This window comes from Hymenobacter ginkgonis (genome assembly GCF_009755225.1).
In the GTDB taxonomy this organism is placed as follows: Bacteria; Bacteroidota; Bacteroidia; order Cytophagales; family Hymenobacteraceae; genus Hymenobacter; species Hymenobacter ginkgonis.
This window is the reverse complement of the sequence record NZ_WQKZ01000001.1, coordinates 1-115,343: the sequence shown is the minus strand read 5'-3', so window position 1 is coordinate 115,343 and position 115,343 is coordinate 1. Positions and strand designations below refer to the sequence as shown.

The 115,343-nt window shown below is 59.9% G+C and carries 94 protein-coding genes, 2 tRNA genes and 2 pseudogenes (1 of these 98 running past the window's edge); 52 read left to right on the top strand and 46 right to left on the bottom strand.

Annotated features, from left to right (window positions below; genetic code table 11):
• Nucleotides 1–1,011 carry the 5' portion of a CheR family methyltransferase gene (locus tag GO988_RS00485; protein ID WP_157561579.1) on the bottom strand. The gene continues 2,052 nt to the left of window position 1, outside the view, so 1,011 of the gene's 3,063 nt are visible here — the first part of the coding sequence; the start codon lies at nucleotides 1,009–1,011; its stop codon lies off the left edge, out of view.
• Nucleotides 1,012–1,253: 242 nt separating this feature from the next.
• On the opposite strand from GO988_RS00485, the gene GO988_RS00480 reads away from it, so the two are divergent.
• The 15 genes from GO988_RS00480 (at nucleotide 1,254) to GO988_RS24525 (ending at nucleotide 15,809) form a co-directional block, all read left to right on the top strand.
• Complete coding sequence (locus GO988_RS00480; protein ID WP_157561578.1) at nucleotides 1,254–2,273, top strand: chemotaxis protein CheB; 1,020 nt, start codon at nucleotides 1,254–1,256, stop codon at nucleotides 2,271–2,273.
• A gap of 171 nt (nucleotides 2,274–2,444) precedes the next feature.
• Nucleotides 2,445–2,801, top strand: a complete 357-nt coding sequence (locus GO988_RS00475; RefSeq protein ID WP_157561577.1) for a hypothetical protein — start codon at nucleotides 2,445–2,447, stop codon at nucleotides 2,799–2,801.
• A 274-nt stretch (nucleotides 2,802–3,075) separates the two neighbouring features.
• Nucleotides 3,076–4,614, top strand: coding sequence for a SulP family inorganic anion transporter (locus GO988_RS00470; RefSeq protein WP_157561576.1), 1,539 nt, complete (start codon nucleotides 3,076–3,078; stop codon nucleotides 4,612–4,614).
• 43 nt (nucleotides 4,615–4,657) lie between these two features.
• Nucleotides 4,658–5,047, top strand: coding sequence for a hypothetical protein (locus GO988_RS00465; protein ID WP_157561575.1), 390 nt, complete (start codon nucleotides 4,658–4,660; stop codon nucleotides 5,045–5,047).
• 410 nt (nucleotides 5,048–5,457) lie between these two features.
• A complete protein-coding gene (locus GO988_RS00460; RefSeq protein ID WP_157561574.1) occupies nucleotides 5,458–5,730 on the top strand; it encodes a hypothetical protein in 273 nt (90 codons plus the stop codon).
• Between the two features lie 287 nt (nucleotides 5,731–6,017).
• A complete protein-coding gene (locus tag GO988_RS00455) occupies nucleotides 6,018–6,467 on the top strand; it encodes a DUF2141 domain-containing protein (RefSeq protein ID WP_157561573.1) in 450 nt (149 codons plus the stop codon).
• Nucleotides 6,468–6,655: 188 nt separating this feature from the next.
• A complete protein-coding gene (locus tag GO988_RS24735; protein WP_198172447.1) occupies nucleotides 6,656–6,751 on the top strand; it encodes a DUF3861 family protein in 96 nt (31 codons plus the stop codon).
• Nucleotides 6,752–6,886: 135 nt separating this feature from the next.
• The gene (locus GO988_RS00445) at nucleotides 6,887–8,362 is read left to right on the top strand and encodes a subtype B tannase (protein ID WP_198172446.1); all 1,476 of its coding nucleotides are present in this window, start codon (nucleotides 6,887–6,889) and stop codon (nucleotides 8,360–8,362) included.
• 449 nt (nucleotides 8,363–8,811) lie between these two features.
• Complete coding sequence (locus tag GO988_RS00440) at nucleotides 8,812–9,219, top strand: cupin domain-containing protein (RefSeq protein ID WP_157561571.1); 408 nt, start codon at nucleotides 8,812–8,814, stop codon at nucleotides 9,217–9,219.
• 24 nt (nucleotides 9,220–9,243) lie between these two features.
• On the top strand, nucleotides 9,244–10,221 hold the full coding sequence (locus GO988_RS00435) for an aldo/keto reductase (protein WP_157561570.1): 978 nt from the start codon (nucleotides 9,244–9,246) through the stop codon (nucleotides 10,219–10,221).
• Nucleotides 10,222–10,293: 72 nt separating this feature from the next.
• The gene (locus GO988_RS00430; RefSeq protein WP_157561569.1) at nucleotides 10,294–10,869 is read left to right on the top strand and encodes an NAD(P)H-binding protein; all 576 of its coding nucleotides are present in this window, start codon (nucleotides 10,294–10,296) and stop codon (nucleotides 10,867–10,869) included.
• 159 nt (nucleotides 10,870–11,028) lie between these two features.
• Nucleotides 11,029–12,282: a dipeptidase gene (locus tag GO988_RS00425; RefSeq protein ID WP_157561568.1), complete on the top strand. Its 1,254-nt coding sequence runs from the start codon at nucleotides 11,029–11,031 to the stop codon at nucleotides 12,280–12,282.
• 87 nt (nucleotides 12,283–12,369) lie between these two features.
• Nucleotides 12,370–13,989: a Na+/H+ antiporter gene (locus GO988_RS00420; protein ID WP_157561567.1), complete on the top strand. Its 1,620-nt coding sequence runs from the start codon at nucleotides 12,370–12,372 to the stop codon at nucleotides 13,987–13,989.
• Nucleotides 13,990–14,106: 117 nt separating this feature from the next.
• On the top strand, nucleotides 14,107–14,826 hold the full coding sequence (locus tag GO988_RS00415; RefSeq protein ID WP_157561566.1) for an NADPH-dependent F420 reductase: 720 nt from the start codon (nucleotides 14,107–14,109) through the stop codon (nucleotides 14,824–14,826).
• A gap of 395 nt (nucleotides 14,827–15,221) precedes the next feature.
• Nucleotides 15,222–15,809, top strand: a complete 588-nt coding sequence (locus tag GO988_RS24525) for a helix-turn-helix domain-containing protein (RefSeq protein WP_317164754.1) — start codon at nucleotides 15,222–15,224, stop codon at nucleotides 15,807–15,809.
• 437 nt (nucleotides 15,810–16,246) lie between these two features.
• On the opposite strand, the gene GO988_RS00405 is transcribed toward GO988_RS24525, so the two are convergent.
• The gene (locus tag GO988_RS00405; RefSeq protein WP_157561565.1) at nucleotides 16,247–16,489 is read right to left on the bottom strand and encodes a hypothetical protein; all 243 of its coding nucleotides are present in this window, start codon (nucleotides 16,487–16,489) and stop codon (nucleotides 16,247–16,249) included.
• 530 nt (nucleotides 16,490–17,019) lie between these two features.
• Nucleotides 17,020–17,190, bottom strand: coding sequence for a hypothetical protein (locus GO988_RS00400; protein WP_157561564.1), 171 nt, complete (start codon nucleotides 17,188–17,190; stop codon nucleotides 17,020–17,022).
• A gap of 43 nt (nucleotides 17,191–17,233) precedes the next feature.
• On the opposite strand from GO988_RS00400, the gene GO988_RS00395 reads away from it, so the two are divergent.
• The 6 genes from GO988_RS00395 (at nucleotide 17,234) to GO988_RS00370 (ending at nucleotide 23,807) form a co-directional block, all read left to right on the top strand.
• Nucleotides 17,234–17,602, top strand: coding sequence for a response regulator (locus GO988_RS00395; protein ID WP_232341324.1), 369 nt, complete (start codon nucleotides 17,234–17,236; stop codon nucleotides 17,600–17,602).
• Nucleotides 17,603–17,745: 143 nt separating this feature from the next.
• Complete coding sequence (locus GO988_RS00390; RefSeq protein ID WP_157561562.1) at nucleotides 17,746–18,480, top strand: GAF domain-containing protein; 735 nt, start codon at nucleotides 17,746–17,748, stop codon at nucleotides 18,478–18,480.
• A 414-nt stretch (nucleotides 18,481–18,894) separates the two neighbouring features.
• Nucleotides 18,895–20,688, top strand: coding sequence for a PAS domain-containing sensor histidine kinase (locus tag GO988_RS00385; RefSeq protein ID WP_157561561.1), 1,794 nt, complete (start codon nucleotides 18,895–18,897; stop codon nucleotides 20,686–20,688).
• 5 nt (nucleotides 20,689–20,693) lie between these two features.
• Entirely contained in the window at nucleotides 20,694–21,086 is a 393-nt protein-coding gene (locus tag GO988_RS00380; RefSeq protein ID WP_157561560.1) for a response regulator, read from the top strand.
• Nucleotides 21,087–21,283: 197 nt separating this feature from the next.
• On the top strand, nucleotides 21,284–22,285 hold the full coding sequence (locus GO988_RS00375; RefSeq protein ID WP_157561559.1) for a formylglycine-generating enzyme family protein: 1,002 nt from the start codon (nucleotides 21,284–21,286) through the stop codon (nucleotides 22,283–22,285).
• 40 nt (nucleotides 22,286–22,325) lie between these two features.
• Nucleotides 22,326–23,807 carry an arylsulfatase gene (locus tag GO988_RS00370; protein WP_317164753.1) on the top strand — a complete coding sequence of 494 codons (1,482 nt, stop codon included), beginning with the start codon at nucleotides 22,326–22,328 and terminating at the stop codon, nucleotides 23,805–23,807.
• 110 nt (nucleotides 23,808–23,917) lie between these two features.
• Here the strand turns inward: GO988_RS00370 and GO988_RS00365 are convergent, their stop codons facing one another.
• From GO988_RS00365 to GO988_RS00330, 8 genes are all read right to left on the bottom strand, one after another.
• Nucleotides 23,918–24,664, bottom strand: a complete 747-nt coding sequence (locus tag GO988_RS00365; protein WP_157561558.1) for a superoxide dismutase — start codon at nucleotides 24,662–24,664, stop codon at nucleotides 23,918–23,920.
• 246 nt (nucleotides 24,665–24,910) lie between these two features.
• A complete protein-coding gene (locus GO988_RS00360) occupies nucleotides 24,911–26,104 on the bottom strand; it encodes an efflux RND transporter periplasmic adaptor subunit (protein WP_198172445.1) in 1,194 nt (397 codons plus the stop codon).
• Between the two features lie 52 nt (nucleotides 26,105–26,156).
• Nucleotides 26,157–30,542: a CusA/CzcA family heavy metal efflux RND transporter gene (locus tag GO988_RS00355; protein WP_157561556.1), complete on the bottom strand. Its 4,386-nt coding sequence runs from the start codon at nucleotides 30,540–30,542 to the stop codon at nucleotides 26,157–26,159.
• A 283-nt stretch (nucleotides 30,543–30,825) separates the two neighbouring features.
• The gene (locus GO988_RS00350; protein WP_157561555.1) at nucleotides 30,826–31,260 is read right to left on the bottom strand and encodes a hypothetical protein; all 435 of its coding nucleotides are present in this window, start codon (nucleotides 31,258–31,260) and stop codon (nucleotides 30,826–30,828) included.
• An 89-nt stretch (nucleotides 31,261–31,349) separates the two neighbouring features.
• Nucleotides 31,350–31,928, bottom strand: a complete 579-nt coding sequence (locus tag GO988_RS00345) for a YdeI/OmpD-associated family protein (protein WP_157561554.1) — start codon at nucleotides 31,926–31,928, stop codon at nucleotides 31,350–31,352.
• A 328-nt stretch (nucleotides 31,929–32,256) separates the two neighbouring features.
• Nucleotides 32,257–32,943 carry an alpha/beta hydrolase gene (locus tag GO988_RS00340; RefSeq protein WP_157561553.1) on the bottom strand — a complete coding sequence of 229 codons (687 nt, stop codon included), beginning with the start codon at nucleotides 32,941–32,943 and terminating at the stop codon, nucleotides 32,257–32,259.
• Between the two features lie 58 nt (nucleotides 32,944–33,001).
• Entirely contained in the window at nucleotides 33,002–33,964 is a 963-nt protein-coding gene (locus tag GO988_RS00335; protein WP_198172444.1) for a VOC family protein, read from the bottom strand.
• A gap of 146 nt (nucleotides 33,965–34,110) precedes the next feature.
• Nucleotides 34,111–34,695, bottom strand: coding sequence for a Crp/Fnr family transcriptional regulator (locus GO988_RS00330; RefSeq protein WP_157561551.1), 585 nt, complete (start codon nucleotides 34,693–34,695; stop codon nucleotides 34,111–34,113).
• Between the two features lie 783 nt (nucleotides 34,696–35,478).
• On the opposite strand from GO988_RS00330, the gene GO988_RS00325 reads away from it, so the two are divergent.
• Together GO988_RS00325 and GO988_RS00320 are read left to right on the top strand one after the other, a co-directional pair.
• Nucleotides 35,479–36,036 carry an AraC family transcriptional regulator gene (locus tag GO988_RS00325; RefSeq protein ID WP_198172443.1) on the top strand — a complete coding sequence of 186 codons (558 nt, stop codon included), beginning with the start codon at nucleotides 35,479–35,481 and terminating at the stop codon, nucleotides 36,034–36,036.
• Nucleotides 36,037–36,247: 211 nt separating this feature from the next.
• Complete coding sequence (locus GO988_RS00320; protein WP_157561549.1) at nucleotides 36,248–36,850, top strand: hypothetical protein; 603 nt, start codon at nucleotides 36,248–36,250, stop codon at nucleotides 36,848–36,850.
• Between the two features lie 1,339 nt (nucleotides 36,851–38,189).
• Here the strand turns inward: GO988_RS00320 and GO988_RS24520 are convergent.
• The 6 genes from GO988_RS24520 to GO988_RS23990 all read right to left on the bottom strand — a co-directional run bounded on the left by GO988_RS24520 (nucleotide 38,190) and on the right by GO988_RS23990 (nucleotide 43,254).
• Nucleotides 38,190–38,576 carry a T9SS type A sorting domain-containing protein gene (locus tag GO988_RS24520; RefSeq protein ID WP_157561548.1) on the bottom strand — a complete coding sequence of 129 codons (387 nt, stop codon included), beginning with the start codon at nucleotides 38,574–38,576 and terminating at the stop codon, nucleotides 38,190–38,192.
• Nucleotides 38,577–39,620, bottom strand: a complete 1,044-nt coding sequence (locus GO988_RS00310) for a hypothetical protein (protein WP_157561547.1) — start codon at nucleotides 39,618–39,620, stop codon at nucleotides 38,577–38,579. It abuts the gene before it with no gap.
• A 57-nt stretch (nucleotides 39,621–39,677) separates the two neighbouring features.
• A complete protein-coding gene (locus GO988_RS00305; protein WP_198172442.1) occupies nucleotides 39,678–40,619 on the bottom strand; it encodes a tail fiber domain-containing protein in 942 nt (313 codons plus the stop codon).
• Nucleotides 40,607–40,957 carry a hypothetical protein gene (locus tag GO988_RS00300; protein ID WP_157561545.1) on the bottom strand — a complete coding sequence of 117 codons (351 nt, stop codon included), beginning with the start codon at nucleotides 40,955–40,957 and terminating at the stop codon, nucleotides 40,607–40,609. Before GO988_RS00300 ends, GO988_RS00305 begins: the two co-directional genes overlap by 13 nt.
• 133 nt (nucleotides 40,958–41,090) lie before the next feature.
• A complete protein-coding gene (locus tag GO988_RS00295; protein ID WP_198172441.1) occupies nucleotides 41,091–41,849 on the bottom strand; it encodes a glycine rich domain-containing protein in 759 nt (252 codons plus the stop codon).
• Nucleotides 41,850–42,300: 451 nt separating this feature from the next.
• A complete protein-coding gene (locus GO988_RS23990; protein WP_232341323.1) occupies nucleotides 42,301–43,254 on the bottom strand; it encodes a helix-turn-helix transcriptional regulator in 954 nt (317 codons plus the stop codon).
• A 1,807-nt stretch (nucleotides 43,255–45,061) separates the two neighbouring features.
• On the opposite strand from GO988_RS23990, the gene GO988_RS00285 reads away from it, so the two are divergent.
• Nucleotides 45,062–45,238, top strand: a complete 177-nt coding sequence (locus tag GO988_RS00285) for a hypothetical protein (RefSeq protein WP_157561543.1) — start codon at nucleotides 45,062–45,064, stop codon at nucleotides 45,236–45,238.
• Nucleotides 45,239–45,525: 287 nt separating this feature from the next.
• On the opposite strand, the gene GO988_RS00280 is transcribed toward GO988_RS00285, so the two are convergent.
• The 5 genes from GO988_RS00280 to mltG form a co-directional block, all read right to left on the bottom strand.
• A tRNA-Ser gene (locus tag GO988_RS00280) sits at nucleotides 45,526–45,610 on the bottom strand.
• A 74-nt stretch (nucleotides 45,611–45,684) separates the two neighbouring features.
• Nucleotides 45,685–45,771, bottom strand: a tRNA-Ser gene (locus GO988_RS00275).
• Nucleotides 45,772–45,877: 106 nt separating this feature from the next.
• A complete protein-coding gene (locus GO988_RS00270; RefSeq protein WP_157561542.1) occupies nucleotides 45,878–46,846 on the bottom strand; it encodes a YihY/virulence factor BrkB family protein in 969 nt (322 codons plus the stop codon).
• A gap of 170 nt (nucleotides 46,847–47,016) precedes the next feature.
• Nucleotides 47,017–47,505, bottom strand: coding sequence for an acyl-CoA thioesterase (locus GO988_RS00265; RefSeq protein ID WP_157561541.1), 489 nt, complete (start codon nucleotides 47,503–47,505; stop codon nucleotides 47,017–47,019).
• A gap of 70 nt (nucleotides 47,506–47,575) precedes the next feature.
• Entirely contained in the window at nucleotides 47,576–48,679 is a 1,104-nt protein-coding gene (gene mltG / locus GO988_RS00260) for an endolytic transglycosylase MltG (protein WP_157561540.1), read from the bottom strand.
• Between the two features lie 230 nt (nucleotides 48,680–48,909).
• On the opposite strand from mltG, the gene GO988_RS00255 reads away from it, so the two are divergent.
• Complete coding sequence (locus tag GO988_RS00255; RefSeq protein ID WP_157561539.1) at nucleotides 48,910–49,542, top strand: L-threonylcarbamoyladenylate synthase; 633 nt, start codon at nucleotides 48,910–48,912, stop codon at nucleotides 49,540–49,542.
• 122 nt (nucleotides 49,543–49,664) lie between these two features.
• Here the strand turns inward: GO988_RS00255 and GO988_RS00250 are convergent, their stop codons facing one another.
• Together GO988_RS00250 and GO988_RS00245 are read right to left on the bottom strand one after the other, a co-directional pair.
• Nucleotides 49,665–50,576, bottom strand: a complete 912-nt coding sequence (locus tag GO988_RS00250; RefSeq protein WP_157561538.1) for a lysophospholipid acyltransferase family protein — start codon at nucleotides 50,574–50,576, stop codon at nucleotides 49,665–49,667.
• Entirely contained in the window at nucleotides 50,573–51,442 is an 870-nt protein-coding gene (locus tag GO988_RS00245; protein ID WP_157561537.1) for a hypothetical protein, read from the bottom strand. The genes GO988_RS00250 and GO988_RS00245 overlap by 4 nt, the downstream gene beginning before the upstream one ends.
• A gap of 100 nt (nucleotides 51,443–51,542) precedes the next feature.
• Between GO988_RS00245 and GO988_RS00240 the strand changes: the two genes are divergently transcribed.
• From GO988_RS00240 to GO988_RS00230, 3 genes are all read left to right on the top strand, one after another.
• Nucleotides 51,543–52,175, top strand: coding sequence for a WbqC family protein (locus tag GO988_RS00240; RefSeq protein WP_157561536.1), 633 nt, complete (start codon nucleotides 51,543–51,545; stop codon nucleotides 52,173–52,175).
• A gap of 221 nt (nucleotides 52,176–52,396) precedes the next feature.
• Complete coding sequence (locus tag GO988_RS00235) at nucleotides 52,397–55,018, top strand: ATP-dependent Clp protease ATP-binding subunit (RefSeq protein ID WP_157561535.1); 2,622 nt, start codon at nucleotides 52,397–52,399, stop codon at nucleotides 55,016–55,018.
• A gap of 138 nt (nucleotides 55,019–55,156) precedes the next feature.
• Entirely contained in the window at nucleotides 55,157–55,552 is a 396-nt protein-coding gene (locus tag GO988_RS00230; RefSeq protein ID WP_157561534.1) for a hypothetical protein, read from the top strand.
• Here the strand turns inward: GO988_RS00230 and GO988_RS00225 are convergent.
• Both GO988_RS00225 and GO988_RS00220 read right to left on the bottom strand, forming a co-directional pair.
• Entirely contained in the window at nucleotides 55,549–58,062 is a 2,514-nt protein-coding gene (locus GO988_RS00225; protein WP_198172440.1) for a TonB-dependent receptor domain-containing protein, read from the bottom strand. The genes GO988_RS00230 and GO988_RS00225 overlap by 4 nt on opposite strands.
• Before the next feature lie 301 nt (nucleotides 58,063–58,363).
• Complete coding sequence (locus tag GO988_RS00220; protein ID WP_157561532.1) at nucleotides 58,364–59,650, bottom strand: helix-turn-helix domain-containing protein; 1,287 nt, start codon at nucleotides 59,648–59,650, stop codon at nucleotides 58,364–58,366.
• Nucleotides 59,651–59,737: 87 nt separating this feature from the next.
• Here GO988_RS00220 and GO988_RS00215 point away from each other — a divergent pair, with 87 nt between their 5' ends.
• Complete coding sequence (locus GO988_RS00215; RefSeq protein ID WP_157561531.1) at nucleotides 59,738–60,541, top strand: 3'-5' exonuclease; 804 nt, start codon at nucleotides 59,738–59,740, stop codon at nucleotides 60,539–60,541.
• Nucleotides 60,542–60,937: 396 nt separating this feature from the next.
• A complete protein-coding gene (locus GO988_RS00210; protein ID WP_157561530.1) occupies nucleotides 60,938–63,262 on the top strand; it encodes a M20/M25/M40 family metallo-hydrolase in 2,325 nt (774 codons plus the stop codon).
• A gap of 33 nt (nucleotides 63,263–63,295) precedes the next feature.
• Here GO988_RS00210 and GO988_RS00205 read toward each other — a convergent pair whose 3' ends face one another.
• Entirely contained in the window at nucleotides 63,296–63,874 is a 579-nt protein-coding gene (locus tag GO988_RS00205) for a DUF4468 domain-containing protein (RefSeq protein WP_198172439.1), read from the bottom strand.
• A 109-nt stretch (nucleotides 63,875–63,983) separates the two neighbouring features.
• Here GO988_RS00205 and GO988_RS00200 point away from each other — a divergent pair, with 109 nt between their 5' ends.
• Nucleotides 63,984–65,549, top strand: a complete 1,566-nt coding sequence (locus tag GO988_RS00200) for a serine hydrolase (protein ID WP_157561528.1) — start codon at nucleotides 63,984–63,986, stop codon at nucleotides 65,547–65,549.
• 163 nt (nucleotides 65,550–65,712) lie between these two features.
• On the opposite strand, the gene GO988_RS00195 is transcribed toward GO988_RS00200, so the two are convergent.
• From GO988_RS00195 to GO988_RS00185, 3 genes are all read right to left on the bottom strand, one after another.
• A complete protein-coding gene (locus GO988_RS00195) occupies nucleotides 65,713–66,762 on the bottom strand; it encodes an NAD(P)-dependent alcohol dehydrogenase (protein ID WP_157561527.1) in 1,050 nt (349 codons plus the stop codon).
• A gap of 91 nt (nucleotides 66,763–66,853) precedes the next feature.
• Nucleotides 66,854–67,564 (bottom strand): DUF1990 family protein, encoded by a 711-nt coding sequence (locus GO988_RS00190; protein WP_232341322.1) that lies wholly within the window; start codon nucleotides 67,562–67,564, stop codon nucleotides 66,854–66,856.
• A complete protein-coding gene (locus GO988_RS00185; protein ID WP_317164752.1) occupies nucleotides 67,530–68,114 on the bottom strand; it encodes a DUF1990 family protein in 585 nt (194 codons plus the stop codon). Before GO988_RS00185 ends, GO988_RS00190 begins: the two co-directional genes overlap by 35 nt.
• Before the next feature lie 156 nt (nucleotides 68,115–68,270).
• Between GO988_RS00185 and nfi the strand changes: the two genes are divergently transcribed.
• Complete coding sequence (gene nfi / locus GO988_RS00180) at nucleotides 68,271–68,960, top strand: deoxyribonuclease V (protein ID WP_157561526.1); 690 nt, start codon at nucleotides 68,271–68,273, stop codon at nucleotides 68,958–68,960.
• Nucleotides 68,961–69,093: 133 nt separating this feature from the next.
• Entirely contained in the window at nucleotides 69,094–71,535 is a 2,442-nt protein-coding gene (locus tag GO988_RS00175) for a M43 family zinc metalloprotease (protein ID WP_198172437.1), read from the top strand.
• A gap of 38 nt (nucleotides 71,536–71,573) precedes the next feature.
• On the opposite strand, the gene GO988_RS23690 is transcribed toward GO988_RS00175, so the two are convergent.
• From GO988_RS23690 to mnmH, 4 genes are all read right to left on the bottom strand, one after another.
• Nucleotides 71,574–72,467, bottom strand: a complete 894-nt coding sequence (locus GO988_RS23690) for a glutamate--tRNA ligase family protein (protein WP_198172436.1) — start codon at nucleotides 72,465–72,467, stop codon at nucleotides 71,574–71,576.
• Nucleotides 72,468–72,531: 64 nt separating this feature from the next.
• Nucleotides 72,532–73,590, bottom strand: coding sequence for a selenide, water dikinase SelD (selD, locus tag GO988_RS00165; protein ID WP_157561524.1), 1,059 nt, complete (start codon nucleotides 73,588–73,590; stop codon nucleotides 72,532–72,534).
• Nucleotides 73,591–73,657: 67 nt separating this feature from the next.
• Nucleotides 73,658–74,047 carry a VOC family protein gene (locus GO988_RS00160; protein ID WP_157561523.1) on the bottom strand — a complete coding sequence of 130 codons (390 nt, stop codon included), beginning with the start codon at nucleotides 74,045–74,047 and terminating at the stop codon, nucleotides 73,658–73,660.
• Entirely contained in the window at nucleotides 74,044–75,090 is a 1,047-nt protein-coding gene (mnmH, locus tag GO988_RS00155) for a tRNA 2-selenouridine(34) synthase MnmH (protein ID WP_157561522.1), read from the bottom strand. The genes GO988_RS00160 and mnmH overlap by 4 nt, the downstream gene beginning before the upstream one ends.
• 190 nt (nucleotides 75,091–75,280) lie before the next feature.
• On the opposite strand from mnmH, the gene GO988_RS00150 reads away from it, so the two are divergent.
• A complete protein-coding gene (locus GO988_RS00150; RefSeq protein WP_157561521.1) occupies nucleotides 75,281–76,750 on the top strand; it encodes a complex I subunit 4 family protein in 1,470 nt (489 codons plus the stop codon).
• Between the two features lie 162 nt (nucleotides 76,751–76,912).
• Nucleotides 76,913–78,337, top strand: coding sequence for an NADH-quinone oxidoreductase subunit N (locus tag GO988_RS00145; protein ID WP_157561520.1), 1,425 nt, complete (start codon nucleotides 76,913–76,915; stop codon nucleotides 78,335–78,337).
• A gap of 71 nt (nucleotides 78,338–78,408) precedes the next feature.
• On the opposite strand, the gene GO988_RS00140 is transcribed toward GO988_RS00145, so the two are convergent.
• Nucleotides 78,409–79,791, bottom strand: coding sequence for an NAD(P)/FAD-dependent oxidoreductase (locus GO988_RS00140; RefSeq protein WP_157561519.1), 1,383 nt, complete (start codon nucleotides 79,789–79,791; stop codon nucleotides 78,409–78,411).
• 86 nt (nucleotides 79,792–79,877) lie between these two features.
• Entirely contained in the window at nucleotides 79,878–80,519 is a 642-nt protein-coding gene (locus tag GO988_RS00135) for a carboxypeptidase-like regulatory domain-containing protein (RefSeq protein WP_198172435.1), read from the bottom strand.
• 144 nt (nucleotides 80,520–80,663) lie between these two features.
• Here GO988_RS00135 and GO988_RS00130 point away from each other — a divergent pair, with 144 nt between their 5' ends.
• The 4 genes from GO988_RS00130 (at nucleotide 80,664) to pruA (ending at nucleotide 83,849) form a co-directional block, all read left to right on the top strand.
• Nucleotides 80,664–81,062 (top strand): ArsR/SmtB family transcription factor, encoded by a 399-nt coding sequence (locus GO988_RS00130; protein WP_157561517.1) that lies wholly within the window; start codon nucleotides 80,664–80,666, stop codon nucleotides 81,060–81,062.
• Nucleotides 81,063–81,075: 13 nt separating this feature from the next.
• A complete protein-coding gene (locus tag GO988_RS00125; RefSeq protein ID WP_157561516.1) occupies nucleotides 81,076–81,393 on the top strand; it encodes a (2Fe-2S) ferredoxin domain-containing protein in 318 nt (105 codons plus the stop codon).
• Nucleotides 81,394–81,417: 24 nt separating this feature from the next.
• Entirely contained in the window at nucleotides 81,418–82,116 is a 699-nt protein-coding gene (locus GO988_RS00120; protein WP_157561515.1) for a YjjG family noncanonical pyrimidine nucleotidase, read from the top strand.
• A 65-nt stretch (nucleotides 82,117–82,181) separates the two neighbouring features.
• Complete coding sequence (pruA, locus tag GO988_RS00115) at nucleotides 82,182–83,849, top strand: L-glutamate gamma-semialdehyde dehydrogenase (protein ID WP_157561514.1); 1,668 nt, start codon at nucleotides 82,182–82,184, stop codon at nucleotides 83,847–83,849.
• Between the two features lie 155 nt (nucleotides 83,850–84,004).
• Here the strand turns inward: pruA and GO988_RS00110 are convergent, their stop codons facing one another.
• Nucleotides 84,005–84,643: a sigma-70 family RNA polymerase sigma factor gene (locus GO988_RS00110; RefSeq protein WP_157561513.1), complete on the bottom strand. Its 639-nt coding sequence runs from the start codon at nucleotides 84,641–84,643 to the stop codon at nucleotides 84,005–84,007.
• A gap of 454 nt (nucleotides 84,644–85,097) precedes the next feature.
• Nucleotides 85,098–85,706: a TetR/AcrR family transcriptional regulator gene (locus tag GO988_RS00105; protein ID WP_157561512.1), complete on the bottom strand. Its 609-nt coding sequence runs from the start codon at nucleotides 85,704–85,706 to the stop codon at nucleotides 85,098–85,100.
• A gap of 232 nt (nucleotides 85,707–85,938) precedes the next feature.
• On the opposite strand from GO988_RS00105, the gene GO988_RS00100 reads away from it, so the two are divergent.
• The gene (locus GO988_RS00100; protein WP_157561511.1) at nucleotides 85,939–86,949 is read left to right on the top strand and encodes a zinc-dependent alcohol dehydrogenase family protein; all 1,011 of its coding nucleotides are present in this window, start codon (nucleotides 85,939–85,941) and stop codon (nucleotides 86,947–86,949) included.
• 131 nt (nucleotides 86,950–87,080) lie between these two features.
• Here GO988_RS00100 and GO988_RS00095 read toward each other — a convergent pair whose 3' ends face one another.
• Nucleotides 87,081–88,427 (bottom strand): glycoside hydrolase family 88/105 protein, encoded by a 1,347-nt coding sequence (locus GO988_RS00095; RefSeq protein ID WP_317164751.1) that lies wholly within the window; start codon nucleotides 88,425–88,427, stop codon nucleotides 87,081–87,083.
• 318 nt (nucleotides 88,428–88,745) lie between these two features.
• Between GO988_RS00095 and GO988_RS00090 the strand changes: the two genes are divergently transcribed.
• The gene (locus GO988_RS00090) at nucleotides 88,746–89,729 is read left to right on the top strand and encodes a Gfo/Idh/MocA family protein (protein WP_157561509.1); all 984 of its coding nucleotides are present in this window, start codon (nucleotides 88,746–88,748) and stop codon (nucleotides 89,727–89,729) included.
• A gap of 10 nt (nucleotides 89,730–89,739) precedes the next feature.
• Here the strand turns inward: GO988_RS00090 and GO988_RS00085 are convergent, their stop codons facing one another.
• Complete coding sequence (locus GO988_RS00085) at nucleotides 89,740–90,846, bottom strand: Gfo/Idh/MocA family protein (RefSeq protein ID WP_157561508.1); 1,107 nt, start codon at nucleotides 90,844–90,846, stop codon at nucleotides 89,740–89,742.
• 315 nt (nucleotides 90,847–91,161) lie between these two features.
• On the opposite strand from GO988_RS00085, the gene pta reads away from it, so the two are divergent.
• Both pta and GO988_RS00075 read left to right on the top strand, forming a co-directional pair.
• Nucleotides 91,162–93,252 carry a phosphate acetyltransferase gene (pta, locus tag GO988_RS00080; protein ID WP_157561507.1) on the top strand — a complete coding sequence of 697 codons (2,091 nt, stop codon included), beginning with the start codon at nucleotides 91,162–91,164 and terminating at the stop codon, nucleotides 93,250–93,252.
• A 110-nt stretch (nucleotides 93,253–93,362) separates the two neighbouring features.
• Complete coding sequence (locus tag GO988_RS00075; protein WP_157561506.1) at nucleotides 93,363–94,574, top strand: acetate/propionate family kinase; 1,212 nt, start codon at nucleotides 93,363–93,365, stop codon at nucleotides 94,572–94,574.
• 124 nt (nucleotides 94,575–94,698) lie between these two features.
• On the opposite strand, the gene GO988_RS00070 is transcribed toward GO988_RS00075, so the two are convergent.
• On the bottom strand, nucleotides 94,699–96,858 hold the full coding sequence (locus GO988_RS00070) for a glycoside hydrolase family 97 protein (RefSeq protein WP_157561505.1): 2,160 nt from the start codon (nucleotides 96,856–96,858) through the stop codon (nucleotides 94,699–94,701).
• Nucleotides 96,859–97,158: 300 nt separating this feature from the next.
• Nucleotides 97,159–98,766 carry a S53 family peptidase gene (locus GO988_RS00065; protein WP_157561504.1) on the bottom strand — a complete coding sequence of 536 codons (1,608 nt, stop codon included), beginning with the start codon at nucleotides 98,764–98,766 and terminating at the stop codon, nucleotides 97,159–97,161.
• 627 nt (nucleotides 98,767–99,393) lie between these two features.
• On the opposite strand from GO988_RS00065, the gene GO988_RS00060 reads away from it, so the two are divergent.
• The 4 genes from GO988_RS00060 (at nucleotide 99,394) to GO988_RS00045 (ending at nucleotide 104,231) form a co-directional block, all read left to right on the top strand.
• Complete coding sequence (locus GO988_RS00060) at nucleotides 99,394–100,998, top strand: hypothetical protein (protein WP_157561503.1); 1,605 nt, start codon at nucleotides 99,394–99,396, stop codon at nucleotides 100,996–100,998.
• An 83-nt stretch (nucleotides 100,999–101,081) separates the two neighbouring features.
• Nucleotides 101,082–102,431, top strand: coding sequence for a hypothetical protein (locus GO988_RS00055; RefSeq protein ID WP_157561502.1), 1,350 nt, complete (start codon nucleotides 101,082–101,084; stop codon nucleotides 102,429–102,431).
• A 109-nt stretch (nucleotides 102,432–102,540) separates the two neighbouring features.
• Nucleotides 102,541–103,104, top strand: a complete 564-nt coding sequence (locus tag GO988_RS00050; RefSeq protein WP_157561501.1) for a papain-like cysteine protease family protein — start codon at nucleotides 102,541–102,543, stop codon at nucleotides 103,102–103,104.
• Nucleotides 103,105–103,124: 20 nt separating this feature from the next.
• Complete coding sequence (locus GO988_RS00045; RefSeq protein ID WP_157561500.1) at nucleotides 103,125–104,231, top strand: peptidoglycan-binding domain-containing protein; 1,107 nt, start codon at nucleotides 103,125–103,127, stop codon at nucleotides 104,229–104,231.
• A gap of 125 nt (nucleotides 104,232–104,356) precedes the next feature.
• Here GO988_RS00045 and GO988_RS00040 read toward each other — a convergent pair whose 3' ends face one another.
• The 3 genes from GO988_RS00040 to GO988_RS00030 all read right to left on the bottom strand — a co-directional run bounded on the left by GO988_RS00040 (nucleotide 104,357) and on the right by GO988_RS00030 (nucleotide 108,011).
• The gene (locus GO988_RS00040) at nucleotides 104,357–105,871 is read right to left on the bottom strand and encodes a lipase maturation factor family protein (RefSeq protein ID WP_157561499.1); all 1,515 of its coding nucleotides are present in this window, start codon (nucleotides 105,869–105,871) and stop codon (nucleotides 104,357–104,359) included.
• Nucleotides 105,872–105,965: 94 nt separating this feature from the next.
• Entirely contained in the window at nucleotides 105,966–107,522 is a 1,557-nt protein-coding gene (locus GO988_RS00035; RefSeq protein WP_232341321.1) for an HTTM domain-containing protein, read from the bottom strand.
• 78 nt (nucleotides 107,523–107,600) lie between these two features.
• Nucleotides 107,601–108,011 (bottom strand): hypothetical protein, encoded by a 411-nt coding sequence (locus tag GO988_RS00030; RefSeq protein WP_157561498.1) that lies wholly within the window; start codon nucleotides 108,009–108,011, stop codon nucleotides 107,601–107,603.
• A 36-nt stretch (nucleotides 108,012–108,047) separates the two neighbouring features.
• Between GO988_RS00030 and GO988_RS00025 the strand changes: the two genes are divergently transcribed.
• From GO988_RS00025 to GO988_RS24720, 4 genes and pseudogenes are all read left to right on the top strand, one after another.
• Nucleotides 108,048–108,353, top strand: a complete 306-nt coding sequence (locus GO988_RS00025; protein WP_157561497.1) for a hypothetical protein — start codon at nucleotides 108,048–108,050, stop codon at nucleotides 108,351–108,353.
• 513 nt (nucleotides 108,354–108,866) lie between these two features.
• Nucleotides 108,867–109,406: pseudogene (locus tag GO988_RS24730) on the top strand (tetratricopeptide repeat protein); the annotation flags it as partial.
• A gap of 547 nt (nucleotides 109,407–109,953) precedes the next feature.
• Nucleotides 109,954–110,046: pseudogene (locus tag GO988_RS24725) on the top strand (hypothetical protein); the annotation flags it as partial.
• 24 nt (nucleotides 110,047–110,070) lie between these two features.
• Nucleotides 110,071–110,541 carry a sensor histidine kinase gene (locus tag GO988_RS24720; protein ID WP_394351219.1) on the top strand — a complete coding sequence of 157 codons (471 nt, stop codon included), beginning with the start codon at nucleotides 110,071–110,073 and terminating at the stop codon, nucleotides 110,539–110,541.
• 141 nt (nucleotides 110,542–110,682) lie between these two features.
• On the opposite strand, the gene GO988_RS00010 is transcribed toward GO988_RS24720, so the two are convergent.
• The gene (locus tag GO988_RS00010) at nucleotides 110,683–111,675 is read right to left on the bottom strand and encodes a nucleoside hydrolase (protein WP_157561494.1); all 993 of its coding nucleotides are present in this window, start codon (nucleotides 111,673–111,675) and stop codon (nucleotides 110,683–110,685) included.
• A gap of 453 nt (nucleotides 111,676–112,128) precedes the next feature.
• Here GO988_RS00010 and GO988_RS00005 point away from each other — a divergent pair, with 453 nt between their 5' ends.
• The gene (locus GO988_RS00005; protein ID WP_157561493.1) at nucleotides 112,129–114,945 is read left to right on the top strand and encodes a S9 family peptidase; all 2,817 of its coding nucleotides are present in this window, start codon (nucleotides 112,129–112,131) and stop codon (nucleotides 114,943–114,945) included.
• Nucleotides 114,946–115,343: the final 398 nt, after the last annotated feature.

Here is a 115,343-nt window from a genome sequence, read left to right as displayed (position 1 = left end):
GCGCAGGTGCACCTGCAACTGCTCGAAGGCCTCCGCATCGCGGAAAAACTTGGTGACGCCGATTAGCAGTTCCCGAAACAGCTGGTCTACCTCCGGCGGGTTTTCTTGCAGGTAGCGCACATAGGAGGTAAACTCTTGAATCTGGTGGGCATTCATGCGCCGCTCAATGCGCCGAAACACCGTATTGCGCTTGTAGTAGCTAAAGTCGTGGCCCGTTTGCTGCCGAATGAGCAGGAATATCTTTTGCAGGGCGTGGCCGGGCTTGTCAGCCGACTCTTCGGCCTCGCTGCGGGCGGCGCGTATCACCAGGGGGCGCTCGGCGTAGTCGAGCAGCTGGGCCGGCATTTGGGCGGGGGGTAGCACAAAATCGACAAACTCGGTGGCCAGCGCGGCGCGCGGCATCGAGTCGTAGGCGGCCGTGCTGGGCTCTTGCACCATCACCATGCCGAAGCTTTCCATGACGAGTTTTAGCCCCAGGCTGCCATCGGAGCCCAGGCCCGAAAAGATGATGCACACGGCGCGGTCGCCGGCATCTTTGGCTAGGCTCTGCAAAAAGAAATCGATGGGCAGGCGGCGGGCCGGCTCTTCCGTCGGGTTCAGCAAAAACAACGCTCCGTGCAGCAAGCTCAGGTCGCGGCCGGGCGGAATCACGTACACGTAGTTGGGGCGTACGCGCACACCATCCGTCACTTCTACCACGGGCATGGCCGTGAAGCGTTGCAGCACATCCGCTACTTGGCCGTCGTGGGTAGGGGCCAAGTGCATCACCACCACGTAGGCCAGCCCCGAGCGGGGGGGTAGGTGAGCAAAAAATTGCCTAAAAGCTTCTATCGAGCCCGCCGAGCCGCCCATCGCCACTATCGGAAACTTGTCGGCCCGCAGGGCTCGGCCGCCGGCCCGCCCCCCCCCCACCGCCGGCGTAGGCGTTACTGATTCTGAGGCAATGGGCTCCGTGCCGGCCGGCGCCAGCGTGGGTAGGGCTGCCGGGTCAGCAGCTGGGGGAGTTTTCATACGTAACCTGGTCCAATGCTAGTAGCAACTCATTAACAGCAAGCATGCTGCGCACGATGGTAGCGAATTCGCGAAATAACACCCCATCATTTTCAGCAACTTGCTGCCGCAAAGGTCCAACATTTTAGTTGATTTAAGGAGCTGATTTAGGTGCGCCCTTTTGCGGGCTGCTGCGTAGGTAGTAGGAAAGCGCGAAGCAAATAACTTTGCTTCGCCGGCCTCACCTTCTCATAGCTTCTTCCGTGCTCCGTCCTGCCCATCTGCTTGTTATTGGTACTTCGGCCGGTGGCATGCCCGCACTTACGCAACTGGTGGCCCAGTTGCCCGCTACCTTCCCCGCTGCCGTGCTGGTGGTGCAGCACCTCTCGCCCGACTCGACTGGCGCGGCGCTGGTGGCGCGGCTGGCCGACCACACTGGCCTGCGCTGCTACCTGGCCGCCAGTGACATCCCGCTGGAGGCCGGCTGCTTGTACTTGGCCCCGCCCGACCGCCACTTGCTGGTGAAAGATGGCCACCTGCTCGTGACGAAAGGCCCGCACGAAAACCACTACCGCCCGGCCGCCGACACGCTCTTTCGCTCGGCAGCCGTGGCCTACGATTCCAACGTGGTGGGCATCGTGCTCACGGGGATGCTGCACGACGGCACCGCCGGCCTCGAATTTGTGAAGCGCTGCGGCGGCATCACGATGGTGCAAGACCCCCAGGATGCCGAGTATCCGAGTATGCCCGAGAGCGCCCTGCGCGCCGTCGAAATCGACTATGTGCTACCCGTGGCCCAAATGGGGCCGCTGCTAACGGCGCTGGTGAGCCCCACCCGCGCCGTGCCCTTTGAGGAACAACATATTCCGGCTGATTTGAAACTAGAAGCGGCAATTGCCGAGCGCGTAGTGGGAACCGTCGAAGAAGTTAGCCAGCTTGGGCACTTGGTGCCCCTCACCTGCCCCGACTGCGGCGGCAACCTGTGGCAAATAGACCACGGCAAATTGCAGCGTTTTCGCTGCCACACGGGCCACGCCTTCACGGCCGATGCCCTGGCCGAAAGCTCGCGCAAATCGCTCGAGGAAACCCTGTGGGTAGCCCTGCGCATGATGGAAGAGCGCAAAAACCTGCTCGCCAACATGGCCACCCACCAATCGCCCAAGTGGAACGCTCAGCAGGAAGAGCGCCTAGCCACCCTCAAGGGCCACGTTAACCGCATGCGCGAGTTTTTGCTGAAAGGCAGCGCCAGCACTGCCGGCACCGAGGAGCCGGCCAGCCAATAGCCGCGGCCGGGCTTGCCCGAGCCTACCCCCTCCTAAAGGCTGAAGAAAGACGGAACAAGGTGCGGCCGCCAAATAAGGCAGTTTCCCCTCTAAAAATCAGTATTTAAGCATAGATGGCACGTGGCTTTTTAGAGGCAACTTTGTTATGTCTCTCTATCCATTTCCCACGCTATGTTTACTCATTACCACGTACTTTCCAACGGCTGCCTGCTTACGCTATGCCCCGCTGGCGATGCCAGCGGCCAGCCCCTGCCCGAGGCGCTGGCGCGCGTACTGCGCAGCAAATTCACCAATGTGTGGGTTGATTGCCGCCACGTAGCCGCCCTGCCTACCGGGGCCATGCGGCTGCTGCGGCGCTACGCCGCCCAGCTATGGCATAGCGGCAGCTACCTGCTGCTGTGCCACCTCCCCCCCGGCACCCGCACCAGCCCCGACGATGGCGCTACGACGGCCCAGCCCCTGGCGGCTTCCCTGCTCGACGCCACCCTTTATGGCCTCGACTGCCCGCCACAGCCCACGGTGGCTTAGCCCCTATAATAGCTGCCGCTAACGGCCACTGCCGGGGCCCTACCCCCTTCCCTGCCGAGCGCCCGCGGAGGGGGTAGGGCCCCGGCGCTTTGCCCCTACCCCCCGCGCAGGGGCAGAGCGCCGGGGGCGGGGCCGTACCTTTGCGAGACTTACGCTGGATACTAACGCGCCAATTTTTAAGCTCACCCCACCCTGAGGACTGGCCAGTTTGCCCCGTGCCGCCGCTTCCCACCGGAAGCGTGCGGCTTTTCTTTTGCCCTTACTCCGTCTGGTTATGTTGCAGGTTCTGCCTTATGTGGCACAGTACAAAGTCAACGCTAAAAACGAAATACTGGCCGGCCTCACCACGGCGCTGGCCCTAGTGCCCGAGGTAGTGGCTTTTGCGCTGCTGGCCCACATCAGCCCGCTGGTGGGCATTGGCTCGGCGTTTCTGATTTGCCTGGTCACGAGTGTGTTTGGGGGCCGGCCGGGCATGATATCGGGCGCGGCCGGCTCGGTAGCCGTGGTTATTGTGAGCTTGGTGGTGCAGCAGGGGGTAGAGTACTTGTTCGTGGCCGTGGTGCTGATGGGCCTCATTCAGGTGGCCATTGGGCTGCTGCGGCTGGGCAAGTTCATTCGGCTGGTACCGCAGCCCGTGGTGTATGGCTTCGTCAATGGCTTGGCAATCATCATTTTTATGACCCAGCTCGAGCAGTTTAAGGTGCGCGATGCGGCGGGCGGGCAGCACTGGCTCACGGGCGCGCCGCTGCTGCTGATGGCGGGGCTGGTGGCCCTCACGATGGCTATTGTGTACGTGCTGCCCAAGCTTACGAAGGCGGTGCCGGCCTCGCTGGTCGCCATCGTGGGGGTGTCGGCGCTCGTGATTGGGGGCCGCCTCGAAACCAAGTCGGTCGGCGACATTGCGTCCATTGCGGGCGGGCTGCCCACGCTGCACCTACCGCAGGTGCCGCTGGCCTGGCACACGCTAGTAATCGTGTTTCCCTACGCCCTCATTATGGCGCTGGTGGGCCTCACCGAAAGCCTGCTGACCCTGACGGTGGTGGACGAAATGACCGATACCCGCGGCCACGGCAACCAGGACTGCGTGGCCCAGGGCCTGGCCAACATCACGTCGGGCCTGTGCGGCGGCATGGGTGGCTGCGCCATGATTGGCCAAACGATGGTCAACCTGGAGTCGCGCGGGCGCGGGCGGCTGTCGGGCGTGGTGGCGGCCGCGGCGCTGGCGCTGTTTGTGGTGGCCGGCGCGTCGCTCATCGAGCGCCTACCCCTCGCCGCACTCGTGGGCGTGATGTTTATGGTGGTAATTGGCACATTTGAGTGGGCCAGCCTGCGCATTTTGCGCCGCATGCCGCGCACCGATGTGCTCGTGATGCTGCTCGTAACGCTCGTAACGGCCATTTCGCAAAACCTGGCCTTGGCCGTGCTGCTGGGGGTAGTAGTGTCGGCGCTGGCTTTTGCCTGGGAAAACGCCAAGCGCATTCGGGCCCGCCACTACCTCGACGCGGCTGGCACCAAGCATTACGAAATCTATGGGCCACTCTTTTTTGGCTCGGTGCAGGCTTTCACCGATAAATTCGACGTGCAAAATGACCCTGCCGAGGTTGTCATTAATTTTCGGGAAAGCCGCGTGGCTGATATGTCGGGCATTGATGCGCTGCACAAGCTCACCGAGCGCTACCAGCGCCTGGGCAAAACGCTGCACCTGCGCCACCTCAGCCCCGACTGCCAGCTGCTGCTGCGCACGGCCGGCGCCCTCATCGACGTCAACATCCTGGCCGACCCCGCGTACCGCGTGGTGACGGAGGCCGGCTAGCCCGGCGCTGGGGGGTTTGCGCGCCTATTCGTAGCTTGCCGCCATGAAAGCCAGGTACCTTTTGCTGCCACCGCTGGCGCTGCTCCTACAGTGCGGAACGCCCCCCCAGCAGCGGGCGGAAGCCGCCGCCAGCCGCTACGTGCGCGCCAGTGTGCACGACCCCGGCAGCTACGAAATAGTGCGCACCACCAGCCGCCCCTACACCCGGCAAGACTCGGTTCAGGAAGCCGCTCGCGCCGCTCTGCGGCAGTCGAGCCAGGCGGGCCCTACCCCCCCAGCCACGCCCAAGCCCTCGGCCGGTACCGATACGACCCACGTTGGCTGGCTAGTTGACCTTACTTACCGCATAAAAGAGGGCTATAGCCCCGCCACTACCCAGAAAGGCACCTTCGTGGTTTACCCATCCGGCGAAGTAGTACCGGTTGCGCAGTAGCCACCCGGCCACGGCCAGCTTTAGCGGGCGCCGCGTGGTGGCATAGGGGTAGTCCCCTACGCTTTGTTTTCACTGCTTATTACCAAGCTGCCCGAAGCCCCTACCCCCATCGCCCGGGCCTAGCTTGTCAGCAGGCAAAAGTCTCATCCGCAACGGTGAGGCTTTTTTGTGCTTTTGCCCTTGCTGGCCGGTCCCCCACCGAATTTTATGTGCTGGCTTGGCAGGTGGCGGGCGGTTTCTGAGGGATAGAAAACCGGCTTCGGTAGGCGAAACCGGGCAGTACGCCCACTTTATTTCTGGGCGCCTACCGCTTGTTGCACTTTTGAACCCACAAGCTCCCTGCCAATGCATGGGGCAAGGCTTGGGCGCTTTCTCGGCGCCTCGTTCATCAGCTTGCAACCCTCTTCCTCATGACAAAGCTACTTTTTCCCTTCAGTATGGCTGCTACGCTGCTCGCTGCTACCCCCGCTTTTGCCGCCCCTACCCAGGGCCGCCCCGATAACTACGGCTACGCCAAAGGCCACCGCGTGACGCCTGCGGAGCGCAAACGCTGGGAGGAGGCGCACCGCAAAGACCACCACGACGATAACTACGGCTTTGCTAAAAACCACCAAGTGACACCCGCAGAGCGCAAGCACTGGGAAGAAGCTCATCGCCAAGACCAGCCCGGCGGCCGCCGCTAGCCGGCCGCAACTACCCCTGCCGCCACTTGGCGGGGGTAGCCAAAGTCCGCCCCTGTCTTTACACCGCTGCGCAGGCTGAGGTGGGGGGCGGGGCTTCCCTCCAACCCTGAGAACCGTGCGCCGGGAACTGCGCCGAGCAGCGCACAGCACGCACAGAAGGATATATAGAAAGCATCTGCATAAGCCTTATGGGCGTATAAAGCCACTAAAGCGCCGACAGAAATGGCGGCGGCCGGGCCAGGGCAACTGGCTAGTTGGTTTTCTGTTTTTCGCTTTACGCTGAACCGATGAATGGGGTGCTGTGGATGATTGCTGGCCCGAGCTTAGTAGCTTACGCCGCCCCAACAACGGTACTATCCAATGCTACGGCTCCGGCCCCAGTCACGATAGTTATCACCCATCTGCCTTCTCCAACTTCGGCTATCAAGCTCAATTTTTATAACTCGTCTGGCACGTTTTTGCAAGCGGGCCAGGCGGCACTGCACCAAACGGTGCTGCCCAGCGGGCAGCGCCAGGCGCAAGTGCAAGTGGCCCTGCCGACGGGCGACTGGGCCGTGGCGCTCTCGCAAGACCTCAACAACAACGGCAAAATGGACCGCAACTTCCTGGGTATTCCCAGCGAGCCCTACGCGTTTTCCAACAATGTGCGCCCGCATTTCAGCGCCCCCAAGTTCGACGAATGCAAGTTCCAAGTAACTGGGCAGGCCGAAACCATTACTATTAGCTTTCCTAAGTAGCTTTTCGCAGCTGTGCTGCTAGAAGCCGGGCATTGCTGGTTTACCACACCAGCTGCTTTCGGCGTGTGGGCCGCTGCTGGGCTGGCCTATGCGGACTAGGCTAGCAGTTAGGACCTTGCAGTGCTCGTGTTTGGGCGCGCGAACTGCGTGGGCTTTGCCTCCACCTACCGGGCAGCGCTCGCAAGCCAATGTTCAATAGCCCCGAGGAAGCCGCCCAATTTGCCCTTGGCCTGAAGCTGTTCAGCGCGGTAATGCTCAAGCACCGCGCGCACCCGCTTTTTTGAAGAGTTGGGGCAGGCATTTGGGCCATTTATGAAAAAACTCAAAGCCGCTTAACGCTTCAAATTACGATAGCAATAGACCAGTATGCCTGTGAGACTTGGGTAGACTAGCCTATTCCTTTACCCAACCCTACCCCCATGAAACAGCCTTGCCTCATGCTACTGGCTACTGGCATGCTGATTAGCCTGGCGCATTTTGCGCCGGCCCAGCAGCGCCCTACCCACGACCTCGTCTTCAACCCCAAGCGCTACCAAACGCAGACGCTCACGGTGGCGGGCAAAACCTGTAAGGTGCGGGCGTTTGAGAAGATTGTGTATGTGGCGCATCCCGTCGATACCACCTACCAAGTGCTGAACATCTATATCCCGGAGGAATATTTTGAGGGAAAAACCTTGAACGGCTACACGGCTACTACGGCTCCGATTTTCTTCCCAAACCAGATTGGTGGCTACATGCCTGGCCTGCCTGCTACTGCCTTGCGCCAAGCGCGCCCCGGTGGGCTAGGCGGCCCGGGCGGTGGAGGGCGTCCGGGTGGCCCTGGCCCTGGTGGCCCCGGTCCTAGTGGGCCCGGCGGCAACCAGCCCTCGGCCGTGGTGATAGCCTTATCGAAGGGCTATGTAGTGGCCTCGGCCGGAGCGCGGGGGCGCACCAGCCAAGACAAAGCAGGCACCTACACGGGCAAGGCCCCGGCGGCCATCGTCGACCTGAAGGCAGCCGTGCGCTACCTCAAGTTTAATGACGCTCGCATGCCCGGCAACGCCGCTAAAATCGTGTCGAACGGCACTAGCGCGGGCGGGGCGCTCTCGGCCCTGCTTGGCGCTACCGGCAACCAAGCGGCTTACGCGCCCTACCTGCAAGCCTTGGGGGCAGCGGAGGCTACCGACGACATTTTCGCCGTGTCGGCCTATTGCCCCATCACCAACCTCGACCACGCCGATATGGCTTATGAATGGCAATTTAACGGGGTGAACCGCTACAAGAAAATAGACATCAAGATGCTGGACTACAAGGTGCAGCGCACCGAAACGGCCGACAGCCTCTCGCCGGCACAGCGGGCCGTGTCGGCCAAATTGAAGGCCCAATTTCCGGCCTACGTGAATAGCCTGCGCTTGAAAGGCAAAACCGGCGAGCTGCTTACCCTGGATGCGCAAGGCAACGGCTCTTTCAAAGACTTGGTGAAAGCCTACGTGCTCGCATCGGCACGGCAGGCCCAGCAAGCAGGCACCAACTTGGCGCCCTACCCCTGGCTGAAAATGAGTGGCGACCACCCTACCGACCTCGACTTTGAAGCCTACGTGCGCTATATGGAGCGGCAAAAATCGCCGCCTGCCTTCGATGCTCTCGACTTATCGACGGGAGAAAACCAACTCTTCGGCACAGCTACTGTCGATAAGCAGCACTTCACGCCGTTTTCGGCTGCTAACTCGGCCCCAGCGGCTACTACGGCCGACGAGCAGGTAGTACACCTGATGAACCCTATGTACTACATCGGCCAGGTGGGCACCGGCGCGGCACGGCACTGGCGCATCCGCCACGGTACCAAGGACAAAGACACCGGCCTGGCCATTTCTATCCTCCTGGGTACTACCCTGCAAACAAGGGCTACGACGTGAACCTGGAGTTGCCCTGGGACCGCCCCCATAGCGGAGATTACGACCTCGACCAACTCTTTACCTGGATGGCGAGCGTGTGCAAGTAGGGCCACTGGCCAATTGATTGGCCGCAGTCCGTTTCAAACTCATCCTAAGAATGCACTTGCCACGTAGCCTGAGGCCATGCTACGCTCTTTTAATTGACACCAAAGCTTGTTGAGGAATCAATTTCCCTTTGTTCAAGGCACGCTGCGGAAACAATGAATTTAGCAATTTCCCTACCCCCGCTTGACGGCTTTATGCTGCCGCAGGCTTGCTGTAGCAGCGCACACCCGTTTTTGCAGCTTATACGGGCTGTTTGATTTTTATAAGTAATGGTTTGATTCCTATTCTTTGCCAGCATAGCCTTTTTGGACCTTTGTATTGTAAATGCGGCCCTGCGAAACGCGGCGCTTAACCTCCCTACTTACATGAGCAACCAAGAAAAACTGCCAGCTCCGGCTGGTGCCAAGCCGGCGGAGGCCCGATACTTTACTGGCCAAGCCTGGGTTAAAATGCTGGCCCCCGCCGGCAATGCCACCGCCTGCACCGTGGGCGACGTGCTCTTCGAGCCCGGCTGCCGCAACAACTGGCACGCGCACCCCCACGGCCAGTTGCTGGTCGTGACCACCGGCACGGGCATTTACCAAGAGAAAGGCCAACCCGCCCGCCTGCTTCGGGCCGGCGACACCGTTGTTATTGCCCCCGATGTGGTGCACTGGCACGGCGCAACGGCCAACGATTGGTTTGCGCACCTAGCCATCAACCCGAGCGCCAACCAAGGTGCGCCGGTGTGGCTGGAGCCCGTAACGGAAGCTGACTACCAAGCTGCACAGTAATCACTCATTTATTAATTGATTAGCATGAAAAAGCGTATAATAGGCAACGGTCTGGAGGTTTCGGCTCTCGGGCTGGGCTGCATGGGCATGAGCTTTGGCTACGGTCCGGCCCACGACAAGGCAGACATGATTAAGCTGATTCGGGCGGCCGTGGAGCGCGGCATTACCTTTTTCGACACAGCGGAGGTGTATGGCCCGTTTACCAACGAAGAGCTGGTGGGTGAAGCGCTCCAGCCCTACCGCAACCAGGTAGTGATTGCCACCAAATTCGGCTTCAACCTGGGGGTAGCAGGCGCACTCAACAGCCGGCCCGAGCACATCAAAGAAGCGGTAGAGGCCTCGTTGAAGCGGCTGCGGACCGACTACATCGACCTGTACTACCAGCACCGCGTGGACCCAAACGTGCCCATCGAAGAGGTGGCCGGGGCAGTGAAGGACCTTATCGTCGAGGGCAAAGTGAAGCACTTTGGCCTCTCGGAAGCCGGGGTGCAAACCATCCGCAAGGCCCACGCAGTGCAGCCGGTGACGGCTTTGCAGAGCGAGTATTCGCTGTGGTGGCGCGAGCCGGAGCAGGAAATCATGCCGACGCTCGAAGAGCTAGGCATTGGCTTTGTGCCTTTTAGCCCGTTGGGCAAAGGCTTTCTAACGGGCAAAATTGATGCGCATACGCAGTTCGACAAATCCGATTTCCGCAACTCGGTGCCGCGTTTTGCGGCCGAAGCGCGCCAAGCCAATCAGGCTTTGGTAGACTTGCTGGGCCGCGTAGCACAAGCCCAAAATGCGACACCGGCGCAGGTGGCTTTGGCGTGGCTGCTGGCTCAGAAATCGTGGATTGCGCCCATCCCCGGCACCACCAAGCTGCACCGCCTGGAAGAAAACTTGGCGGCCGCCGACCTCGAACTGTCGGCTGATACGCTGCACGATATCGAGCAGGCCGCCGCCCAGATTGCTGTGCAGGGCGACCGCTACGCCGCGGCGCAGCAAAAGATGATAAACCGCTAGCTGGCTAGGGCCAGTGGCCACCACGCGGCGGCTACGGGCCCTAGTTTTTGGCTGCACCTCTCCCCCAGCCCGATGAAAAACGTACTCGTAGTGGGCGCCAGTGGCACCATTGCTGGGCAAGTGATTGCGTTGCTAGCCGAGCAGCCTGACCTCAACCTCACCCTGTTTTTGCGCAGTGCCCGCCGCCTACATCGACTGCCAGCCAGGGCCCGCGTGGTGGAAGGCGACGCGCTAAACTACGACCACTTGAAAGCCGCCGTGGCCGGGCAGGACGTGGTGTACGTGAACCTAGCCGGTGACCTAAAAAGCATGGCCCAAAACATAGCGCGCGCTATGCACGAGGCCCGCGTGAAAAGAGTCATTTTCGTCAGCTCCATCGGCATTTACGACGCGCCGCTCAAGCCGGTACTAAAGCCCTACCGCGCAGCGGCTGACGTATTCGAAACGTCAGCTTTGGATTACACCATTTTGCGGCCCGCCTGGTTTACCACCGCCAACGAAGTGGATTTTGAAATTACTAAAAAAGGCACCCCCGAGAAGGGCTCCGTGATTTCGCAGAAAAGCCTGGCCACGTTTATTGCGCAGCTTATTGAATCGCCGGAAAAGTATGTGCGCGAAAGCTTAGGAATTAATAAGCCTCTATCATAAAGCAACTTAGAAGGGTAGCAAAACGTCCGGCTTCGTTGCGCTCGGCAGGGCATGCTGCTTTTTCTACTGGCTACATCTGCCTCTTGAGTTCCTACTTTTAAGCAACTGGCGAGGTAATAAACTTCCTCCGGCAACTTGCTTCGTTATGCCTATTTTTTGATGAAGTCTCCCTCCACTTGGTCCCGCCGAGATTTTCTTGTTAGCGCCACCGGGGCTAGCGCTGCGCTGCTGCTGAACCCACTGGCTACTTGGGCTATCGACGAGGTAGACCCGCGCGTAGCTGCCCTCGTGGCCTCCACCATCGGCATTGACACCCACAACCACATCGACGTGCCCCTTACCACGGCCGAGATTCCGGGCCCAGCCATCGACCTAGCCGGCGAGCTGAAAAAATCGGGCTTGTCGGCCATCTGCATGACTTTTGCGGTTGACTACCAAGAGCTACGCGACCCCGGCGATGCCTACGAGCGGTTTCTGAACGGGCTGACTTCCCTGGACCAGCAGGTGCAGCGCAACGGCCTGAAACGCGCCCTGAACCTGGCCGACCTGCAAGCTGCCCACCAAAAACACCAGCCTACCCTCATTCAATCGGTGGAGGGTGGGCACTTTCTGGAAGGAAAGCTGGAACGCCTGCAAGTGGCCTACGACCGGGGCTTGCGCCACCTGGGCCTGCTGCACGACCACGACGCGTCGGTGCCGCTGGGTGACGTGTTTACGAACCCCGCGCACTGGGGCGGCTTGACGGCCTTTGGGGCAGACACCATCCGGGAGTGCAACCGGCTGGGTATTCTCATCGACCTCTCGCACGCCAATGCAGCAACAGTGGCCGCCGCGCTTAAGGTGACGACGAAGCCCGTGCTCGTTTCGCACACCGGCCTCGATACCCAACTGGGGCAAGACCCGAACATGGCCCGCCTGATGAAGCCCCGGCTCATCAGTAAGGAGCAGGCGAAAACCGTTGCCGAGGCGGGGGGTGTCATTGGCGTGTGGACTCACCTGGCCGATTCGCCGCTGGCCTATGCCCAGAACGTACGGGCCCTGGTCGACGTCGTTGGCATCGACCACGTCTGCATTGGTACCGACACCAAATTGACCCCCGCTTACCGGCCCGCGGGTGGCTTCGGCCCAAAACCAGGTGGCCCTACCTCCCAGCCGAGCAGCGCGCCGGGTACTCGCCCCAATGGCTCATCTCCCAGCGACAAAGGCCCCGGTGGACCCGGCGGTGTCGGTGGCCAAGGGGGGGGTAGGGCTGGGGAACGCACGAACGAGGCGTGGCAGAACCAAAAAGTTGGGTTCTACTACGCCGTCGTTGATGCTCTGTTGAAGACCGGCTTTACGGCGGATGACATCGGCAAATTTGGCGGCGGCAACTTCTGCCGCGTGTTTGGTGCGGCCACGGCTGGCCACCGTTAGCTAGCAATTGCCCGAACTCGCAGGCGGTGAAGTACTTTGCACAAGCCCAGTAGTGGGTTTACGTTGTTTCACTTCCGGCGTCGCCCTATGCAAAACCAGCTTTTCGAGTTTCTATTTTTGGTTTTTATGGTGTTGGGGCTCGTGATGCTGGCCAACAAGCTCCGGCTGGCCTACCCCATCCTGCTGGTGCTAGGTGGGCTAGCGCTCAGCTTCACGCGGCTGTTTGCCAACATCGAGATTGACCCGGAAATCGTGTTTCTGGTGTTCTTGCCGCCGCTGCTTTATGAGGCGGCCTGGCAGGTATCGTGGAAGGAATTTTGGAAGTGGCGGCGGGTAATTACCAGCTTCGCGTTTCCGGTGGTCATCATCACGTCGTGCATTGTGGCGGTGGTGTCGCACGCGCTCATTCCGGGTTTCACGCTGGCGCTGGGGTTTTTGCTGGGCGGCATTGTGTCGCCGCCCGATGCCATTTCGGCCACCACCATTATGCGGCAAGTGAAGGTGCCGCGCATGATGGTCAGCATCATTGAGGGCGAAAGCTTGCTGAATGACGCGTCGTCGCTGATTGTGTTTCGGTTTGCGCTGGCGGCGGTGCTCACTGGGCAGTTTGCGTTTGCCCAGGCAGCGGGCAGCTTTCTGCTAGTCATTGTGTTGGGCACCGCCATAGGGGTAGGGCTCGGGCTAGTGTTCTACGCCATTCACCGCTGGCTGCCCACCACGCCCAGTATCGACACCGTGCTGACTTTGCTTACGCCCTACTGCCTCTACTACGCAGCCGAGCATTTCCACTACTCCGGGGTGCTGGCGGTAGTGAGCGGCGGCCTGCTGCTCTCGAGCAAGCGCAACACGATGCTGACCTACCGCAGCCGCATCGAGAGCGTGGATGTGTGGTCTGTGCTCAGCTTTGTGCTGAACGGGCTGGTGTTTCTGCTCATCGGGCTGGAGCTGCCCACCATCACGCGCGAACTCGGTAGCGTAGGCTTGGGCCGGGCCATTGGGTACGGCTTGCTCATCTCCCTCACCCTGGTAGTGGGGCGGCTGCTGTGCGCGTTTGGCGCGGTGCTATTCACGAAGTTTGCGAGCCATTTCATCACGGTGGCCGACGCGAATCCGGGCTGGCGCGGGCCGATGATTTTGGGCTGGGCGGGTATGCGCGGGGTAGTGTCGCTAGCATCGGCGCTGTCTATTCCGCTGCTTATGCCGCAGGGGCAGCCCTTTCCCTACCGCAACCTTATCCTGTTCATCACCTTCGTCGTTATCCTCGTGACGCTGGTTTTCCAGGGCCTGACCTTGCCCTGGCTGATTCGGAAAGTAAACCCAGAGGATAAATACCAAACCTTTTCGGAGGAACAGCAGGAATTGATTCTCCAAAAAAAGCTGGCCCAGCAGGCGCTCCGCTACGTGGAGTCGGTAGCCGCGCAGGGCGAGGCACCGAATGCTTACCTGCAAAATTTGAAAGCCCGCTTACAGCTTGATGCTGCGCTTTTTACCCGTGAGCTGGCAACCCCGGCTGGCCCGCCAGATGCTACTTTGCACCACTTCCACCAGAACTACCTGGCCCTACTCGACCAGCAGCGCACCCTGCTGCACGAGATGAACCACCGCATGGAATTCGACGAGGAGGTAATTCGCAAGTGCTTGACCATCCTAGATTTAGAAGAGTATAAGCTGCGCGAAAAGCAGCCGCAGCTCGTGGGTTCGGAGTAGCTTTTCAACTGGCCAGCCGCCGGCTATTGGCTAGCGAAAAGCAATTCGCCGCCGCAGCTGTTTAGCTACTTGCTGCGGCTCGAAGCCGCGGCGCAAACTCCTTAACTATCTTCTAAGATGAACATTGGAATCATTGGGGCAGGCCACATTGGCAGCGCCCTAGCCGTGCGGCTCACCGGCCTCGGCCACGCGGTACTTATCGCCAACTCGCGCGGGCCCGAAACGCTGAAAGACGTGGCTCAAAAAACCGGCGCCACGCCCGCCACGGCCCAGGAAGCTGCCCGCCACGGCGACCTTATCGTGGTCACCATTCCGCTGAAGAATATCCCCGAGCTGCCCAAAGACTTGTTTGAGGGCGTGCCCGCCGAGGTGCCAGTCGTTGACACAAACAATTATTACCCCCTGCTGCGCGACGGCCGCATACCGGAGCTGGAAACCGGCGACCTGACCGAAAGCGAATGGGTGCAGCAGCACCTGGGCCGGCCTGTGGTGAAGGTATTTAACAACATCTACGCCCAGCACATCGAGCACAAGGGGCAGCCCGCCGGCACGCCCGGCCGCATTTCCTTACCCGTAGCCAGCGACGATGCCGCCGCCAAGCAAAAGGTAATGGCACTGGTGGAAGAACTAGGTTTCGACGCCGTAGACAACGGTAGCCTGCACGAGTCGTGGCGGCAACAGCCTGGTACGCCCGCTTACGGAGCCGATTTGCCCGCCGCTGAGTTGAAGCAGCAGCTCGCCAGCCTGGGCACCGAGCGCACGCCCGCGCAGCACGCGCAGTTTGCGGCCAACCACGCCGCGCAAGAGCGCGAGATGATGAAGCAGCCGCAGTCCTAGCCAAAGGCCATTCGGCGAACGGCCCTGCTTATCCAGCGTTCGGGCAGATAAGCAGGGCCGTTCGGCGAAGGCCACCTGCCTCCTACCTGACTTTCCCTATTTCCCATGAACAACACCCTCGTAACACCGTCTGCCAACATCACGGCCCATGACCTGAAGCTGAAAGGCTTCAAGGTGTATGAAGTGTCTACGCCGGTGAGCCCGGCGCCCACCTACAACCGGCGTGACTTCTACAAGGTGAGTTTAGTAACCAGCAAGTGTACCATTCACTACGCCGACAAAGGGATTGAGTTAGACGGCACCTATTTGTTCTTCTCCAACCCGCACATTCCGTACTCGTTTGAGCTGCAAACGGACCAGCATTCCGGCTACGCCTGCCTTTTACAGAAGAGTTTGTGCGAGCTACCGACCGCTCGGAAAGCCTGCAACAATCGCCGCTATTTAAAATTGGCGGCACGCCCGTGTTTAAGCTCAACGACGAACAAGCGGCCTACATCACCGGCGTTTTTCATAAGATGCTGGCCGAGCAAAACACCGATTACCTATTTCGAAACGACCTAATTCGCACCTACATCCAGCTCATTATCCATGAGGCGCTGCGGATGCAGCCGGCCGCGAATTTTGTGCACCACTCAAACGCCGCTTCGCGCATCACCTCACTGTTTCTGGAGTTGCTGGAGCGGCTGTTTCCGGTAGAAAGCCCCGAGCAGACCCTACCCCTAAAAACCGCCCAGGACTTTGCCAACCGGCTCTCCATCCACGTCAACCACCTGAACCGGGCGGTAAAGGAAGTGACCGGCAAGCCCACTACCGCCCACATTGCCGAGCGGGTTATTAGCGAGGCCAAAGCCCTGCTGCACCACACCGATTGGGACGTGGCGGCCATCGGCTACGGCTTGGGTTTCGAGTACGCCTCGTACTTCAACAACTTCTTCAAGAAGCATACGGGCAGCACGCCGCTGGCCTTTCGCCGGGCCGCGTGAGCACTGTGCGATAGGTATAAGCACTGGTTTTGCAAATGCAGGAACGTGTGGATAACGGGTATTACCTCTTATCAAAAGGCGGGGGTAGGATACCAGCCGGCGAGTTGGCCGGTCTTTTATAAAGGCCGTGTTTACTGGCTTTTGGCGCCCCCCAGTTGGCTCTTGCCAGCTACGAGCCTTGCTACAACTAGGGCGGGTAGCACGTACAGCTTCTCGGTTAGTGGCCTCGTAGCTAGTTAGCTTTTGAGCAACTGGCACCGGGCGGCCGCGCCCTGTTTAGCTTCTTCTAGCGAAGGACAGTAGATGGATTCCAGCACGTATTTGCCGGGCTGGGCCAGGGCAAGCTGCGCGTACTACTGGGTAGCCAGTTGGCCCAAAATGTTGGCCGACGCAACAATGCTCATCTCGCACAGGCCCGCGTTGTACGCCTGCACATTCTAGTCCTGGGCCAGCCACTGCTGCACATCCTTGGGAATGGCGCTCATCTGGCGCGTGTCGGCAATCCAGCCCCATGGTTGCGCCGGCCGGCTGCGAATTTGGTAATAGGCCAGCCCCGCAGTCATCATCGCTTTAAACTGGTCGTGGTTGGCGAATGCGTGGAGCTGCACAATAAGGCAAGGCACAGCGTCATCAGCCACTACGGTCGCGTATGGCTCCTCTAAAATAACTTGTGGGGGCATGGGGCTACTTACGGGGCAAGCCAGCAACCAGTTCCTTACCCCACCCAACCGGCCCAAGCGTTGGTTTGCCTAGCAAAAAACCCTACCCCACCTGGCAAAGGCCAGCGCAGCTAAAGCCACCAGGCAGTTTAGGCCGAGAACCCCGCTCACCTAGGGCTGCCCTGGCTTGCTACTCACCGTTAGCTCGTTGAGCAGTGCGGAAGCCCGGCGGCTACCGTAAGCTGCCCCTTATTTATGCGCATTTGTGAGGTGCTTGGGCAGGCGCCGCAAGTGCCTACCTAGCGCCGGGGGCAGCCTTTGGCCCTGGGGTAGCAGCCCAGCGAGACGCTGTAGCTTTACGTATCTGCTTATTCTATATGCCGGTGCAGGTTGACGCCCTTGGTTTTGTCGCGTCGGCTGCCTATTCCCCGCCAATGGCTCCCGTTCCGCCCGTTCCGCCGCTGCCGGCTGCTGTGGCCTACCCCTTTCCCGAAGGGCTACTGCCCACGCTGCTAACTGTCTCGCTCACGGCCGTTACGCTACTGCGCCCGCTATACGGCCCCGATGGTGTGGACATTGTCGATTTCGCCCTCGACTACCTCAACCCCGCGGCCCAGCGCATGGCCGGTTTGCCCGAGCAGCCCAGCAGCACGGTCCGTGCCCACTTCCCTCCCTCGGTAGCCAACGGCATGCTCGACTTTTACGTCCGCACTTTTCGCCACGGCGCCGCTGATGCCTGCGAGCTCAACTACCAGGCCGACGGCCTTGACAAGTATTTGCGCCTCGCAGCCCATCACGGCCCAGGTGCAAGGCGCGCTCAACGGCCAGGAAGCCCTCGACGTGCTGGCCACCTCCTGCACTACCCCAGATGCGCCTACCTGCCCGGCCCTTATCCTGCTCGACGTCAACATGCCCGTCATGAATGGCTTTGAATTTCTGACGGCCTACCGCCAGCTGCCGCTGGCTCAGCAGCAGGCCATCGTCATTGTGATGCTTACTACTTCGCTGCACGCCCGCGATGTGGAGCGGGCCCAGGAGCTACCCGTGGCTGGCTTCCTCAACAAGCCCCTCACCGCCGATAAAATCGCCAAAATCCTGACCGATTACTTTCCGGCCAACCACGCCAGCGCGTAGCTCTACCCCCGCAAAATCGGGCGGGCTAGCCACGCACCAACCGGCTGCGCTAGCCCCCAGCCAGCCCCACTTTAAGTACCTCATGGAAATGGCACAAACAATTGGTAAACTTGACGGTTACCTCCTCGCTTTTCTCCGTTAGAATGTCCTTTCCCACTTCGCTCATCCCGGCCAACGACCGCGAGCGCCTGCTGGCGCTGGCGCCCTACCGGGTGCTGGGCACGGCTCCGGATGCCGTCTTTGACGAAATAATTCGCCTTACCGCCAAGCTTTTCGACGTTCCCATTGCCCTCGTGTCGCTGGTTGAGGAAGGTAGCGTTTGGTTTAAGGCCAATTTTGGGCTGGCTGGCGTGGAGCGCGTAGCCCGCAACGAGAGTGTGTGCTCGGTGGCCATTTTGCAAGAAGAGACTACCATTTACCAGGATTTGCACGCCGACCCTTGCCAGCTTACGGATGCGCGGGCCGCCGAGGCGCTTCAAATGCGCTTCTATGCGGGCCACCCCCTGCAAGACCATACAGGGCATAATATTGGCGCACTGTGCGTTATTGACCGGCAGCCGCGCCAGTTTTCGGCCACCGAGCAGCATCGCCTGCAACGCTTGGCGCGAGTAGTGATGCAGTTGCTGGAAATTGGAAATTCGCTTGTTCCTGCATCGCCACCCCGAGCATACCGCCGCTACGTGGGTTACGCTGTACGACCACCTGGACACGTCGCTCAACCGCCTCGACACCCTGGCCGAATTAGCCAGCTGGGAAGACTCTCACCGGCTACTCCGGCAGCACTGAACTACCAGCAGTCGCGCGAAGAGGAGAGCATCGTTATCATTCAAGCCCTTGAGCAGCAGGTAGCCCACATCCAAGCCACCTTGCCCCATTAAGTCAATGCGCCCCTAAGCTGGCGTAGAATTACTCTGCATTTAGCCGCATCTGGTATGGCATTCGCTAGCCGATGCACCTAAAGCTGAGGACCAAGAAATGGGGGGTAGGGCTTTGGCCGGCTCTACCAGCAAAGTACCAATACCCCCAATGGCCTGATGAAACCAGTTTTCTAGGGAGATTGGGTAGCATAGCCAGCTGGCTTAAGAAGGGACACGCGCGGGCCCAAAAAAGACGTTCATTCGCCCCCTACCCCCCCGCAGTGCGGCAGGCCTCGCCGCTGCGCTTACCGGCAACTGCCTCGCTAACCCGACCATAACCTGAATAGCAGTCTATCTTTGCGTACTGCCCATTTGCCCGGAACCATCCCAACTTTTGGCTAGTATATTCCGCTGGCCAACAGCAAATCCCTGCAGATGGATATCCGTGATGAGTTCCAGGTAGTGGAGAACCTGATGTTGTCTTCTTCCGATGTGCTGTGTGCCCTGGACGCTAGTGGCCACCTGCGGCGGGTAAGTGCGGCGGGCCAGCGCGTGCTGGGCTATGCGCCAGACGAGCTAAATGGAGTGCCGTTCAGCACTATCCTTCATCCGGCCGACTGTGCCCAGGCCTTGGCCGCGTGCGCGGCGGCGCGGCGGCAAGCTGCACCGGTTTACTTCGAGGGCCGCTACCTGACCAAAGCCGGCCAGGCGGCGGGGTTGGCGTGGTCGGCCTTTCGGTGGCCCGCAATCGAGCTCTTGCTGTGCGTAGGGCGCACCACCGGGGCCCGGCCGGCTACGCTACCGGTAGACGCCTCGGCGAGCAACGCCTTGCTGGAGCGTATTGCCGATGGCTATATCGAAGTTGATAAAAACTGGACCATCACCTATTTCAACGTCCAAGCCGAGCGGGTACTGCAAATTGACCGGCAGCAGTGCGTGGGCCGCAACTACTGGGAGGCCTTTCCCAACGCCGTCAACAGCCGCTTTTATTACTACCTGCACCTAGCGGTTGATTCGGGGCAGCCGGTGCATTTCGAAGTCCTTTCCACGCGCACAAGCCGCTGGCTAGAGGTAAGGGCCCTCCCCGTGGCCGACGGGCTCTCGATTTTTCTTTCCAATATCACAGACCGGGTCACGGCTGCCAAGCACCTAGAGCAGTTGGCGCTGGTGGCCCAGGGCACCGACAACGGCGTGCTCATCACCGATGCCCAGGGCCGCATCGAGTGGGTCAACGACGGCTTTACCAAGCACACGGGCTATACCCTGGCCGATATGCTGGGCCGTTTGCCCGGCACCGTATTGGAGGGCCCCGACACGGACCCGGAGGCCCGTGCGACCATCCTCGCCTACCAACAGCAGCCGGAGCCTTTCTCCGTCACGATTCTCCACTATACCAAGGCGGGCGAGAAGCTCTGGATTCTACTGCACGTTACCCCCATCTACAACCAGGCCGGGGAGCTAACGCAATTCATTTATATTCAGCAGAATATAAATACTCAGAAGGCGATGGAAGCCCAGCAGGCCCGGCTAACGCAGGACTTGTATGAGCATAACCGCGATTTGCAGCAGTTCACCTACATGCTCTCGCACAATTTGCGGGCGCCGCTGGCCAATGCCTTGGGGCTAACCAGGCTGCTGCCCCAGGTAGGCAAGCACAGTGCCGTGTTTGATACCTCGCTGAGCCATTTGCGCCAGAGCCTAGAGCAAGTGGATAGTGTGCTTCACGATTTAAACCTCGTGCTCTCCATCCGCGACCAGCAGCACCAGCAAGTGCCCGAAACGGTGAGGCTGGCCAAGGTGTGCGCGCAGGCCATGCAGCACTGGGCCCCAGCCCTAGCCCAGTGCGAGGGCCACGTAACGCTCGACGTGGCGGCGGACTTGCTAGTGCGCGGCACCCGCGCCTACGTGTACAGCATTTTCGATAACCTGCTCTCCAATGCCCTCAAGTACCGCGTGCCGGAGCGCCCGCTGCAAATCGACATCCGGTGCGTGGAGGGGGCGCACGGCGGGGCCAGCATTTACTTTGCCGGCCTTGGCTCGGGCTTCGACCAAGCCAAGGCCGGCCTCAAAGTATTTCAGCTCTACCAGCGCTTCCACGGCGGGCAGCAAGGCCGGGGCCTGGGCTTGTTTCTGGTCAAAACGCACGTAGAAGCGATGGGGGGCACCATCGAGGTCAACAGCCAGGTGGGGGTAGGTACGCGCTTCCTGATTCACCTTAACCAACACTAGCTAGTATGCTCACCTACCTCATCGACGACGACTTTATTAGTCTGTATCTGGCTGAGCATGTGCTGCGAATAGAAGATTTCACCACAGATATTCTGCTATTTTCAACTGCCGAAACCGCGCTAAGCTCCCTCGTAGAAAACCTAGCTGAGCAGGTGCCCCGGGTTATTTTTCTGGACCTGAACATGCCCACCATGGACGGCTGGGGATTTTTGCAAGCCCTGGAGCCTTACGTAGCAGCGCTCCTGGGCCGGTGCCGTATTTACATCCTTACCTCGTCCTTGCTTCCCTCCGACCGGGCGCGGGCGCAGGAATATCCGCTCGTATCGGGCATGCTCCACAAGCCCTTAGATGCCGCAGAACTTCCCGCGATTAAGGCGCTGCTACAGGAAGCCTTTTGAGCCGACTCGCGCCCGAGAGCCTGCCGCCCGAGTGAGTGCGGCAGGAAGCCACGTGCAACGGCTATTTCGGCCCTGCCTCGCCCAAACCACCCGCCAAGTACGGCTCCTCTGGTGCCCATACCAGCCCAGAAGCTGAGCGCCTGCTTCTGGTTTAGAGTAGTTTTGTTATACTTGCTGGTCTTGCCCGCTAAGTGAACATGGCCTCTCCCCGATTTCTGTTGGTACTCAGTGTGGGTCTGCTGCTGACGGCCAGCGGCTGCACCAATGAGCAGCCGGCGGCGCAGCAAGTAGCCGTTGCCATAAACATGGTGTTAGTACCCGGCGGAACCTACCTGATGGGCTCGAAGGACCCGCGTTTTGCCGATGCCTCCCCTACCCATGCCGTTACGCTCAAGCCCTTTTACCTCGATGAGCACGAAGTAACCAACGCCGCGTTTGCGGCTTTCGTCGGCGCGACGCAGTACGTGACGGTGGCCGAGCGCCCGCCCAACCCCAAGGACTTTCCTGGCGTGCCCACTTCGCAGCTCGTGGCAGGCTCGGCCGTTTTTGCGAAGCCCAGCCGCCCGGTTTCCCTGGCAGAGCCGGCCCAGTGGTGGCAGTACGTGGCCGGGGCCAACTGGCGGCACCCGCTGGGGCCGGGCAGCAGCCTTGCCGGCCACGAGCAAGACCCCGTGGTGCACGTATGCTACGAAGATGCCCAAGCCTATGCCCAGTGGGCCGGCAAGCGGTTGCCCACCGAAGCAGAATGGGAGTTTGCCGCCCGCGCCGGCAAGCGCGCCGCGTCGCCTTACTACTGGGGCAATGAGCTGACTCCCCACGGCAAGTGGCTGGCCAACATCTTTGAGGGTGATTTTCCGGCCGGCAATACCCGCGCAGATGGTTTTGAGGGGGTAGCCCCCGTAAAGTCCTTTCCGCCCAATCCCTGGGGGCTCTACGACCTAGAAGGCAACGTTTGGGAATGGTGCAGCGATTACTACCGGCCCGATTATTACCAGGTAAGCCCCCCGGATAATCCGCAGGGCCCGGCCGATAGCTACGACCCCGAAGAGCCGGGCCTGGTGAAGCGGGTGCAACGCGGGGGCTCTTTTTTATGCAGCGACCAGTATTGCGTTCGCTACCAAGCGGGCAGCCGGGGCAAAGGCGAAGTCAAAAGCGCCGCGAATAATTTAGGCTTCCGCTGCGCCAAAGATGTGAAGTAGGTGGCACCTTCGCGGCGACTACCTTCCTACCCCTGCACTTGTGCCGAAACAACCGACCAACCGACTGGCTATGAAAGCTGCCAAATTGCTCTTGCTGCTGCTTACCGTGGGGGTTTGCCTCGCCCTTGCGCAACCGAAACGGCCCGCCAAGCGCCCGCCCAATATCATTTTTATTGTGGCTGATGACTTGGGCTACGGCGATATTAGCTGCTACGGCCAGCAGCGCTTCCAGACGCCCCACATCGATCGGCTGGCTACCGAGGGCATGAAGTTTACGCAGGCGTATGCTGGCACGGCGGTTTGCTCGCCCTCCCGCTCGTCGTTTTTTACGGGCCAGCACACCGGCCATACCCCCATTCGGGGCAACCTGGCGGTCAAGCCAGAAGGGCAGTACCCGCTGCCCGATTCGAGCGTCATCATTCCGCAGCTACTGAAGCAAGCGGGTTATGCCACCGGCTGTTTCGGCAAATGGGGCTTGGGCGGCATCGGCACCAGTGGCGACCCGGTGAATAAAGGCTTTGATGAATTCTTCGGCTACAATAGCCAAACGCTGGCGCATAACTACTACCCCTATTACCTCTGGCATAACCGGGAAAAGGTTTTACTGCCGGAAAACAGCGGAACCCGCTCGGGAACCTACGCCCCGGAGTTAATTCAGCAGAAGCTGCTGGCGTTTATCGAGCAGCACCAAGCGCAGCCGTTTGCCCTCTTCATGACGACCGTGATTCCGCATGCGGAGCTAGCCGCGCCCCCAGCGTACATGCAGCAAGCGATTGGCAAATACGGCCCCGAAAAGCCCTTCGTTGGGGCCGACACCAGCTCGCCCGCCTTCACCAAGGCTGGCCCTTACCTGTCGCAGCCCTACCCCCGGGCCGCCGTGGTAGCTATGATGCGGGTGCTGGACGACCAGGTAGGGCAAATTATGCAGAAGCTCCGGCAGCTACACCTGGACGAGAATACCCTGGTCATTTTCACGTCTGACAACGGCCCCTCGGCGGAAGGCGGCAAAGACCTGGTGTATTTTAACAGCAGCGGCGGGCTGCGCGGGGCAAAACGCGATTTGTACGAGGGGGGTATTCGGGTGCCTTTCATTGCGCGGTGGCCCGGCCAGGTAAAAGCTGGAGCGGTGACCAAGCAGCCCGCCGCTTTCTGGGACTTATTGCCCACGTTTACGGAGCTAGCCGGCCTCAAAACCCCGGCCACTACGGATGGCCTATCGCTGCTGCCCACGCTAACCGGGCGGGGTAAGCAGCAACAGCACCCGTATTTATACTGGGAGTTTTATGAGCAGAGCGGCAGCGTGGCCGCCCGCCTAGGCCAGTGGAAGGCCGTACGCCTGAACATGGCCGCTACCCCCTATGGGCCCATCGAGCTATATGACCTAGCCGCGGACCCCGGCGAGAAGCACGATGTGGCGAAGCAGCAGCCGGAGCTAGTGGCCCGCTTCGCGCAGCTATTCACGAAGGAGCATGTGCCGTCACCGGCATTCAACTTTCAGCCGAAGAAAGCGACCGACGAATAAGGCAGCTGCCTCTTTATAAGGGGGGTAGGCCAGTACGCTTGGTGGCTACCGGGCAGCGCAAACAGCAGTAAACCACGGCAAATACCCATGGCTTACTGCTGTTTGCGCTGCTAGCCTTTGCGGCCGGCGGAAAAGCGCCGGTCGGCCTCTTTCCAATTCACCACATTCCAAAAGGCGGCTATGTATTCAGGCCGTTTATTCTGGTGTTTGAGGTAGTAAGCGTGCTCCCACACGTCGAGGCCTAGGATGGGTGTGCCGCGCTGAATACCTGGCACGTCCATCAAAGGGCTGTCTTGGTTGGGGGTGCTGGAGATGAAGAGCTTACCCGCCTTGTCGAGGCTCAGCCACGCCCAGCCGGAGCCAAACCGAGTGGTAGCCGCTTTGGTAAATTCTTCCTTGAATTTATCAAACGAGCCAAAGGCCTGCGTGATGGCTGAGGCCAGTTCGCCCGTGGGCGCGCCGCCGCCCTGGGCCGAGAGCAGCAGCCAGAACATGGAGTGGTTGTAGTGGCCGCCCGCGTTGTTGCGGATAGCATCGGGCTGTTGGCTGGCCGTCATCACCAGTTGTTCCAGCGGCAGCTTTTCCTGGGGCTTGCCAACCACGGCCTCGTTGAGCTTGGAAACGTAGGTTTTATGGTGCGCATCGTGATGGATTTCCATCGTGCGAGCATCAATGTGCGGCTCTAGGGCATTGAAGGCATAGGGCAGCGGCGGCAGCGAAAACGGCCCATCGGCCAGGGGTGTGGCGCGGGCATCGCGCAAAAACCGTTCTTCTTGGGCACGGGCCAACACGGCAGGGCTAACCAAGGCGCTGAGGGCTAACGCGGCAGCATTCTTAAGGAAATTACGCTTGTGCATACAACTGAGAAAGCAAAATGAGGTGGTAAGTATAGTAATAACAGCAGCATTTACTAGCCCATGGAGGAATTGGTCGAAACAATCGGTGACCTATTCCTGCCAGCAGTCCAGCTAAAAAAATAGCGACGCCGATAGCCATCAGGAGTCCCAGGGTAGCAGGGCACCCACCACGGGCGGCAGTAGGAAAAGGCTGGTCATGGTGAGCCGCGAAGGAGCCGCTGCTGTTACTTACAAAAGGTCCTGGCGTTAGTCGGCCTGCTGGCCCTTGGTTAGCTCGGCTTCGAGGAAGTAAGCGCCCTGGCGCACGAGCTGCGCGGTGTCGGGCAGCACATCGAGGGGCTCGATAGCACGGTCGCCATTCTGGACGGGGCCAGCCTTGACCTTGTAGCGCCGGAAGCGGTAGCCCGCGCCGCTGCCCGCTGGCTGGCGAGCAAAAATGTAGCTGTAGCCCTCGCCCTGAATCACGGCCTCGTCGGGCAGCGTAGTTTGTTGGTGGCTGGCGGTCTGAATCTGGGCGGCCACGTACTGGCCGGGTAGCAGGGCGTCGTTGTCGGCGTCGAGGTGGGCGTGCACGCTCACCGTGCGGGCATCGTCGCTGAAGGCTTTACCCACCAGAAATACTTGCGCCCCAAACTCTTGTGCTACTGCGCTGGCAGGTACCTTGAAAAGCACGTGCTGCCCCTTGTGCACGCGGGCGATGTCTTTTTCAAACACCTTCAGCTCCAGGTGCAGGTCAGAGCGGTCCACGATTTCGGCCAGCACCACTTGCGGGTCCACGTACTGGCCGGGTTTGATGTTAACCGCCTTCACGAAACCCCCGATGGGCGACACCAGCGTGACGCTCGGCGTGAGGCGGGTGGGGCTGAGGCGGGCCGGGTCTAGGCCCAGCAGCCGTAGCTGCCCGGCCAGCGAATGCACCGTAGCCTGCTCGGTGGCGTAGTCGGCCTGGGCCTGCTCTAGCTTGCGGCGGGCTCCTACGTCCTCAGCATCGAGGGTGCGCTGGCGGGCCAACTCCTGGGTAAGAAACCGCACCCGCGCCTGGCTTTGCAGGTATTCCTGTTGCAGCTTGAGGTAGTCGGGGTGGCGTAGCACGGCAATGGCCTGGCCTTTCCGCACGTGCTGGCCCGGCAGCACTTGCACGGTCTGCACGTAGCCGCCTAGCACCGCCGAGACGGACGCCTGGTTCTGGGGCGGCACGTCGATGACGCCGTTGGCCACCACGTTGGTCGTCATGTTTTGGCGCGTGAATCCGCCCATTTCGATGCCCGCCGCCGTGTACTGAGCCGGCGAAATGCTCACCACATCGGGCGCGCTGGCTGCCAGAGGTACCGGAGTGGCCGCTGCCTGAGGACTAGCAGCTGCTGCCGGCTGGCTAGGAGCAGAGTGACAACCCGCTAACCCGCTAACTAGTAACGCCACACCGACCACTTGAAAGCGCATGCAGCCTAAAAAACCGCTTGTTATATACTTCATAATCAGAGACAAAAAAGGATTACTGCAATTCCGTGCCCGTAAGGGTTTGCAGCTCAATGACCAGCTCGTCGTATTGCACGGCTTGGTCGAGGTAAGCCTGGCGGATGCGCCAGGCGGGCTCGGTGTTTACCACGTAAGTCACGTAGTCCACGTCGCCGGCCCGGAAGCTTTTTTCGGCCGTGTTCAGGATGAGGCGGGCCTGCGGCAGGGCCGTGCGCTCGTAGTAAGCCAGCGAGGCGCGGGCGCGGGCCAGCTGCTGGCGCAGGCCCACCAGGCGGCCTGCCAGCTGGGCTTCTACATAAGTAAGCTGGGTGCTGGCAGCCTGCTCGCCGAGGCGGGCGGCGGCCACGCGGGCCTTCTGCACACCGCCCAGCAGCGGCAGCGACAGCCCCACCTGCCCCACCGAAAAGCCACGCTCTAGGTTGATACTCTGGTTGAAGTAGCCTACCCGCACGTCGGGCAGGCGCCGCAGCTGCTCCACCTTAGTTTGCTGCTGACTGACGGTTATTTGCTGGCGCAACAAACCCAGCGTGGGGTTAGAATCGGGCGACAGGGCGGCCGTGTCGGCTACGGTTAGCGGGGCCACCAGTTGAGCGGTGGTGTCGATGACCACCGGGCCGCCCGCGTTCAGCAGCACACCTAGCTGCTGGTGCTGCACCTGCACGGTGGTGCGCAGGGTAGCGAGTTGGTTGCTCAATTCCTGGGCGCGGGCTTCGGCTGATACCTGTTCGAGGCGGTTGGTTTCGCCGGTGCGGTAGCGCACGCTGGCCGCATGGGCGGCGCGCCGGTAGAGGCTATCCTGCTGGCGCAGTAGCACCAAGCGGCGGTAGTCGGCCAGCAAGCGGTAGTAACTGAGGCGAATAGTCTGGGCCAATTCGCGGCGCTGCACGCGGGCGCGCTGCTCGGCCGTTGTGGTTTGCGCATTCAGCAGCTTGCGCTGGGCCGCGTACAACGTCGGCAGCGAAGTTTGCTGAATCACGTTGAAGCTCTGGTCTTTGAGCGGCCCCGAAATCTGTCCGTACTGGTAGTCGACCAGCGTGCGCGGAATGTCGTAGCCAGTGCGGGTCAGGGCGCGCTGGCGCTCCGTTTCGAGGGCCGAGCCTTGCAACAGCAAGCTCTGGCCTAGGCCAGTTTGCAAGGCCTGCGCCAAGCTGAGGGGGCCGCTAGGCGGGTTTGGCACAGCAGTAGCCGTTTGGGCGCTCGCCGTCGTGGTGCCACCCAGCAGAGCCAGTAGCAGCAAGCCCGCCACCATCGGCGTAGTCTTTGGGCGCGAGGCCTCGGCCGGATCCAACTCCGAGGGGCTCGGCTCGCCATCTTTGGTGAGCAGGGTATAAAGCACCGGCAGCACGAGCAGGGTCAGCAGCGTGGCCGAAATCAGTCCGCCGATAACCACGGTGGCCAGCGGCTTCTGCACCTCGGCCCCGGCTGATGAGCTAAGCGCCATGGGCAGGAAGCCTAGGGAGGCCACCGCCGCCGTGAGCAGCACCGGCCGGAAGCGTTCGGCGGTGGCGCGTAGCACGCGCAGGTGCACGCTAGTCACGCCTTCGCTGGCAAAGTCATTGATGCTGGCAACCAACACGATACCGTTGAGCACCGCCACGCCGAATAGCGCAATAAACCCTACCCCCGCCGAAATGCTAAACGGCATGCTCCGCGCCCACAGCGCCAGAATGCCGCCAATGGCCGCCAGCGGAATACCCGTAAAAATGAGCGTCGCCTGTTTCACCGACCGGAACGAGAGGAAAAGCAGCAGGAAAATGAGCCCTAGGGCCACCGGCACCGCGATTTGCAGGCGCGCCTTGGCCTTTTGCAGGTTTTCAAATTGTCCACCGTAGGCAATGGTATAGCCGGTGGGCAAGGGCAGCTTGGCATTCAACGTTTGTTGAATTTCAGCTACTAGGCTCTCCACATCGCGGTTGCGCACGTTCACGCCGATGTTGATGCGGCGCCGGGCATCGTCGCGGCTCACCTGCATGGGCGCGTTGCGGAAGGCGATGGTGGCGACTTCGGAGAGCGGTATTTTCTGGCCATCGGGCAAGTCCACGTATAGGCTGCTCAAGTCGGTGATGCCGCGCCGGTGGGCCGAGTCGAGGCGCACCACCAGGTCGTAACGACGCTCGCCTTCAAATACTTGCCCGGCCACATCGCCCGCGAAGCTGCTGCGAATGAGCGTATTGAGGTCTTCCACATTGAGGCCGTAGCGGGCCAGCTTGGGGCGGTCGTAGGTGACTCGCATTTGTGGCAGGGCCGCGATTTGCTCCACCTTCAGGTCGCCTACCCCCGCCAGCGGCCGGATGAGCGCCCCAGCCGCCGTGGCCTTGTCGTAGAGCACCTCCAAGTCCTCGCCGTAAATCTTGATGCTGATATCGGACTTCGCCCCCGAAATCAACTCATTAAACCGCATCTGAATGGGCTGCTGAAACTCCAGCGTGATGCCCGGAATGCCCGCCAGCGCGGCCTGCATTTTATTCGCCAGCTCCTCCCGCGAGTGGGCCGAAGTCCATTCTTTCTGGTCCTTGAGCACCACAATCTGGTCGGAATCCTCTAGCGACATCGGGTCGGTGGGGATTTCGGAAGTGCCAATTTTGCCCACCACCTGCGCCACTTCGGGGAAGTTTTTGAGCAGAATCTGCTGCACTTTGGTGGTGGTGGCGATACTCTGGCTCAGCGAACTGCCGGGCTTCAGGGTCACGTTCACGGCAAAGTCGCCCTCGTCGAGCTGGGGCACGAACTCGCCGCCCATCCGCAAAAACAGGAATATGGCCAGCGCTAGCAAGCCTAGGGCCCCGCCCACCACCAGCCCGCGCCGCCGCAGCGCACCCGTAATGAGCGGCTGGTAGCCCCGGTACAAAAGCTTCATAATACGGTCGGCCAGGGTGCCTTCCTCCTTAATATCCTTGCGCAACGCCCAGGCCGACACAGCTGGCACATACGTGAGGCACAGCAGCATAGCGCCCACAATGGCGAAGCTCACCGTCAGCGCCATCGGCCGGAACATCTTGCCCTCGATGCCCGTGAGGGCCAGAATGGGGAAGTACACGATGAGGATAATGAGCTGCCCAAATAGCGCCGAGCGCATCATGCGCGTGGCGGCGGCCGTGGCCACGTCGTCCATACTTTCGTGGGCGGCCTGCTCGCGCTGGTGCACGAGGTGGAAAATCATGGCTTCCACGATAATCACCGCGCCATCCACGATGAGGCCGAAGTCTAAGGCACCTAGGCTCATCAGGTTAGCCGACACGCCAAAGGTGCGCATCAGGCCCAGCGCAAAGAGCATACACAAGGGTATCATGCTGGCCACTACCACGCCGGCGCGCCAGTTGCCGAGCAGCAGCAGTAGCACCAGCACCACGATAATGCCGCCTTCGAGTAAGTTGTGGCTCACGGTGGCAATGGCTTTGTCGATGAGCTTGGTGCGGTCGAGGAAGGGCACCACGGTGAGGCCCTTAGGTAAGGTTTTCTGGATTTCGGCCACCCGCGTCTTCACGCCCTTGATGGTTTCTTCCGAGCTGGCTCCTTTGAGCATGAGCACGATGCCCCCTGCGGTTTCGCCCTGGCCGTTGCGCGTCATGGCGCCGTAGCGCATGGCGCGGCCCATGCCCACGGTGGCCACGTCGCGCACCAGCAGGGGGGTAGCGCCCACGCGCTTGACCACGATGTTGCCGATATCGGCCAGCGAGTTTACCCGGCCCTCACCCCTGATAAAGTAGGCATTGGGGCCGCGCTCTAGGTAGCTGCCGCCGGTGTTGGCGTTGTTGACTTGCAGGGCGTGCAGCAGCTCGGGCAGGGCCACGCCGGCCGCGTTGAGGCGGTCGGGCACCACGCTCACTTCATACTGGCGCACGTCGCCGCCGAAGCTGCTCACATCTACCACGCCGGGCACGCCAGCCAGCTGGCGCTTAATGGTCCAGTCCTGAATGTCGCGCAGCTTGGCCAGCGTAAACTGCTTTTCATAGCCCGGCTCTACGCGCAGGGCGTACTGGTAAATCTCGCCTAGGCCGGTAGTGATGGGAGCCATCTCGGGCCGGCCCGTGCCAGGACTGAGCTGCCCTTCGGCCGAGCGTAATTTCTCGGCCACCAGCTGCCGGGTGAGGTAGGTATCGACGTCGTCGCCGAAGATGACCGTAACCACCGACAAGCCGAAGCGCGAAGTCGAGCGAATTTCCGTCACGCCGGGCACAGTGCGCAGCTGCAATTCGAGCGGGATGGTGAGCAGCTGCTCGACTTCCTGCGCGGCCAGTGCCGGGCTTTGGGTGATGACCTGAACCTGATTATTGGTAATATCGGGGATGGCGTCGAGCGGCAGGTGCACGGCCGAATAGCCGCCCCACGCTACCAGCGCCGCCACCAGCAACACCACAAACAGCTTGTTGTGGATGCTGGCCGCAATAATGTTGGAGAGCATGAAAACTGAATTTGTGCCCCAAGCAGCCAGCGGCCGGCTGCCCCGTGGCGCGCCGTACCCACCGGCTACGCGGCCCGCCGAGCAGGCCCGCGTGCGGGCAAAGGTGACCCCTGAACAACCCAGCCAACCACCCGAAGGCACCAGCTGGCAGCACCCGCAATCAACGCATCCATGCGCGTCAATCGACTGGGCAATGTTCAGAAAATAAATTGATTAGCTCCGCGCCCTACCCGTTCGCGCACGAACTGGCTGGGCAGAAATTCTCCCTAACGGGTGGCTTAGCTTACGCTCGGGGTGGCTGCAAGAGCGCCGGGCCATGCGCATCGGCATAGCGGAGCTGGGCCAGCCGGGGGCGGGCCTTGGTCACCCACTGGAGGCGGCTGGGGGTAAGGGCCAGCCGCACAGTGGGCACCAGGTACACCAGCGGCGGCACGTTGTGCTGCCCTTGCAGGGGTAGGCTATCGTGCTCTTCAGGCTGGCGTTTTATTTTGGCCACGCTGCCTAGGTGCCACGAATCGGTGCCGCTGGCCGCGCCGGCCGCGTAGTGCTGCACCAGAAATTGCCCCAGCGAGAGCCCACCCTGCGCCGGCTGCGCATGGTAGCGGTAGTGCCGAAACAGCGCGGGCAGCTTGCCCAATTCCTCCACATCATTCTGCGGAATCAGGCTGCTGACGAGCATGAACAAGCTCAGGCAAATGGCGGTGATGGACTTTAGCACGCGGTGCAAAGGTAACTACACTGCAATGCTTTGGCGGGCCCGTCTCCACAGGTAGCGCATCGACCTAGGCAAGAAAATACGCGCCGCACTTACATAGAAGCGGATTTCTCTGGCTGGTTTGCTAATGCCAGAATAACCGCCATGCGCTTTTGACGGGTTGCGGGCCGTTTCGCCAAAACCAACCACTGCAATAAGTTGCGTTTAGCGGTCCGGCTTAGGCTTAAGAAGTGGGTTCGGGCCGCGGGGTATTGGTCAAATTCCCGTTCTAGGTCGGTCGGCAAGCGCAATTCTTCTACCTCGTCAAGCAGCGTCCAAGAGCCGTTTTGTTTCGCCGTTTCGATGCTGGCGAGGCCGGCAGGCATCATCTTGCCTTCGGCAAGCAGCCGCTGTATTTTATTCTTATTAACTCTCGACCAGCCACTTTGGGGCTTGCGGCGGCTGAAGAACTGCTGGTATTTTTCTTCATCCAGCGGCTTGGCCTGGCTGTCTATCCAGCCGAAGCACAGCGCTTCGTCCACGGCTTCGCTCCAAGTCAAAGTCGGCGTAGCGGACTTCTTTTTATAATAAACCAACCAGACGCTCTGGTGCTGGTCGTGGTGCGCTTGCAGCCACTCCCGCCATTGCTGCCGGTTTTGGGGACATACCACCAGTGCTTCCGACTTTGCCATTGTGCTTGTTTAGTAATTCAAAAAGCATTGCCCGCTTGAGTTTGGAAAAACTTTTTCAGCGCTACGTCATCTAGAACCAAGCTCAAAGGAACAAAGCAGGTCCTTCGCAAACTCAAGATAGCCCTTAGCAAAAATCTTCATTCAGCGCCGCCCGCATGAGGCAGGTAAGCGTGATGTCGACTAGGTGACAGAGCTTCTCCTAAGTGCAGCTTTTCTACGCGGGGTTTGCTTTACGCGGCTAGGTTGCTTCTAGAACTAGGGGTAGGGCCTGCCCTACCCCTAGTTCTAGAAGCAACCTAGCTGTTCTGAAGTCATTAAAGCAGCCGCATCAAGGTTGTTTGGCCAGCCACTTGCGCGCTGCCGCCAGGCTGCTGGCCGATATTTCGTGCCCACCCTCAAACGCCTCGTAGTGCGGTATGATGCCCAAGGTTTGCAGAAACGTCATGGCCTCGTCGGCATAGAAAGCCGGCAGCTTCTCGTCGTGGCGGCCATGGCTGAGAAAGAACTGCACCTTCTTAATAGCGGCCGCCGGGGCATGGTGCTGGCGCGACTCTGCCAGCATGCGGCCGCTGAATGCCAGCACGCCACGCACTTGCGCCGGTTGGGTCAAAGCCACGTCGTAGGCCATGATAGCTCCCTGGCTGAAACCCAGCAAATACACCTGCCCAGACGGAATGCTGTACCGAGCCGAGGCCTCACCAATGAAGCGAAGCAGCAGGCGCTGCCCATCCTGCTGCTGGGCCTGGTTGAAGACGGGCTTACCCGTCGAAAAATCGACTTGGTAAAAGCCAAAGCCCATTGGCCCCAATACCAGCGGGGCGCGCACCGAAAGCACCAGCGTGTGGGCATCGGCTAGCTGCTTGCCTACCGGCAGCAGGTTCAGCTCGTTGCCGCCTACCCCATGTAGCATCAGTAGCAACCGTTTAGCTCCCGTAGCCTGGGCCGGATTGAGCAGGCGATACGCCAAGGATAAATCGGTGAGCAGCGCGGGCTGCGGGCTGGAAGCGACAGTCATGGAAATAGCTAGGGGAAAAGTGGGAGAAAGACCAGCCGTTACGGGCTGCGGCGACGGCTTATGGCTGGGCCTCGGCGCACAGCAACAGGCGAATGCCCCAAGGGTCGGTGGCTATCGGGCCTTCGGGCGTCAGGCCCACGGGGTAGCCGGCCGCTTGCAGGCGCGCGGCGGCGGCGTCGCGGGTGGCAGCATCGGGTAGCCACAGTTCCCAGCGCAGCATGCGGGCATCGGCGGTGGTGGCGGCGGGCGAGCCGGCGGCCCACACGTTCAGGCCCAAGTGGTGGTGGTAGCCGCCAGCCCCTACAAATAGCGCCCCCGGCAGGCTCCAGGTTTCTATATCAAAGCCCAGCGCTTGGTGGTAAAATGCCGCCGCCTGGGCCAGGCTACCCGTATAAAAGTGCAGGTGGCCAATGGTAGTACCCGCTGGTAGGCCCTGCCAAGGCGTGTTGCCGGCCGCTTGCCGCAACCCGACCTCATCAAGCGGCTCGAGGGCTGACTGAATTTCTCCCTCTGCCGTGACTAACCACTCCGAGCGCGGCCGGTCACGGTACACTTCTATCGTAAAGCCATCGGGGTCAACTACGTACGTAGCCTCACTATAGAGGTGGTCGGAGGCACCCACATGCACCCCAAGGGCCCGCACGTGCCGCAAAAAGCGGCCCAAGTAGGCGCGGGTGGGTAGCAGCACCGCTAGGTGGTAGATACCCAGCCGGCCCCGCCGGGGCACTGGGCGGGCCCCCAGCTGCTCTTGCAGCCGCACCACTACCTGCGAGCTATCGGCCACACCCAGCTCAGCCACGGCGGCTTGGTCCTCGGTGGCTGGCAACTGGCGCAGCAACTGAAACCCCACTACATGCTGGTAAAAGCCTAGCGAGCGGGCTAGGTTGGCAACTGCCAGGTGCACGGTACCCAAGCGCACGTTGGCAGGTAGTTCGGTAGGCGGATGCATTCCGATACGCTCGGCTGGTAGCGCGGTATAGGGGAGCAGCGCTGGTGGGCGCGTATCTTCAGCTGGTAGCATAGCAGGGAGAGTGATTCTTTTGGGAAATGAAAGACTCCACCAAAGGTCCCCTACCGGCAGGGCTCCGCGCCTTATCCTAGGATAAGAAAGCATTTGCCGGCCCCTTGCCTTAGGCCGCCCTACTCCCTAATCCCATCCCCTCCTGCCTACAGCTGCCGGCGCACCCGGCTCAGCGACTCGGGCGTAATGCCCAGGTAGGAAGCAATAAAATGCTGGGGCACGCGCTGGGCAATGCCGGGGTATTTGCGTAAAAAGTGCTGGTACTTTTCGCTCGCTGTCTGGCTTAGCGAGGCGTTAACGCGCTCTTGCAGGGCCACGTAGCGGCTTTGCATCAGGAGGCGAAAATAGCGCTCGAAAATGGGGAATTGCGCGTAAATAGTTTCCAGGTCGGCCTGAGCCAGCAACAGCAAGTGCGTGTCTTCCAGCGCATCAATGCTCAGAGTGCTGGGCTGCTGGGTAAGCAGGCTATAGATATCCGAAACCCACCAGTCTTCCGGCGCAAACTGCAGCGTGTGCTCGTGGCCTTGCCCATTGAGCGAGTAGCTCCGCAGGCATCCTTGAGTTACGAAGGCCAGGTGCGTGCAGGGTTCGCCAGCCAGGAGCAGGTGCTGCCGTTTGCGCAGTATCTGCGGGCGCAGGTAACGCTGAAAGATGGCAAAGTCTGCGTTGGGAAGGGGCACGCGCGCCTGTAAGTGGGCCCGCAGGAAGTGATGCGCCGCAAGAAATTCCATGCGTTGAAGGTACTAGAATCCATGTGCTTGCCCCTCTTAGTCCAATTTAATGCAGTAATAAAAGGTACTCGTGAAGTTCAGCCGTAGTGGTCGGTCTATCGCCGCCAATGTAGTAGCTCTACGCGCTATAGACGCCCGGCTTAAGTTGCTCCTTGTCGGTGCATTCCCAACCGCACGGCAAGTGTCCGCAGATTCAGTGTCGGCACTGATATAACCACCGGTGCCCTCTTCTACTTTTGCAAAATACCTTCCTCACTGTCACGGAAAAGCGAGGGGTAGCGGGCGCTAGGTTTTGCGTTAGAGCGGTGCATGAGAGGCAGGAGGATAGTGAGCAAGTGCGCCACCGCCTGGTAGTTGGGTAGTCCAGGGCGGGCACGAAGCGAGGCACCTGCTGGAGCGACATATTGCTGCATACGGAGACGGTTTGGGAAGGCAAGTTTCAGCTTGGCTGGCCTCCGAGCAGTTCACCTTAGTACAGCGGAAAATGACAACATTTTGGGCGAATAAATACCCGAAGTCATGATTGTTCAAAGCTTTGCCCCTGCCGAAGAACTGCGGCCTTTCGTATGCGGGTACCTGTACGGCTGTAGCACTTATGCCGCGCCACAGGTGCTGCCTACCATCCCCCGGGGACTACCGGCCCTACTGATAATTACAAAGGAAAGCGGGACTCCGCTGGAATTTCTTCAACCCATACAAAGCGGGCCCCTCACCACGGGAGTATACCTGCTGGGGCAAGCCACCCAATACTGGATGCTGAAGGTGAGCGCTACGCAAGCCTATATGGTCGCGCTGCAACCCATGGCCCTGTCGGGACTGGGGATAGCGATGGCGGACTTCACCGATTCCGTTGTCAAGCTCGACGGTCTGCTGCCGGAATATCAGTTTTTGGCGGATCAGCTCGCGGCCGAAACAACCCAACTGGGCCAGCTGGCCGTGCTAGACGCTTTTTTGAAGCGGCTTTTCCGAAATGCCATTGCCCGGCCCAGCGAAGTGAACGGGGCAATACAACGCATTTTTCAAACGCAAGGGCAGGTTAAAGTAGGCCAGTTATGCGTGCAAGAACGAGTTAGCTCGCGTTCACTCACGCGCAAGTTTACCGACCAAATTGGGCTGGCGCCGAAGCAGTACGCTCACCTCATCCGCTTCCGGGCCGTCATGCACCACTTACTCCGAACGCCTACTGTGACTTGGCTGGATGTCGTCCACCGGTTTGGGTACTACGACCAGTCCCACTTCATCAAAGACTTTCAGCATTTCACCGGGCACTCTCCTACCCAATACTTCAGTGCAAATCAGGATTTTGATGGCTGCTTCATCAAGGCCGTAGCTGCATTCTGACCCTCACCCGGGTGATTGATTCAGTTGGCCGATTTTTACAATACATTGACAATAAACAAAATATACATTTGCCCACCATCAGTACCGACTGCTATTACAGGATTCCCATTTCCCACTGGCACTAGTCGGACTGGAATTTAGGAGGCGTTACGCTGGCTCCGTTTTGGAGCGGCGCTATTATTTTTTCACAAACCCTTTAACAGCTGCATGTATGGACCCGGTAAGCATCCCTAAGGAAGTAGTGGTTTGGAAATTCGGTGGCAAAACCGGAAACCTTACTGCGCAACACCGCTACTCTACCGACAATGCGGGCAATGGCCTGAATATGTTTTGCAAAACGAACAACGGCTATCTGACTTATCACAAGACCGATATAGGCATTAATCTGGGTTATATTACTAGTCCTAAGGAACATAAAATCCACTTTGCATTGCCCGATGGCAAGGACCGGGAAATACTGACCGGCGAAAAAGTAGCCCTGGGCATTGGGGGTGGGGACGCCTTTTTGCGCTACGCGCACCGCACTTCCGGCATCAATCTAGAGTGGGCCTCCAGTCCGTCTTTTGAGTGGCAGATTTACGGCCCTACGAGCGAAAAAGGCAAAAAAATTCCACTCGACTCGTTCGTTGCCGTTCTTAATGAACGCGTCGAACCGGCCGCTGATTTTTTAGTGTACTTAGACCGGCCCATAGGCGCCGACGTTGGTTGGACTACCAGCCCTAACTGGAAAGATAAAATAACGGGTTGGATTACAAACGAGGCTTTTAGCGCCCTTATCGGCGTATTAATGGGGAAAGCGAAAACACCTGCGTAGCTATTGCAGCGGCTAAGTCGCACTACTCCTCCCCTGGCAAGTACGGTGGCTTTGCGCGCGTTGGATGCTAAGCAAAGCGCACTTCTTGCCTCTTAAGTATCTGGTGATTTCTACCGTCGCCAGATACTATCGCCTAAAGTGAATAGCTAGCTGAGACAGAAAAGACACATCTTTTCTGTCTCAGCTAGCTATTTTTTTATCTGGCTAATCGTGGCACCCGCATCACCACCCCGCCGACTGACGATGGCACTAGGCCAGTGCTATTAGAGATGCGTGGCAGTTCTTTTGCCCGGCCGAGGCCGCCGTGATGGCCGGCTCGCCACGTCGTGACGAGCAGACTGCCGGCTACTTACACCAGCGCTTGGCCTGCTGCGAGTCCAGGTAACAAGCCCAGCGAGGTAATCACAGCTATAAAATGCGTAAAGAATTATTTCATTGTTCGTAAGGACCTTGAATTAAGCGGTTACAAAACTACCCGCAACGGCGCGGCTTTCGCTCAAAACGGCTTGCATTATTTGGACTCGTTTGTGCGACCGGCTCGGTGCTGCAAAAGGGTTCACGTGCAGGAGAGGATGCATTCCCACTTTCGCCAGCTATCCTCTGCTCAACGGCAGTGAATCCTGACCGAAGGGACATGCCTGACTCAGCACTAGTGGGCAGCCTGCCCCAGTTATCGACTATAACCGGCTAGCCCAAGCGACAGCTCAGGCTTTACAGCAGAGTCCACCGCATGTGAAATGGGTAGATTTTAAGGCCGCTGAAGGTCGGGCAGCCTCTACTGATAAGCTAGCTAATCTTTAGTCCATGATTCAATAATGCTTAAAAACCCTAGCCTGAGAAGCTAGAGCTTTTCTCATTTCTACTCGCGGGCGTATTACTCCTAGCAGTTCTATGCGTGAGTTTACACCTGTAGCAGGGGTTTCCTAAAGAGTAACATTAGCGCCCAGGCATGGCTCACAACGTATAACGCATAGCTTAGGACATTTAAAAAGTCCGTCTTGAAGCTAGAAAGGCTAGCCGCATTGGTGACAACAGCCCCTATGGGAAGGACAGCAAGTAAAATCTTCGCCCATCGCTTTCCTTTCCTTATGGCGTAGAAAAAGCCCGCATTAGGCTTGAGCGGCGAAGGAGGTAACCAGTAGTAGCGCTGATAGAGACGCAAAGCAATAACGTTTCAACATAGAAAAAGCGGGAGGGGATACCAGTAAAAAAGAGGTGGTAAGTAGCCGGTTTTAGTGCGGCACCGCCAGAGCCGAGGGCTGACCTCAAACTCCGACGCGTCGCTCGGTTCTGGGGGCAGAGCTGACGCATGGCTGTCACGTCATTGCTACCCCCATGGCTAGTCGGCTACACTCAGTCGCAGGGCTTTCGAGCCTACGCGCACCAGGTAGACTCCCTGGGCCAGCCCGGGCGGCAGCCGCAGGGCTGCCGTGCCAGCCGCATCGGCCGTGGCCGCGAGGACGAGGCGACCTAGCGCGTCGTACACTTGTACTTGCGTGCCGGGCTCAACCCCGGTAAGGGTCGCCGTCGCCCGCGTGGGGTTTGGAAACAGGGCTAGGCCCGCAACCACTGGCACAGCTACGCTCCGCACGGGCGAGTAGTTCACGGTGCCATCCTGGTCCACCTGCCGCAGGCGGTAGTACACCAGAGTGGCCGCGTAACGGGCCAGGCTGCGGTCGAGCCACTGGTAGTCGTGGGTCTGGCTGCTGGTACCCTGGCCCGCCACCTAGCCTAGGGACTGAAACACAGTGCCGTTGGTGCTACTTTCCACCCCGAAGTAGGCATTGCGCAACTCCGAGGCCGTGGTCCAGAGCAGCAGCCCGTCGGGGCCCTGGCGCTCGGCCGAGAAGGCAACCAGCGTCACGGGCAGCGGGGCGCTGGTATTACTGACGGTGAGCGTGCCCAGCTGCGTAGTATTGGCTGTGAAGCTGCGAGCACTGGCGCTGGCCGCCGCACCCTGCGCCACCCAGGGGCCGCTGGCCTGGTCGGCGCGCCAGAGGTGGGCGGGGGTGGCCGGGTTAAAGCCGTTGTCATCGTCGCTTACCCAGCTCACCGTGGCCGAAGCGGGGGTGGCGGCATTCAGGGGCAGCTCGGGTGCTACCTGCCACACCCGATCGATGCTCTTGTTGGTGCTGCCCAAATTGGTGCCGTAGCTGGTGCCCGCTGCTTGCAGGCCTGCCGTGCGCGTCACCGTGACGGCCCCTAGGTTCTGGCCGTTGGGATTCAACACCAGGCCATTAGTGAAATCGACCGAGCCCGTGCTGCTATTGACGGCGGTGCGCGTCACTTGCAGGCGGCCCTGCACGTACTGGCCGGGGCCTTCGCCGACCACTCGGCCCCCGGCAGGCAGGCTCAGGGTGCGGAGCGCGCCGCCGGCCACCTGGGTGCGCAGCAGACCTTGGCTCAGCGTCAGCAACGAGCTCACGGTAAGGTCCTGGGTAAGAAGAAGTCGATTGGCACCCACCGCGCCGGTGTTGCCGACGGTGAGGGCTGCTACACTGGCCGTGCCGGGCGCAAAATTTTGGTCGGTGGCGCCGCTAAAGAGCATCGTGCCGCCCGAAACCAGCGTGCCGGTGTTGGTGAGGTCGCCAATGAGCTGCACGGTACCGGCGTTGGTGAGCGTGCCGGTGGCGTTGTTTTGCACCGCGCCGTCCACGTAGAGCGTGGCGCCGTTTTGCACTGTAAGGGTGCCACCGTCGTTGGTGAGCGTGGTTTGAGCCGCGCCAGTGAGGGCAGGTAGCAGCAGGGCCAGGGTAAAGCGAAGTTTCATCGGAAAAAGCACAAAGGGAAAGCGCACTAGAACGGCCGCCTAGTACAAAAGCAGGGTTTAACGCTGGACCTGGGCGCTGCCCGCCTCCAGGCGCCGCAGCCGGGCCTCGAAGGTTTCCAGCGTGGCGGTGGCCTGTGCTTTATCAGCGGCAGCGGCGGCTTCGGCGGCTGTTGCTTTGGCTTCGCTGGCCGCTGCGCGGGCCTTAAGGGCGTCGTTCTCGGCCTTCAACTCCTTGATGGCCTCGATGAGCACGGGAGTGAGCTGGGCGTAATTCATGGCCTTGTAGCCATCGGCGCCTGTACTCACCAGCTCGGGTAGCACCTGTTCCACCTCCTGGGCCAGCACGCCCACCTGCTCGGCCCCGGCTGTGCCGCCGCGTTGCACGCCCAGCGTGTTCCAGCGGTAGCGCACGCCGCGCAGGGACAGCACGCTGGCCAGCGCCCCGCTCAGGGGCCGGATGTCCTGCTTGAGGCGCTGGTCGGAGGTGTTCACCGTGCCCACACATTGCAGGCCGCCCTGCACGTTGAGGATGTAACTGGGCTTGGTGGCCGTGCCGCCGTACTGCAAGTTGAGGGTGCCCGCCTGGCTGATGAGGCGGGTAGAGTAGTCGAGACCGGGGTTCTCCACGAAGTCGAGGTAGGGCGAGCTGGTGCTGCCGCGCAGCTCAATGCTGGGGTTGCCGCTGGTGCCGCCGCCCAGCAGCACGCCCAGGGCCGTAGTGCTGCCGCTCTCGGGCCGGTCGATGTGCAGGCCGGCCTGGGGGTTGTTGGTACCGATGCCCACCTGGCCGTCGGCCGTGATGCGCAGGCGCTCCACGGCTCCGGAGCCGTTGGGGCTGGTTTTGAATAGTAAGAGGCCCGTATCGTCGTAGTCCTTACTTAGGGCCTGAATGCTGGCCGAAGCGTTCGGACGGTTGAAACCCACGAAGCTTAGTTCGCCCAGGTTCTGGCCGGCGGTGCTGCTCTGGCTGGTCACCTGGCTAAGGCTCAAGTCCGACACCGGGGCCGTGGTGCCCAGGCCCACCCGCCCCGTGCTCGTGAGGGCCAGGCCGCTGCTGCCCCGTTGCCCACCAGCAGGTTAGGCCCCAGGTTCAGATTCCTGGTAGCGGTGTGGTTGCCCAGGTTATCGGCCGAGCTGGGCACGGTGACGCTGCCGCCGTTGGTGAGGCTGATGGTGCTGCCGCTGATGCTGAGCTGCTGGGCATCGGTGGTGGCCGTGGTTTGCACCGAGTTGTCGGGGAAGCGGAAGCCCCCCGTGCTGCTGAACACCTGCCCGGCCACCTCTTGCAGCTGGGTGGGGCTGCTGGTGCCAATGCCCACGTTGCCGTAGCGGTACACGGCCGTGCGTTCACACTCCAGGTGCCGGGCACGTTTGTGATGTTGGCGCCATTCAGGGCCGGGGCAGCCGTGCCCACCGGGGCAATGGTGAGGCTGCCGTCGCCGCTCGGGCCGCCCGAATACGTCACGCTGCTCAGGCTGGCCGCCGCCCAGGAGCTGCCGCCCTCACCCCCGCCGATGCGGCCCGCCCCGCCGCCGTAGTAGCCCCCGCCGCCCGCGCCGCCGCCCGCATTATCGTTCGGGGCGTTACCACCCTGGCCCAGGGCGGCACCGGAGGTCTAGGTGGCCCCGCTGCCGCCACTGGTGCCACTCTCGGGCTGAAAGCCGGCCTCGCCGATGGGCTGCCCCCGGCGCCGCCGCGGGCGTTGTTGGCCTTATATGTATACGGCCCGCCCCCGCCCCCGCCGGCGGCTACCAGCACCCGCTCGGCCAGGGTGGTACCACCCACCCGCACATCGGTGGCCCCGCCGCCGCCACCGTTGAAGCTGCTGCCCTGGCCGCCCCCGTTGTAGCCCGCCCCCCCGCTGCCAGGATTAGGCCCCATACCTCCCTGCCCGCCCACGTACAAGGTTAGCGTTTCGCCAGGCGTGACGGCCAGCGTGGTGGCCACACGCCCGCCCAGGCCCCCCGGGGTGCCATCGTAGTTGGCCCCGCCCTGCGCCCCACTGGCATTGATGCCCAGGCTGTACATGCCAGCGGGCACGGTGTAGGTCTGCACCCCGCCGGTGTAGACAAACGTGGTAGCGGTGTTTTGCACGATAGGCTGCGTAGCCGAGGTAATAGCCTCGGTCCAACTCGTGCCGTTCCAGGTATTGAGGGCGTTGGTGCTGGTGTTGTAGATGGTTAGGCCGTTGGCCGGGCTAGCGATGGCATCGCGCTGCGGCTGGCTCATGCGCGGGGGCAGCAGGCCCTTGCTCGTGCTATTGAGGTCGAGTAGCGCCGAGGCGTTGGGGGCGGTGGTGCCGATGCCCCCAGTCTGAGCCTGGGCGAAACGGGGGCAGCAACCAGCAAGAGTACGGCTGCCAGCGGGGCGAGGAAGTAGCGTTGAAACATAAGTTAAAATAGCAGCAGCAGCAGAGCAGCCGGAGTGGCCCTCTCCCATGCGGCCGCACCGGAGCCGAGGGCTGACCTCAGACTTCGGCGCGGCCACCAGCGCCGGGCGCTGTTACCGAGGGGCTCGGGGGCGGGGGCAGCGGCCAACTGCTCCAACTGGCCACAATTTCCCGACCCCGTTCAGCTTTTTCCTAAAAAGGAACGTGGACAAAGTGTAGACAGATTTTGCAAGCGCTTGACTTACAGCGCCTAATTCTTGTATGGTTTCGCTGTCCAAGCCGCCCCAGCGGCTACTCCCCAGCCATTTCCGGGGCGGGGGCAGGGCGGCGGGCGGCCTCGTCAGCGGCCCCGATTTTCTTGTAGAGCCGGGTTTTGGCCCGGCGCACGCTGGCCGGGTCGATGTTGAGCAGGGCCGCAATTTCCTTGGTGGCGAGTTGAATGTGGAAGTAGCAATACAGCCGCTGCTCGTGGCTGGTCAGGGCCGGGTAGCGGGCCTGCAGCTCCTCAAAAAAACGCGGGTGCACCTGCTCGAAGTGCAGCTTGAAGCGCCCCCAGTCCTCATCGAGGTACTGGCTGGCTTGCAGCAGCGATTGCACGCCGGCTAGCTCCGGGGCCCGTCCGGACGGGCCCGGCGGGTGCAGCTCTTGCAACTGCTGCTTGAGGTCGGCTAGCAGAGCGTTTTTTTGCTGCACGTAAAGCGAGGTAGAGGCCAGTTCGCGCTGGTTGGCTTCGAGCTGCTGCTGCAAGTCGTGGTTGGTGGCTTGCTGCTGCTGGTGGTCCTTGCTCAACTGCTGGGCGTGCTCGTCGCGGGCCTGCTGCCGCCGCTGCATCTCCAGCAGCGCAGTTTGGATGTGGCTGTTCTTGAGCACGATTTCGCGGTGACGCAACTCTTTTTGCCGGATATCGAGGGCCAGGTAGTCGGCTTCCCGTTCTTTGGTGAGCAGGGTTTGCTGCAAAAGCTGAAGGCGCACGCTGATGGCGGCCGAAAAGCCTAGCGCGTAGGAAACGATGGCCAGATCGGGCAGTAGCAAATTGCCGTTGTTGTCGAAGCTGAGTACTACGTGATACAGGGCCACTAAGAGAATGAAGACCATCGGCAGCGCATTGGCCAGCAAGTAGATGCGGGCCAGTGGCAGCTGTTGCCGATAGGCCGCCACCACCGTGGCCAGCAGCAGCCCCATCACGCCTAACACCAGCAGGTTGTCGTGACGCAGGGTATAGCTTTCTAGGTAAAAGCCACTCACGTTGAGTAGCGCTGCCCCTACCGTGAGCCCGATATAGGCCCGTAGCGCGTAGCGCAGCGTCGAAGCGCGGCAGGCGCGCCGGGGTGGTGAGGTAGCTGCGGGTCATCTGCACAAAGCCCCCGAGCATGAGCACCACGCTTAGGTGCATCAGCACGTTGCTAAGGGTGTAGGCATGGCTGGTGCCAGCGGGCGGCAACAGCAGGCTAAAAATTGGGCTTGGCCACAGCACCTTAAAAAAGCCCCGGTACGCCGTAACGTACAGCATGGCCCCCACCTGCGTGCAGAGATAATACAGCGTGATGCGGTCGCGAAAGCGGAAGTAAGCTAGCAGGTTGGTAAGCAGCAGTAGCTCCAGCACGGCCAGCGACACGGCCCATGCGATGCTGCAAAAAAAATGCAGCTTCTGGGCGGCCACTGCTGTTTCCAGGCTCACCAGCAGGCGGACGGCGGACGGCAGGGGCGCCTGCTGGCCTAGGTTTACTAACACATAAAATGTGGTGGTGGCGTGTCCTGGCAACCACAGCGGCAGTAACCCCTTTAGCCGCTGGCTGTCAGTGGGTACTGCCACGCCCGCCCGCCGAGTGCGCCAGGCCCGGGCATCCTCGTCGAAGTAAATGAGCGTGTTATCGAGGTCGGGTAGTACCGTGAGCTGGGCAGCCTGGGCGTAGCGGCTCGAGTTGCGCACAGCTAACTTCAGCCAGTAGCGGCGGGCCTGTGCTGGCCGCAGCGAGTCGGCTTTTTGAAAGACCAGGGTAGTGTCGGACCTCACCTTTTTAATGAATACCCACGGTCCGGCATTGCATCCACTTGTACTATATCAATAACTGAAGTGATTTTTATAGGTGATATTGACTGCTTTCCAACGCATGAAATACTTGTTAACAAGTAGATAATAAGCAAGTAAAGTCTTAATATCACAAAGAAATGAGTGAGGTGCAAGCACACTAATGTACAGCACTTTATCTAGAAGCCACCAATCAGACCGCTACGCATGCTAGGAGCAGCTTATGGTGTCCTATCCTCGCATCCCTCTACTCTAGGAGCGGGTTACTGCTTTTCGAAGCATCTCTATCGCGCCCTGCTCTTCGGCCCAGCCCTATACACCAGCCGCAGTTGGTTCAACCACCGCGAGGGCCAAGCCGGGGGCAACCTCTTCGGAGTAAGCACTACGGCCGTCGGCGATAAGGTCATGCGCTGGCTGGCTGAGCAGTTGAGCATGGCACTCGAGCACCTGCGACTACTGCTATGGCTACTTAGTGTAGGAGCTGCCTACTGCCTATTAATTCTTAATTGGAAATAAGCCTAGGGTGCAGCCTATCTGCACATCTGGCACTACTAGCCCTGGCTGCTACCGCACACGGCTAGCCAGGGGTGGCATGCTCCCGTGGCCTATTACGGAGTCAGGCATAGGTCGGCATCGTTCTCTATACAAAAAAGCCTCGGCCAGTAAGGTCGAGGCTTTTTTTATGGCTTAATTCGCAATAATTTCGAGATAAACATAATTAACTCAGAAATAAATTAGGAAAGAGATTGCCTATGAGGTGAGGTCATATATGGCTAATTTCTCGCAATACCATCCAAATTTTAAAACTCATATTTGCATTTTTATGGGTTCTGATGGATTCGGGGGGTTCCAGTATGGCCATTGTTATTTGCTGCGCTACACTGTTTTAAATGATTGGCAGGTGGCAATTGACCGCTTAGCGCAGACTTCACTTATTGTGACCACTGAGCAGTTTAAAGAATGGTGGTCACTCGCCTCCGAAAAAGCCCCGACATAACCGGCCGGGGCTTTTTCTTTGCACCTATGACGCTTTATATGTTCCGCCTGCTATCGCCCGATGTGCAGTTGCATTTCGCTTTGGACAAAAGCACCTTCCTAGCTAACCGTTGGGAGGACGAAGGTGGAGTGAATCTATACCACCTAGCCGATGAAGGCCGCGGGTTCTTTGTTGAGGTGGGCATTGATGAACAACGGAGCTAGGCCGTAGTGCTGCGCAGCTTTCGCAGTAGCGTACCTCTGGAGGATTATGCGCAGAGGGGGGCAGCTGCCGAAAGTCTAGGGCGTGCGGCTACGCAGCAGATAAAGAGTCTCCGAATCAACATAGCTAGTCGCTGCTTTCTGTTCTTCTGACATAACCCATGCGATAGATACAGTAGACTATAGACTATAAAAATCAGGAATCAACAGCATAAAAATACAGGTCGTCCCCTAAAGCGTACCCCACAAAAATAAAAAGCCCGTTTCCAGCTTGGAAACGGGCTTTTTAGCAGAGAAGGAGGGATTCGAACCCCCGGACCTGTTACAGTCAGCGGTTTTCAAGACCGCCGCAATCGACCACTCTGCCACTTCTCTAAAAATGAAATGGTAAAACGGCAGATTATCGAAGCGTGGAAGCTACTTCGTTAATTTACTATTTCACCATTTCGTAGAGAGGGGGGGATTCGAACCCCCGATACCGTTGCCGGTATAACGGTTTTCGAAACCGTCGCATTCGACCACTCTGCCACCTCTCTAAAGGTTCCAAACGAGTGGTTTGGGCTGCAAAAGTAGGCAAGGATGCTAGTTGCTAGCTAGCATTCGCCCGTTTTTTTCTCAAAATTGTGGCTACTGTGCTCAAAATCAATCCCTCAATTTTTCTTTCTCGGGCAAGCCAAAGCGGCCCGTAGCGGCGTCCATACTCACATTCACCTCGAAGCCGATGATGAGCGTCATGCACACAAACTCTAGCCATACCATGAAGCCCACCAGTGCCCCAATGGAGCCGTAGAAGTGGTTGTAAGAGTTGAAGATGCGCACGTAGAGCGTGAACAGAAACGACACCAAAAAGATGAGCAGCGTAGCTACCATTGCCCCGACCGACACAAAGGGCCACTTGTCGTGCACCGGCGGCACGAAGTAGTAAATGACGCAAGTGGTGGTGAGAAATAGCCCGATGAGCGAGCCGTAGCGCAGCACCGCAATCATAAATTCGGTGGAGCTTTCGGGCACAATTTCGTAGAATACCAGCGCATCGATGATGAAGGTACCGAAGAAGATACCCGCAATGGCAATCACCAGCAGCAGTGCCAATACAAAAGTTAACCCGGTGGCAATGGCGCGCTTATGAAAATACCCGCGGTGCTTAAACCAGGGGTATTTCTTCTCAAACGCGTCGAGTAGCGCCATGATGCCGTTGCTGGATAGCACCAGCGCCGTACCAAAACCAAACGACAACAAGCCGCCGTGCGGAATGCGCACAATGTCCTCGATGGTGCCTGCCGTAGCCGCGTACAGCTCGTGCGGCATGATGTCGGCCAGAAACTGCAGGATATCCACGTCCAGGTTGGGCACCGGGATGTACGGGATGAGCGTGAACAGGAAAATAATGGTCGGAAATAGGGCCAGCGTCAGGTTGAAGGCCATGTAGGCGGCCCGCTTTTCCAAAGAGTCGAGGCGCAATTCGTGCAGCACGCGCTCGCCCACATCGTAGAGCGAAATCCTACCCCCCCGCAGCCGCTGGCGCTTGCCCCACGCCATGAGCGTGCGGTAGGCACGATGGCGGCGCACATCGGGCAGCACGGCGCGGCGGCGAGCAGGAGGAGCGAGCATGAATAGAAATTAAAACCTACGCAATAATAAGGGGCGCTGTACTAGGCTAGTCGAAGCAGCTCGCGGGCAGCAGCAACCCGCACTGCTTAAGGTCGCTACCCCCTGAGATGTGTTGGCCGCCCAGCCTAGCCTTAGATGGGCATGACGCTCATTTTTGATTGTTTGTTCCGCTATTTGCCAAAGGCAGCGGGGGCAGGCGCCTCACCGGGGGTAGGGCGGCCCGCGCCCAGGGGGCTGCCATCTTCTTCCACCGAGAAATACGGGGCCAGTTTTTCGCGCACGCTGGCGGGAATGGGGACGGGGCGGCCGTTGGCGGTGCTCACAAATACCATTAGCGTGTAGCCTTCGGTAAGTAGCTCGTCGGCTTCGTTGCGAATTTCGTACTCGAATTTCACCCGCGAGCCTTCGGCCAGCTCGCGCAACATCACCTTGATAGTCAGCAAGTCGTCGTAACGAGCAGGACGGCGAAAGCGCGTTTGCAGCTCGCCCACCGGCATCCCTACCCCCTGCCCTTCGAGGTCTTTGTAGCGAATGCCCAATTGCCGAAACGACTCGGTGCGGGCCACCTCAAAATACGCTGCGTAGTTACCATGATAGACGTAGCCCATTTGGTCGGTTTCGGCGTAGCGCACGCGGATTTGGATGTCGGCTTGGTACATATTTTAAATCTAAGGACGTCCTGCTTCGCAAGCTCAGCAGAACGTCCTATAGCTACTGTTTATTAGCAAATTACATAATCCCCGCCCGGCTGAGGGCGGCTTGGTAGCGGCGGGCATTCACGAGGTGTTGCTGCTCGTTGGTGGCGAAGGCGTGGTAGCCGCTAAAATCCTCCTTGGCGCAGAAATACAGGTAATCGTTCTGCTCGGGGTGCAGCACGGCGTTGATGCTGGCAATGCTGGGCAGGTCGATGGGACCGGGGGGTAGGCCGGCGTACTTATACGTATTGTAAGGCGAGTCTTTTTGCAGGTGCACATTGAGCACGCGTTTGATGCTGAAATCGCCGTTGGCGTACACCACGGTAGGGTCGGCCTGCAGCTTCATGCCGCGCTTGAGGCGATTGAGGTACACGCCCGCAATGCGGGGGCGCTCGTCAGCATGCTGCTGCTGCTCGGCCTCCACGATGCTAGCCAGGGTGCTCACCTGCACGCGGGTGAGGCCCAGCTTTTCGCGGGCGGCGTCGCGCTCGGGCGTCCAGAATTTCTCATACTCGGTTTTCATGCGCTGCATAAGGTTTTTGGCCGAAGTATTCCAGTACAGCTCGTAGGTATTGGGAATAAACATCGAGAGCACCGTAGTGGTGTCGAAGCCCAGGCTTTTAGTATAATTGGGGCTGCTGAGCAGCGAGTCAATTTGCCGGGGCTTGGCATCAATTTGCTTGCTGAGCTTGGTGGCCAACTCGCGGCGCAGGCGCACATTGGTAAAGGTGAGCTTGAGCGGCGTTTGGCGGCCCGATTTCAACAAGTTGATTACCTGACGGTTGGTCATGCCGGTTTTTAGCTCGTAGCGACCAGGCTTCACAGCGCCGGGTTTGTTGTAACCCATGAGTTTGCCCACAAAGTGCAGCGAGAGCGGGTCGATAACGACTTTTTCGCCCTCAGCCCGCACGTCTTCTACTGCTACCAGGGCCTTCTGCCAGTCGTCGCCCCGATGGATGTAGGCAAACGCGGGCTTATCACGGGTATCAATATTGGTGGTGTAAAATATCTGAAAAAAATAATACGAGAAGCACACCAAGATGAGCCCTAGCGTAATGCTCACGGCGGCAAAGCGGTTGCGGCGCTTAATAGAATCAGCTTTGTATTCGAGGGCAGACTTTTTGGCAGGGGTAGGCATGGGGTGGCTGGGCTAGAAACTGCTCAAAATTAACCCTCATTGGCGAGTGCGCCCGCCCTACCCCCCTGCCGGCGGCAAACATCTGGCGGCACTTTTGCTTGTAGCTGCTTACCGCGGCTGCCCGCGGCGCCTCAAAACCGCGCTGGGTAGTACCTTGCCCGCCGTATTGGGCCGCGCCTGGCGGCCCGGGCTTGCTATTCGTTTCCTTCTTTTTTCCGTCTTTTTGTTCCATGGCTGCTACCCTGCTCCGCATCCACCCCGATAATCCGCCCCAAAATCGTATTCTTCAAGTAGTTGAGGTACTGCGCAAAGGTGGGCTTATTATTTACCCCACCGATACGGTTTATGGGATTGGCTGCGATATCAACAATGCGAAAGCTGTTGAGAAGCTTTGTCGAATCAAAGGTTTGAAACCCGAAAAAGCTAATCTGAGCTTTATTTGCCACGACTTATCGCACATCTCCGACTATGCGCACGGCATCACCACGCCCGTATTTAAGGTGATTAAGCGTGCCCTACCCGGCCCCTTTACCTTCATCTTCGAGGCTAGCCCCAACGCCCCGCGCTACGGCGGCGTGAAGCGCAGTACGGTGGGCATCCGGGTGCCTGATAATCAGATAGTGCGCCAGATTGTGAAGGAATTTGGCACGCCCATCGTGAGCACATCGGTGCGCGAGAGCGAAGAAACGCTTGAAGAGTACGTAACCGACCCCGACCTGATTTTTGAGAAATACCGTTCGCTCGTCGACCTCGTTATCGACGGTGGTTTCGGCGGCAACGAGCCGAGCACCATCATCGACTGCACCAACGACGATTTTGAGTTGGTGCGCCAAGGTCTCGGCGACATCGAGCAGTTTTTGTAGCAGTTATTATACTGTGAGAACGTCCTGCGTAACGCAGGGAAGCATTTCTGCTGCGTCTTTGGAGTTAGTAATCCACTGGCGAGGTAGAAATACTTCCCTGCGTTCCGCAGGACGTTCTTGTTCTAATTACGCTTGTGCTTCCAGCGGCGGTGCGTCCAGAGGTATTGCTCGGGCGTAGCCCGAATGTCGGCCTCTAACTGCCGGATAAATGCCTCCGTGATGGGGTAGCGCTCGGCTTCGGTAGTGCCGGGGGGGGTAGCCAGTTGGCCGTCAGGCAGCCGGGTAAAGGTGATTTCGTAGTAGCCGCGCCGCACCCGCCGAATGCCCACGTAGAGCACCGCGCAGCCAAACTGCGGCGCCAGCCGGTCGGCGCTGGTATAGAAGCCGGCGTCTTGGTGTAAAAAGTCAGTCCAGTACGGGCGGTCCTCGGGGCCGGCGGCCTGGTCGGTGAGCAGGCTAAGCGTACGGCCCTCGCCCTTGTGCTTTAATAAGTAGCGCAACGTACTGAGCATGGGTACAGCCTCGGCCCCCAAGCGAGTGCGCAGCCGGCGCATAAAATGCTCGAAGAACTTGTTGTTGAGCGGCTTATACACGCCCGCTGCCCTGCCCGGAAACTCCAGCGCTGCGCCCGACAGTATCCACTCCCAGTTGCCGCGGTGCGAACCCAGCGAAAGCACTTGCCGGTTTTCGGCGAAGGGCTGCGTCATTAATTCGGGATTCACGAAGCGCACGCGGCGCTGCAACTCGGCGGGTGAGATAGCGGCCAGTCGCAAAATTTCGACAATGACTTGCGCAAAATGCCGGTAAAACTGCCGACCAATGGCGTGAATTTCAGCTTCGCTTTTTTCCGGAAATGACTGACGCAAGTTTTCGAGCACCACCTGCCAGCGGTAGCGCACTACGTAGGCTAGTAGGCCATAAATGCCCTCCGCCACCACGTAGAGCACCGCCAGCGGCAGGTGCGCCAGCCCCAGCAGCAGCCACTGCAACGGGAAGAAGTACCAGGCAAAGGGCCGGGCGGCGGGCGCCCTCATCGAGGTACGGCTGCGCCAGCGGGCGCGTAGTCGGTGAGGCTGCGCTCGCCGGTTTGGCTTTGGGTGGCTACCACTTTTTTGGTAGCGGCATCGCGTGCTTCCACCGTGAGCGTGAACGGCCCGGCCGGCAACGGCCCTAGTGGCAACTGACCTACCACGGGGGTAGGACGGCCTTCTTGCGGCGTAATGGGCGCCGCATCGGCATCGGCGGCGCTGCCATCGGCGGCAGCTAGGTGGTAATGCAGGCGCACCGGCCGGCCGGCGGGTAGTTGATTGAGCTCCGTGTAGAAAAATACGTTGTCGGCCCCGCGGCCGTAAAAGCCAGCCGGTGAGCGCGTGAGCAAGTAGCCGCCGCGGTTGAATACGCCTTCGCCGGTGGTCTTGACGGCCGGCTTAGCCAAAAACACCAAGTCGCTGAATGCTGCGCCTTTAGGCGCAGCCACTACCAGCGGCTGCTCCACAGTAGTTTCGCCGTTGGCACTACGGTATTGGTCGCGGATGCGGCCGCGCAGCGTATAGGTACCATCGGGCAGGTTCACGCGCTTGAGAAAGCTGAGCGGATTTTTGATGCTGATAGTAGTGTCGCTGAGCACCGGTGGCTTGAGCGTCACGGTTTCTTGCCAAGCGGCGGTACCGTCGGCCTTCAGAATGGATAAATCGACCACGGCCGACGACTGAAACGACTTCGGCGCCCGCTGCCGGTAGGTAAGTGGCTGGGTAGGCACCGTCACGGATATTTCGACCTCACCGCCCTTCTGCACCTGGTCGAGGTTGCGGAAGCTGGCTACGCGCAGCAGCAGTTGGGGCGGGCCAGCCGCGGCGGGGGTAGCACTGGCCAGCGCCAGGGAGAAAAGCAAAAAACGCATGAGGCAAAAATAAGCGGTACGTCGGGGCCAGGGCCAATCCCGTGCCAGCGCTACTGGTCGGGTGGGTGGCACTCCGTGGCTACCGTTTTACCTTGCGGCCATGTCCGTTGTCTTATCCGAGTTGCACTACCTGCCGTCCATTCCTTTTTTTCAGCAATTATTAACCGCCGATGGGCTGCTGCTTGATGCCCACGAGCACTACCACAAGCAAACCTACCGCAACCGGGCGCTGGTGCTCACGGCGCAAGGCTTGCAGCCACTCACGGTGCCTGTGCTAGACGGAGCCCGCGCCGAAAAAGTCCAAACTAGTGCCATTGAAATTGACTACCGCCAAAACTGGCGGCACCGCCATTTTCGCACTCTGCAAACCGCCTACGGAGCCTCGCCCTACTTTGGCTACTACGCCGATTACTTGCAAGATATTTACGCCCAAAAACCGGCACGGCTCTGGGAATTGAATCTGGCCTTTTTGCAGTTATTATTGCGCTGCCTGCGCTGGCCCCTACCCCTCGATTTTACTACTAGCTACCTTGCCCCCGCCGAGGTAGCTACCCGGCCCACGCTGCACGACCGACGCGACTTCCTGACACCCAAAAACGTCTCCCCTACCCCCTTACCTGACAGTACGTCGCAACGACCGTACCCGCAAGTGTTTGGCCTTGCATTTGTACCGGGTCTTAGCGTGCTGGATTTGCTGTTTATGCAAGGGCCCGCCGCCGGGCAGTTTTTGTAAGTACTGCGCAGGTTAGCGAGTTAGGTTGGCTTTAAAAAAACTTCTACTGTATTTGCCAACTTAATCACCTATTTGCCATTAACCTAAGTATCTTATAGAACCTTCGTCTGCAGGAGCTTGTTTTTCTTCTATCCACCACTCCACTACGTATCCGCGTAACGCAACTATTCGTTCCTATCCTAGTAGAACCAATATCTGCGCTTTATTTTTATCTTGCTTGCATGGAAGCTAAATTTTCAAACCGCGTCAAGGAGGTTATTTCCTTGAGCCGGGAGGAGGCCATCCGGCTCGGCCACGACTATATCGGTACCGAGCACCTGCTGCTGGGCATGATTCGCGAAGGCGAAGGCACTGCGCTGGGCCTGCTTAAAAAGCTGGGGGTAGCTACCGAGGAGCTAAAGTTTGCCCTCGAGCAAGCTACCCGCAACACGGCCTCGACCCAGGGCACCAGCATCACCGGCTCGATTCCGCTGACTAAGCAGACCGAGAAGGTGCTAAAAATTACGTACCTCGAAGCCAAGATTTTCAAATCGGAAATCATTGGCACTGAGCACTTGCTCCTCTCGATTTTGCGCGATGAGGACAATATTTCTTCTCAAATCCTTTCCAAGTTCAACGTGAATTACGAAACCGTGCGCGACTCGCTCGACTACCACGGCGCGGCTCCCAACACGACTGGCCCCAAAGCCGGTCCGGAGGCTGACGACGATGATGACCGCCTCTTTGGCCAGGGCCAAGGCGGCCCCGGCCGCGGGCAGGGCGCTGGCAATGCTGGCACCGCCAAGAAGGCTGGGGAAAAATCGCGCACTCCGGTGCTCGATAACTTTGGCCGCGACTTAACGAAGCTGGCCGAAGAGGATAAGCTTGACCCCATCGTGGGCCGCGAAAAAGAGATTGAGCGCGTGGCCCAGGTACTGAGCCGCCGCAAGAAGAATAACCCTATTTTGATTGGTGAGCCGGGCGTTGGTAAAACGGCTATCGCTGAGGGCCTGGCCCTGCGCATCATTCAGAAGAAAGTAAGCCGCGTACTGTTCAACAAGCGCGTAGTAACCCTGGACTTGGCGTCGCTAGTAGCTGGTACAAAATACCGTGGCCAGTTTGAGGAGCGTATGAAGGCCGTGATGAACGAGCTGGAAAAGTCGCCCGATGTGATTCTGTTCATCGACGAGTTGCACACGATTGTGGGCGCTGGTGGGGCTTCGGGCTCGCTAGATGCTAGCAACATGTTCAAACCCGCCTTGGCTCGCGGCGAAATTCAATGCATCGGCGCTACCACGCTGGATGAGTATCGCCAATATATCGAAAAAGATGGTGCTTTGGCCCGTCGTTTCCAAATGGTGATGGTGGACCCCACTACCCCCGAGGAAACCATCGAGATTCTGCACAACATCAAGGACAAGTATCAGGACCACCACCACGTGGTGTACACCGATAAGGCCATTGAGCAGTGCGTGAAGCTGAGCGACCGCTACATGAGCGACCGCTTCCTGCCAGACAAAGCCATCGACATCCTCGACGAAGCTGGTGCCCGCGTGCACATCAACAACATCGTGGTGCCGGAGGATATTCTCAAGCTCGAAGAGCAGATTGAGAATATCAAAACCGAGAAAAACCGCGTGGTAAAATCGCAGAAGTACGAGGAAGCTGCTAAGCTCCGCGATACGGAAAAGAAACTTCTGGAGCAACTCGACTCGGCTAAGAAAAGCTGGGAAGACGAGACTAAGAAGAAGCGCTACACGGTGAAAGAGGAAAACGTGGCTGAGGTAATCGCCATGATGACTGGTATCCCGGTGAACCGCGTGGCCCAGAACGAAAGCCAGAAGCTGCTCAACATGGGCGACGAGCTGAAAGGCAAAGTAATTGGCCAGGACAAAGCGATTGCGCAGTTGGTGAAAGCCATTCAGCGTACCCGCGTGGGCTTGAAAGACCCCAAAAAGCCGATTGGTTCGTTCGTATTCCTCGGCCCAACGGGCGTGGGTAAGACGGAGCTAGCTAAGGTGCTCGCTACTTACCTCTTCGATAAGGAAGACTCGCTGGTGCGCGTTGATATGTCGGAGTACATGGAGAAATTCAGCGTATCGCGCCTGGTCGGCGCGCCTCCCGGCTACGTAGGCTATGAAGAGGGCGGCCAGCTGACGGAAAAAATCCGCCGCAAGCCGTACTCGGTTATCCTGCTCGACGAGATTGAGAAGGCTCACCCCGACGTGTACAACTTGCTGCTGCAAGTGCTCGACGACGGTATCCTGACCGACGGCCTCGGCCGCAAGGTGGACTTCCGCAACACCATCATCATCATGACCTCGAACATCGGGGCGCGTGACTTGCAGGACTTCGGTGCTGGCATCGGCTTCGGCACGAAGGCTCGCAACGAGAACATGGACGAGCTAACGAAGGGCACAATTACCAATGCCCTGAAGAAGACCTTCTCGCCCGAGTTCCTCAACCGCTTGGATGATGTAATTGTCTTCAACTCGCTGGAGAAGAAAGATATCCACAAGATTATCGATATCAGCCTCAGTAAATTGCTCAGCCGCATCCTGACCCTCGGCTACCGCGTCGAGTTGACAGAGAAAGCGAAGGATTTTGTGGCTGATAAAGGCTACGACCCTAAGTTTGGCGCACGTCCGCTGAACCGGGCCATCCAGAAGTACATCGAAGACCCGATTGCCGAGGAAATCCTGAAAGCCCAGCTATTGCACGGTGATATTATCACCGCCGACTATGAGGATGGCAAGGAAGAGCTCAGCTTCAGCATCGCCAAGAGCGATGAGGCGCCTAACCTGGCCAGCGATGAGCGGCCAGCCGAGGCTCCTACCGAGCCCGAAAACGGCGAGACGAAATAAGTAAAGCAGTAAGTTAAAAAAGGCCGGTTCCGCAGTGCGGAACCGGCCTTTTTTGTGGGTAGCAGTTCAGTAAATGCTCATTAATCGACAAGCAATTTGGCAGCTTGATTTACTTTACTTCCGCTGGGGCAAATATTTATGAACCGTCGGGTATTTCTGGCAGCGCTGCTGGCGGCCGTAGTGGCGCTTTTACCAGTGTGGTACCTGCACCTCATTTGGCACCGGGTGCTGGCTTTTGTGCCCATCCATTACAACGCGGGCGGAGTGCCCAACCACTTCGTGGGTAAGGAATGGCTCTGGAACATCGCGTGGTTTCCGAGTATTGCGTTTGCGGTACTAACATTTTTTCCCCAAGTTCAAGTGGGGCAAAGTATTTTTTGGAGCAGCTCTCGGCAGCGGTGGACCCGGCTGGTAGTAGTGGCCGCGCTGGCGCTAGCTATAGCTGCGCTTATTCGCAGCAGCGCCAATGCCAGCCAGGACCACCAGTTCCTACCCCATCGCTTACGGGCACCCACGCAGGCGACCGGGCGCTAGCCGCCCTGCTTGCCACCCCCACTCTTGGTGTCGTCGTTGTTGATGCTTTTGCGCTGCTTAGGCTGGCCGGCCGCCTGGCCGAAACGGTAGCTAAAATTCAGGCGAAACGAGCGCTGGTAGGCGCGGTATTCGCTGCGCTCATCGAACAGAGCAGTGGTGGTAGTATTACGGTAGGGCCAATAGCTGTTGAAAGGGCTGCCGAAGTTGAGCGTCAGGTCGGCTTTGTCCTTAAGCAGCGTTTTCTTCACGCCCATTTGGTAGTATAAGTTGGCGGGGCCAGTGCCCTGAATTTCGGGCATTGGCGTGGAAGCAAACACGAAGCCTTGCACCGTGAAGCCTTTGTTCAGCTTGTACGACGTGTTCACGTTGACGCCGCTCGCAAAGCCTTGGCGCCGTGTGTTGAGAGCCGGGCTGCGGCGCACCACGTACTGCACATCGGGGCTAATACTGAGGTCCCATTTGGGCGTGGGCTTCGCGGAGAAATTTACGTTAAACTGATAAAATGTATTGGCCGCCACATTGGCGAAGGTTTGCACCGTCACGCTAGGGTCGGGCACTACGCCGGGGGGTAGGGGCGCATCGGGGTTAGTAGTGGAGTAGCGCACTTGCTCGATGGCATTACCGGTGTGGCGCACCGAGAGCGCCGCATTGAGCGTCGTCGTTTTGATGGCCGTGCTATAGCCTAGCTCGTACGAGTCAGTGAGTTCGGGGCTCAGCTCAGGGTTGCCAAAAGAAATGTTTTTGGGGTCGGAGCGGTCCACAAATGGGTTGAGAAAGTCGATAAACGGCCGCGTGATGCGGCGGCTATAAGCAAAGCGCAAACTAGTAGCGTCGCTGAAAGCATAGCGCGCATTGCCATTGGGCAGTGGCGTGATGTAGTGCTGGCTGAAGGGCGGCGAATTGGTAGCCCGAAATTCGGCCGAAAGTGCTGTGCGCTCGACCCTACCCCCCAAGCTGGCGGTCAGCTTCTTCCCTACCCCAAAGCCGTAGGTAGCGTAGGCCGCCTGCACATCCTGGGCATAGCTAAAGTCGGTGGCCCGGCCCGCCAGCGGCACAAAGTCCGAGGTTTGGCCGGGCGTTAGGCCATCGACGGTAGCCACCGAGCCGGTGCGGCGGAAAATGGCTTTCAGGCCCATTTCCAGGGTTTTCTTATCACCGAAAGGCTGCGTAAAATCGCTCTGAAACGTAAATTCGTGGCCTGGCGTGCGGCCCCGGCTGCGCTCGCGGTAGTTGGCGGCGCCGGGTTCGAGCGGGAAAGTGGAGTTGTTGTACTGGTCAAAATCATAGCCGAAGGTGCCAGTGTTGAGCGCATACTGGCCCAGCACGCTCCACTCCTTGCGGGCCTGGGCAAAAGTGCGGGTATAGGTGCCAGTGCCCTCCACGTTAAGGCCGGTAAAAATATTCTTAGTATCGCGACTAAATAACTGATTATTAGCCGAAATCGGCGATGTGTAGCGGTTAAGCAAATCCTGGGTAGTATTGCCGCCGTAGCCATTTACCGAGCCGGCCAACGAGATGCTGTGGTGCTCGGCGGGGTCGTAGTCGAGGCCCACGGTGCCGTAGTACCAACCACCTTTGTTGTAAACGCTGCCGTTTTGGCGCAGCGTGTCGGTGCCGGGCGTCGAGTAGCCCAGGCGCTCGCGCGAGAACTGGCCGGGGTTGTACCAGGCGCCCGCACTGGCCGAAGACGTGAAGCCGATTTTGCCTTTTTTGAAGTTCAGGGCCGAGTTAAAATTGCTGTTGCGGTTGCCACTGCTAGCCCCCACGCGGCCATTCACGCCCTGGTTCACGCCCTTTTTGAGCACAATGTTGATGATGCCAGCCGTGCCCTCGCCGTCGTATTTAGCCGAGGGGGTAGTGATGACCTCTACACTCTGGATTTGCTCGGCCGGAATGCTTTTGAGAGCTTCGGCCAGGTTGCGGGCCAGCGTAGGTGAGGGCTTGTTGTTGACCAATACTTTAAAGTTGGCCGAGCCACGCATTTTCACATTGCCGTCGCCATCCACGGCCAGCAGTGGCGCCTTGCGCAGCACATCTTGGGCGGTGCCACCGGCATTGCTTACGTCCTGGTCGGCGTTGTAGATGAGGCGGTCGGGGCGCACTTCCACCACCGGCTTGGTGCCCACTACCACGGCCTCACCCAGCGCCTGAGCAGCGGTGGGCAGCAGCACATTGCCCACTGCCGTGGCCCCTACCCCCACCACCACGGTGCGCGTGCGCGTGCCGTAGCCTACGTAGCTAGCCCGCAGCCGAAAGGTGCCGGCCCCCAGCTTGGTGAGGGCAAAATGCCCCTGGTCGTCGGCGGCCACACCGGTAATAGGCTTGTCGCCCGGTGCGGGGGGTAGCAGCACCACCGTGGCGTAGGCCACCGGCTGGCGGCTGAGCGAGTCGAGCACCGTGCCGGTGAGCGAGCCCGTGGCAGCTGGGGCAGCCGGAGTCTGAGCAGCTGCCAGTTGCGCGCTCCATACCAGCAGCGCTATTCCTAATAACCGACGAGTAAGCGTACGCATGAAGGGCGTGTGAAAGGTGAGCAAGTTGAGGCATAGATGCCGGCCGGCAGCTTGGGGTTGCCTACCGGGGGCCGGGCTATTTGAGGAGGGTAGGGCGGCTACCAGCCCCGCGGCCCAAACGTTACAACCAGTGCCCAAAACGGGCGTCATTAGGAGTTGTGGCGGCGGCCAGCACGCGGTGGGGCGGGCTACTTGCAGGGCATTTTTCATCGGGAAGAGCGGTTGGCGAAAGACTGCGACAAAAGTCCTTTCCTACCCCTACCCTAGCGCTCCAAGCCATTATCTGGCCCGTCTCAACTTATTATTTGGGGCGTATCACCTCGCTGGGGGCCTGGCCCAGCAGCTTCTTAAACACGCGGTTAAACGTTGATTTTGAATTGAAACCACTTTCCAGCGCCACGCCTACCAGCGAGTAGTGGCTGAAGCGTGGGTCGGCTAGCTTGCGGCGCGCCTCCTGCACCCGATAGGTGTTCACAAAGTCGTTGAAGTTTTGCCCGCAACCCGTGTTGATGACTTTGGAGAGCAAACTAGAATTGGTGCGTAGGCGCTGGGCCAGCTCGGTAAGCGTGAGCTCGGGCTCGAGCCAGGGCTGCTCGGTGGCCATGAGGTGCAGCAGCTTGTCGCGCCAGGGCAGTAGCTCGGGCGGCAGGGCCGCCGGTGGCAGCGCAGTTTCCTCGGCCGCTACCAAGGGGGTAGGCCCTGGGGCAGGCACGGCAGCGGGGGCGGGTTGGGGGGCTGCCAGCACCGGCAGGGGAAGTGGCGCAGGAGGCACTTGGGCTTCGCTGGCGGCCTCGGCCCCGAAGCGTAGCGGGCTCGTAGCGGCGGCGTAGTTGGCTTGAATTCCAACCACAATAAGCCCGTAAATGAGCAGGCCACGCAGGGCAAAGAAATACCAGGCTGTGTCGTAGCTAAAATCAAAGCGCTCGTTGAGCGTCGTAAAAAGCAGGCCCAGCGTCAGCACCAGCGTTTGCAGTACCAGCAGTTGGCGCAACCCAGCAAAGCGCAGGCGCTCAGGGTCCGAGAAGTTGTTGTTGAGGTAGTGGCGGTAGCGCCGGTACTCGGCCAGCATACGCAGGCCGTAGCCCAGCAGCAGCGCGTAGCCTAGCAGCGCCTCGGGCAGGTACCAGTTGTCGAGGGCCGTAGCGGCGGCCCCTTTAGTACCGTAAAAATCGGGTAGTGCCTGGCCCTTCAGAGCGCGGCACCACAGCAGGTCGTAGGCCGCCACGGCGGCAAATACCCCCAGTTCTAGCGCGCCCGGCAGTAAGTGCCACCGCAGCCGCCGCCAGCCAAACTCCTGGTTAGTAAGGCTTCGGAAGTACAGGTAATACGCGGGCCCCAGCAGCATAAGCGCCCGCCACGGCACGTAAAACATCACGGTCGAGTGGCCGTCGTGGCTATCAAACCAGCCGGCATAGCCTAGCATCCACTGCGCCACGCTGAGGGTAGGCAGCAGGATAAGCAAGGCCAGCAGCGCATCGGCCGCGGCACCGCGGCGCAGGGCGCGGCCCAGCAGCCACAGCGTGGCCGCCACCCCTGGCACCACAAAAGGCAATAGCAACGCGCTATGCAGGCCAAACTGAAAGAGCATGATGGCGAAAGTACGGCCGCCGCGCCACTGCCGAAATATTGAAGTTTTGCTTAGCTTTGAGGGATTCGCTTTTGCTTCCTGGCCGCTATGAACATCCTCCGTCACGTTGACTTGACCCGCATTTTTTTCGTTGATATCGAAACCGTGCCGGGCCACGCTACGCACGAAGAACTTCCCACCGCTTTGCACCCGCTGTGGGCCAAGTTTTGCGAAAAGCGCCACGCCAAAGAGCTGGCCGCTGGCAAAACCCACGAAGAATTGTTCAGCAACGGCGGCCTCTATGCCGAATTTGGGAAGGTAGTGTGCATCTCGGTCGGCTACTTTAGGCCCCTGAAGGACGAAACGCTCGAATTCCGCACCAAGTCGTTTGCCGACGACGATGAGTGCGAAGTGCTACGCGGCTTTGGGCAGTTTTTGCAGCGCTATGCACCTTGCGGCCCCGCCCGCTACGCCAAGCTTGAAACTGCTGCGCCTGATGGCTATTTTCTATGCGCCCACAACGGCCGCGAGTTCGACTACGGCTACCTGGGCCGGCGCATGCTCATCTGCGGGCAGCCCATTCCGCCCATGCTCGATGTAGCCGGCCACAAGCCCTGGGACCTACCGCACCTGCTCGACACGATGGACCTCTGGAAATTTGGCGACAACAAGGGCCATATTTCCCTACCCCTACTGGCGGGCGTGTTCGGCATCCCGTCGCCCAAAGACGACATCGACGGCTCGCAGGTAGCCCAAGTATATTGGGAAGAGAAAAACCTGGCTCGCATCGTCACCTACTGCGAGAAGGACGTCATTACCACGGCGCGCATCTACCTGCATTACACTGGCTTACAGTCCCTGTGGCCCGAAGTACAACTCACGCAAACGCCCTGGCCAGCGGTTGTGGCCTAGCCCCTACCCCCTGCGGCAGCGGGCAGGCTTGGCCTTATTGAGCGGGCCATTGGCGTCTTGTTGTCAGGCGAGCTTGATGCCCACGCTCAACTAGGCTGCTAGCTACCCCTCTGCCGTAGGCGACTGCTTTTTGGCTGCTGTATAGTAGCCTTTAAGCTAGCAGGCGCGGGCTTGTCACCTTCATTGCCTTGAAATCCTGGTAGTTGTTCGAAACAAAACCTGTCTGTTCCTAACGGAGCAGCTCAGGGCAGCAAAGCATGGGGCCGGCAATTTTCAACTGGCAAAAGCCTAGCTTCAACCGGGTAATTAGCCCTTAGAACCGAGCCACTCGGAATACTTGGCTAAAAGCAGTTGCTTTGTTGCTTATTCGCACTACCTACCCAGGCCTTGGACGCTATGCCTAGTTCTTTTTCGCGCTGGTTGCCGCTGCTGGGGCTTTTTTTGTTTGGGGCCCTGGCCATTTACCTCGTGAAGCCGCCGCGCCCGCTACCCGCCGATGCGCCGGCCGGCGAGTTTTCGGCCTACCGTGCCCAGCGCGACGTGGCCGTGGTGGCCCGCCAGCCGCACCCCATTGGCTCGCCCGCCAATGCCCAGGTGCGCGACTACTTGCTGCACCGCCTACGCGAGCTCGGCCTGGCCCCTACCCTACTCGATACCAGCGCCCTAGCTGCTAGCGGCAGCGAAATCAATACCGGGCGGGTACAGAATATTGTGGCTCGCCTGCCCGGCCGGCAGCCCGGCGGCAAGGCGGTGCTGGTGCTGGCCCACTACGACTCGCAGCCCCAGGCGCCCGGCGCCGGCGACGATGGCGCCGGCGTGGCAGCCATGCTCGAAACCCTGCGGGCCCTGCGCACCGGGCCGCCACTGGCGCACGACGTTATTTGGCTATTCACGGATGGCGAGGAAGTTGGCTTACTCGGAGCCCGCGCCTACGCCGCCGACACGGCCCGCCTGCGCCGCGAGGTGGGGGTAGTGCTCAATTTTGAAGGCCGGGGCAATGCCGGGCCCAGCCTCACTTTTGAAGTAAGCGCGCAAAATGGCTGGGTGATAAGCGAATATGCCCGCGCCGCGCCGGTGCCCATCGCCTCGTCGCTGTTCTACGAAGCTTACCGCCACCTGCCCAACGACACCGATTTTACGCCGCTGCGGCAGGCGGGCCTCACGGGGCTCAACTTTGCGTTTGTCGATGGCTTCCCTTTCTACCACAGCCCCGCCGACACGCCCGCCCACCTCGACCTCGGTTCCCTGCAGCACCATGGTTCGTATATGCTGAGCCTAGTGCGGCACTTCGGCACCATTTCGCTCGCCCAAACTAAAGCACCCGACTATACTTTCTTCAACCCCTTGGGCAGCTGGCTGGTGCGCTACCCCGCTGCCTGGAATCTCCCCCTCACGCTGGGTACCAGCACCCTGCTGCTGCTCGTGGCCGCCCTGGCGGCCCAGCGACGGCGCCTCTCCGCCGCCAGCCTGCTGGGCGGGGCGCTGGCTTTGGTAGGCGGATTGGCGCTGGTGCTGCTGGCGGGCTGGGGATTGCTGGCGCTGGTAGCCGCGCTGTACCCGGCATACGGCGCTTTTTATGGCAAGGCCGCCTACAATGCCTTGGCTTACCAAGTAGCGCTATTGGCGCTGGGTACCAGCCTTTTTGCTGGGTATTACGGCTGGCTGAGCCGCCACCTGCGCCCCGATACGCTAGTGGGTGGCGCGCTGCTAGTAGTGGCCTTGCTCCTAGGGTTGCTGCAATGGCAGGCAGTCTCATCGGCGTTTTTGCTAGCTTTTCCGCTGCTGGCGGCTACGCTGGCGTGGGCGCTGCGCCTGCGCCAGGCGGCGGCACCGGGCCGGCTGCCAGCTGGGGGGGTAGGCAGCTGGCTGCTGGCCCTACCCGCTGTAGCCCTGCTGGCGCCTACCCTCTATTTACTGCTGATAATCTTTGCCTTAACGCCGCTGGTGTTGATTAGCCTGGTATTTTTAGCAGTGCTGCTGGGGTTACTATTGCCAAGTATCCTGCCGGTTTTGGGCAAGGCGGGGGCCACTACGGTGCGGTTTAGCTGGCAGTTGCCAGGGCTAGCATTGGGCGTGACACTCATTGGCCTGGCGGTAGGCCACGCTACCCGCCTCCCTACCTCCGACCAGCCGCAGCAGACTCACCTCTTCTATGCCCTCGACGCCGACCACGGCCAAGCCTACTGGCTGTCGGCCGCGCCGCGCCCCGATGCCTGGACGCGCTTGCTGCTAACGCAACCACAGTACCAGCCGCTGCCGGCCCTTTTCCCTAAGCAAACTACTTCGGTACTACACCAAGCGGCACCAGCGCTGGCCCTACCCCCCGCCACCCTAAGCGTACTGGCCGACACCACAGTGGGTGGGCACCGCCGGCTGCGCCTGTTGCTGCGCCCCGGCCGCCCGGGAGTGCTGGCGCTGCGCCTAAGCCCGGCCGACGCTTCGGGGCAACTGCGCTGGCTGCGCGTAGCGGGCCAGCAAGTGCCAGCCCTAGTTCCGCGCACGGTAGCTAGCGGGGCTAATATTAACTTCTTTGCGCCGCGGCTGGGTGGCGAAGTTTTGGAATTGGAAACGGCAGCACCTGGCCCGCTGCAGCTGGTAGTTACCACGCGTAGCTTGGGCCTACCCCCCGTACTGGGCCTGCCGCCGCTGCCGGCTAGTGTGGTGCCGGCGCCGGGCTATAACAGCTTTACTACGCAGGTTAAAAAGACTATTCAGCTCTAATTATCAGTTAGTAAGTTAGCCTGTTGCGGAGGCTTACCAGTTGTCGTTGTCGCCCGAAGCTTTACCGCTGACGCTTTGGCGGATGGCGGCGGCCTGCTGGCGGCCACTGCGCTGCACGGCGCCGATGGTCGATTGCAGTACCGGCTTGGGGTAACCGGCATCGTCGAACGTGAGGGCGTTGGGCGTGAGGTAGTTTTCGAGGGGGGTTACGGCGCTGGCGCCCTTGCCGCTATCGAAGGCAAAATCGGTAATCTGGTAGCGGAAGCGGCCCGGCCGCACCTGGATGGTGATGGTGCGCCAAAGCGGCACCTGCACATTGGCCCCCAGGAAATTTTGCATCACCAGCTCGCCGGTTTTGCCTACTAGCTTGCCCCCGGCGGCATCGTCTACTTCGAGGGGCATTTTGGTGGTGCTGGGCGCGGCGGCAAACCACTTTTTGGCCCGCGCATATAGCTCGGTGGTGCTGGCGCCGGGCACCTGCACTACGGCCCGGTACATGACTTTGCCCGTAGCTGAGTCGATGGGAAGCGGGTTAACCCAGCCGTGCAGCTTGGGCAATTTTAGCTGGGTTTGCGCCTGCGCCGAGGTAAAGACCCCGACTAAAGCGAGCATAAGAAGAAAGAATTTCATGCCCTTGGCTACGCAAAGGCCCTGCCAATAGTTGATTGGAATCGGCCACTATGCGGGGCGTAGCTTCGCGAAAGTTTCTACTTCTCCTCGCATGTTCTTCAGATTTCACCAACCTAGTTGGCTAGTGGCGGCCCTGCTAAGTGCCGCCACCGCAGCCGCGCAGCCAGCCGCCCCCCTACCCCCTAATCCGGCCGCCGGCCGCCGCTTTGTGCAGGATAGCTTGCGCGCCTACGTGGAGCGCGGGCGCCGCCTCTGGAATATTCCGGGCTTGGCGGTAGCGGTGGTGAAAGACGGCCAAGTGCTAGTAAGCCAAGGATATGGCACGCGCGGCGCAAATGGCCAGGGCGGGCCCGTCGATGGCAACACGTTGTTCATGATAGCGTCCAACTCCAAGCTATTTACCGGCACGGCCATTGCGCAGCTAGTGGAGGAGAAAAAGCTAAAGCTCGACGACCCGGTGCGGAAGTATTTGCCCGGCTACCGCCTCTACGACTCGGCCAGCAGCCAGCTCGTGAGCGTGCGCGATGTGCTGGGCCACAAGCTGGGTACCAAGACGTTTCAGGGCGATTTTTCTTTTTGGAATTCCAACCTGAGCCGGGCTGAGATTATCGGCAAGATGCGGCTGCTGAAGCCTACCCACCCGTTTCGGCAGGACTACGGCTACTGCAACGCGGGCTTTGTGACGGCTGGTGAAATCGTACCGGCCGTGAGCGGCGGCCAAACCTGGGAAAGCTGGGTGCAGCAGCGCCTGCTCACGCCGCTGGGCATGGCCAATACCTACCCCCTCACCAGCGGCATTGCCCAGCGCGCCGACGTGGCCCTACCCTACACCGACGCCTTCGGCCCACTGGCCCGGCTGCCGTTTGATGAGCTGGATAATATGGGGCCGGCCGCCAGCCTGGTATCGTGCACCAACGACCTGGCGCACTGGCTACAATTCCAATTAGATAGCGGCAAGTACCGGGGCCAGCGCGTGCTGCCGTGGGCTACCCTGCGCCGCACCCGCGAAGCGAACACCTTGCTCACAGCCACCAAAAACCCGTTGGTACCTAGCCACTTCCGCACGTATGGGCTAGGAGTATTCAGCGCTGATTACAACGGCCGCCAAATATACTGGCACACCGGCGGGGCCGATGGCTACGTGACCAACGTGTGCTTTGTGCCCGAAGAAAACCTAGGCCTTACTGTGCTCACCAACCAAGATAACCAGAGCTTTTTTGAGGCCTTGCGCTACCAGATTCTGGATGCCTACCTCGGCGTGCCATACGTGGACCGTAGCCGGCAATTTTGGCTGAATGCCCAGGCGGGCCGCGCCGAAACCCGCCGTGATGTGGCGGCGCTGGCGGCCCGCGCCGCCAAGAAAAACAAGCCCGACCGGCCGCTCGCGGCCTACGCCGGCACGTTTCAGCACCCGCTGTACGGGCCCCTAACGGTGGTGCCGCAGGGCCGGCAGTTGCTGGTGCATTTCGGCCACCACCCCCACCTCACGGCTACCCTCGACTACCTGGATGGCGACACCTTCCGCCTCACGTATTCAAATGCGGCGTACGGAGTTTTTGCCGCGCCTTTCACCGTGGAAAATGGCCAAGTAAAAACGTTGGAAGTGCACGTGAATGACGGGCTGGACCCGGATGCGTATCTGTTTAGCAAACAGTAGATTTTTGCCGTAAGCGCTAATTTTTTGATAAACGCACAAAAAAGAACGTCCTGCTGAGCGAAGGGAAACATCTCGCTCGCACCGTTAGGTTGCTACCCCTAGTGGCGCGAGCGAGATGCCTCCCTTCGCTCAGCAGGACGTTCTTTTTGTACCAGACGGCTGCTTAGTTCAGCGAAGCCACGTCGATGACGAAGCGGTACTTCACGTCGCCTTTCAGCATGCGCTCGTAGGCTTCGTTGATGTGCTGAATATCAATCACCTCAATGTCCGACATGATGTTGTGCTCGGCGCAGAAGTCCAGCATTTCTTGGGTTTCGGCGATGCCACCGATGAGCGAGCCGGCCACGCGGCGGCGCTTGCTGATGAGGTTGAACGCGTGCAGGTGCGGCGCCTCGGAAGGCACGCCCAGCAGAATCATGGTACCGTCGAGGCGGAGCAGGTTCACGTAGGCACCCAAGTCAATTTGGGCCGATATAGTGTTGATAATGAAGTCGAAGTAGTTGTTCACCGACTTAAATTGCTCCTGGTCTTTGGTCACCACAAACTTATGGGCGCCCAGGGCTTTGGCATCGGCTTCCTTGCCAGCCGAGGTGCTAAGCACGGTTACTTCGGCGCCGAGGGCTACGGCAAATTTCACGGCCATGTGGCCGAGGCCGCCGAGGCCCATCACGGCTACGCGGTGGCCGGGGCCCACTTTCCACTGGCGCAGGGGCGAGTAGGTGGTGATGCCGGCGCACAGCAGCGGGGCTACGCGGGCCAGGTCGAGTTTGTCGCTCACTTTGAGGGTGTACTTCTCATCCACTACAATGCTTTGCGAGTAGCCGCCATAGGTGGGCTGGCCGGTGGCGATTTCGCGGGCGTTGTAGGTGCCCACCATGCCAGTGGTTTCGCAGTATTGCTCCAGGCCTTCCTTGCACGAGGTGCACTCGCGGCACGAGTCTACCATGCAGCCTACGCCGGCGAGGTCGCCTACTTTAAAGCCTTTCACGTGGTCGCCCACGGCCGACACGCGGCCCACAATTTCGTGGCCGGGCACCATCGGGAAAATCGAACCACCCCACTCGTCGCGGATTTGGTGCAGGTCGGAGTGGCACACGCCGCAGAACAGAATGTCAATCTGCACGTCGTGCGCGCCGGGGGCACGGCGCTCTAGCTGAAAGGGTTCGAGCGGAATATTGGCAGCAGGCGCTGCGTACGCTTTAGTGGCGGACATAAAAACGGGGTTTGGTAATAGAGGAGAGCTTACACAAAGCGCCGCCGTGACCCGGATGGACCACGGCGGCGCTGTTGGGACTGGTGCTGGGTTAACCCACTGCAGCAGGCTTTGTTTGGGCAGGCGCCGGTGATTGGGTTAGTGCCTCGGCCACCAGGCGGCGCATCCGCAGCAGCGACTGCCGGGCAAACCGCCGCTGCAACATTCGCCCAAATACCTTGAAGCCCAGCCAATAAAAGGGATTGCGAATCGTGCCTTTCTGCGAAACCGCGTGAATGCGAAAATCGACCGCGCCGGTGACTAGATTTTTATGAATCGAAAAATTAATCTGCCCGCGCTCGAAGTGGCCTTCTAGCGTGCGGTAGCCGTAGCCCCATACCTGCTCGGCGCCGGTGGGGGTAGGGCAGGCAGCCTCGGCCACCACATCTACCACCTGCACGCCGAATAAAAACGTGAAGCCCAAAAACTGCGCCCGCAGCACCATAATGCGTTTTTCGAGCGGCTGGTCGGGCGCGAAAATGCCCGTAATCAGGTTGGGCGGCGGAAACTTGTAGTTGCGCAGCACGTCTACGGCGGCGGCAAACGAGCCCGCGGCTTGGGCCGGGCCGGGCGGCTCGGGCGGCAAGCTGGTGGCGTAGTCATCGACGCGCCAGCCGGTGGCCGCCGTATCCAGGCCTTGGGTGCTCACATCGTAGTTGACTTTGGTGTGTGCGTAGGCAGCTAGCTGGGTGCGGTACTGCTCCCAGAGCGGGGCGGGGGGGGTAGGGCTAGGCATGGTGGCGGCTTTGCTCGGTGGTGCCATCGAGGGCGTGGCGGATGGTTTCGACCGTGACGGGCCCCAGCGCCTGGCCGCCACTGGCCTCGGCCACGCGGGTGCAAAACTCAACCCAGGTAGCTTCCTGCATCAGCTTGCCGCCGCCCAGGGTATCGTAGGCAAACGCTACTAGCCCATCGCGCGAGCGGGCCACCGAGTTTATCTCGAAGCGCAGCTCGCCGGGCCGCTCGTCGAGCTGGTGCGCCTCGAAGCGGATGCGCCCGGCTTCGGGGTGGCCTTCGAGCGTGAGCAGCTCAAAGGAGGTAGGGCCCACGTCGGTCACGCGCACGCTACCGTTCCAGGGGCCCAAAATTTTAATATGAAATTCGTCGCCCACGTGCAGCGCGCCCGGCACTCCTTTGGTTTGCTCGAAGTCGGCCAGCGCCCCGGGCGCAAAGCGTGGCACATCGGCCTGCACGGCCTGCATCAGCTGCCGCGGGCTTAACCTAGTGCGCGCTATATCAATGAAATAACGCCGTTCTAGCTTGGGGCCCGAGCCCTGGGCAGCCGTTTGCGCGGGTTGGTTGGTATCGGCCACTTGGTAGATGTAGGAGGTAGAAATAAGGAATGATGAGTTGCCCAACAACTTGCGGCGGCCAGAAACTTCAGCTGTTTATACGCCGCTAGCCCGTATAAGGTGGCCCGCCGCAAGTTGCCGAGCAATTCATCGCTTCCACTTCCTACTTACAACGACATGGCCTATTTCCGCCCACCCGGCCCGGCGCCCGACCCAGCGCTGGTGCGCTCGCTTAGCCAGCAGCAACTGGCGCTGCTGCAAAACCGCCGCACCGAGCCGCTCGCCGCCGAGCCCCGGCTGATTGCGGGCTGCGACTCGTCGTTTCCGACGCCCGAAACTATTATTTCGGTGTTTGTGGTGCTGAAATTTCCGTCGTTGGAGCTTGTGGAAAAAGTGTACAGCTACGGGCTGGTTACGATGCCCTACGTGCCAGGCTACCTGTCGTTTCGCGAGGCGCCCAACGTGATTCAGGCCTTCGCCAAGCTCACCCATAGGCCCGACGTGATTATGGTGGATGGACACGGTATTGCGCACCCGCGCCGCATGGGCATCGCCGCGCACCTGGGCGTGATGCTCGATATGCCCACCTTTGGGGTGGCCAAAAACAAGCTGACGGGCACTTTCGCCGAGCCCGGCCTAACCAAAGGCGCCCTGGCGCCCCTCACCGACCCCAAAACTGGTGAGCTGATTGGCGAAGTCTTGCGCAGCAAAGACAAGGTCCTACCCCTGTTTGTGAGCCCTGGCCACCGCTGCGACCAAGCCACCGCCACGCGCCTCACCCTGGCTTGCTTGCGCGGCTACAAGCTGCCCGAGCCCACGCGCCTGGCCGACCACTGGGCTGAAGAATTCAAGAAAGAGGTGCGCTAAGGAACTCGCCGCCCGCGGCGGGGGTAGGGCTAGCACGGCCCCCCATTCGAGGGTAGAAACGGGTTGCTGGCCCGGTGTCCTATCTTTGAACGGAAGGCTGGGGCTTACTTTTTAGCCGCTGGCGGCGATGCTTATGTCTAGATTTTATGCCGCGCTCGGCGGGCTTTTGTGCGCGGTGCTGCTGGGTGCAGGGCCGGCGTGGGCCCAGGCGCCGCCCATTATTCCGCAGCGCACGTGCGCCACGCAGCAGGCCGATGCCTGGCAGCAAGCGGCCCTGAAGCGCCGGCTGCCAAATTATAATGCGGCGAAGTTGGCTGCCTCGGCGCCGCGGGCGTTGCGCACGGCGGCCGTTACGTACACGCTGCCCGTAGTGGTGCACATTGTGCACAACGGCGAGGCGGTGGGCACCGGCACCAACATCAGCCAGGCGCAGGTGCAGTCGCAGCTCGATGTGCTGAACGAAGATTACCGCAACCTGAACGCCGACGGCGCCTTGGTGCCCAGCGTGTTTCAGCCGCTACGGGCCGATGTGCAGGTGCAGTTTGTGGCTGCCACCCGCGACCCGCAAGGCAAGGTGCTGCCCGAGCCCGGCATCGACCGGGTGAGCCGCGCGGCCAAGGGCTTCGACGCGCCGCCTTACGCCACCACCAGCTACATCGAGGACGTCATCAAGCCCGCCACGTACTGGAACCCCGACCAGTACGTGAATATCTGGGTGATGAACCTGGGCGGCAATGTATTGGGCTACGCGCAGTTTCCGGATAATACGGCGGGCCTCGGCGGCCTAAGCCCGCTGGGCGGCCTGGCGGCTACCGATGGGGTAGTGATTTTATATTCGACATTTGGCCGGGTCGGGACGCTGAGCTCCGGTTTTGACCGCGGCCGCACCCTTACCCACGAAATGGGCCATTGGCTCGGGCTGCGCCATACCTGGGGCGATGCCGACTGCGGCGACGACTATTGCGCCGACACGCCCACCCAGCAAACCAGCAACTTCAATTGCCCGGCATTTCCGCACGTTACGTGCTCGAATGGGCCCAACGGCGACCTGTTCATGGATTACATGGACTACGTGAACGATGCCTGCATGGGGCTGTTTTCGGGTAATCAAAAAGACCGTATTCAGGCCGTAATGGCCGCTGGCACGCCGCGCCGCACGGTATTATTAAGCTCGCCAGTGCTGTGCGCCAGTGTAGCCGCTGCCGCGGCCAGCACCAGCGGCGCGGCGTGCCCCGGCGGCACTATCGCGCTGGCCGCCAGCGGCCCCAGCAGCGCCACCTACGCCTGGACGGGCCCCAATGGCTACGTCAGCACCCTGCAAAACCCGGTGCTGACCAATGTAACGGCCAGCGCGGCCGGCACCTATATTGTTACTACCACGCTCAACGGTGGCGCCTGCACTAGCACGGCCAGCGTGGCGGCTGTGGTAAGCCCAGCAGCGCCAGTTTGGACGGGGGCGGCGGGCACTAGCAATTGGTTTGATGCCGCTAATTGGACTGGCTGCGTGCCCACCCGCGAAACCGACGCCACTATTCCGGCGGGCTTGGCTGCCCCCTACCCCCTGCTCACCAGCGGCACAGCCGAAGTGCGCACCCTTACGCAGCAAGGCAGCTTGGGGGTGGCGGGCGGCGAGTTGGCCCTGTATGGCGACTACGCCGGCGCTGGCCCCCTCACCCAAACCGGGGGGAATATTGCTACGCGCGGCACCGGGCCGCAGCGCTTGCGCGCTGCCACGTACTTGGCGCTCACCGTGGGCGGCACCGGCACCAAAACGATAGCCGCGGCTACCATCGGCCAGACGCTTACCCTGGCCGGCGCCCTCCTCGACACCGGCCCCGCCATCCTCACCCTGGCCCCGGCCGCCACGCTCACCGAAACAGACGCCAGCTACGTGCTGGGCCAAGTGCAAACCACGCATTTAGTGAATACTACCTCCGACGCTTTCGGGGGGGTAGGGCTGCGCCTAACGGCTACCACCGCGCCGGGCACTACCACCGTGCGCCGCACCACTGGCCAGGCGCAGGGCAACGGCGCGGGCACCAGCATCAGCCGCTACTACGACCTCACGGCCGCCACGAGTAGCAGTTTGCGCGGGGCCACACTGGCGCTCAGCTACCTGCCGCACGAGCTAAACGGCCTGCCGCCGACGCAGTTAGTGCTCTTCAAATCGACCGATACGGGCGCTACCTGGAGCAACCAAGGCGCCACCCTGCGCGATGCTACCGCCCTAGCCGTGAGCCGCGACTACGTAACCGACCTAACCGGCCGCTGGACGCTGGGCAGCGCCAGCACGCCCCTCACGCCGGCAGCTATCACCTACGCTATCAACGCTTTCCCGGTGCCATTTTCATCGAATGGACTCGCCATTCAAGTAACAACGCCCACGGCCGGGCCGCTGCAAGTGCAGCTCTATGACGTGCTGGGGCGGGTTATTTACAGCCATGCGGTAGCCACGGTGGAGGTCGGCACCAGCACCGTTGACCTACCCGGCGCGGGCCAGCTGGCACCCGCTAAGTATATGCTAGTGGTGAAACAAGCCAACCAAGAAGCCCACCTGAACGTGGTGCGCGAGTAGCGATTGACGTGCTTTTGAGTTTCCAGCTCCCTCTACGGTTAATTAAGCAGCTCGGGTCGCACCGCAGCCAGCGCTGCCTGCAACGTAGCCAGCGATTCGCCAGCCGCTGGCGGCAAGCCCAGTAGCCGGGCCACGGCTGCGAATACCACCCCCGGTCCCGGCGCGGAGAGCACGCCCTGGTCGCCGGTTGCCTGGGTCGATTTGCTGAGTTTGTGCCCAGCGGCATCAGTCAGTAAATCATGGTGATACAGCTGGATAGTGGGACTAGCAAAACCGCTGATTTCGGAGAGTTGGGCGGCTAGCCACAGTTGGGCTGCGGTGCTCGGCAGCAAGTCGAGCCCGCGCACGATAAGCGTGGTACCCAGCCGCAAGTCATCTACCACTGAGGCCAGTTGGTAGGCCGCTACCCCATCTTTTTTGCGCACAATGAAGTCGGGCATTGCGGTGGCTAGCGGCACGTGCACTGGGCCCTGCCAGGCATCCAGAAAGCCAATGACTGTGCCCGGCGGCACCTGCGCCCGCCACGCCACGCCGGGCGTAGCCAGGGGCACCGGGGCATCGCCTACCCCCTCCGCTGTGCGCGAGCGCTGGCTACCGCGCACCAGGCCCGGCCGCTGGGCCAGTCGGCGCAGCACTTGGTTGTAAGCGGGCAAGTGCAATAGCTGCGAGTAATGCCGCAAAAAATCGTCGGGGCCGCTGGGCCCGTGGTCGTAGTCAATTCCTAACCAATCAATTACTCGAAAAATATTCTCCAAGTAAGGCCGCCGCAACCGAGCGCGGTCGAGGTCGTCGATGCGCAGGTGCAGCCCGCCGCCCGCCCGGCGCACCAGCAGCCAAGTAAGCACGAAGTTGACGGCATTGCCGAGGTGCAAGTAGCCGCTGGGGGTAGGCGCCAGGCGGCCGACGATTGATGGAGAAGTACTGTTTGTCATTGCGGGCGCAACGAAGAGGAGCGGCATTGACAAACGACTAATGCTACTTGCTGCTAGTCAGACCTTAAGAAACTACTATCCACGGCTCGTCGGCTTCGTGGGGGCGCAACTCGCCAAAGCTTTCGAGCGCCAGGCCATGCTGGGCAAATACGGCCTGCGCGGCCGCTTCGGCCGCGCCAGGCTCGACGCAGACTAGCAATCCGCCCGACGTTTGGGGGTCGCAGAGGTAGTATTTCTGCTCGTCGGTGAGCGTGGCTACTTTGTGGCCGTAGCTCTGGAAGTTGCGCACGGTGCCACCGGGCACGGCACCTTGCAGCAGGTAGCGCTGGGCTTCGGCCAGGCGAGGCACCTGGTAGTAATCGATAACAGCCTGCAAATCACTACCCTCGCACACCTCAGCCAGGTGGCCCAGCAGGCCGAAGCCCGTCACGTCGGTCATGGCCTTGATGCCGGCAATCTCGCCCAATTCAGCGCCTATCTTGTTGAGCTTGCGCATCTGAGCTGGGGCCACGTCGGCGTCTTCGGGCCGCAAAATTTCGCGTTTTTGGGCTGTGGTGAGGATGCCTACTCCCAGCGGTTTGGTGAGGTAGAGGCGGCAGCCGGCGGTGGCAGTGTCGTTGCGTTTGAGGTTTTTTTCATCCACTAAACCCGTCACAGCCAGCCCAAAAATCGGCTCGGGCGAATCGATGCTGTGGCCGCCGGCCAGCGGAATACCGGCTTCGGCGCAAATGGCGCGGGCGCCTTCGGTTACTTGCGCCGCGATTTCGGGCGAGAGCTTATCAATGGGCCAGCCCAGCACCGCAATGGCCAGCAAGGGCCGGCCGCCCATGGCATACACATCCGAAATGGCATTAGCCGAGGCGATGCGCCCAAAATCGTAGGCATCATCGACGATGGGCATAAAAAAATCGGTGGTGCTGATGACGCACTGCCCGGCCTGGTTTGGCAGGCGGTACACGGCCGCGTCGTCGCGGCTGCCGTTGCCTACCAGCAGGTTTTCGTAGTTAGGCTGGGGTAGGCTGCTGTGCAGGATTTTGTCGAGCACGCTGGGCGCAATTTTGCAGCCGCAGCCCGCGCCGTGGCTGTACTGGGTGAGGCGGATGGTTTCGAGTTCGGGCGTCATAGGTGTAGGCAGATTACGGAATGAAGCCAACACCTTCTGGCTCAGAATAGGTTGGCAATTGCTGATGTTACAAATTCCAGGCGGCTTGTTGCAGCACCACCCGGTAGCCATCCGGGTCTTCAAATGTCAAGCCCTGGCGGTCCCAATACGGGTTATGGGCCGGCACTGGCGAATAACCGTGGGCTCGCAACTGAGCTACCGCTGCTTCCCAGGCAGGAAACTCAGGAAAGTAAAAAACCAATAGATGCTCAGCCGTGGGAGCGGGTGCTACTACTTGGCCCGCTTGGCGCGTAAACTCCAAATGATACGGCGCCTGCGGGTGCCCCACAAGTAAGCCATCAAACCCATCGTGGTTGGTGAAGGCGTATAACTCACGCAGCCCTACCCCCTCCACGTAGAAGCGGCGCAGGGCTAGCAAGTCATTGGTGGGCCGGGCTACTCGTAGTTTCGGAATCATGTCGTAATGAGGCCATTAGCCTCCGCAGAAGCGGCCAATTCGCTTACTGCTTTCAACGCCAGCGCCGCGTTCGCCGCCGCATCGGTGCTGGTAGCGGCTACGGTAGTAGCGGGCCGGCCGGCTAGGCCGTAGCCGTAAGTTTTATCATAATAAGCCAGCACCAGCTCTACCATGCGGGGCATGTTGTCTTCGGCGATGGCACCGAGGGCTTCCTTGGTTACGAGGCCGCCGAGGCGCTTGCGCAGGCGCAGCACGGCCGAGGCCAGCGCGCCAGCATCGTGGCGGCCGTAGTCGGCGGCCAGGTACTGCACGCGGGCTTCGCGGGGCACGTCGAGCACCAGCAGCGGCGCAGCCTGCATTTGGGCGAAGAAGGGAGTAGGGATGGCCAGGCTGCCGATGCTGCGGCTCTCATCCTCCACCCATATTGGCTTATCGGTCGGCAGCTTCGCCAGCGCGAAGGCCAAGTCATTTTCAAATTGCTCCTGCGTGGGCTGCGGCGGCTGGCCGAGCGCGCCAAAAGAAGAGCCCTGGTGGTTGGCCAGCTTTTCGAGGTCGAGCACGGGCTCGCCCCGCGCGGCCAGCGCGTGGAGCACGGCCGTTTTACCGCTGCCAGTGTAGCCACCCAGCACGCGCAATTGGTGCGGGCGCGCTAGCTCGGCCAAGGTCCAGTGGCGGTAGTCTTTGTAGCCTTTGTCGAGCAGGTTGACGTGGAAGCCGGCCAGTTCTAGTAGCCAGAGCACGGCGCCGCTGCGCATGCCGCCGCGCCAGCAGTGCAGGCGCACTTCCTGGCCAGGAGCGAGTTTTTTAGCTTCTTCGACCAGAGTGCGCAATTTGGGGCCGAAAAAATCGAGGCCCAGCAGCACGGCCTTGTCGGGGTTTACTTGCTTATAGGTAGTGCCGATGCGCGCGCGCTCCTCGTCGGTGAACAGCGGTAGGCTGCGCGCGCCCGGAATGTGGCCCTGCGCGTACTCGGCGGGCGCACGCACATCGAGGATGGGGCCGGCGGCGGTGTTTAGGAAATCGGTAATTGGGTGGCGGGGCATGGCGAGCAGCAGCAACCGACTAATGCGGTGCCTGGCAACACGAAAGTACCGGCTTAAGACCCGAAAGTTTGGGCCTTACCCCTACTTCGGCTCGCAAGGTGGCGCGGGCTTGCGCGCCTTGCCGTAAGTTTGCAGCTAATTCGCGGCTCTGCGCACCGGGCTTCCGGTCGTGCGCCCCGCGCTTTTGCCAATGCTGACAGCTTTCCTCGTCTTTTTCCCGCTTGCCGCCGCCCTCCTTCTGCACTTTGCCAAGGGCAGCGCGGCCCGCATCCTGGCCCTAGGGGCATCCTTAATCGAGTTGGTAGCGGCTGCGTTGGCGGCCTTCACCTTTGTTCGGACCGGGAGTATCGCCGGAGTCGACCTAAACTGGATACCCTCGGCTGGCATCACCTTTCATTTGGGCATCGATGGCCTGAGTTTGTGCCTGGTGTTGCTCACCACCTTCCTGGTGCCAATTATTCTGCTCACCGCCTTCCGGCACGAGGAATATGAGAACCCCGGCGCGTTCTACGCCCTAGTGTTATTCATGCAAACCGGGCTGCTGGGCGTGTTCACGGCTCTGGATGCCTTCGTGTTTTACTTCTTCTGGGAAGTGGCGCTGATTCCGATTTATTTCCTGGCTGGCGCCTGGAGCCGCTCCGACCGCCGCATCCAAATCACGTTTAAGTTCTTCTTATACACCATTATTGGCTCGCTGTTTATGCTGGCCGGTTTCGTGTATCTGTACTTGCAAACGGGCCCGGCGGCAGGTTCGCTGGCCGCGCACTCATCCGATATTCAGGCCTTTTACAACCTGAAGCTCAGCGCTTCGGAGCAGTCGTGGCTGTTTTGGCTCATCTTCGCCGCCTTCGCCGTGAAGATGCCCATTTTCCCCTTCCACACCTGGCAGCCCGATACTTATACTGAATCGCCTACCCCCGCCACCATGCTCCTCTCGGGCATTATGCTTAAGATGGGCATTTATGGCTGCTTGCGCTGGCTACTGCCAGTGGTGCCGCTCGGCGTAAGCCAGTGGCAGCAGTTGGTGATGGTGCTGGCCATTATCGGCATCATTTACGGGGCGGTTATCGCTATCCGCCAGCGCGATATGAAGCGCCTCATTGCCTACTCGTCGCTCTCGCACGTGGGGCTGATGATTGCCGGCGTGTTCTCGCTGCAAGCCATTGGCCTGCAAGGCGCGGTGGTGCAAATGCTAGCCCACGGCGTCAACGTAGTAGGTATGTTTCTGGTGGCCGACGCCATTGAGCGCCGCACCGGCTCGCGCTCCCTACCCGACCTTGGCGGCCTCACCCGCCGCACGCCGCTGCTCAGCGTGTGCTTCCTGGTAATGCTGCTGAGCACCGTGGCCCTACCCCTCACCGGCGGCTTCGTGGGCGAGTTCTTGCTGCTAGCGGGTGTGTATCAGTTCAATATGTGGGCGGGTGCCTTAGCGGGCCTCACCATTATTTTCTCGGCGGTGTACTTGCTGCGCATGTACCAGCGCGCGATGCTCGGGCCTGATTCGGCATTTTCGGATACCATCACCGACCTCAGCGGGGCCGAGCTGGCCATGTTTGCGCCGCTCATCGTGCTGGTATTTTGGCTGGGTTTATTCCCCGGCACGTTCCTGCACTTGTCGGAGCCGGCTATCAGCAGCATTCTTACCTTAGTCGGCCGGTAATTTAATGTGTTGTCATGCTGAGCAGACTAGAATGTCATGCTGAGCCTGCCGCAGCATCTCTCCTACGCCATCCGGCTCACATTCCAATGAAGCGGTAGAGATGCTTCACTGCGTTCAGCATGACGTTCATTTTCAGCGCGACGTTCTTCTTCGAAGTATAGTATGCTCCCCATTGTTCTCCTCTCCGTCTTCGGCATCCTCAACCTGTTCCTAGGCTTCTTGCGCTCCAACCGGGTGCTGTTGCCGTTGGTACTGGTGGTGCTGGCCCTCATTTTCGGCGTCAATCTCCTCGACTGGAACCACGCGGGCTCGCTGCCCGGCTTCCTAGAGTCGCCCTACATCAGCCAGATGCTGACGGTCGACAACTTCTCGGTGGCCTTTAGCGGCATTGTATTGCTCACGGCACTGGTGCTGCTGCCCTTCTCGCGCTCTTATGTGGTAGCTGGCGAGCCCAATCTGGCCGAGTACTACTCGCTGCTGCTGTTTTCGCTGGTCGGCGCCATCATGATGGTGAGCTACAACCACCTCATCATGCTCTTTGTGGGCATCGAAATTCTGAGTATCAGCATGTACTGCCTGGCCGGCTCCGATAAGCGCAACGTGCGTTCCAACGAAGCCGCTCTTAAGTATTTCCTGCAAGGTGCTTTCGCCACGGGCATACTGCTCTTCGGTATTGCGCTACTCTACGGCGCCACGGGCACCTTCCAGGTAGCGGAGTTGGCTACCGCTGTGGCTACCCCCACCAACCAGACGCTGCTGCCCATGCTTTATGTGGGCGTGTTGATGATGGTGATTGGCATTGGATTCAAAGTATCGGCCGCGCCCTTCCATTTCTGGACGCCCGACGTGTACGAAGGCACCCCCACTTTCTTCACCGCCTTCATGAGCACGGTGGTGAAAACGGCTGGTTTTGCCGCTTTCCTTAAGCTGCTAGTGGTGGCCCTACCCGCCGCTAGCCCCGTGTGGCTGCCCACCATCCAGGCCATGTGCGTCCTCACGCTGTTGCTTGGCAACGTGGGTGCCACCGTTCAAACCAGCGCCAAGCGCATGCTGGCTTACTCCAGCGTTAGCCACGCGGGCTACTTGCTGCTGGGCCTCGTGGCTGGCCACGGCCAACTAAGCGGCCCGGCCGCCCAAGGTATTTTCTTCTATAGCTTGGCTTACTCGATAGCCACAGTAGCCGCTTTTGGCGTGCTCAAGCTCGTGTCGGACCAGCGCCAGCGCGAAGATTACGTGGGCCTCGGAGGGCTTGCGCGCACCAATCCGCTGCTTGCTTTTGTGCTCACCGTCGCCATGCTCTCGTTGGGTGGCATTCCACTCACCGGCGGCTTCTTCGGCAAGTTCTTTATTTTCACGGCGGTAGCTGGCCAGGGCCACATCGGCCTGGTCGTTTTTGCGGTGCTGATGAGCATGGTGGGTATTTATTACTACCTGCGCCCCGTCATTGCAATGTACATGCGCCCCGCCGAGCCGGGCGCGGAAGCTCCGATTGTGGTCGATGGCTTTCAGTCGGCTACGCTGGTGCTGCTGGCTCTCCTGACCCTAGTGCTGGGTATTTTGCCCGGCTTTCTCAGCGGCTTGCTGTAGCTTAGCTTACACGCTATTATGCCTAAAAAAGCCACCCATTGCGGTGGCTTTTTTTGTGCAGGTACTATCCCCTACCCCGCCGAAGCGGGCTGCTGCACCGCGGAGGGGGTAGGGTTGTATTCGGGGGTTGCAGCGGCTTGTTCGGCAGCTTTTTTTCCTTTGTCATCTTTCACATCCCGCTTGTTGAAAGGCCGGATAATCAGCCGCAGCGCTTGCCCCGAACTGAAGTAGCTAAAGGCCCAGTCGACCAGCGCCACCATCTTGTTGCGGAAGCCCACCAGCAGTATCAAGTGGATAAAGAGCCACGAAAGCCATCCCAGGAAGCCCTTGAAATGCACACCTTTGGGTAAATCTACCACGGCTTTGTTGCGGCTCACAATGGCCATCACGCCCTTGTCGAGGTACTTAAAGTCCTTGGGCGTTTCACCACGGAGAATGCGCTGGAGGTTGGCAGCCAAATGCGCGGCCTGCTGCTGCGCCACCGGCGCTAGCATGGGTAGGCCACGGGGCATTTCTTCCGTCACCATATTCGCCACGTCGCCAATGGCAAAGATGTTGGTTTCGCCCTGCACCTGGTTCCACAAATTCACCGTAATGCGCTTGTTGCGGGTGATGGCTGCCTCGGGTAACCCCGGTAGCGCCGAGCCGTTTACGCCGGCGGCCCACACCATATTCTCGGTCGGAATAAACTCGGTATCGGAGTAGTAAGCCCGGCCATTTTCGTATTTTTTCATGGCGGTATTGAGCCGCACCTCTACCCCCAGTTCATCCAGGTAGCGCTTGGCATCTTCCTGCGAGGCCTTCGACATAGGCCCCAGCAGGGCCGGGCCGGCTTCTACCAGAAAGATTTGCATCTGGGTCAGGTCCATTTCGGGGTAGTCGTTGGGCAGCACGTGCTTGCGCATCTCGGCCAACGACCCACTGATTTCGACGCCGGTGGGCCCGCCGCCCACCACCACAATATTCAGCAACGCCTGCTTTTCCTCGGGGTCCGTGGTCAGCAAGGCCTGCTCGAAATTCTGAAAAATGAAGCTGCGCAAATTCAGCGCGTTCGGAATGCTCTTTATCTGCATCGCATTCTTTTCGATGCTCTCGATGCCGAAGAAGTTGGTGAGCGAGCCCGTAGCCAGCACTAAATAGTCGTAGCGAATGTCGCCAATGCTGGTTTCCAGCGTATTAGTGGCTTTGGCTACCCCCTTCACATCAGCCATGCGGAAGAAAAAATTCTTTTGGCCCGCAAAAATCTTACGCACGGGGTAGGCAATGCTATCGGCCTCCAGTGCGCCGGTAGCTACTTGGTAAAGCAGGGGCTGAAAATTGTGGTAGTTGTTGCGGTCTACCATCACCACCTGCACGGGTGCATCGGCCAGCTCCTGCGCCAGCTTAAGCCCGCCAAAGCCACACCCCACAATCACCACGCGGGGATGAGCCGAAACCGGAAGATTCGTATCCATAGAAAAAGCAAAAGGTGGCAATTAACTGCCACCTTTACTTTACCTAAAAAACTCACCTTAGGTTATAAAATTCGGCCCTGTTCAGGCTAATAATCAACACCTTCTTTCTTCTTGAACTCGCCGTCTTTCACCTGTTTCACGAGTTGGAGCCAGCTAAACGGGTTCAGCAAGGGGTTGTTGCTGTGCAGGTTGGGGGCAGTCCCCATGCGCCGGTCGAGGTCGTATTGCTGCTGCGACATCGTTTGGCGGTAGTTGGCCGTGGCGCCCATGGGCTGCGAGTTAAAGATTTTACGCATCAGCTCTTGGTTCAAGTTGTCGGCCGCGGCCGAGCCTTTTTCGGTGGGCATGCGCAAGGCCAGGAAGGCGCGTTTAAATTCTTTTTCGGTGGCGTAAGGGAAAATTCGCACTTCGGGCAGCACGGCGGCATCTTCGAGCAGCGAAATGATAACCGAAAAGCTTTGCCGTTGATAATCAGCCGGTACTACGATAGTTTGGTTGCGGTAGCCCAACGACCGAAACACGATGCTGTCGCCGGCCAGCACCGCCATCGAGAAGTAGCCGTAGGCGTTGGACGTGGTGCCCCTACCCGCCTTGGGCACGTATATCGACGCCCCCGGCACGCCAAGCAGGCTGTCGCCGCTCGCCACAATACCCGTGAACTGCACCACCTTGCGCTTGCCCTGCGCCCAGGCGCGCGGCGCCGCCAGCAGCCCGATTAGCACGAGCATACTCAACATAGATATAAAACGGCGACTATTCACGGGACTGGTTTTTAACGTGCTTCGGTTACTACAAATATACGAGCCGGCCTGCGCGGCCGGTCGTACTTTTGGGCAACCGGCTGGGCTCAGGGCAGTCTTACTCAACGGCAGATGCGTTTAAAACATTTCCCGGTTGCATTTGGGCAACAACTTTTTAAAGCGCTCGGCGACGAAAGCCGCGTTCGGATGCTGCATTTGCTGTGGCGCAACCACGAGATGGTGGTGGGCGACCTCGAGCAAGTGCTCGATTTTACCCAGACCAAAACGTCGCGCCAGCTCGCCTATCTTAAGAATGCGGGCCTCGTAGGCGTGCGCCGCCTCGATAACTGGATGTTCTACTTCCTCAAGGAAGAAACTGCCGAGTTCCTTCAGCAGTTATTAACGCTCATGGAGCGCGACCCGCAGCTCGTGCGCGACCAGCAGATTTACCAAACGCTGTGGTCGAACCGCGAGTTGGCGGCGTACAAAATCCAGAATCGCCGCTGGCTCCCCCCTACCCCCGCCAATTAACCCAGCCTTTTTTATGCAGCGCAGAATATTTGTTTGTACCAACCAAAAGTCCGGCGTCGGCGACGACGTGGCCAAAGCGCTCAAGAAGGAATTGAAGGCACAAGGCGTTAAAAACCTGCTTCTCGACGGCGAAAAAGTCCACACCCGCATTCAGACCTGCAACTGCCTCGACCTCTGCAAGCACTGCAAGAAAGGGCCGGGCGCGGCGCTCATCGTGTACCCCGAGGGCGACGTGTATGGCAAAGTGCAGCCCAAAGACGTCGCCGGCATCGTGCACTATCTGGCGGGCGGCCCAGTGCCTTCCGGCCACTTTCTGGAGAACGAAGCTTAATTTTTTGGGCTTGCCCAAGCACCTATGAAGGCCTACCGCCACCTATTCTTCGACCTCGACCATACGCTCTGGGACTTCGAGACGAATGCCACCGAAACGCTGCACCAGCTCTTCGACGACTACCAGCTGGCGCGCTACGGCACCTTCACGCTGCACGATTTCACTACCCGCTACAACGAGGTGAACCACGCGCTGTGGCGGCTCTACCAGAGCAATAAAATCAGCCAGCAGCAGCTGCGCAGCTTACGGTTTGTGCGCACGCTCACCAAGCTGGGCGTGCCGGAGGAGGAAATACCAGCCGATATTTCGGCACAGTTCACGGCGATTCTGCCGCTTAAGTCGGCCGTGTTTCCGCACACCCACGAGGTGCTGCGCTACCTGGCCAACAAGGGCTACGTCTTGCACTTGATTACCAATGGCTTCGAGGATGTGCAGCACATTAAGCTGGCCTCGTCTAAGCTAACGGATTATTTCCAAGAAGTCATTACGTCCGAGGCCAGCGGCTGCCTCAAGCCCGACCCGCGCATGTTTGCCCACGCCCTGGCCAAGGCCGGCGCCACCGCCGCTGAGAGCCTCATGATTGGCGATAACCTCGAATGCGACGTGCTTGGCGCCTACAATGCCGGCATCGACCAAGTGTATTTTAACCCCGATAAGCGGCGTCATTTCGCCCAAATTACCCATGAAATCAGCAGTTTGGATGAGCTGCGTAGTTTTCTGTAACCTAGTACCCGTACTTCCCTACCCCTCAGTTCATCCCTGAGCTTCTTAACCCCCGCCCCGGCCCTATGTCCAACGCTTTTTTCCGCGTCCCTACCCCCCTCAATGAGCCCGTAAAGGGCTACGCGCCCGGCTCGAAGGAGCGCGCTGAATTGCAGCAAGCGCTGGCCGAACTCAATGGCCAGCAGCGCGATATTCCGATGCACATTGGCGGCCAGGAGGTGCGCACCGGCCGCACGCTTCCCATTACGCCGCCCCACGACCACCAGCGGGTGCTGGGCCAGTTTCACGAGGGTGATGCCAGCCACGTAACCCAGGCCATCGACGCGGCGCTGGCCGCCCGCACCGCTTGGGCCGAGCTGCCGTGGCAGGAGCGCGCCGCCATTTTCCTGAAAGCAGCCGACCTGTTGGCCGGTCCTTACCGCGCCCGCCTAAATGCGGCCACTATGCTCGGCCAGAGCAAAAACGCCTTTCAGGCGGAGATTGATGCGGCCTGCGAATTTATTGATTTTCTGCGTTTTAACGTGCATTTCATGCAGGAAATCTACCAGCAGCAGCCCGAGTCGTCGCCGGGCATGTGGAACCGCCTAGAGCACCGGCCGCTCGAAGGCTTCGTGTTTGCGCTCACACCCTTCAACTTCACGTCTATTGCGGGCAACCTGCCCACTTCGGCCGCCCTCATGGGCAACGTAGTAGTCTGGAAACCAGCCTATCCTCAAATTTATTCGGCCCAGGTGCTGATGGAGTTGTTTCAAGAAGCTGGCGTGCCGGCCGGCGTTATCAACCTCATTTACGTGGATGGCCCGGTGGCAGGCGACGTCATTTTTAACCACCCGCACTTTGCGGGCATCCACTTCACGGGCTCGACCAAGGTTTTCCAAACCATCTGGCAAACGATTGGCCAGAACATTCCTAAGTACAAATCCTACCCCCGCATTGTGGGCGAAACGGGGGGTAAGGATTTTATCTTGGCGCACCCTTCGGCCCACGCCAAAGCGGTAGCTACCGCCATTACCCGCGGGGCATTTGAGTACCAAGGCCAAAAGTGCTCGGCGGCGTCGCGCGTGTACTTGCCCTCGACTATTGCTACCGAAGTGCTCGACTACGTGAAGCAGGATTTGGCGTCCGTTAAGATGGGCGACGTGGAGGATTTTACCAACTTCGTCAACGCCGTTATCACCGAGGCCAGCTTCGACAAACTCGCCAAGTACATCGACGGCGCGCACCAAGATGCCGACGCCGAAATCGTGGCCGGCGGCACCTACGATAAGTCGAAGGGCTACTTCGTGGCGCCCACTGTCATCGTGACGAAAAACCCGAAATACACCACTATGTGCGACGAGCTGTTTGGCCCCGTCGTGACGGTGTACGTGTACGAAGCTACCGATTTTGAAGCCACCTTGGAGCTGGTCGATACGACCTCGCCCTACGCGCTAACGGGCGCCATCTTCTCGCAAGACCGCTACGCCATCGACTTGGCTACTAAGCGCTTGGTGAACGCGGCCGGCAACTTTTACATCAATGATAAGCCCACCGGCGCTGTGGTGGGCCAGCAGCCCTTCGGCGGCGCTCGTGCCTCGGGTACCAACGACAAAGCCGGCTCGCTACTTAACCTCCAACGTTGGGTATCGCCGCGCGCCATCAAGGAGACGTTCAACCCGCCGACTGACTACCCCTACCCCTTCATGGGCGCCGAACCCAAGGAGGACTTGAACCTCGACAAAGGCGGTTTTTAAGCTGCATAGGTCTGTATAAAAAGAGCCAGCTCCGAAGTGCGGCGCTGGCTCTTTTTGATTTTAAGGCCTGCCGGCTGACTCGCTGGCGGCTACGCTACGTGGCACGGCGAAAGCGCCCTACCCCCAGCTTTTGCTTCGGCGGCACCGCCAGCCGGTTAAAGGCTGCGCTGGGCAGGGGCCAGTAATTGGTGCAGCAGGTCGCGGCCGCGGTGCAGCTGGCCTTTTACGGTGCCCAGAGGCAGGTGCTGGCGCTCGGCAATTTCCTCGTAGCTCAGCTCCTCAAAATAATGTAGTTGCATGAGCTGCTGATACTTAGCGGGAAGCTTACCCACGGCTAAGTGCATTTGCTCGATGCGTTGGAGCTGGATGAGCGCTTCTTGCGGGGTAGGCGTTGGGTCAGGCAAATCGAAGGAGGTCTCTTCGCCCTCAAACCGCGTTGCGCTCAGCGATACCGTGGGGAGGCGCTGCCGCTGCAAGTGCCCGATGCACAAGTTGGTAGCCACCCGAAACAGCCACGTGCTGAAAGCAAATTCCGGCCGAAAAGTATGCAGCGAACGAAAGGCCCGAACGAAGACTTCGAGCGCTAGGTCCTCGGCTACGTCGGACTGCCGAACCATCTTGATTACCAACTGGTAAACGGATTTTTGATAGTGCGCCATCAGTTCAGCGTAGGCCTTTTCATCGTGATGGTCGAGGATACGCTGAATTAAGGCAAAATCGCGGAGGGCTTTGGCAGAAAACGACTTGGGAGCCAGGTCGACGCTAGCTGAAGGGGTAGGCGCGGCAAAAGACATAACTAAGAAGTTAATAATTAACTAGTAGTCAGTGGAGCAGCAAAGGACGCTGGCGCTGGCTGGGGAAAAGATGAAGGCAGCCAGATTTAGGTAATCAAGCTGGCAACCATAAGCTTATATCGGTTTAAAACAGTTAGACGCTTGGCCAGCGGCCACTATTTGGCAAGGGTATTAAATAGGTTAGGGAAGTGGTGAGGGACAGCGCAGGAGTTGAGGCTTACCAGTGGCGTGCTGGGTTTTGGCTGGCTCGTATCAATAATGCTGCCACCAGCAGCGTAAACGGGTTTGGGAAAAGCGGCCGTAGCCTCTTGAAATAGGCTTGGCAACGGGTAAATAATAGCAAGCCTATACTTTAGTCTAATGGACCAAAAACGGTTTACGGTCGAAAATGTTATCAAAAAAACGAGCCTTTTGGCTCGTTCATGAAACATTTAACTTTCCGTGGCCTTGGGCTCTAGGCGGCCAGCCCAGCTAGCAGTGCCCGACTCAGGATGCGAATAGCCGGCTCTAGCAAGGTGGAGTGGCCATTGAAAATCATCTCCTGGTCGAGGCCGTGCAGCCCCCCAAGCACCACAAATACCACGGCGTCGAGGTCAGCTATGCTGAGGCCAGGCCGGCCGGCCGCGATGCTATTCATGGTTAGTATCTGCTTGAGCAGTTCGCCTTCGCGCAGCCGGCATTGCCGCCGAATGTGATGCACAAACTCCATATCGCGCATTACTTCGCCCACTAAAATGCTGTGCAGCGCCGCCTTACGACCTAATTCCTCAAACCGAGTGAGGCAGAAAGTGTAGAGCTTTTCCTCGGCAGTAGTGGCTTGGGCTACTGCCTCGGCTACCTTGGCCAGCACATGGTCGATTTCGCGGTCGAGCATGGCTTCGAAAATCTCCTCCTTGCTTTTATAATAGTAGTAGAGGGAGCTTTTGCCCTTGCCCATGGCGCGGGCAATGTCTTCCATGGTCACTTTATGCAGGCCATACTGCTGAAATAGCTGCTGAGCGGCCAAGATGATACTCTCGCGAATCTGGTCTTCTTTGGACGTAAGCGGGGCAAGCGTTTCCATGCGGATAGTGGTGGGCTGAACAGGCGGGTGGGGGCGGGAAGCAGCAGGGGCACCAAAAATAAGTGAAATTTCGACCAAAACGCACTTGTGGTCGAAATGTTCTGGTTTTCCAACTTAACGCCAGCAGTTGGGTTAGGAAAGGCACGCGGCTGCTACAGGCGCCGAGCGAGAAGCCATTTTCAGCTTATGTCTCGCTACTTGCTATTAATCAATTTATTGTATTTTCAAATTCATGAAAGCCTATAAACTCCACGAACCCAAAAGCCTCGACAACTTCAAGCTGACCGAGAGCCCCGAGCCCGCAGTGCGCGCCCACGAAGTGAAGATTCAGGTGAAGGCTACCTCGCTTAATTTTCGCGATTGGGCCCTGGCCAACGGCTGGTTTGGCTACCCCGGTGAGGTGTTGCCCATGGTTCCATTCAGCGACGCTGCCGGCGTGGTTACCGAAGTAGGCGAGGGCGTAACGACGGTGCAGGTAGGCGACCGGGTAGCCGTCAATTTTTTCCCCGACTGGCACGACGGCCCTTTCACCGCGGCGAAGGTTTTCCGCTCCTTGGGTGGGAGTACCGACGGCGTACTGGCCGAATACGTGACTTTTCCGGCCGCGTCTGTGGTGAAAGTGCCCGCTTCTTTTTCCTTTGAGGAAGCGGCGGCGTTTCCGTGTGCGGGCGTCACGGCGTGGCACGCACTGGTCGAGCAGGGCCAGTTGCGCCCTACCCATACGGTGCTGCTGCAAGGCACGGGCGGCGTGTCCATCTTCGGCCTACAAATCGCCAAGCTCTTTGGGGCTCAGGTTATTATCACTTCCGGCTCGGATGAAAAACTGGCCCGCGCTAAAGAACTAGGCGCCGACCACCTCATCAATTACAAGACTACCCCCGACTGGGAAGCCAAAGCCAAGGAGCTGACCGGCGGCGAGGGGGTAGACTTTGTGGTGGAAGTAGCGGGCCAGCTGGCCCGCTCGCTACGCGCCCTGAAACCGGGCGGTACCGTGTTTCAGATTGGAGCCGTTTCGCCGAGCGATGAGGCGCCCAACTTGCGCATGTTGCCGCTGGCTACCCAGCGCCTGCAAGGTATTTACGTGGGCAGCGCCCAGATGCTGGCCGACCTGTTTCAGGCATTCGACCGCAACCAGCTCAAGCCGGTTATTGGCGAAACCTTTGGCTTTGACCAAGCCAAGGATGCGCTTCAGCACATGGGCAGCGGCGCGCACTTCGGCAAGATTGTGGTGCAGGTAGGGTAAGTTTTTGTCGCGGGCTTAAACGGCAGCGCTTGGCCGCTAGCTTGGGGGGGTAGGCGCTTTTTTCACCTGCCTACCCCCTTAGTACCCATGTAAGGACTTAGGCTGCGGGTAGGCCGTGGGCTAAAAGAAATTCATTTCAGCAGCTGCACCGAGCTATCGTTGATGTTGTAAGGATGCTGCTTAAGCAGTTGCATGATTTCAGCCCCCGCCAGCAGCACCGGGCCGTAGCCGTGGGCAGCGTACACGTTCACGGGGCGATAGTAGTAGAAAGCGGGGTCGAACCCCATGCCGGTGCCCACGCAGACGCCTTCGACCTGCCCCTGAGCGTTTACCTTGGTGCTCACGGCGTTCCAGGCCAGCAGGGTCATGGGGCCGTACACTTTGGCATCGAGCCAGCCTTGGTTAATGGCGTGGGCGATGGCGTAGCAGTAAATGGCAGTGGCCGAAGTTTCGAGGTAGGAGTCGGGCCGGTCGAGCAACTGGTGCCAGAAACCGCTACCGGCCTGCCGGTCGGCCAGGCCGCGGGCGTGGGCGCGCAGCAGTTTCAGCACGGCCGGGCGGCCGGGGTGGTCGGCGGGCAGCACATCGAGCAATTCTACCTTGGTGAGGATGGCCCAACCGTTGGCCCGGGCCCAGTGAAACTCGGGGTGCTCGGCCATGTCCTGCACCCAGCCGTGGCGGTAAAGGCCCTTACCCTCGTCAAACATGCGGGGCACGAACTGCGTGACCTGCTTCACGGCCTCGTCGTAGTAGCGGCGCTCGCCGGTGAGCTTGCCCATCTGGGCCAGGGCCGGCACGCTCATGTATAAGTCGTCGAGCCACAGGGTATTGGGCTGCGGGCGGTTGCGGGCCAGGGTACCGTCGGGCAAGCGGTACTCCTTGGTCATGATGAAGTCCATGAAGTTGGTTATCATCGGCCGCAGGTCGGCGGGCGCGCCAGCACGTTGGGCCTTAATCAGGGCCGCGCAAATGGCTCCTGCATCGTCGAGCGCGTGGGGCTGGAGCACCGAGCGCACGGGCGTATTCGCCTCAGGGTGCGCGGTTTGGTACGCACGGAAGTACGGCACCAGTTCAGCCAGAAATTTCGTGCGGCTAAACGTGTAGGCGGCGTATTTGGGGTCGCCGGTGACTTCGCTGGCCCGCAGCATGCCGGCGTACGTGACGCCCCACTCGTAGCTAGTCAGCCGAAAATCGCCGGGCTTGATGATGGCCTCGGGGTTGAATTTCCGGCGGTCGGTGATGGCCGCATTGGTCTTTTTATCAACCAGTTCGGCTGGCGTGGCCGCATTTAGGTAGTTATACACCCGGTCGAGCACCTGCTGCACATCCTCGGCCTTGGCCTGGCCGTAGGGCACGGGGTAGTCGGGCTTGAGTAGGTGCAGCGGCGTAGTAGTGTCGTTGGCCTTGGGCGGAGTGGTTTGGGCGCGCAAGGCAGTGGCGGGCAGTAGCAGGAGCGCTAGCGGCAGCAGCTTTTTCACCAGGGTAGAGTTAGAAAAAGGTGGGAATTCTCAGGGCGGTGGTCAGTAAAGCTTTCGCTAACTGGCTGCTAACGTACCGCTATCCTGTGCACCTACTCACCTGTACTCTCCGGAAATAGCAAGCCTAAGCTGGCTATTTTCATAAAAACTACATCCGGCGCAGCCTGCTGAGCAGCCTGTGTTTTTTCGTATGCTTCCCTACCCCCCTCCTCGCCCGGAGGCCACCCAAACCAGTTGCCCCGGCCACCCGCGGATGTTGCGTTACGCCCGCCGCACCTACCTTGCGGGCCCCATTCCCTACCCCTACCTTCTCCTGCCATGCGCACCTACAATTGGGCCATTCTGGGCCTGGGCAACATCGCCCGCAAATTTGCGCAGGACCTGGCCCTGGTGCCGCAGGCTCGCTTGCACGCCGTGGCTTCGCGCAGTTTGGCCAAGGCGCAGGATTTTGCGGCTGAATTTGCCGTGCCCCACGCCGTGGGCAGCTACGCCGACCTGCTGGCCGTGCCCGATATCGACGCGGTATACATTGCCACGCCGCATTCGGAGCACTATGCGCACGCGCTGCTGTGCCTGCGGGCGGGCCTACCCGTGCTGTGCGAAAAAGCCTTTGCCCAGAACGCCACGCAGGCCGAGGAAATGATTCGGGTGGCTCAGGAAGGGCGCGTATTCTTAATGGAAGCCTTCTGGACGCGCTTTTTTCCGGCCATTGCCCAGGCGCTGCGCTTGGTGCAGGCCGGCCACATTGGCGAGGTAAAGCACCTGGTAGCTGACTTCGGATTTGCTACCCCCTATCAGCCCGAAGGGCGTTTATTCAACCCCGCCCTGGCCGGGGGCTCGCTGCTGGATATCGGGGTATACCCGCTTTTTATCAGCCAGCTTTTTCTGGGGATGCCGTCGGCGGTGGGCGCGGTATCGACGCCCGCGCCGACGGGGGTAGACCTTAATTGTGCCCTGGCGCTGGCTTACCCCGGCGGGGCCACAGCTAGCCTATTTTCTACCATCGCCGCCCAAACCGATAACCGGTGCGTGCTCTACGGCACCAAGGGGCAGCTGCAACTACTCGGGCGCTTTCACGCGCCTACAGGTGTGCAGGTGCAGCTGGCCGGTGAGGAATCGCCGCAGGTATTTCCCTCCCCCACGCAGGGCCACGGCTACCACTACGAAGCGGCCCACGTGCAAGAATGCCTGGCGCAAGGCCTGACGGAAAGCCCGCTGCTACCCCTAGCCTTTAGCCTGCAACTGATGCAGCAGCTCGACGCCGTGCGCCAGCAAATAGGCCTGCGCTACCCCGGCGAATAAGCGCGGCCTACTAGCGCGGCAGGTAGATTGTTTTTCCTTCTTTGGCCGACTGCCGAGCGGCGTCCAGAATCTCGACTACCAGCATATTCGTGGCCAGCGACGACAGCACGTCTTCGGTCGTGGTGCCTTGTACCACGGCCGCCAGGTAGGCAAAAGGGTCGTCGTAAGGCGCGGGGGGCGCGGGTACGGTTAGGTCTTGGGCAACTTCTTTTTCGGTGCGGCGCAGCCGCACGTGGTCGCGGTCGAGGGCGATTACGGAGCCGGTTTGGCCATATACTTCCAGGTCTTTGCGGGCGTAGGGCCAGTTCCAAGAAGCCTCGATGATGCCCTGGGCCTTGGGATAGGTGAGCAGAATGGTCACGTCGTCTTCCACCTTTGGGTACACATCGGGCTTGATGTGCAGGGCGCTGGCGGTCACCGAAAGCGGGCGCTCGCCGTGCATAAGCCACGTCATGAGGTCGGCGCCGTAGCAGCCAAAGTCGGGCAGCGCCCCGCCGCCGTTCTGCACCGGGTCGGTGAGCCAGCTTAGAAACTCTTGGTTCACCCCGATTTCCTTGGGCCCCTGGTGGCCGTCGTGGGCCACCATCTTGCGAACGTCGCCGAGGGTTTTATCTTGCACCAGTTGGTAAGCGCGCAGGTTGGAGCCGTACCAGGTGGTTTCGTAGTTGGTGAGCAGCCGAATGTGGTACTGTTGGGCCAGGGCCGCCATCTGGCGGGCGTGGTCGAGGCTCACGGCGAGCGGCTTTTCTACCATCACGTGGATGCCCTTGGGGGCGCAGGCCTGCACCACGGCCAAGTGCTCGTAGATGCTGCCAAACGCCGTGACGGCCTGCGGCTTCGTCTTGGCAATCATTTCGGCCAGCGACGGGTACACGAGGCTCATGGGCAGGCCGTGCTCCTTCGTAAAGCGCTCGGCCAGAGCACGGTTGGGCTCGGCAATGCCCACAATAACGATGTCGCCGCGCTTGGCGCGCCCCAGCAGCCCGTGCACGTGCGTGTGCGTGAGGCCAGCCACCCCCACGCGCAGAGGGGTAGTGGGCGGGTTAGGTTGAGCCGCTAGCCGGCCCGCCAAAGCCAGCAGAAGCAGCGCGAAAAGGATAGCAAAGGGCTTAGGCATCGGGCGGGGGGTAGGGCGGGTGAGGCAGCAAGATACTCGCCGCTTCCTGCCTTATGCATTTCGACTTGTGCTGGCGACCGACCTCCCCTCTCCTTGGGGAGAGCCACGGCGGCGCAGTTGTGAAATCGTCAGGCTTCCCTCTCCCAAGAAGAGGGGCCGGGGGGAGGTAGGACATGGAGAGCGACCACATAAACTACTTTATCAACCAAGGTAAACCCTACCCCCTCCCCCACCCTTCACAAGCGGAAGCGGCCCGCTGCGGAAGCAGGCACAACGCTAAGCCAACGGATGCGGCGGCCGCTACGTTAGCAAGCCATGACGAAAGCTGTTTTCATTGCTACGGCCGAGCCCTACAGCGGTAAATCGCTGGTTACGCTTGGGCTGGTGAACATGCTGCTGGGCCAAACCCGCCAGGTAGGCTACTTCAAGCCGCTCATCGACTACGACCCGGCGCAGGGGCCCGACCCGCATTTGGCTACCATTAGCAGCTATTTTAAGTTGCCGCTGCCGCTGGCCAACACCTACGCCTACACCCGGCCCGAAGCCCTACGCCTGCTCGAAACCGGCGCGCAAGGTGAGCTGATTGACACGGTCATTCGCAAGTTCAAACACTGGGAAGATACCTGCGATTTCACGGTGGTGGAGGGCAGCGACTTCGTAGGCGCGGGCACGGCCTTCGAGTTTGATGCCAACGTTTCGATTGCCAAAAACCTGGGTGTCCCCGTCATCTTGGTCGTGTCGGGGCACGGCAAAAGCGTGGCGCAGGTAGTAAGCGCGGTGCTCACGACGCGGCGCAGCTTCGAAACCCGCGAGGTGCCCGTGCTACTAGTAGTGGCCAACCGCGTAGCCCCCGAGCAGGCCGACGATGTGCAGGCGTTGCTGCGCCACCAGTTGCCAGCCGAGGTGCTGCTGGCCGTCATCCCCGACGACCCCAACCTGCTGCACCCCACCATGCGCGAAATCCAGGCGGCGCTGGGCGGCAAGCTGCTGTTTGGCGAAGCAGGGCTGGGCAACCAGGTGGATAACTACGTGATTGGGGCCATGCAGGTACCCAATTTCCTTAATTACCTAAAGGACAATGTGCTGATTGTGACGCCCGGCGACCGGGGCGACATCATTGTGTGCGCGTTGCAGGCCAACTTATCGGCCAGCTACCCGCGGGTGGCGGGCATCGTGCTGTCGGCCGGCTCCGAGCCCGACGAGCCGGTGCGGCGGCTGCTCGAAGGACTGCCCAGCGTGGTGCCCATCTTGGCGGTGCCCACCGGCACCTTCGAAACCACGACCCGGGTAGGGGCCATTCGCTCGCACCTCACGCCCGACAACCCGAAGAAGATTCAGCTGGCCATCAGCACGTTTGGGCGCTACGTGGATGTGCAGGCCCTGGAGGAAAAGCTGGTCAGCTTCCAGTCCGAAGGCCTTACCCCCCACATGTTTCAGTACCGGCTGCTGCAATGGGCCAAGCGCCAGCGCCGCCACATTGTGCTGCCCGAGGGCAACGACGACCGCATTTTGCGCGCCGCCGCCCAGCTGCTGCACCAAGAAGTAGTGGACCTGACTATTCTGGGCGACCCGGCCGCCGTGGCCGCGTCCATCAAGCGCCTGGGGTTGGACATGCCGGCCGACCACCTCCGCATCATCGACCCGGTGAACTCGGCCCTGTACGCGGGCTACGTCGAGACGTTTTACCAACTGCGCAAAGACAAAGGCGTGAACCAGGATATGGCCCGCGACCTGCTGCGCGATGTGTCGTACTTCGGTTCGATGATGGTGTACCAGGGCGATGCCGACGGCATGGTGTCGGGGGCGGTGCACACCACGCAGCACACCATCCGGCCGGCTTTACAATTCATCAAAACCAAGCCGGGCGTATCGGTGGTATCGTCGGTGTTTTTTATGTGCCTGCCCGACCGCGTGGCCGTGTTCGGCGACTGCGCCGTGAACCCCAACCCCACGGCCGAGCAGCTGGCTGAAATCGCCATTTCGTCGGCCGATAGCAGCCAGGCTTTTGGCATTGCGCCGCGGGTGGCCATGCTCTCGTATTCGTCGGGCACGTCGGGGGCGGGCGCCGACGTGGAGAAAGTGCGCCAGGCCACTGCCCTCGTGCGCCAGCGTCGGCCCGACTTGAAAGTCGATGGCCCCATTCAGTACGATGCGGCCGTAGACCCGCTGGTGGGCCGCCAGAAGCTCCCCGGCTCCGAAGTAGCCGGCCAGGCCAGCGTGCTCATCTTCCCCGACCTGAATACTGGCAACAACACCTACAAGGCCGTGCAGCGCGAAACCGGCGCCCTGGCCATCGGCCCGGTGCTGCAAGGCCTCAACAAACCCGTAAACGACCTAAGCCGCGGCTGCACCGTGGACGACGTGTTTAATACGGTGGTTATCACGGCTATTCAGAGCCAAGTTTAATTATGAGTTAGCGAAAAAACTGCTTTAGAACGCCATGCTTCTCTTTGTTCAGCATGGCGTTCTAAATTAACTCAAACGGCTTCTACTTTTTAACTCATAACTCACAGAAGTTGAACATCTTCGTTATTAACTCGGGCAGCAGCTCTATTAAGTACCAGCTGTTTCACTGGCCGGCCGAGCAGCCGGTGTGCAGCGGCTTAGTCGAGCGGGTGGGTTCGGCGCAGGCCACGATTACGCACAAAGTTTTTGACGCACAGAGCCCGGCTACCCCCCCGGTCGAAACCCAGCTTACCCTACCCCTACCCGACCACGAAGCCGGACTGCTTGAGGTAGTGCGCCTGCTTACTGCCGCGCCCAGCGGCGTCATCCAGGACCCCGCCGACATTGCGCTGGTGGGGCACCGGGTGGTGCACGGTGGCGAAACCTTTGCGGCGGCTACCCTTATTACGCCCGCGGTGAAAGCCGAAATCCGGCGGCTTTTCAGCTTGGCGCCGCTGCACAACCCCGCCAACTACTTGGGTATTGAAGTGGCCGAGCGCGTGTTTCCGCTGGCCCAGCAGGTGGCGGTGTTCGACACGGCTTTTCACCAAACGCTGCCCGAATACGCGTTTCGCTACGCCCTGCCTACCCCCCTCTACACCGAGCAGCGCATCCGCAAGTATGGTTTTCATGGCACCAGCCACCAGTACGTGGCCGCGCAGGCCGCCGCTTACCTCGGGCAGCCCGAGGCGCGCCTCATCACGATTCACCTCGGCAATGGGTGCAGCATGGCGGCTGTGCGCGGCGGCCAGTCCCTGGATACCAGCATGGGATTCAGTCCTTTGGCGGGCCTGGTGATGGGCACCCGCTCCGGCGACCTCGACCCCTCGGTGCTGCTGCACCTGCTGGGGCCGCTCGGCTACAGCGTGGAGCAGGTTAATACGCTGCTCAATAAGGAGAGTGGAATGCTCGGCCTCACCGGCGCCAACGACATGCGCGACATTAGCGCCGCCCTAGCAGCTGGCGATGCGCGCGCCGCCCTGGCCTACGACCTGTACGCGTACCGCATTCGGCAGTATATCGGGGCCTACGCCGCCGTGCTCAACGGCCTGGATGCCATCGTGTTCACGGCCGGGGTGGGCGAAAATGATGCGCTGGTGCGCACGCGGGTGTGCCAACACATGGAGTTTTTTGGCCTCGCGCTGGATGAAAGCAAAAACCAGCAGCGCCTACCCGGCCTACGGGAGCTGAACACCCCCGAGGCGCGAGTAAAAATCTTGGTTATTCCGACTAATGAGGAGCTTGAAATAGCGCGGCAGTGTGCTGCTTTGCTGCCTGCTTAGCCAGCCTTAGCTCAGCAAACAAAAAAGGACGTCATGCTTCGACAAGCTCAGCATGACGTCCTTTTTTGTTTTCCCTACCCCCTCGTTTATAATAAAGCTATAGCGCACAGGCTATGTGCCAAGCCTAGCGCGCAGGCGCGCTGCCGGGCACCAGGCTGATGGCGTAGCCGCCGCCCGGCGCGCAGTACTGCGTGAGCTTGGTCTTGTTGGTGACCGTGACTTTGCGAATGGCGTAGGCTTGCGGGTTCTTTTCGTAGTGGGCATCCTTGCCGTCGGCGTAGATGGTGGCCACGTACTTTTTGCCGGGGTCGAGGAAGCTCAGGTTGATGGTGGAGGTGCGGCCCTGCTCGTCGCAAGTGCTGCCCACAAACCAACTGCTCTTGCCCTTGGCCTTGCGGGCAATGGTGATGTAGTCGCCGGGCTCGGCTTCGAGCACGTGCGAGTCGTCCCAATCCACGGCCACGTCTTCAATAAACTGGAAGGCGTCGAGAAATTTATTGTAGGTTTCGGGCAGGTCGGCGGCCATTTGCAGCGGCGAGTACATCGTCACGTACAGGGCCAGCTGGCGGGCCAGGGTGCTGTGCACAAACGACGTATTCTTGGGGTTGTAGGCGCTGATTTTCGTTTGGAAAATGCCCGGCGTGTAATCCATCGGCCCACCAATGAGGCGGGTGAAAGGCAGAATAGTGGTGTGGTCCACGTTGTTACCCCCGAAGGCCTCGTACTCGGTGCCGCGGGCGGCCTCATTGCCAATGAGGTTGGGGTAGGTGCGCGCCAGGCCGGTGGGGCGCACGGCCTCGTGGCCATTGACCATGATTTTGTACTTGGCCGCCTCCGTGATGGCGTAGAGGTAGTGGTTGTTCAGCCACTGGCCGTAGTGGTGCTCGCCGCGCGGCAAGATGTCGCCCACGTAGCCGCTTTTCACGGCGCTATAGCCGTTGTCGGCCATGAATTTATAGGCCGCGTCCATATGCCGCTCGTAGTTGCGCACCGAGCCGCTGGTTTCGTGGTGCATGATGATTTTGACGTTTTTACTGGCTGCGTAGCGGTGCAGCTCCTGCACGTTGAAGTCGGGGTAGGGCGTCACGAAGTCAAACACGTAGTCCTTGCTTTGGCCAAACCAGTCTTCCCAGCCGGTATTCCAGCCCTCTACCAGCACAGCGTCGAGGTGGTGCTGGGCGGCGAAGTCGATGTATTCCTTCACGTGGGCGGTGTTGGCGCCGTGCGTGCCGTTGGGTTTCAGCTTGGAATAATCGGTAGAATCCAGCTTGATATTGCCGCCGTCGGTGTACGACCACGTGCTTTTGCCGGTAATCATCTCCCACCACACGCCCACGTACTTCGTGGGCTTAATCCACGATACATCGGGGTATTTGGTGGGCTCGTTCAAGTTCAGCACCAGCTTCGACTCCAAGATGTCGCCGGCCCGGTCGCTCACGATAACCGTGCGCCAGGGCGAGAGGCAGGGCGTTTGCAAGTAGCCTTTGTTGCCCTGCGCATCGGGGGTAAGGTGCGATTCGAGCACCATGTTCTTGTCGTCCAGCTCCAACGACATGGTCGAATAATCAATCAGGGCCGCCTCGTGCAGGTTGATGTACAGGCCATCCTGGCTCTTGAGCATGAGCGGGGTTTGCAGGCCGGTGGGCGAAAACGTGGTTTGTGAGGCATTAGGCGTCACGGCCGTTTTCATCAGGCCGCGCACCTCCGACAGCTTCGAGGTGGTAGTGCTGTATTCCTGGGTGTCGTAGTCGCCAGGCAGCCAAAAGGCCTTGTGGTCGCCGGCCAGCGCAAACTGCGTGCGCTCCTCCTTCACCACAAAATAAGCCAGTTCAGGCTGCTTCGGAAAGTCGTAGCGAAAGCCCAACCCGTCGTCGAACACCCGAAAGTGCAGCAGCATGGTGCGCTTGGTGGCCGCCTGCGTAAGCGTCACAGTCAGCTCGTTGTAGTGGTTGCGAATGGTTTTTACCTCGCCCCATACCGGCTGCCAGCTTTGGTCGAAGGCCGTTTTTTTAATATTGGCCACGGCAAAGCCGCTGGTTAAGCCCTCCCCCTGCTTCAAGTCCAGGCCCAGTTTGCTGGGCTTGATAACGGGGCGGCCCTTGTACGTGAGGCTGTAGGTGGGCACGCCACCCGCTTGCAAATTGAAGGTGAGCGTGAGCTGCGAGTTAGGCGATTTGATTTCTTCGGCGCGGGCGTGGAAACCGAGCAGGCACAGGCAAAAAACCGTGAGGGCCAGGTTGGCGGGTCGCCAGCGGGTAGAGAGGGGGTAGGCAAACAACTTCATCAACGAAAAAATGAACGTGGTAGAACTGAACAGCAGGAGCACCCTGGCTTAGTCCTCAACCAGCCCACGGGCACCGGGCATTAGCTAAGGACTAGCCGAAAAGTTCGGCAAGTTCGCTCAGCCCAGTTCAGCAGGCCACTGCGCAGGGCCTTGGCTTCCGTTCGACCTCGACCTAGTTGGCTACTTTTTCGCTTCTAACCAACCCCTGTGGTTTGGTACCCCGTGCCGCGGTGTCATATGCGTGGCTCATCCGCAGGCCCTACCCCCCTGCCCATTGCCGACGCGCCCCTACCCCCTAGTTTAAACGCGGGGCGTGGGCTGGCTGCTCAAGCCCCGCAGGGCCCGCAAGAGGGCCGCGCCGGCGGGGCTGCCCCACCCGGTGCAGGCGTCCCAGCCCACGCGGGCCGTGAAGGCCCCGTTGGAACCACTGGTAACGTCCCGCACGCCCTGGCCCCGCAGCGAGCCGTAGAGCAAGGGGTTTAGAAAGCCCACTGGCTTAGGGAGCTGCTGGTTGAATAGCGCCAACAGGCCGGCCCACAGCGGGGCCACGGCGCTGGTGCCCCCAATCACCGTATCGACCCCGTCGATGCGCACTTGGTAGCCGGTGGCCGGGTCGGCATCGCCCGCCACATCGGGCACGCCCCTGCCCGCAAGCGGCGGCCCACCCGGGCGCAGCGCCAGGTCGGCTTGGTAGGTTGGGGCGGCAAAATGGGCGCTCACACCCCCACCCGTAGCGCTGTCTGGCCCCGCATTCCAGACGACCTCGCGGCTGATGGTAGTGCCCTGGCCCACCAGGTTGGTGCCGCCGCAGGCAAGCACAAAAGGGCTAGAGGCCGGAAAATCGACGTGCGGCTGGCCGTCGCGCACGCCATCGCCCGAGCCGTTGTCGCCGGCGGCTACGCACACCGTTATGCCCAGCAAGGCCGCCGTTTGAAAGGCTTGGTTGAATTGGTCAAGGGCCTGGGTAGTCCAACTCGATTCGGCCGAGCCCCAGCTGATGGAAAGCACCGTGGGCCGGTGCACTTTGTCGTGCAGCGCGGCCGTAATGGCATTGAGAAACCCTTGCGACGTATTGGGCGCGAAGTACACCACTACCTGCGCTTGCGGGGCCACCGCAGCGGCCACTTCAATATCAAGCAGTACTTCGCCGTCGGCGCTGTCGGCCGTGGTGGGGTGGTTGGTGGCCCCGTCGATGCGCACTACTTGCACCGTGGGCACGCCCACTAAGCCCAGCCGTTTGAAGTAGGCCGCCAGGTCGGCGGGCCGGAAGCCGCCGCCAAGCTCCACAATGCCAATGCATTGCTTTGCCCCGGTGGGCCCAGCCGGAAAGTCGTAGAGCCGAGCCAGCTGGAGCGGGGTATACGACTGATTGACTGCGTGCGGGTGGGCAATGCCCGGCTGCGGTAGGCGCTGAAAGTGCGGCTTCGCCTGTGGCCGGTTATCAAGCCCAAACACCCCTTCCACAATACTACCCAGCTCGGCCGGCACCGACAGGGCCCCTACCCGCCCCCGGTAAGTACCCTCGGGCGTGTGGTATTCGCGCAATGACGTGCCAAATGCCCCGGCAAAAGCGGCGGCGGTGCCCGCTAGCTGCACGCTGCGCTCGGCGGCGCTGGCGTGCACCACGGCCAAGCCATGTGCCTGGGCAAAGTGCACTACCTGGTTTATATCGGCCGGGCTGGCGGCAAATTGCTGCTCAAGCTCCTCGCGGCTGAGGTAGGTGCGGTCCTGGGGCGGGCAGTCTGCTAGCTGCCCCCCGGTGGCGGCTTCGCTCAAGTCGGCGCCGGCGCGCAGGCGCACCGTCACTTGCAGGCGCTCTTGGGGAGGGGTAGGGGTACCGGCCTGGGCGTGGGGTAGGGCGGTGCGGGCCGAGCCCGGCAATTCAATACGGGAAGCAGGAGGATTCATAAATCAGTTGACAGATTTAGTAATCGGGTTAGGCGCTGGTACTACTCAACGTATTCGCAGCCAGTTAAGTACTTGGTTTTACGGGCAAACTACTGGGCTAGATGCGCCCTCAGAGGCCCGCGGTGGCCCAGGCGCAGTTGCCGCCGCAGCCACCTAGCGCAGCAGTAGCAGCCAGTTAAGTAGCGTGTCTGGCAGTAGTTGGCCGGGGCGCGTGGGGCTAGCGCCGCTGCACGTGGCTGCGCCGGAGCGCTGAATACTTGAAAATCAGTGCTAACACTGATGTAGTAGGCTTGCGGCTACCTCTACCTTAGTGGTACCCTGAAGGAAGGCGTATGGGCCTAGTAGTTAGAAAAATTACTGTACAACAATGCGTAGCACTAGCAGCACGGTTGATAGCCATTCAACTGATACAGACAGCGGTAGAAAAGCCAGCGCTACGCTGGTTTTTGTTGGCAGCTCATAAGCCGGCAGTGGCGGCACCGGCTGGTAAACCCAGTCAGCGCTATTACACCTAAAACCTTGCTAAACAGCCGGGCCATCTACCACACGCTCAAAAGGCGAAGGCATAGCTGTGGCCAAAATAACCACTTGAATACCCACCACCAATCACTTAATCCTCCTTTCATCATGCCAGAAGTTAAAATGGGTGACGCCTATAAAATCCTTTCGGACGTCAAAAAGCAAGCACTTGGTATCAGCGACACCATGCCGACGGGCTTGCCCGGAATCATTATTTCCTTCCTGCCTACCGGCGAGCCCATCAACCCGGACGATTTTACGAATCCCTGGAAGCCCAATATGACTTCCCCCACCAACGTGCAGCCGCCAGCGCCGGCCCCCGCCGCCGGCGCCGCCCCGGCCGCTGGTGCGGCTCCGGCCGACGGTATTCAGGATACTTCTGACATTGGCAAGCGGTACGAGAACCTGTCGAATACCTGCACGCTGGTCGATAAGAAGCTGATGATTAGCGAGAACTATCAGGCCATTGAAAACGGAGCATCCATCAGCCAGGCGTGGGAAATCATCATCGACGGGGCCAACGTGATGCCCCTACCCCCCGAACAGGAAGCGTTTCAGAAGCAGCAGCGCGACAAGTACCTGCCGCGCCTGCGCAAAACCATTAAGGATGACGACGGGGGCGATGTAGACGTGGATACCAAGGAGTACAAAGCCTACAAGGACTACGAAAAGAAGTACAACAACGCCGTTCGGACTTACGCCAACATTTACCTGGCCAATATGAGCAACCGCCAAACGGCGCAGCTCTGGGGCGTGATGGGTAAAACCTACGTATCGGACGTAAACGATGCCTGGGACGAATGGATGAGCTTGGGCTACAAGCAGTTTATCGAAGAAGCCAAAGACAACCTGGCTGCCATGGGCACCGATGCCGCGGCCCACATGATTGCCGCCGCCAAAAAAAAGTTTGAAGCTTACCGCGTAGCCACGTCGGGGGTAATCCCCGTGACGAGCCAATACGTAGAAATATTTCCCAGCAACTGGGCCCAAAAAGACAACATAGACGGCTGGACTACCTATTCTTACGATAGCAGCAAGTCGGTTACGACCAACACGGTCGAAACCACTTCGGCCAAGGTGTCGGGCGGCTTCTGGTTTGTCAAGGCCCAGGCTTCTTTCGACAAGCGCGAGGAGCATACCGATACCAACACCGACCAGCTGACGGTTTCCTTCAGCTACGCCCTGGTGGAAATTAGCCGCCCCTGGCTTGATACCCTGATGTTTGACTTGGGCAACTGGTTTTTGGTGGGCAACCACCCCAAGGCATCCATCTCAAACGGTAAAATGGACCAAATAACCCGCCCTGAAACCGGCTCGGATGCGTGGCTGCCTATCATTCCGCAGTACATGTTTGTGATTAAAAACCTGGTTATCAACGCCTCTAACATCCACGACAGCTTCGATAGCGTGAGCACCAGCGCCGGCGGGGGGGGTAGCTTTGGCTGGGGGCCATTTAGCCTGGGTGGTAGCTACAGCCACAGCAAAGACTCGAAAACCTACAAGGCAGAAAAAACCGACGAGGGCATCGTAGTAAAAGGCGCCCAAATTCTGGGGTGGGTAAGCCACCTGGTGCCCGTCAGCCCCAAAATCGACGCGCCCAAAGACGCGCCCAAAACCGATACTGCTGCTACGGGTGCCGCCACCGGTGCTGCTACCGGCACCCCCGCCGTGCCCCAAGTACCGCAGGCGCCACCTGTGCCGCAACCCGCTTAAGAGCCGTCAAAAAAACTACGGAAGGAGCCTGCTTTTGGCATGGGCAGGCTCCTTTCGCATTTCTTCTTTTTAGATATTCTGCGATGGCTATCTCCCTAGACTCTCTTTACGCGCCCGTCAATGATTTTTTCTTGAAAAAATTTCAGAGTACTGACGGGAGTCCGATGCTGTTTCGGTTTGACCAGTACGGCATTAAGATATCGGATGAGGACTACGACCCGGCGGCGCACAACGTGCAGGAGGTATTCTCGGACCTGGTTAACCGGATGCCGATTTTATCGACCGATGCGGCAACGGTCATTTTCATCGATAAGCCGATTGATGAGTATTACCACCAAATAATCTTGAAGCCCTCGCTGCCTAGCCTACCCCCCGGCGCCGACGAGAGCACCCGCGAAAGCCTGCAAAACACCTTCGCGAGCCTCAAAAATGAGGCTATTCGAGATTATGAGGATACCTACTCGCAGGCCCGGGGCGGCGGCACGGGCGGGGAGGTGGTATCGGCCGCCGTGCCCGAGCTGTTCCGGCTCTCCACCCCTACCCCCCGCAATTGGTATGACCGCACCAACGCGGAAATTTGGGAGAAGTATTCGTTTTCGATAACCGACGACCCGGCCAAAGCGCCCCCTGTCTCTCAGCCAGTTGCCCCCAAACCCCTGTGGAAACTACGGCTGAATGACGCCCAAATGGCGCAGCTAATGCCGGCGCTCGTGGCGCCCGAGCCCGTGAAGCCCACCGTGCTGCTCAACAATGTGAAGCTTGCCCGCTTAAATGCCTTTTCGATGATTCAGCCCGTGGCGGCCGCGGCGCCGGCTCCGGCCGCAAAGCCCGCTATCGCCAACATGGCTTTCCACAATGTGCTGGCACACGGCCTAAATGCGCCGGTTGCCTTAACCACGGTTAAGCCGGCGCTTCAGGCCAACGCGCTGCTGCTCAACTCGGTGGAAGGGACACCTACCCGCACCCCGGTCCAGCAGCGCTTTCATAGCGCCTTCGACCGCCTGCGGCTGCTCGACAAGATTAACCTGACCAATGCGATAAAGGACGTGGCGCCGACGCAGCCCGTTTCGACCAATACCATCAACATCAACTTCGACTACTGCCTGGTGCGGATTGACCGGGGCTGGTTTTCGAGCCTATTTGTTGATAACCGCAATTGGTACATTCCGGGCTACAAAAGGGGCGAGCTTTCGGCCAGCGAAGGTGGCTTGGCCGTGATACCCAGCGCCATGCTACTGGTGAAAAACCTGCGCCTGACAGCCAACTGGTCCGGCGACGACCTCAATAACATCAAAGCAGCCACGGCTTTCGGGCCTTTCAACGTGGATGCCCAGCAAGATACCAGCACCGACGTCGGCCACGACGGCATCCAGGTGGTGGGCTGGCTCTTGCAAAAGCTCCCTACCCTCCCCTCCAACGACCCGCCCAGCTAGCCGCCGGGCGGGCTTTTTCTAGGCTGCGACTAGCTGTGAAGCAAGCATTAAGGCGCATGCAGGGCAACCCGCAACTTGATTTTTATTCACCCCAATTTCTCAGACCAACATGGCAAATACCGACCAGCAGGTTAGCACCTCGTACGATGTTATGTTAGAGCCCCAGCCCGATAAGCTTAGCTGCTGGGCGGGCTCGATGGCCATGCTGGTGGGCTACCAGCGCCAGCAATCCGTCACGCCAGAGTCGCTGGCCGAGGAAGTAGGCCGCAGCCTGCGCACGTCTTACGACTGGGACATGCTTGAGGACGTTAAGGACCATTTTGGTTTTCAAGACATTGACCTGCCCAGCAACGCCAGTTTATACTTCTCGCCGCAGCAGTGGGCCGATTGGCTGAGCCAGTACGGCCCGCTGTGGGTGACTGTGGTGGGGTCGCCCTCGCACGCCATCATCGTCAAGGGCATTCAGGGCGACCTTACGCCGGAAGGCACGACCGTTGACATCCTGAACCCGTGGGACATCAACACGGCTTTCGACGGCGATGAGGTCGATTTTAATCCGCCAAACTATGGGCTGAGCTACACCCAGTCTTTTGCCGATTTTACGGCCGATTTTGGCAACTTGGACTTAGCCGACTACGGCTCCTGGCGGGTGCTATACCTGCCTGCTAATTAAGCATTTCCTCACGTGCGTGCATGCTACAATCCTCCCTTATAGGCGGTAGCGCCGACCTGGCCGCAGTGGCCGCCGGCGCACGCCGCATTCAGGCCCCCGAAAACTCCGACGCGGTGGCCCGCATTCAGCAGGCGCTCATTTGCTGCGGGTTCGAGTTGCCCTCGTCGGGCATTGATGGCCACTTTGGCGACGAAACCGGCCGGGCCGTAGTGGCCTTCAAAACTGCGCGCAACCTCTTCCCCAACGACCCCGTGGTGGGGGTGGGCACCACCGCTCGCCTCGACCTCGAAGTGGCCTACCTCGAGGGCGTGGAGTGCGAGGACGTGTTCGAGCAGCCGCCCATCCTGGCCAGTGATTCGTATTTTGGGGGCATCTTGGACAACCTGCACCCCGACCGGGGCATTCCAGACAAGATTCTGCGCTTTTTTGAGCTGTCGGATGAGTTCTGTTTTCCGCTCTCGCCTTTGTTTGGCACGCAAGTATCCAGCTTGTTAGGCCGGTTGGTAGAGCCAAAATTCAAGGATGACTACTGCCAGCTGCAAGCGCCGTGCACCACCAACGATTTCTTCGACATCGCCAATTCGCCCCAGCCCTATACCGATTTTTTGCGGACCCACAACCCGGCGGTGCCCGAGGCCACCATTGTGGCGACGGGCAGCAGCGTGCGGCCCGACATCATGCGCCACAGCGCCAACTTGCCCGATTGGTACGAGATTAAACCCTTGTCGCCGAGCGGCGTAACGGAATGGCTCCTCAAGGCCCGGCAGCTAAACGCTAATTACTTGGGCACGTTTCCGTATTTGCCCGGCAAGCGCTACAACCCCAGCCGGGAGATTGAGTTGGGGACGTTTTTTACGATAGAGGGCGAAAACCTTCAGATTTTCATTGAGCCGAGCCGCCCGGCGCTGGGCATGATTCTGTACCGAATCTGCGTGCGGGGCGACTACGTGAAGTACTTCAACCGGGTGCGGCTTACCGCGGGCATCCTGGCCATATTGGTGGCCCTCGCGCCCGAGCTGCTGGCCGTTGGCGCCACAGCGGCCGAAGTGGCCGCATTCGTGGAAACCATCACGGCCCTGGCCGCGCAGGTCGGCGCCGTGCTGCCCGCCCTCACGCTCGCCCTTTGAGCGCCTCAGTAGTACCCAGCCTAAGCTAGCTTGAGGGGGGTAGGCACCGGCAACAATCGCTGCCGCAGGGGCCTACCCTCTTCCTTTTCTTCGCACCCGGCCGCCGGCTGGCGGGCAAAGCTGCCTCAGGGTGCCCAGCCGGCTTTTTGCAGAAACTTGACCAAGCGCGGGTCGTTGGCCGACAGCGGGGGCAACCAGCTATCGACCCGCGTGCGCCGCCACCACAGGCCCTGGGCATTGCCGGGCGGGGCAAACGCGTACCGGTACCGCACGGCCCGAATGTAGCGCGGCGGCCGGCCCGGAAAGGGGTTGCGGGCAAACAAGCTGACGGCGCCGGGGTCGTTGTGCAGCAGCTTCGAAACCAAGTGCAGCGTCCAAGGATAATCGGCGGGCGAGGCCATGGCGGCAAACCACATCTGCCAGTCTAGCCGCAACTGGTAGGGCGCCACTTGCGGCGGCCGCTGGTCGAGGGCCACTGGCAAGCCTCGGTAGGGGTAGGCTTGCCAATGCGCGCTGTCACTGGGGTTTTCGTCCAGGGTGCCCTCAAATACCACGTTCAGCCGCTCCTGGCCCACTGTGCCGAAGGCGCCGTAGGTATTCACCAGTTCCAGGGGGTCGAAGGAAGTATTCATAATTTGCCCCGGCGATAACAGATTGAGGGCCGGCCGGATGCTAAGCAGCGCGATAACGGCCGTAACCACCCAAGCCGTTGTGCGCCCGCCCCTACTCTCCTCGGCCTGCGCCGCCGCATTGGCCGCCTGCTGCACGAGCCGCGCGGGTAGTAGCCGGGCCCAAAAGCCATCGTCGAAGCACGCCAGCGCGGGCAAAATCGTCAGCCAGTTTAAGAAGGAGAGGTTGCCGCTGAGGGCGATGGTGAGCTGAAACAGCACCATTATCCCGCCTGCCGCGTGCCGGGCCAGGCGGGGCCCAAAGGCAAACAACGGCGCCACTAGCTCGGCCAGCCAGTTAAACCAAACGCCCCCTCGCAGCGCGGAGCGGGGCAAAAAATGAAACCACCGGCTCAGCGGCCCCGGAATAGGCTGGCTTTCGAAGTGGTAATAAAGTGCGGTGCTGTTGCGCCATATCGCATCGCCGCGCACCTTTATCAAGCCAGCCCCAAACATTACGCGAAACACCAGCCACCGGAATAACACGAGGATAGGCAGCGGGGGCGCATACCGCGGAAAGGGCCGCCCATCGAGCAACGGGCACAAAAAGATGGCCAAAAACCCGGTTTCGGTGAGCTGAATTTCCCAGCCGTAGCCGTACCACTCCTGGCCTACGTGCACCAAGGAGAGGTAGAGCATCCAGAGCACGGCCAGCAGCACGGCGTTGGCGTAGCCGGCCAGCACCACGCTGGCTAGGCCCAGCCCTACCCAGGCGGCGGCCAGCAAGGCAGCATCTGAATGCCCCAGCCAAAATACCGAGGGTAGGCGCGCAAACCCCGCGCCGGCCGAGCCGAGCGCCGTGCTCACCTGCTTCAGGTACAGCCCGACGGGCAAGAGCCCCTTGGCGCCAATCAGGGGGATAACTTGGTTAATCGCTACCAGGAACGCGACTGCATAGAGCGCGCCCAGCAGCCGCAGCAGTACAAAGCGGGTGAGCCAGTAGGTGGGCGGGCCAGGGTAGGCGGTAGCCATGGGGGGTAGGGCACTGGTGAAAGAGGCCTGGCGCGGCTGGCGTCGCCCCTACCGCGCGGGAGCTGAAGGATATAATTCCGTGTGCAGAGGGTAGCTAGGGCGCGGGCGTGGGGGTAGGCGCCGACTCGGGAGGGGCGCAGTCGCAGAGGATTTCGCGGGTAGCCGGCAGCACTTGGTAGTTGGGTTGCGACACCTCTTTCATATACACCACGGCGAGGTGGCGCAGGGGCGGGTGCGCGGGGTTTTGCTGCCAAATGCGGAGCAGGTAGTTGCAGTAATAGGGCCGCATCCACGCATTGCTGACGAATAAATAATTCTCAGAATACTTGCGCCAGCGGTCGTTTTTGAACAGCGACACGATGGCGGCAGGCTTAGCATACGTTACGGGCGCGCCGCCGCGGTTCAGGTCCAATACTCGGCCGGTGGTCGTGGTGCCTTCTAGCACGTACCAGCCATCATCCTTAAACACCGCCGGGGCAAACATGCCCCAGTGCTGGTCGATGCGAAACAGGTAGCCAAACCAGCGCGTGGGCTCCGACATCCAGCGCCCCGGTTTGCCGGATACGTCGTCGAAACTCCACCAGCATATATAAAATAATAAGCTGACGACCAAGGCTTCCCGCACTTGGCGCAGCAAGGCTACCCGCCCGGGCACTGCCGGGCTAGTACGCTCGAAGCGTAGGCGCCAGGGCACTTGCAGGGGGGGTAGGCGGGCCTGCCAGCGCCGGGCCCGCGCGGCGTGGGGCGCCAGGCGCGGCGCGAGCCAGTCGAGCGCCACCGGTGGCAGCAGGCCCAGCACCGACACCATATTGATGACAAAGAAAATACCCACAAACAGCGTGAGGCTGATGCCCAAATGAAACCCAAATAATACCCCCAGCACCAACAGGCGCCACCACCGCACCCCAAACGGGATAAACAAGGCCAGCGGCAGCAGCAGTTCGGTGTACCAAGTAGCGAAGGTGAGGAAGCGCAGCAAGTCGGGGTGCGGGTAAAGCAAGCGGCCGCCGGGCAGCAGCAGCTGGTCGAGGCTGAGGGCGTAGTAGAGGGCCGTGCCGTCGTGCTGCCATTCGGGGCCGCGTTTGAGCAGGGCCGTGCACCAGTAGAGCAGGGCCAGTTGCACCACGTAGGCCACGGTGGCGGCGCTGGCGTAGTCGAGGCGGGCGGGGAGCGGCCGCCCGCCCGCATCCCAAGACCAAACCCGGCCCCAGGGTAAGAAGAAGCCCCAAAACAAGAGCATCCGCAGCAGGTCGTCGCCGCCCTGGCCAATCAGAGGATTGCGGTTTTGCAGCGACACTAGCAATACCCACGAGGCCAGCGTGGCCAGCCGCGTGTGGTAGCCCAGCAGCAGCGCACCGGCCACTACTGCCGCCAGCCCGAACAATACCGCCTGCACCTGCCACAGCCCACTGGCGCCGTGCAGCGAAAACTGATAGGGCGTCCAGGCGTGCTCCAGCACCGCCGAAAACGGCAGCACGCCCATGTTGGCGTAGTGGGCCTCTAGGTCGGTGCTGCGAATGGCTAAATCGAGCAACACCACGGCCGCCGTGCCCATGCGCAGCAAGGCCAGCGCCCGCAAATCGAGCACAAACGGCCGCCGTGCCACGGCCCACAGGTGGTGCCAAAACGAACGATGCCTCACAGTAGTCATATACAAAATAAGGCGAAAAAGCGGCCGGGAATCCCGACCGCTTTTTCGCCTTGCAGAAGCCATTAGAGGCCGCAAACCTTACTGCGGGCTGCTGCTCGTAGTCGAGCCCGAGGTGCTACCCGACGTGCTGCTGCGCCGCCCCTTTCCCTTACCCGAGCCCGAGGTGGTGCCGCCGCGCTGGCGGCCCGAGGTAGTGGTTCCACTGGTAGAGCCCGCGGTGGTGCCCATGTCTCCAGTGCCCGAGGTAGTGCCGTAGGTAGTGGTACCGCTAGTAGTGCCCGAGGTAGTACCCATTGTGGTGGTGCCACTCGTTGTGCCCGCCGTAGTGCCTGTGGTGGTCGAGCCTGTGGTGGTACCCGTCGTCGTGCCCATCGTGGTCGAGCTTGTGGTGGTACCAGTAGTAGTTTGTGCTTGGGCGGCGGTTGAAATTAAGCCTAGGCCCAGCAAAAATGTGGCCGCACGTAGCGACGCTAAAAGCTGATTTCTCATAAGATGTAAGGAAAAAGTGCCGTTACTTAGTGGCCAGTGGTGTTACCCTTCGTCGTAGTACCCGTAGTGGTAGCGCCGCTGGTGCTACCCGTGCCACTGGTACTGCTGGCGGCGCCGGCCGTTGAGCCAACAGTAGTGCCGCCAGTGCTCATGGTGCCCGCGCCGGTGGCGGCCGTATCGCTGCTTACACTGCTGCTGTCTGCCCTGGCAGCGCCGCCCGTGGTGGTGCTCGTAGAAGTATCGGTGCTGCTGTTGCCGCAGGCGCCCAACAGCGTGGCCCCGAGAATCAATGCGGCCAACGAGCCGAAAGATTTTAGCTTTTGCATGGGGTGGAGCTACTAAATGGTAAGGAAAAGAAACGGCTTGTTATACGTTTGGCTTACAGCGATAACTGATGCGAATATTACGTATTTTGCCCAGAAAATACGTAGTGGTAAATACGAGAAATCGTTTTATTTGCTGCGCAGCCCCTACCCCCCTCCCACTGGCTAGGGCTTACGTGTGGCCGGGCCGCCTCGTAGTAGCTTGCAGCCAGTTGTTCACTTCCTTCTTTTGTCTATATGCTGCGGCTGGTGGTTCTTCTGTCCGTATTGCTGCTGGTAGTTCGCCTACTGGCCGCGCAGCCGGCCAGTAGGCGAACTACCCCGCCCTACGCCGGCCACCAGTGCCCTGCGCCAGTGGCAGCTGTTGCAAGCCCACCCCGAGCGCACCAAGGAGCAAGTAGGGCTACTGTCTAAGCTGGCCGATACCATTCAGGCCAATGATGTGCGGGCGGCCCGCCCGGTGCGGGTAGCTGCCCTCCGTTTAGCCCACCACATCGACTACCGCAATGTGTTGGCCGAGGCGCTGCTCAACATGGCTGACTACCACGTGCAGCTGGCGCAATACGACTCGGCTGCTACCTACCTGCGCCAGGCCGAGCAAGAGTTTAAGCGGATACGCGACCTGGGAGGCGAAGTGCGCTGCCTTGGCCGGCTGGGCCGCATTGCCGACCAGCAGGGCGAGTTTGTAGTCAGCCTCGACTACACTTTTCGGGCCCTGGCCCTGGCTACTACCGGCAATACCCGTCGCTTCAATACCAGCCTCAAAATTCAGCTGGCTACTACTTATGCGCAGGTCGGTGACTATGCCGAAGCTCGCCGCTACCTGCGCCAAGCGCAGTGGACGGCCAAGCACTGGGACTACCCCGACCGCCTCAACCTCATCTGGGGTGAGCTAGGCGAGGTGAGCCGGCAACAGCACCAATGGGCCGCCGCCCAGGAGTATTTTACTCGTAGCATTGCCATCAGCCGGCGCCTTGGCGAGGCCCCCCATGTGCTGGCCATGCAGCTTAACCTGGCCCGCCTGGCCGAAGACCAAGGGCGGTATGCCGCCGCCGCCGCGCAGGGCCAACAGGTGCTGGCTCGCATTCAGGCGGCCCACTTACCCCTGCTGCTACCCCCTGCCCAAGCCCTGCTGGCGCGAGCGGCCCTGCACCGGGGCCAAGTAGCCCAGGCCGTTGCCTATGGCCGCCAAAGCCTGCGCGCCAGCCAGGAAGCTAGCCTACTGGTGGGCATCCGCGAGGCCAGCGCGGTGCTGGCCGATGCCTACACCCGGCAGCGGGCCTACGCGCTAGCCTTAGCTGCTCTGCGTCAGTTTAATAATGCCAACGAGCGCTTGGTAGGAGAAGCTACCCGCCGCCGCACCGCCCTGCTGCAAGTAGGCCAGCAGCAGCGCGAGCAGCAAGACCAGATTCGCCTCCTCACGCAGCAAAACCGCCTGCAAGCCCAAACCCAAGAGCTAATTCGGCTGCGCGCCCAGCGCCAGCTTATCGGCCTGAGCGCCCTCACCTTGCTGGCGCTGCTGCTGGCTGGGGGCGCCCTGTGGCAGTACCGCCCGCCGCCGCCAAGCGCAGCGCGAAGCCGCGCTGCGCACTCAAATTGCCGCCGACCTACACGACGATGTGGGCACGCTACTCTCACAAATCAGCCTGCAAAGCAGCCTGCTGCAAGAAGGCGTGGCGGATGCCGATGGCCAGCGGCGGCAGCTGGGCCAGATATCGGAGGCCAGCCGCTCGGCCGTGCGCCAGCTCAACGACGTAGTTTGGAGCCTCGATGCCCACAACGACACCCTACCCCAGCTGCTCGACCGCCTGCGCGATTATGCCTACGAGGTGCTGGCCCCCAGCGGCTTGCACATCAAGTTTGAAGTACCCGAGACGCTGCCGACCACGCACCTGTCGCTGGCACTGCGCCGCAACTTATACCTCATTTATAAGGAAACGCTGCACAACGTACTCAAGCACGCGGCTGGGGCCTCGTGGCTGCGCGTGCGCCTGTCGCTCGAAAGTAGCCCCAGCCGTTTACTACTGGAAATTAATAATGAGGTGGTGCCGGTACTGGCCGCCCACCCCACTGCGGTACCCTACCAGCGGCGCAGCGGCCACGGCCTGCGCAACATTACGCAGCGGGCTGTGGCCGTAGGCGGCACCGCCGAGTGCGGCCCGCAGGCTGACGGGAGCTTCCGCGTCAGGGTACAGTTCCCCTTATAGCAAGCTGCCTTGCAGTTGTTTGCCGGCCGGCTCACACGTAGTTATTCCGGCGGTACGCCGCCTCGTTATGGCTTGTTGCTGAATGGTCTTAAAGCCTTGAAGCATAGCAGCCATAATCAAAATAACAGCCAGGTTTTCAGCTTAGCTGGCGGCACTTGGCAGGCTGGCCATTACTTGGCTCCCTACGGGGCCAAACTGCTGCAAAAGATAGGTGTAGAAGGCCGCCGTATCTACGTGTTTGGCCACCTGCACCCAATGGCCAGAACCGGGCTGGCGCAGGGTACGGCCCGCCTGCGCGCCCGTTGCCACCACTGCCAGCTCCAGCGTTTCTACCTCAAATGCCTCGGGGATAGCTAAGTAGCTTGTGGCCAGCACATCCCACATAAAATATGTGTACTCGTAAGTTGGAATAGTAGCTACGGTGGTGGCCCAGAACTGCCCCGCCAAGTGGCTAAGCGGCTGGCCTGCTTGTGCCGCCAACTGCCGCAAAAACGCCATATTCACTGGTACTTGGTTGGTTACATCCAACGGAATAAGGGTTAGGGGCAGCTCATAAGTAAGCAGTTGCTGGGCCGCCAATGGGTCCCAAAAGACATTCCACTCGGCGGTTCCATTCTGGTTATAGGTGCGCACATTGCCGGGTACATCCACGGCGCCGCCCATCCACACCACGTGCCCAATGCGGCTGGCAAGGCGCGGCTCTAGGGCCAGCGCTTGCACCAGTGTGCTGCACGGCCCCGTGAGCAGCACCGTAACCGGCTGGCTAGCAGCGGACAGCTGCGCGCACAGCACTTCTGGGCTGGGCCGCAGGTCGGCCCGGCCCTCGGCGAGGGGAGGTAGGGCCAGCAGCCCCGGGAAGGCGTTGAGCATGCGGGGCTGCGCGCGCCAAGCCGACGGAAACGCGTTTATCCCGTAATACTGCCCTACGCTTACGGGTACTTGCGGCTGCCCCAGCAAGTGCAGGAGCTTGCTAGTCGTTTCCAAGGCCGCCTCGGGGTAGCAGTCGGCTGGCGTAATCGAGACGCCGAGCAGCTCTACCTGGGGCATGGTAAGCAGTAGCAGCAAGGATAAAAAGTCATCGACCCCGCCATCGTGGTCGAAAAGTACTGGCAATTGAAGAGTTGAGTTGGCCATAGTAAGGCAAGCAGAAAGCGCCCGCAAACTTAGGGCTTGCCCTACGCAGACCGCCTACCCAAGCTGTCTAAGCCCAGGCTGATAATTACTAAGCTAAATAAAACTAAAAACAAGATTATTAGTCCTTTAGGCTAATAAACAGTTTGTTACTAACTTCCCAAGCCTGGTACTTACCCTACCAAGCTACCAGCTAGCCTGCGGTGCCAGTGGTCGCAAAAACTAAGTAAAGTGCGGTCAGCATTAATTGCTTATATAGATTAGCTGTCAGCAATGGCAAAGCGTTGCCAACTTGGCTGGTGCATTAAGCTATTAACTTTCGCAACGCTCTTCCTCAATGATGCGCGGACGCGAGCAGCCCACGCGTGCCTACCCCCGCCTTTAAAATGGAGGCACCTTTGCCGTTGCTTCCGCCTCCCACTTTTTGAGTCTGCGTAGCCTACACTTCTATTCGCAATGCACAAGTATTTATTCTTGCTTGCCAGTTTGGCCAGCCTACCCGCGCTGGCGCAGCAAACACCCAAAAAGCCACTCGACCACTCCGTCTACGACCAGTGGCAAAGTATAGCCCGCCAGCGCATCAGCGACAATGGCAAGTACGTGCTGTTTCAGGTGAAGCCGCAGCAGGGCGATGCCACGCTCTACCTCAAAACAACTGGCAACCAGTCGCTCCGGCAAATTAGCCGCGGCGACTCGGCGCTATTTACCGCCGACTCCAAGTTTGCAGTCTTCACCATAAAGCCGCGTTACCAAGACGTGCGCCAGGCTCGAATTAAGAAGAAAAAGCCCGACCAAATGCCGCAAGATTCCATCGGCATTTACACGCTGGCGACGGGCAAGCTCACCAAATATGCCAACGTTAAGTCCTTCCAGTTGGCCGAGGAAGCGCCCGTACTGGCCTTCTTGGCAATGAAACCTGCGATAAAGGATTCGCTTAAAAAAGCGCCCGTTGATACCGTCAAAAAAATTACTGACCGGCTGCTCGAAACGAAGAAAGAGGGCGCACCGCTCACCGTTATTAGCCTAGTTACCGGTAAGTTGCGCACGTTCGAAGCCGTAACCGACTACCAGCTCAGCAAAACGGGCAACCGAGTAGCATTTGCGGTAGCCGCACCCAAAGATAGCAAAGCACTGAAGTCGGGCCTCTTCGTGTACAACTTGGCTACCAGCAGCTTGCGCCAGCTAAGTGGGGGTAGGGGCGTGTATAAAAATCTGGCCTTCGACGATGCGGGTCAGCAGCTGGCTTTCACCGCCGAAAAACACCCCGAAAAGGCGCTGGTCAAGCCTTTCAGCCTCTACTACTCCGACTTTAGCAGCGATAGCGCCCGCTTACTATTAGCGCCGAGCGCCAGCGTGCTGAAAGCTGGCTGGTCACCAAGCGGGTTTGGTAAAGTACTGTTCAGCGACAACGGCGAAAAGCTGTTTTTTGGTACCGCCCCCGACCCCATTCCGCAGGATACTACCCTGGTTGATTTCGAGCACGCGAAGCTCGATATCTGGAATTACAAGGACGACTACCTGCAGCCCATGCAGCTGAAAACCCTCAAGAAGGATTTACAGCGTAACTACCTGGCTGTCATATATCCCAAGCGAGCTAATAAGTTTATTCAGCTCGAAGACGAATACCTGCGCGATTCATACATGGCCGAACTGAATAATGCCGAGTATGTGCTGGCCGTGACCGACACTGCCAAGCGCGTCGCTATGCAATGGGAGGGTAACACGCTGAAGCAAGCATACTTAGTTTCGACGCGCACCGGCGAGCGCCTAGCCATCAACCCCAAAGCAGCCAAAAGCCGGTTTCAAATTTCCCCCTCGGGCAAGTACGCAATTTGGTACGATTACACTTCCAAAAACTGGTTCTCATTCACGACTGCCACGCACAAAACCACTAACCTGACTGCCAAAGCAGGGGTAGTATTTGCCGACGAGGAAAATGACTCGCCCGACGACCCGCAACCTTACGGCATCGCCGCTTGGACCAAAGACGACGCGGCCGTGCTGGTCTATGACCGCTACGACATCTGGAAAATAAATCCTCAAACCGGCACGGCCACCAACTTTACCAATGCCGTAGGGCGGCAGCACAAACTGCGGTTCCGCTACAGCATTCCAGTCGAAAAACAGAAATTTATTGAGCCAAAGGATGAGCTGTGGCTGCTCGTGCAAGACGACAGCACCAAGCAATGGGGCTACTATAAGAAGAATATTGCCAGTATGAAAGCACCCCAACGGGTAGTACTGGCGCCCATCGGCTACTCGGCATTGATGCAGGCTAAGCACGCCGATGTATTGGTATACACCAAGTCTAACGTGCGCCTATCCGCCGACCTGTACACTAGCCGCGACTTGCTTAAGGAAACTAAACTAAGCAGCATCAATGCTCAGCAGAAAGACTACAACTGGTTCACGGCGGAGCTTGTGCACTGGACCACGCCTAAGGGCTATCCTGCCACTGGCGTGCTGTATAAACCCGAAAACTTTGACCCTACCAAAAAATATCCAATGGTGGCGTATTTCTATGAAAAGCTATCCGACGGCTTGTATAAATACACTGCCCCCGCTCCTACCCCCTCGCGGCTCGATATCGCCTTATTTGCTAGCAATGGTTATTTAGTCTTCACACCCGATATCAGCTATACTATTGGCGAACCTGGTCCATCTGCCGTCGAGTTTGTTAATTCGGGCGTAGAAAGCCTGAAAAAAAACGCCTGGGTTGATGGTACACACATTGGTTTGCAAGGCCAGAGTTGGGGTGGCTACCAAGTAGCCTATCTCATTACCCAAACCAATATATACGCAGCAGCCTGGGCTGGGGCACCCGTTGTAAATATGACTTCCGCTTATGGAGGTATTCGCTGGGAGTCTGGTCAGAGCCGGCAGTTTCAGTACGAGCGTACCCAAAGCCGCATCGGCGGTACGCTCTGGGAGAAGCCCGAGGTGTACATCCGCAACTCTCCTCTTTTCTCCCTACCTAAGGTACAGACGCCAGTAGTCATTATGTCCAACGATGCTGATGGAGCCGTGCCCTGGTACCAAGGCATCGAAATGTTCACCGATTTACGCCGCCTCAACAAGCCTGTATGGCTATTGCAATACAATGGCGAAGCACACAACCTAGTGAAACGGGAGAATCGCAAGGATATCTCAATCCGGGAGCTACAATTTTTTGACCACTATCTAAAAGGCGCGCCCGCTCCTGTGTGGCTAGAAAAAGGTGTGCCAGCCGTAGAAAAAGGCCGTAATTGGGGCTTAGAAGTATCCAAGCAGTAAGTTAATGCTATAGCTATTTCTTAGCAAAGGCAATAGCTATAGCAAAAGCTGATTTATTCTGTTCCTCAAAGAAATAACTCAATAGCAGAAAGTAAAACATGTTTTACTTTCTGCTATTGAGTTATTTCTTTAATGTGATTCGGCAAATCTTACTCTATAGACTTCTACAACAAAATAGAGTAGGATACTAAATAATGTATTAATATTGGTCAAACTAAACCAATTTATGTACTTAGAAAGGTAGATATACAAACAAGTGTACTCTAACTAATTAAAGCAATTAGAATAAGAAAAGGATAACCAAGCAGATATTTTTTGCCCTATACTCAGATTACTTGAGGCCACAAAATTAGTTTACTCTACACTAGCTAATAGCAGTAAGATTAACAGGGGCAGCA

Bases quoted from the DNA above. Each gene is read 5' to 3' on its own strand.
- GO988_RS00140 (WP_157561519.1), bottom strand. From the start codon at position 79,791: ATGGATACGAATCTTCCGGTTTCGGCTCATCCCCGCGTGGTGATTGTG.
- GO988_RS00175 (WP_198172437.1), top strand. From the start codon at position 69,094: ATGTCTAGATTTTATGCCGCGCTCGGCGGGCTTTTGTGCGCGGTGCTG.
- GO988_RS00270 (WP_157561542.1), bottom strand. From the start codon at position 46,846: ATGCTCGCTCCTCCTGCTCGCCGCCGCGCCGTGCTGCCCGATGTGCGC.
- mltG (WP_157561540.1), bottom strand. From the start codon at position 48,679: ATGCCTACCCCTGCCAAAAAGTCTGCCCTCGAATACAAAGCTGATTCT.
- GO988_RS00415 (WP_157561566.1), top strand. From the start codon at position 14,107: ATGAACATTGGAATCATTGGGGCAGGCCACATTGGCAGCGCCCTAGCC.
- GO988_RS00390 (WP_157561562.1), top strand. From the start codon at position 17,746: ATGTCCTTTCCCACTTCGCTCATCCCGGCCAACGACCGCGAGCGCCTG.
- GO988_RS00090 (WP_157561509.1), top strand. From the start codon at position 88,746: ATGCGCACCTACAATTGGGCCATTCTGGGCCTGGGCAACATCGCCCGC.
- GO988_RS00365 (WP_157561558.1), bottom strand. From the start codon at position 24,664: ATGCACAAGCGTAATTTCCTTAAGAATGCTGCCGCGTTAGCCCTCAGC.
- GO988_RS00145 (WP_157561520.1), top strand. From the start codon at position 76,913: ATGCTCCCCATTGTTCTCCTCTCCGTCTTCGGCATCCTCAACCTGTTC.
- GO988_RS00435 (WP_157561570.1), top strand. From the start codon at position 9,244: ATGAAAAAGCGTATAATAGGCAACGGTCTGGAGGTTTCGGCTCTCGGG.
- GO988_RS00255 (WP_157561539.1), top strand. From the start codon at position 48,910: ATGGCTGCTACCCTGCTCCGCATCCACCCCGATAATCCGCCCCAAAAT.
- GO988_RS00120 (WP_157561515.1), top strand. From the start codon at position 81,418: ATGAAGGCCTACCGCCACCTATTCTTCGACCTCGACCATACGCTCTGG.
- GO988_RS00195 (WP_157561527.1), bottom strand. From the start codon at position 66,762: ATGTCCGCCACTAAAGCGTACGCAGCGCCTGCTGCCAATATTCCGCTC.
- GO988_RS00235 (WP_157561535.1), top strand. From the start codon at position 52,397: ATGGAAGCTAAATTTTCAAACCGCGTCAAGGAGGTTATTTCCTTGAGC.
- GO988_RS00265 (WP_157561541.1), bottom strand. From the start codon at position 47,505: ATGTACCAAGCCGACATCCAAATCCGCGTGCGCTACGCCGAAACCGAC.
- GO988_RS23690 (WP_198172436.1), bottom strand. From the start codon at position 72,467: ATGACAAACAGTACTTCTCCATCAATCGTCGGCCGCCTGGCGCCTACC.
- GO988_RS00440 (WP_157561571.1), top strand. From the start codon at position 8,812: ATGAGCAACCAAGAAAAACTGCCAGCTCCGGCTGGTGCCAAGCCGGCG.
- GO988_RS00325 (WP_198172443.1), top strand. From the start codon at position 35,479: ATGGTCGCGCTGCAACCCATGGCCCTGTCGGGACTGGGGATAGCGATG.
- GO988_RS00060 (WP_157561503.1), top strand. From the start codon at position 99,394: ATGCCAGAAGTTAAAATGGGTGACGCCTATAAAATCCTTTCGGACGTC.
- pruA (WP_157561514.1), top strand. From the start codon at position 82,182: ATGTCCAACGCTTTTTTCCGCGTCCCTACCCCCCTCAATGAGCCCGTA.
- GO988_RS00035 (WP_232341321.1), bottom strand. From the start codon at position 107,522: ATGACTACTGTGAGGCATCGTTCGTTTTGGCACCACCTGTGGGCCGTG.
- GO988_RS00210 (WP_157561530.1), top strand. From the start codon at position 60,938: ATGCCTAGTTCTTTTTCGCGCTGGTTGCCGCTGCTGGGGCTTTTTTTG.
- GO988_RS00345 (WP_157561554.1), bottom strand. From the start codon at position 31,928: ATGGCAAAGTCGGAAGCACTGGTGGTATGTCCCCAAAACCGGCAGCAA.
- GO988_RS00385 (WP_157561561.1), top strand. From the start codon at position 18,895: ATGGATATCCGTGATGAGTTCCAGGTAGTGGAGAACCTGATGTTGTCT.
- GO988_RS00455 (WP_157561573.1), top strand. From the start codon at position 6,018: ATGAATGGGGTGCTGTGGATGATTGCTGGCCCGAGCTTAGTAGCTTAC.
- GO988_RS00355 (WP_157561556.1), bottom strand. From the start codon at position 30,542: ATGCTCTCCAACATTATTGCGGCCAGCATCCACAACAAGCTGTTTGTG.
- GO988_RS00330 (WP_157561551.1), bottom strand. From the start codon at position 34,695: ATGGAATTTCTTGCGGCGCATCACTTCCTGCGGGCCCACTTACAGGCG.
- GO988_RS00295 (WP_198172441.1), bottom strand. From the start codon at position 41,849: ATGAGCCAGCCGCAGCGCGATGCCATCGCTAGCCCGGCCAACGGCCTA.
- GO988_RS00200 (WP_157561528.1), top strand. From the start codon at position 63,984: ATGTTCTTCAGATTTCACCAACCTAGTTGGCTAGTGGCGGCCCTGCTA.
- GO988_RS00205 (WP_198172439.1), bottom strand. From the start codon at position 63,874: ATGCTCGCTTTAGTCGGGGTCTTTACCTCGGCGCAGGCGCAAACCCAG.
- GO988_RS00310 (WP_157561547.1), bottom strand. From the start codon at position 39,620: ATGAAACTTCGCTTTACCCTGGCCCTGCTGCTACCTGCCCTCACTGGC.
- GO988_RS00380 (WP_157561560.1), top strand. From the start codon at position 20,694: ATGCTCACCTACCTCATCGACGACGACTTTATTAGTCTGTATCTGGCT.
- GO988_RS24735 (WP_198172447.1), top strand. From the start codon at position 6,656: ATGTTCAATAGCCCCGAGGAAGCCGCCCAATTTGCCCTTGGCCTGAAG.
- GO988_RS00040 (WP_157561499.1), bottom strand. From the start codon at position 105,871: ATGGCTACCGCCTACCCTGGCCCGCCCACCTACTGGCTCACCCGCTTT.
- GO988_RS00445 (WP_198172446.1), top strand. From the start codon at position 6,887: ATGAAACAGCCTTGCCTCATGCTACTGGCTACTGGCATGCTGATTAGC.
- GO988_RS00050 (WP_157561501.1), top strand. From the start codon at position 102,541: ATGGCAAATACCGACCAGCAGGTTAGCACCTCGTACGATGTTATGTTA.
- GO988_RS00135 (WP_198172435.1), bottom strand. From the start codon at position 80,519: ATGCTCGTGCTAATCGGGCTGCTGGCGGCGCCGCGCGCCTGGGCGCAG.
- GO988_RS00085 (WP_157561508.1), bottom strand. From the start codon at position 90,846: ATGCCTAAGCCCTTTGCTATCCTTTTCGCGCTGCTTCTGCTGGCTTTG.
- GO988_RS00285 (WP_157561543.1), top strand. From the start codon at position 45,062: ATGACGCTTTATATGTTCCGCCTGCTATCGCCCGATGTGCAGTTGCAT.
- GO988_RS00335 (WP_198172444.1), bottom strand. From the start codon at position 33,964: ATGCTACCAGCTGAAGATACGCGCCCACCAGCGCTGCTCCCCTATACC.
- GO988_RS00070 (WP_157561505.1), bottom strand. From the start codon at position 96,858: ATGAAGTTGTTTGCCTACCCCCTCTCTACCCGCTGGCGACCCGCCAAC.
- GO988_RS00340 (WP_157561553.1), bottom strand. From the start codon at position 32,943: ATGACTGTCGCTTCCAGCCCGCAGCCCGCGCTGCTCACCGATTTATCC.
- nfi (WP_157561526.1), top strand. From the start codon at position 68,271: ATGGCCTATTTCCGCCCACCCGGCCCGGCGCCCGACCCAGCGCTGGTG.
- GO988_RS00220 (WP_157561532.1), bottom strand. From the start codon at position 59,650: ATGCTCTTTCAGTTTGGCCTGCATAGCGCGTTGCTATTGCCTTTTGTG.
- GO988_RS00005 (WP_157561493.1), top strand. From the start codon at position 112,129: ATGCACAAGTATTTATTCTTGCTTGCCAGTTTGGCCAGCCTACCCGCG.
- GO988_RS00430 (WP_157561569.1), top strand. From the start codon at position 10,294: ATGAAAAACGTACTCGTAGTGGGCGCCAGTGGCACCATTGCTGGGCAA.
- GO988_RS00425 (WP_157561568.1), top strand. From the start codon at position 11,029: ATGAAGTCTCCCTCCACTTGGTCCCGCCGAGATTTTCTTGTTAGCGCC.
- GO988_RS00460 (WP_157561574.1), top strand. From the start codon at position 5,458: ATGACAAAGCTACTTTTTCCCTTCAGTATGGCTGCTACGCTGCTCGCT.
- GO988_RS00045 (WP_157561500.1), top strand. From the start codon at position 103,125: ATGCTACAATCCTCCCTTATAGGCGGTAGCGCCGACCTGGCCGCAGTG.
- GO988_RS00190 (WP_232341322.1), bottom strand. From the start codon at position 67,564: ATGGCACCACCGAGCAAAGCCGCCACCATGCCTAGCCCTACCCCCCCC.
- GO988_RS00125 (WP_157561516.1), top strand. From the start codon at position 81,076: ATGCAGCGCAGAATATTTGTTTGTACCAACCAAAAGTCCGGCGTCGGC.
- GO988_RS00110 (WP_157561513.1), bottom strand. From the start codon at position 84,643: ATGTCTTTTGCCGCGCCTACCCCTTCAGCTAGCGTCGACCTGGCTCCC.
- GO988_RS00240 (WP_157561536.1), top strand. From the start codon at position 51,543: ATGTCCGTTGTCTTATCCGAGTTGCACTACCTGCCGTCCATTCCTTTT.
- GO988_RS00100 (WP_157561511.1), top strand. From the start codon at position 85,939: ATGAAAGCCTATAAACTCCACGAACCCAAAAGCCTCGACAACTTCAAG.
- GO988_RS00475 (WP_157561577.1), top strand. From the start codon at position 2,445: ATGTTTACTCATTACCACGTACTTTCCAACGGCTGCCTGCTTACGCTA.
- GO988_RS00470 (WP_157561576.1), top strand. From the start codon at position 3,076: ATGTTGCAGGTTCTGCCTTATGTGGCACAGTACAAAGTCAACGCTAAA.
- GO988_RS00250 (WP_157561538.1), bottom strand. From the start codon at position 50,576: ATGAGGGCGCCCGCCGCCCGGCCCTTTGCCTGGTACTTCTTCCCGTTG.
- mnmH (WP_157561522.1), bottom strand. From the start codon at position 75,090: ATGCCCCGCCACCCAATTACCGATTTCCTAAACACCGCCGCCGGCCCC.
- GO988_RS00055 (WP_157561502.1), top strand. From the start codon at position 101,082: ATGGCTATCTCCCTAGACTCTCTTTACGCGCCCGTCAATGATTTTTTC.
- GO988_RS00030 (WP_157561498.1), bottom strand. From the start codon at position 108,011: ATGAGAAATCAGCTTTTAGCGTCGCTACGTGCGGCCACATTTTTGCTG.
- GO988_RS00320 (WP_157561549.1), top strand. From the start codon at position 36,248: ATGGACCCGGTAAGCATCCCTAAGGAAGTAGTGGTTTGGAAATTCGGT.
- GO988_RS00160 (WP_157561523.1), bottom strand. From the start codon at position 74,047: ATGATTCCGAAACTACGAGTAGCCCGGCCCACCAATGACTTGCTAGCC.
- GO988_RS00230 (WP_157561534.1), top strand. From the start codon at position 55,157: ATGAACCGTCGGGTATTTCTGGCAGCGCTGCTGGCGGCCGTAGTGGCG.
- GO988_RS00245 (WP_157561537.1), bottom strand. From the start codon at position 51,442: ATGCGTTTTTTGCTTTTCTCCCTGGCGCTGGCCAGTGCTACCCCCGCC.
- GO988_RS00105 (WP_157561512.1), bottom strand. From the start codon at position 85,706: ATGGAAACGCTTGCCCCGCTTACGTCCAAAGAAGACCAGATTCGCGAG.
- selD (WP_157561524.1), bottom strand. From the start codon at position 73,590: ATGACGCCCGAACTCGAAACCATCCGCCTCACCCAGTACAGCCACGGC.
- GO988_RS00360 (WP_198172445.1), bottom strand. From the start codon at position 26,104: ATGCGCTTTCAAGTGGTCGGTGTGGCGTTACTAGTTAGCGGGTTAGCG.
- GO988_RS00465 (WP_157561575.1), top strand. From the start codon at position 4,658: ATGAAAGCCAGGTACCTTTTGCTGCCACCGCTGGCGCTGCTCCTACAG.
- GO988_RS00010 (WP_157561494.1), bottom strand. From the start codon at position 111,675: ATGGCCAACTCAACTCTTCAATTGCCAGTACTTTTCGACCACGATGGC.
- GO988_RS00065 (WP_157561504.1), bottom strand. From the start codon at position 98,766: ATGAATCCTCCTGCTTCCCGTATTGAATTGCCGGGCTCGGCCCGCACC.
- GO988_RS00225 (WP_198172440.1), bottom strand. From the start codon at position 58,062: ATGCGTACGCTTACTCGTCGGTTATTAGGAATAGCGCTGCTGGTATGG.
- GO988_RS00375 (WP_157561559.1), top strand. From the start codon at position 21,284: ATGGCCTCTCCCCGATTTCTGTTGGTACTCAGTGTGGGTCTGCTGCTG.
- GO988_RS00150 (WP_157561521.1), top strand. From the start codon at position 75,281: ATGCTGACAGCTTTCCTCGTCTTTTTCCCGCTTGCCGCCGCCCTCCTT.
- GO988_RS00420 (WP_157561567.1), top strand. From the start codon at position 12,370: ATGCAAAACCAGCTTTTCGAGTTTCTATTTTTGGTTTTTATGGTGTTG.
- pta (WP_157561507.1), top strand. From the start codon at position 91,162: ATGACGAAAGCTGTTTTCATTGCTACGGCCGAGCCCTACAGCGGTAAA.
- GO988_RS00405 (WP_157561565.1), bottom strand. From the start codon at position 16,489: ATGCCCCCACAAGTTATTTTAGAGGAGCCATACGCGACCGTAGTGGCT.
- GO988_RS00130 (WP_157561517.1), top strand. From the start codon at position 80,664: ATGCGTTTAAAACATTTCCCGGTTGCATTTGGGCAACAACTTTTTAAA.
- GO988_RS00215 (WP_157561531.1), top strand. From the start codon at position 59,738: ATGAACATCCTCCGTCACGTTGACTTGACCCGCATTTTTTTCGTTGAT.